We start from the raw sequence: 86,106 nt of genomic DNA, 5'->3' as shown, positions 1-86,106 counted from the left end.
GTCCAGGGTGCGGCCGGGCAGCCGCCGGTAGGCGACCAGTGCCGCGTCCCGGCCGAGTTCGGCGGTGGCGGCGACCGGGCGGGTGCGGACCCCGGCGGCGACGGCCGCGTAGGAGACCAGGGCCTCGTGCTCCAGGCCGGTGCGCAGCGAGCGCAGCGCGCGCGGGTGCGGGGCGGTGCGCAGCCGCAGTCGGCGCCAGGCCCGCTGGACCAGGGCGGCGGTGACCGCCTGCCGGTCGAGCAGTTGGACGTCCAGGTCGGGGCGGTCCCCGTGCTGGCGGACCAGGTAGCGGTCCGGGCCGTCCGGGGTGACGGACACCGGCTGCAGGCCGGCCTCGCGCAGGCTGTGCAGCAGCTGGCCGGTCCGGGGCCGGGGGTCCGGGGTGCCGACGGCCCAGCGGGTGCCGTGGGCGGCCGTCCAGCCGATCAGCACACCGAGCAGCAGCGCGGTCGGGGTGGCCGCCCCGGCGGCGATCCCGGCCAGCGCGGACAGGGTGAGGACGGTCCACGGCACCCGGCGTTCGCGGGCCGCGGAGGCGGTGAGGAAGGCCAGGACGGGCGCCAGGTAGCCGTAGACCGGCTCGGTGTGGGCGAGCGGGGCGCCGGGCAGCGGCCGGGTCAGTGCGGAGACCAGGGAGAACGGCGCGGGGTCGTCGATCCACAGCGCGAAGAGCAGGGTGACCCCGTACGCCAGGACGGCGGCCAGCACGCCGTCGGCGAGCTGTTGGAGGACGTGCCGCCGGTCGGCCCCGGGGGCCAGCAGCCGGCGGGCGGCCGAGCAGCCGGGCAGGAGCAGCAGGGCGGCGGTGGTGAGGCCGGTGGCGACGCCGCCCAGCGGGTGCGGGATCAGGGCGGCGGCGCCGCCGACGTCCTCGGCGAGGCCGTTGGTGGTGGCGCGGGCGTAGTCGGCGGACAGCAGGGTCAGGGCGATCACGACGAGGCCCGCGAGCAGCCGGATCAGCGCGGCCGGCTGGCGGACCCGGCCGGTGGCGGCTATGCCCGGGGGGCCGGGCGGGGGCGGCGGGCCGGCCGCCGTGCCGTCCGCCGGGACGCCCGCTGTGTCGCCCGCTGTGCCGTCCGAAGTGTCGCCCCCCGTGCTGTCGTCCGTGCCGTCGACCGTGCCGCCGGCCCTGCCGCTTGTCGCGTTCCCCGTCGCATCCCCCACGGACGGCATGCTCCCACGAGCCCCCGGCAGCGTGTCTCGGGGCGCGGGGCGGGCCCGCCGTCACTACCCTGCGTCCCATGAGCGCCTGCGAAGACCTCGCCGCCGCACCCCGGGACCTCGCGCCCCTGCCACCCCTGGACGGCTGCGCCGACTGCCTGGCGCAGGGGCGCCGGGACTGGGTGCATCTGCGGCTCTGCCTGGACTGCGGCCGCATCGGCTGCTGCGACTTCTCGCCGCAGCGGCATGCCACCGCGCACTTCCACAACAGTTCCCATCCGGTGATCCGCTCCTACGAGCAGGGGGAGGACTGGCGCTGGTGCTACGTCCACGAGCTCATGGGGTGACGGCCCGGCCGGGTCGGGGCCCCGACCGGGTTGACGTCCGGGTGCCCATGGGTTGAGGTGTAACTCCCGACAGATCTGGACATAACGCCCGTACGGCCCTCGGTCGGCGCCTGTCCGGCCGACGGCCGCCGAAGGGAGCCGACGATGACCAAGCAAACAGCGGGGAGCCCTCACAAGCTCCGCCGCGGCACCCAGGAGCTGCTGGAGCGCCGGGGGATGGCCACGATGCCGATCGCGCTCCCGCCCCGCCCGGCCGGTTCCGCGCGGGCCGCCGCCGGATCCGCGAGCGCCGCCTTCCGGCACGGCGGCCGGGACTCCGCGACCGCCGTCCCGCACCCCGCGCCCGCGCAGCACGCCGAACTCAAGGGCCACCGCCACCGCGGCGCCGAGAAGCACAGCGCGCACTGACCCGACCGCGCGCCCCGGTCACCGTCCTGATGTGCGGTCAGGGCCGGTCCGGGGCGCGCGGCGGTGCTGTCGGTGGCCTGCGGTACGTTCGGGACGATCGACGGCGGCGGGCGAGTGGGGGTACGGGCGATGGCCGAGCTGATGACGGAGGAGCCGGTCGAGCTCCAGTTGGAGCGGTACCGGACGGAGTTGACCGGGTACTGCTACCGCATGCTCGGCTCGGTCTTCGAGGCCGAGGACGCCGTCCAGGACACCATGGTCCGGGCCTGGCGCCACCACCGCGGCTTCGAGGGCCGCGCCGCGCTCCGCTCCTGGCTCTACCGGATCGCCACCAACGTCTGTCTGGACGCGCTGAACGGCCGCAACGCCCGGGCCCGGCCGATGGACCTGGCCGGCCCGTCCACCGTGGCCACCGCGACCGATGCCCGGCTGCCCGAGGTCGCCTGGCTCGGCCCGGCGCCGGACGGCCGGGTGCTGCCCGAGACGGCCGACCCGGCCGAGGTGGCCGCGCAGCGCGAATCGGTGCGGCTGGCCTTCGTCGCCGCGCTCCAGCGGCTGGCGCCCCGGCAGCGGGCGGTGCTGATCCTGCGCGAGGTGCTCGGCTGGCGGGCCAACGAGGTCGCCGAACTGCTCGGCGTCACCGTCGCCTCGGTGAACAGCGCGCTCCAGCGGGCCCGGGCCGCGCTCGCCGCCGACCCCGCCGCGAGCCGCCCGGCCCCGACCCTGGACGAGGACCACCGGGCGCTGCTGGCCCGGTACGTCGCCGCGTTCGAGGCGTACGACATGGACGGTCTGGCGGCGCTGCTGCACGAGGACGTCACGCTCAACATGCCGCCGTTCGCGCTCTGGCTGACCGGGCACGCGGACATCCGGGAGTGGATGCTCGGTCCCGGGTCCGGCTGCCGGGGTTCCCGGCTGGTGCCGGTGGTGGCCAACGGCAGCCAGGCGTTCGGGCAGTACCGGCCGAGCCCGGCGGGCGGGCACGAGCCGTGGTCGCTGATCGTGCTGGAGGTGTCATCGGGCCGGATCACCGGGGTCACCAACTTCCTCGACACCGAGGTGCTCTTCCCGCTGTTCGGCCTGCCGCCCCGGCTGGAGGCCGGGGAGTAGCCCCGCCTCCCCGCCGTACGCCTCCCAGTACTCCCCGCCGTCCTGCTCCTCGTCCGGTTCGACGAGCAGTACGGCGGCCAGCCCGCTGAACGCGAACAGTTCGCGCAGCGGGCCGTTGGCGTTGCGCAGGACGAGCCGCACGCCGTGCCGGGCCGCGGCGAGCCGCAGCCGGGCCAGGGCGTCGACCACGGCCAGGTCGGGGGCGGTCAGCGCGCCCAGGTCGCAGATCAACGGAGGGGCGGCGGAGGTGCGGGTCTCGGTCTTCACCCAGGGGAGACCGGTCCGGCGCCCGGGGCTCATCGGCCCGCCGGGAAGTTCTCCGGAAAGTCCGCCGGAAAAACTTCGCCGGGGAGCGATGAGTTTCCGCCGGGCCCCCGGTCTACCCCTCCGAAAGCGCGGCACCGGGCCGCGTGCACCGAACAGAGGGAACCACCACCATGACCGAGAACCTCGGCACCCTGTCCATCGTCCGCGAGCTGCCCGCCACCCCGGCCGAGGTGTTCCGCGCGTACGTCGAGCCCGAGCAGTTCGTCCGCTTCTGGGGCCCGGTCGGCACCACCGTCCCGCTGGACACCGTGACCATCGAGCCGGAGGTGGGCGGGCGCTTCGACAGCACGATGGTGCTGGAGGCCACCGGCGACCGCTACCCGGTGCGCGGCCGGTTCACGGCGGTTCGCGAGGGCGAGCTGCTGGAGTTCCTGGAGGAGGGCGTCGGCCTGACCGGCCGGATCACCCTCACCGACCTCGGCGACGGCCGGACCGAGGTGCGGATGGAGCAGGAGAACGTCCCGGCGATGTACCTGGGCCCGGAGGCCGAGGCCGGGCACAACTCCAGCTTCGACCGGCTGGTCGAGCACCTCGCGGCCCGTCGCTGAGGCCGGCGGGGCCCGGCTGGCAGAGTGGGGCGCACATCGTCCCAGAGCCCGAGGAGGGCCCGCCGTGCCGGTCGAGCCGTTGAAGTCCCGTGAAGAGTGGTTGGCCTCGTTGCCGCGGATCTACGCGGCGGCGGGGTGCGTCCTGCGGGACGCGTCCGGTCGGATCCTGCTGGTGAAGGCCGGGTACCGGGAGCACTGGCAGTTCCCGGGCGGGACGATCGACCTCGGGGAGGGCCCGGCCGAGTGCGCGGCCCGGGAGCTGCTGGAGGAGACCGGCATCGTCCGCGAGGCCGGCGAACTGCTGGCCATCTCCTGGACCCACCCCTCGGGCGAACTCGACCACCCGGCCGAGCACTTCCTGTTCGACTTCGGCAGTGTCCCGGACGGCACCCCCGTGACCGTCCCGGCCGGCGAACTCGACGACCACCGCTGGGTCGAGGACCGGGAGGCGCTCGAACTCCTGGGCCCGGCGCGCTCGCTGCGGCTGCGTGCGGCGCTGGAGGCGAAGGCCGACGGCCGGGTGCGGATCGTCACCACCCACGTGTCGGGCTTCTGACCGCGACCGGCGTCCCGGTCGTCCAGGCCATCCCGGTCGTCCCGGTCGTCCTGGCCGTCCCCGCCGTCCCCGCCGGTGTCCCGGGGGCGCGCCCGTCCCGCGGCCCCCGGAACGGTCCGGTCACGCCTGCCCGGCGCCGGTGCCGTCGGTGCCCGGGGCGGTGAACGCGGCGAGGATCTCGACGACGAACCGCTCGATCCCCTCCTTCCGCACACCGAGGTCGTCCAGCACCCCGGCGCCGTTCTCCAGCTCCAGCAGGGCGAGCAGGATGTGCTCGGTGCCGACGTAGTTGTGACCGAGCTTCAGCGCCTCCCGGAAGGTCAGCTCCAGCGCCTTCTTCCCCCGGGCGTCGTACGGGATCAGCGCCGGCACCTCGGCGGCCGGGGCGGGCAGCGCCGCCGTCGCGGCGGTGCGCAGCGCCTCCGGGGTGACGCCCTGGCCGACGAGCGCCCGCGCGGCCAGGCCGTCGGGCTCGACCAGCAGGCCGAGCAGCAGGTGCTCGGCCCCGATCTCGGCGTTGCCGGCCCGGCGGGCCTCCTCCTGGGAGGCCATCACCACGTGCCGGGCCCGGTCGGTGAACCGGCCGAAGCCCTGGCTGGGGTCGAGGTCGTTGGGCGTGGCCGGGTCCTTGGGCACGAAGCGCTTCTGGGCGGCCTGCTTGCTGACGCCCATGCTGTGGCCGATGTCGGTCCAGGAGGCGCCGGAGCGGCGGGCCTGGTCGACGAAGTGGCCGATCAGGTGGTCCGCGAGCTCGCCGAGGTGGTCGGCCGCGATGACGGCGTCCGAGAGCTGGTCGAGCGCGTCCGGGTGGAGCTTCTTGATGGCGTCGATCAGGTCGTCGAGGCGCAGCGGAGTGCTCTTGGGAACGATCGGATTCTCCATGCCGTCAACCGTAGGTTGTCGATACCGAATCGTCAACCATCGGTTGACGATGGGGCGAGTTGGAGTCTCAGGGGGCCAGCAGCCGGCTGCGGACGGCCGCGAGGTCGGCGGCGGAGACGCCGGCGGCCGACAGCCGGGCGACCGGGTCGAGACCGGCGAGGGCGGCGTGCACGGCGGCCTCGGCGGTGGTGCCGGCCTCGGCGAGCACGGCGTCGATCCGCCGGTACTGGTCCGGGAGGCCGAGCATGCCGTAGAGGGGGCGGACGTTGGGGGCGCTCAGCAGGTAGTCGGCGACGATCTCGGCGGGCTCGACCTCGGCGAGGGCGAGCAGCAGCAGTGCGGCGAGGCCGGTCCGGTCGCGGCCGGCGCCGCAGTGCACGACCAGTCCGCCGGGGCGGGCGCCGGCGATCGTCGCGATCAACTCGGCGACGGCGCGCGGGCAGTGGTCCAAGTAGGGGCGCAGGGCGAGCGGGGTGCCGTCGAGGTGGCCGTAGGCTTGCCACCAGGCGGGGCCGGCGAGTTCGTCCAGCGGGACGCGGATCAGTTCGACGTCCCCGGGGAGAGGGAGGAGCGGCTTGTACTCCTCGATGTTGCGCAGGTCGACGACGGTGCGCACGTCGTGGTCGAGCAGGGCGTCCCAGCCCTCGGCGGTGAGGCGGTCGAGGTTGTCGGCCCGGGCGATCGCCCGGCGGGTGGTGCGGGTTCCGGCGGTGGTGGGCAGTCCGCCCAGGTCGCGGACGTTGAGGCAGCCGTCCCAGACGAGCGTGCGGTCCTCGGTGGCGGTGGTGCGCGCGTCTGCCCGGCTCATCAGGTTCCCCGTTTTCCTCGGCGAGGGGGTCCCGTTACCCCCTCGTTATGTGGACTACCGGTGGAGCGGGATGGTTCCTCGGATCGTCCGATGATCAGGGTGTGACGGTTCGACAGCGGTCCGTCGGCGGCGGTCCGAGGTCGGTCGGCGGTACGTCGGCGGTCCGTCGGTGTCCGGGTGCCGCTCAGGCGGCGGCGGCCTCGGTGCGGACCAGCTTCTCCATCGGCTGCGCGGCGGCCTGCCCGAGCATCGAACCGGCGACGATCGCGCCGACCAGCAGCACCGTGGACAGCCACGCCATGGTCGCCACCGGCAGGGTGAAGGCGCCGGCCACCCGGGCCACGCACTCGGCGAGCAGCGCGGAGCCCCAGATCACCGAGAACAGCCGCTCGTAGCGGCGGAACGGCCGCGAGCCGGCGGCGAGCCGGTCCCAGGCGGCCTCCCGGGCGGCCTCGCCCTTGGTGAGGAAGGGGCGCAGCGCGGCGGACATCAGCGGCCGGGCGGTCAGCGCGGAGCCCAGGATCGCCAGCGCCATGAAGCCGCTGAGCACGGCCTCCTTGGCGAGCATCAGCCGGGCGTCGCCGCTGACGGTGGTGAGCACCAGGCCGACCAGGTTCACCCCGAGCATCAGGGCGGCGAAGCGGTTCAGCGTCCGGTCCTTGGCCAGGCCGAGAACGGTCCGGGCGACCGGGAACGCGCTGCTCCAGGCGAGGGCGGCGAACTCGCTCGTCCCGAGGCCGGAGTGGAGGAGGTAGAAGGCGGCGAGCGGGCCCGCGATGTCGACGGCGAGCGGGCGGAGGGTCCTGACGAGCGGGTGCGGTGCCTTGGCGGTGACGGCGGTGGCGGCGCCGGTGGTGACGGCGTCGGCGGCGGCGATCTGGCTCATGGTGGGTCCTCCCCGGACTGGCTGCTCGGTCGGCGGGGCGTTGCCCGCTCCGTCGTGCCTCCAGTGTTCCGAGCGGGACCCCTCGCCCAGCAGTGCCGTCCGTTGCGGGATCCGCATGACAGTTGTCACGGTGCGCGCCGTGACAGTGCAGCCGAGCTGCGAATACGCCCGACCTGTGAGGGAGTTGACGCAACGTCGGGCCGACCCGCGGTCAGCTGCGCTCGAAGTCCCAGAGCGGCCGGCCCAGGGTGTCCGCGCAGTGCACGGCGGTGAAGCGCTCGTCCTCGGCCGACAGGAATCCCCGGGCGACGCCGCGCAGCACGGTGCGGGCGGCGGCGTCCGCCCGGGTCCAGGCGCCGGTCAGCACCAGCACCCTGCCGACCAGCTCCGCGCGCTGGATCCGGGCCACCGGGACGGCCAGCAGCGTGGTGTTGACCTGCTCCAGTTCGGCGGCGGACAGATAGGTCTCGCCGGTGCCGTCACCGCGCTCCCGGTCCAGCCGGCGGCGCAGCTCGGGCAGCCCGTAGTGGCGGACGGCGGCCACCGAGTCGTCCAGCGCGACCTGCCAGCGCGGCCCGGGCAGCACCTCCCACCAGACGTCCTCCCGCACCGGCAGCAGCTCGCCGATCCGGGACCGCCAGGACTCGATGCCGTAGACGGCGCGCGGGTCCGGTCGCGGACCGGGGAAGGCCGCGGCGGACCAGTCGGCGCGGCTGACCAGGCTCAGGTCGAAGGTGTAGCGGACCCGTCCGTCGGCGGGCCGCTCGACCACGCCGACCATGGCCCAGTGGGTCGGGTCGGGGAGGGCGAAGGTCCGCCGCCCGCCGGTGAGGCCCAGGAGCCGGAGCGCGGGCGCGAGGTGGTCGCGCAGGCCGCGTTCGTGGAACTCGCGGGCGGTGGTCATGACGGTCCCTGGGGGTCGGGGCAGGCAGTGCTCGGCGGCACCCGGGGCGGGGGAGGGGCTGGGCGCGGGCGGCGGCGGCCGGAACGGATCGTTCACCTACAACGTAGGCAGGGCGGCGGTCGCGCGGCCGCGGGCGAAGGCCAGCAGGTCCCGGGACCTTCGCCCCGCGCGCGGTCCGTCCAAGGGCCCGGCGACGTGTGCCCGCCGGGTCCGGGAGCGCCTGCGGACCGCCCCGGGGCCGCCCGCGGACCGGGCCGGGGCCGGACCGGGTAACGGTCGGGCTCACCGGACCGGGGCGTTCGCCCGGATGGCGCATGATGTGGCGGGTGCAGAGTGCAGAACGCCCCGGAGCGGGCACCGACAGCCCCGTCGGCCGGTCCGGACCGGTCACGACGTCAGGCCCGCCCCTCGGCCCGCCCCCGCGCGAGGCCCCCGCCCCCGCCCCCGTCGATCTGACCGAGGCCGTCCGGGCCGCCCAGCGCGGGGACGAGGAGGCCTTCCGACTGCTCTTCCGCAGCGTGCAGCCGGGTCTGCTCCGCTATCTGCGGGTGCTGGTCGGCGGGAGGCCCGAGGACGCCCAGGACGCCGAGGACATCGCCTCCGAGGCCTGGCTCCAGATCGCCCGCGACCTGGGCTCCTTCTCCGGGGACGGCGACGGCTTCCGCGGCTGGGCCGCGACCGTCGCCCGCAACCGGGCCCTGGACCACCTGCGGGCCCGGCGCCGACGGCCGGTCGCCGACCTGCCGGTCGAGTACCTCGCCGAGCTGGCCGGCGGGGACGACACGGCCGGGGCGGCCCTCGCCTCCGTCGGCACCTCGGACGCGCTGGCGCTGATCTCCCGGCTGCCGCGGGACCAGGCCGAGGCGGTACTGCTCCGGGTGGTGATGGAGCTGGACGCGAACAGCGCCGCCCAGGTGCTCGGCAAGCGCTCCGGCAGCGTCCGGATGGCCGCGCACCGGGGGTTGAAGCGGCTCGCCGAGCTGCTGGAGCAGTCCTTCCCGACAGGTGGGGGCGGTGGTGCGGCGGGTGCCGGGATCCCGGCCTCGCGGTCGGTCCCCGACAACGGTCCGGCGGGCAGCGGGACCGTGCGGCAGGGCCGTGGAAGATCCGCGAGAAAAAGTTCTCCCCAAGGTGTGACAGAACGCCGGGCCGCGACGCTGAAGGACATGAGATGAGCACCAACCGACCCCGTCGGATCGACCGTGACACCGCCGAGCAGCTGCTCGCCGGTGCCGTGGGCGGCCCGCCGGCCGGACAGGGCGCCTCGCTCACCGGCCCGGACGGCAGCACCGGGCGCACGGGGTCCCCCCGGTCCGAAGCCGGACCGGCAGACCGGGTCGCCCGTGTGCTCGCCGCCGCCGCGGCGCCGGCGACGGGGGGCGAACTGGCCGGGGAGGAAGCGGCCCTGGCCGCGTTCCGGGAGGCCCGTCTCGCGTCCGCAGCAGTACCCGCCGCACCCGCACCCGTCCGGAGACGTTCGATGGCCGCCGCCACGCTGACCAGGGCCTTCAGTACGAAGGCCGCTGCCGTCGTGCTCGGTGCCACGGCGCTGGGCGGGGTCGCGGTCGCGGCCGGCACGGGCAACCTTCCGGTGACCCTGGGCGGCGGTTCGGACCAGCCGCACCGGGGGGTGGTCGCCCCGGACACCTCCGCCCCGTCGGCCACCGCGGCGACGCGGTCCGAGGCACCGGCCGCCCGGCCGGCGAACCCGCCGTCCGCCTCCGCTCCGACCGGTGGCGCGAGCGGCGGTGCGTCGTCCGGCAGTCCGTCCCGTCCCGGTACCGCCTCGGGCGGCCCGGCCGCCGCGGACCCGACCACGGCCGATCCGTCCGGGCCGGAGAAGCGGACCGAGGAGACGCCTGCCCGCACCCCGGGCGAGGGCCGGAGTTCCGCGACCCCTTCCGCCCACGCGGCCCTGTGCAAGGTGTTCGCCGACCGGGCGGGCAAGGGCGAGCGCCCGAGGCTGCTGGTCGCGGATCCGCAGTTCGGCGTGCTGATCGCGGAGGCCGGCGGGCCGGACAAGGTGGCGGACTACTGCGCGCGGGCGCTCCGCGACCCGGGCGACGACGACCACAAGGACGCCTCCGGCCAGGGCTCCGGCTCCGGGGACTCCCGGCCGGGCGCCGGTTCCGGCTCGGGCTCGGGCAGGTCCGGCGGCGGCTCCGGACCGGGCGGCGGAGACAGCCAGGGCAGCAACAGCCAGGGCGGTACCGGTCAGGGCGGCACCAGCCAGGGCGGCAAGAACAAGGACGGCGACCCCGCGGCCGCGGCCGGTGGCAGCGGTCCGGGCTCCGGTCCGGGCAACGCGGGCAGCGGCGGGAACGGCGACGGCGGCTCCGGCCGCGCACCGAGGACCGCCACCGTCCCGCCGGCGGCGGACCCACCCGTAGGGCCGGGGCCGGACCGCACGGCACGACCCGACAGCACCCCGGGCAACCGGAGGTGACCCAGAACTCCGGATGAGCGGCGGGCGAATCCCCCCGGGCCCGTCGTTCATCCGGACCGCTCCACCCCGCACCACCGCAGTACCCGCATCACCGCAGTACCCGCTCCACCCGGACCCCGGGTGGCCGGTCGGCCCCCCCGTGCCCACCGTCCACCCGGCCGGACCGGACGGACCGGCCGGCGCACCCCGGAACGCGCCGCCGGTCCGGACGGACCGGACCCCGCCGGCCCGCCCGCCCGCAGTCAGGGCGGGCCGGCACCCGCTCGACCTGCCTGCCGAACCGCACCGATCGTGCCCCTCCACCGGGCACGACCACGAGCCGGCGGTCGGGGATCCGCTGCCCGGTTCCCCGGCCGCCACCCCTTCCCGCGGCGGGCCGTCGGCGGACGGGCCGGTCACCCCCGGGGGCTATCGTGCACACGTGCACGAGGCGGTCCGGGACCCCGGACAGGGCCTCTGAGGGGAGCGGTTCCAGGTGATCGGACGCGCGCTGAACGGGCGCTACGAGCTCGTCGAGATACTCGGCGTCGGCGGCATGGCCACCGTGTGGCGCGGGGTGGACCACGTGCTGGGCCGCCAGGTGGCCGTCAAGGTCCTCAACGGGGGGCTCGCCGACGACCCGAGGTTCGCCGAGCGGTTCGGCCGCGAGGCGCAGCACGCCGCGATGCTGGTCCACCCGAGGATCGCCATGGTCTTCGACTCCGGCCTGGACCAGGGCTCGCCGTACATTGTGATGGAGCTGGTGCAGGGCCGGTCGCTGGCCGTGCTGCTGGCCCAGCGCCCGGGGCTGCCGGTCGAGCAGGCGGTCGGGATCGCGGCCGCGGTCTGCGAGGGGCTGGCCCACGCGCACGCGGCGGGCCTGGTGCACCGGGACATCAAGCCCGGCAACATCATGATCACCCACGACGGCGGGGTGAAGGTGGTGGACTTCGGCATCGCCCGCGCTGGCTCCTCGCACAACCTCACCCAGACCGCCTCGGTGCTCGGCACCGCCGCCTACCTGTCGCCCGAGCAGGCCACCGCGAGCCCGGTGGACGGCCGCACCGACCTCTACGCGGTCGGCTGCGTGCTCACCGAGATGCTCACCGGCTCGCCGCCGTTCGAGGCCGAGACCCCGGTGGCGATCGCCTACAAGCACGTCGGCGAACTGCCGCTGCCGCCCTCCGTCCGGCGGCCCGGCCTGCCGCCCGCCCTGGACACGGCGGTGCTGCGCCTCCTCTCCAAGCACCCGGCCGACCGCCCCGCCGACGCCGCCGCCGCGCGGGCCGAACTGCTGGCCTGCGTCCCGGGGCTGGTGCCCGCCGACCCGACCACCGAGCTGCTCGCCGCGGCCTTCCCCCAGGCCGTGCCGCCGTCGGCCGACCAGCGGCACACCACCCTCCTGCCGCCGCAGCCGGCGCCGCCGGCCGCCACCTCGGTGATGGCGCCGATCCCGGCCGCCGCTCCGTTCCCGGCGGCCGAGCCGGTGCGGGAGAGCCGCCGCCGGCCGATCGTGTTCGGGGCCCTGGGCCTGGCCGGTGCGGCCGGGGCGGCGATGCTCGCCCTCACCGCCTTCGACGAGCCGTCCAAGCCCGCCGCCGCGCCGTCCGCCCGGCCCACCACGACCGCGCCGGTCACCCCGGCGCCCACCCCGACGCAGGCCCCCGCCCCGACCCCGACGGCCACCACCCCGTCCCCGACGCCCTCGGCCGCCCCCACCACCCAGCCGCCGCACAACCAGGCCCCGCTGGTGCAGATCAACGCCCTGCGCCAGAGCGTCGCGCAGACCCAGGTGGAGAAGGACCGGGCCCGCCAGATCGAGCTGCTCCGCACCCTCGACGAGGCCACCGCCAAGATCAACGAGGGCCGGCCCGACGACGCCGCGAACAAGCTGAAGAGCGCCCAGCGCACCGTCCGCGACCTCGCCAAGCGGCACTCCATCGAGGGGCCGACCTACCAGAACTGGAACTCCCGTCTCTCGGCCCTCATCACCTCCCTCAACGCCACCGCCGACCAGGACGACTGAGCTCCGGGCCGGGTGTCCCGGGGCAGGAGCCGGTCAGGCGCCGAGGAAGCGCTGGAGTTCGTCGAGCAGGTAGTTGGCGCCCGTGCAGCCGATGCCCTGGAACCACAGCTGGTCGTCGACGGGGAAGGCGCGGTGGGCCTTGACGGCCTCCAGGGCCTGCCAGCCGGGGCTCGCGAGGGTGGCGGTGAGGCCGTTGCGCTCCGGGTCGCCGTAGCCGGCGTACAGGAGCAGGTCGCCGTCGGCCCTGGCGAGCTGGTCCGGCGGGAGCTCCTGGTCCGGTCGGTCGGTGTTCTGGGAGTCCGGGCGGGGGACGCCGACGTCGGCGAGGACGGCGCCGGGGAAGGTCTGCCGGCCGTAGAGGCGGATCCCGCCGCCCTCGACGAAGCGGACCAGGCTGACCTTCCGGCCGCCCGCCCTGGCGTTCGCGAGCGCGGCGGTCACCTGGTTGACGTGCCGCTGGTACGAGGCCATGAACGCCGCCGCGGCGTCCTGCCGGCCGAGCGCCTCGGCGTGGGTCTGCAGATCGGCCTTCCAGGCCGCGCCGGTGGTGGCGGTGAGGACGGTCGGGGCGATCGCCCGCAGCTCGTCGTAGCGGCCGCCGTCGCGGGACTGGTTGGAGAGGATGAGGTCGGGCCGCAGCGCGCGGACGGCGGCGAGGTCCGGGGCGCCGATCGGTCCGACGTAGGCGATCGGGGCGAGCCGGGAGGCGGGCCAGTAGTCGGGGAAGGCCGGGTCCGCCGCCGCCCGGGCCGCGCCGACCGGGGTGATGCCGAGGGTGAGCGCGGAGTCCAGTTCGGCGGTGTCCAGCACGACGACCCGCGCGGGTGCCCCGGGCACGGTGACCGGGCCGGTGGCGGTGGCCACGGTGACGCTCGGCGGCGCGGTGGGGGAGGGGGCCTCGGCGGCGGCCGCGAGGTCCATCGGCGGGGGCGCGGCGGGCCGGCCCGTGCAGCCGGTGAGCGCGGCGCCCCCGAGCCCGCCGAGCAGCGCGGTCAGCAGGGTGCGGCGGGTGATCGGGGACATCGGCACCTCGGGCGGCTCGGACAGCGCAGACGGGCGGAAGGACACGGCAGCGCGTCGATTATGTCCGAATTGGTGCGTAAAAAGCGGCTATGCGTCCACGGTGGCCGCCCACGGCGCGCCCGGCACCACCAGCGGAGTGCCGGTCACCGGGTCCGGCACCACCACCGACTCCAGCCCGAACACCTCGCGCACCAGCTTCGCCGTGACCACCTCGGCCGGCGGTCCCTGGGCGACGATCCGCCCGTCCTTCATCGCCACCAGGTGGTCGGCGTACCGGGCCGCCTGGTTGAGGTCGTGCAGCACCGCGACGACCGTCCGGCCGCGTTCCACGTTCAGCCGCCGGACCAGGTCCAGCACCTCCACCTGGTGCGCGATGTCCAGGAAGGTGGTCGGCTCGTCCAGCAGCAGGATGTCCGTGCCCTGGGCGAGCGCCATGGCGATCCAGACCCGCTGCCGCTGCCCGCCGGACAGCTCGTCCACACCGCGTTCGGCCAGCTCGGCGGTCGAGGTGCGCTCCAGCGCCTCGGCGACCGCGGCCTCGTCCTCCGCCGACCACTGCTGCCACCAGCTCTGGTGCGGCTGGCGGCCGCGCGACACCAGGTCGGCGACCGCGATGCCCTCGGGGGCGGACGGCGACTGCGGCAGCAGCCCGATCCGCCGGGCGATCCGCTTGGTGGGGACGCGGGCCAGCTCCTCGCCGTCCAGCAGCACCGCGCCGCGGACCGGCTTCAGCAGCCGCCCCAGCGCGCGCAGCAGGGTGGACTTGCCGCAGGCGTTGGGGCCGACGATCACGGTCACCCGGCCGTCCGGGATCCGCAGGTCGAGCCCCTCGGCGACGGTGCGGGCCTCGTAGGCGAGCGTCAGGTCCCGCGCCTCCAGGCGGTGGGACACCCGCTGCACGGGCTCGGCGGACTCGGTGTCGGGCAGCATCGGGGCCTCCACGGCTCAGGAACCTCCACGGCGGGAGCGGATCAGCAGCCACATCAGGTACGGCGCGCCGACCAGCCCGGTCACCACACCGACCGGCAGCTCGACGGGCGCCAGCAGCCGGCGGGCCAGCAGGTCGGCGAGCACCACGACCAGCGCGCCGGTCAGTGCCGAGCAGAACAGCGGGATCTGGGCCGACCGGGCCAGCCGCACGGCGATCTGCGGGGCCATCAGCGCCACGAAGTCCACCGGTCCGGCGGCGCCCGCCGCGCAGGAGGCGAGCACCACGCCGAGCAGGGCCATGCCGAGCCGGATCCGGTCCAGCCGCAGCCCCAGGCCGACGGCGGTGGCGTCGTCGAAGGAGATCGAGCGCTGGGCCCGCGCCGCCCACAGCGCCACCGGCACGGCGGCCAGCAGCACCCAGGCCAGCCAGCCGGCCTGGTCGTACCCGGAGCCGTTCAGGCTGCCGGTCATCCACACCTTGGCGGCCTGCGCCTGGAAGCCGTCCCCCTTGGTCAGGAACACCGAGGTCAGGGAGGAGAGCGCGACCGAGACACCGATGCCGATCAGCACGAAGCGCTGGGCGTGCAGCCCGCGCCGCCAGGCCAGCAGGTACACCAGCAGTCCGGCCGCCAGCCCGCCCGCGACGGCCGCGTACGGCACCTGGCCGGTGGAGTCGACCACGCCGTAGGCCAGCAGGCCGACCACGGTGGCGGTGGCGCCCCAGGAGACACCGACCACGTCCGGGCTGGCCAGCGGATTGCGGGCGACGGTCTGGATCAGTGCCCCGGCCAGTCCGAGCGCGGTGCCGGCCAGCAGGCCGACCACCACCCGGGGCAGCCGGAACTCGCCCACCACCAGCTCGTGCGGGCTCGGCTGTCCGAGCACCACCTTCAGCACCTCGCCGGGCGCCACGGTGGACTCGCCCAGGCAGAGCGAGGCGACGACGGTGGCGGCCAGCGCGAGCAGCAGGCCGAGCGCGGCGAGGGCCGAGCGCCGGTGCAGCAGGAAGGAGGCCGGTCCGGCCCGCAGCACGGTGTAGCCGCGCAGGGCGACGGTGCTCATGCGGCCACCACCTTCCGCCGCCGGACCAGCGCGACCAGCACCGGGACGCCGACCAGGGCGGTCATCACCCCGGCCGGCACCTCGGAGGGCGGGAACAGCACCCGGCCGAGCGTGTCGGCGAGCAGCAGCAGCGCGGGGCCGAGCACGGCCGAGAGGGCCAGCACCCAGCGGTGGTCCGCCCCGGCCACCGCGCGCGCGGCGTGCGGCACGGCCAGACCGACGAAGGCGACCGGCCCGGCCGCCGCGACCGCCGACCCGGTCAGCACGGTGGCTCCGAGTGCGCCGACCGCGCGGACCGGTCCGGTCCGCGCGCCGAGGCCCTTGGCGGTGTCGTCGCCGAGCGCCAGCGCGTCCAGCCCGCGCGCCACCGACAGGACCAGCACCGTGCCGACGGCCAGGAACGGCAGCAGCTGCCGGGCGACGTCCGCGTCCCGCCCGGAGAGCGAGCCGACGTGCCAGAACCGGAACTGGTCCATCGCGGCCGCGTCGGTGGTGAGCACCAGGGTGTTGAGGGAGGCGATGAACGCGGAGATCGCCGCGCCGGCCAGCGCCAGCTTGACCGGCGAGGTACCGCCCCGGCCGCGTCCGGCGAGCCCGTACACCAGGACGGTGGCGAGCACCGCGCCGGCGAAGCCGAACCAGACGTACCCGGTGAGCGTGGAGACCCCGAACACGGAGATCGCCACCACCACGCCGGCCGCCGCGCCCTGGCTGACGCCGAGGATGCCGGGGTCGGCGATCGGGTTGCGGGTGATGCCCTGCATGACGGTGCCGGCCAGGCCGAGCGCCGCGCCGACCGCGAGGCCGACGACGGTGCGTGGCAGCCGCAGCTCGCGGATCACCACGGCGTTGGTGCTGTCCCCGCCGTGCAGCAGGGCGTCGACGGTGTCGCCGAACGGGACGGTGCGGCTGCCGACCGCCAGGCTCAGCAGCACCGCACCGGCCAGCAGGGCCAGCGCGGCGGCGAGCCACAGTATTCGGCGGCGCAGCAGCCGGGCTCTTCCGGGTGCGGTGGTGTCGGTCATGGCTCTCTCTCGCAGATAGCTCAGGCAAACCTAAGTTCCGCGTCGAAGCCGGGGCAAATCCCCCCGCCCGCCGAGGCCGAGGCCGAGGCCGCGGCCGGGCGTCGGGCCGGCCGGGCCGGTTGGATAGCCTGACGGCATGCCTGTGACCTCGGACGTCCCGCTGACCGTGGGTTTCGACCTCGACATGACGCTGCTCGACACCCGGCCCGGGATCCGGGCCACCTATCTGGCGCTGTCCGCCGAGACCGGCACCGCCATCGACGCCGACCTGGTGGTCACCCGGCTCGGGCCGCCGCTCCTGGACGAGCTGCGCAACTGGTTCCCGGCGGAGGATCTGGACGCGGTCGCCCACCGCTACCGCACCCTCTACCGGGACCACGCCTTCGCGCCGACGGTCGCCCTGCCGGGCGCGCACGCCGCCCTGGACGCGGTCCGCGCGCACGGCGGCCGGGTCGCGGTCATCACCGGCAAGTACGAGCCGAACGCCCGGCTCCACCTGGAGCACGCGGGACTGCGCGCGGACGCGCTGGTCGGCGACCTGTGGGCGGAGACCAAGGGCGTGGCCCTGCGCGAGCACGGCGCCACCGTCTACGTCGGCGACCACCTCGGCGACATCCGGGGCGCCAAGCACGCGGACGCGGTGGCGGTGGGCGTGGCGACCGGCCCGTACGGCGCCGAGGAGCTGCTGGCGGCCGGCGCGGACGTGGTGCTGTCCGACCTCACGGCCTTCCCGGCCTGGCTCGACGGGCACCTGGCCGCCCGCTGAGGCCAGTGTCGGCGCCCGAGCCGGTGCCCCGATCCGGTGCCCCGTGCCGACCCCGTGCGGCGGCGCCGTCAGGCGTCGGCGCGGACCCGGCGCCGCTGGGCGCGCGCGGAGAGCAGCAGACCGGTCAGGGCGAGCAGGAAGCCGAGCGGCATCAGCATGCTCAGCCAGTACGCGGCCGACGGCAGCGGCGTCAGGTGCAGGAACAGCGGCACGAAGGTCACCAGGGTGGCGAGCGCGCCGATGCCGAAGACGATCGTGCCGGCCTTGACGTAGACGTCGCCTCGGTCGGCGCTCTGGCTGCCGACGCTGCTCGCGCTGCTCACGGGGCTTGCTCCTCTGCGGCGGGGTTCGGCCGCGGCGGCGGGTCCGGCGGCCGTCCCAGTCTCGCAGAGTCGCCCGGGACGCGGGCCGCCGCGGTACCGCCGGGGCGGCCCCGGAAGCGCTTCGCGGGCGAGCGGTCCCGTCACGTTGCGCAGTTTTCCGGGCGCTGGGAGTTTTGATCCCTGCTGGGCGGGGGTATGCAGGCTGTGCCGAGGGGTGCGATCAGTGCGCCCCGTTCTCTCCGACCGGAGGTGTGAGCCAGTGGACAGCGTCGAGTCGCGCCCGGGTCATGCCGATTCCGGGTCGCGCGTGGCCGTCGGGGCTCCGTACGGAACTTTCGCGGAACGCGGATGAGACAGTGACGGACCGTTAGTCTGCTCCTTACAGTGTGCTGATCGTGCGCGCCCCGCAGGGCGCGTCCCCCGGGTCGGCCCGCTCTCCCACCCAGTGATCCCCGGCCAGGGCCGGGATCCCTCATACCCACATCGAGGACTGTTCGAGATGCCCACCGGCCAGGTCAAGTGGTTCAACGAGACGAAGGGCTTCGGCTTCCTGTCGCGCGACGACGGCGGCGATGTCTTCGTCCACACCAAGGCGCTGCCCGCCGGAATCACGTCGCTCAAGCCGGGGCAGCGGGTCGAGTTCGGCGTGGTCGCCGGGCACCGCGGCGACCAGGCGATGCAGGTCCAGCTGCTGGAGGCGCTGCCCTCGGTGGCCGCCGCCCAGCGCAAGAGCCCGGACGACATGGCGGCGCTGGTCCAGGACCTCATCACGATGATGGACGCGGTACTGCCGGGGCTCCAGCACGGCCGCTACCCCGCCAAGCCGGCCGGGCAGAAGCTCGCCGTCCTGCTGCGCGCGGTGGCCGAGCAGTTCGACGTATGAGTCACCCGCCCGACCGGCGACGGTCGGGCGGGCGGCGGCTCAGAAGTCCAGCGCACCCGGGCCGAGCGGGGGGACCAGGCCCTCCGCGGCGGCCCGGGTGAGCAGCGCGCGGACGGCCGCGTGCCCCTCCTCGCCGAGCTCCGCGGTGAACTCGTTGACATAGAGCGCGATGTGCTGGTCGGCGACGTCCGGGTCCATCTCCTGGGCGTGCTCCAGCACGTACCGGCGGCTGGCCTCCGGGTCGTCCCAGGCCTGTCGGACGGAGGCGCGGATCGCCTCGGTGAGCGCGCGCAGCCGCTCCGCGCCGAGCGAGCGCCGGGCGATGATGGCGCCGAGCGGGATCGGCAGGCCGGTCTCCCGCTCCCAGGCCTCGCCCATGTCGGCCAGGCTGCGCAGACCGTAGTTCCGGTAGGTGAACCGGGCCTCGTGGATGACCAGGCCGGCGTCCACCCGGCCGTCCCGCACGGCGGGCATGATCTCGTGGAACGGCAGCACCACGATCCGGCCCAGGCCGCCCGGTACCGCCTTCGCCGCCCACAGCCGGAACAGCAGGTAGGCGGTGGACCGCTCGGAGGGGACGGCGACGGTCTTCCCGCTCAGGTCGTCCCCGCTGTCCGGGCGGGTGAGCACCAGCGGGCCGCAGCCGCGACCGAGCGCACCGCCGCAGGGCAGCAGGGTGTACTCGTCCAGCACCCAGGGCAGGGCGGCGTAGCTGACCTTGAGGACGTCCAGCTCGCCGCGCTCGGCCAGGCCGTTGGTGACGTCGATGTCGGCGAAGGTGACCTCGGGGGCGTCCGCGCCCGGGACCAGGCCGTGCGACCAGGCGTGGAAGACGAAGGTGTCGTTGGGGCAGGGTGAGTAGGCGACGCTCAGCCGTTCAGCCACGGCCGGCCTCCTTCGGCGCTCGGCGCGGTCCGGGCGGGTCGGCCCGGTGGGACTGCGGTTGCCCGGCGGCCCGCGGCCCGGTCGCCACCGGGTCCGACGGGGTCTGCGGGGTCTGCGGGGGCTGGGCAATCGGCGGGGTCTGCGGGTCCAGGGCCGGCAGGACCGGCAGGGCCGGCCAGGGCAGGGCGGCGAAGGCCCGCTCCAGCGCGCCGAGGGCCTCGCCGATCCGCCAGGCGGACCGGTCGCGCGGGCCCACCGGGTTGGAGACGGTGCGCAGCTCGAACGCCGGCACCCCGTGCCGGGCGGCGGCCTCGGCGACCCCGAAGCCCTCCATCGCCTCGGCCACCGCGTCCGGGTGGCGGGCGGTCAGGGCGGCGGCGCGCCCGGCGCTGCCGGTCACGGTGGAGACGGTCAGCACGGCGCCGGTGGCCAGGGTGTCCACCCCGGCGGCCCGCAGCGCCTCGGCGACCAGCGCCACGGTGGCCGGCGCCGGGGTGTGCCGGACGGTCCCGAAGCCCAGCTCGGTGACGTCGGCGAAGCCTTCCGGGGTCTCGGCGCCCAGGTCGGCGGCGACGATCGCGTCGGCGACCACGGTGGTGCCGACCGGCGCCCCAGGGGCGAAGCCGCCGGCGATCCCGGCGGAGACCACCAGTTCGTACCGGTCACCGGCGGGTGCGGAGAGCGCCGTGAGCGCGGTGGCGGCGGCGGCCGCCGCGGCGCCCGGGCCGACCCCGCCGGCCAGCACGTCCACCGTCGCGCCGGAGGGGTGCGCGACCCGGTCCAGCGCGCCCCCGGGCAGCGGCACCCGCCGGGCCGTGCCGCCGAGGCCGCGCAGCACGGCCTCGGCCTCGGCCGGCACCGCGACGACGACGAGCAGCCGGGCCCGCGCGGGGCCCGACTGCTCGTCGGGAAGTCGTACCGTCACCGGTCGACCGTCAGCTGTCCTGGGTGTTCAGCTGGAAGTACCACACGCCGTAGATCGCGTCCGGCTGCTTCGGGTCGCTCTCGACCACGGTGACCAGGGTCTTGCCGGAGGAGTTGAGCGCCTTGCTGGCCGGCACCGAGCCCGAGTAGGTGGCGTCCTTGGCCGCGGTGGCCAGGATGAACCGGCCGCCCTGCGCCTGCTGGCCGCCGTTGGTGTTGGCCCACCAGCCGCGGTCGGCCACGTCGGGGCTCACGCCGACGCCGATCCGGTCGCTCATGGTGACGTCGGACTTGGGGAGGGTGCCCTCGTCCAGAGCCTTGCCGGCCTTGTCCTGGCACTCCTCCTGCTGCTGCTCGGTCAGCGGCTTGCCCTCGTTGAAGCAGAAGGGGTCCTTGACCGTCGAGGAGTTGCCGACGACCAGCGTGACGCGGTGGTCGCTGATCTCGTGCTGGCTGGACGCGAAGGCAATGGACCCGCCGACCGTGCCGGCGGCGATGACGACGACGGCGCCGAGGCCGGCGATGACGCGGGTGCTGAGGCTCATGCGTCAGAGGCTACCGGGCTTTCGCGATCACGCTACGCGGGGGTCGGCAACCGCGTGTTGTCCCCGGACGTCGCCCCGGACGTCGCCCCGGACGTCGCCCCGGGCGCGGGCCGGCGCGGCGGCCGCTCACGCCACCCGGGGCGCGGCGGGCCGGTGGCGCACACCCACCCGCAGGAGCGAGCGGAACGTCCACAGCAGCACCGCGCCGACTACGGCGGCGGCCACCGAGAGACCCAGCGCGCCGTTCAGCGGCAGCAGGATGCCGACCGCGCCGCCCGCCACCCAGGACATCTGGAGCAGGGTCTCCGAGCGGGCGAAGGCCGAGGTCCGCACCGACTCGGGCACGTCCCGCTGGATCAGCGCGTCCAGCGACAGCTTGCCCAGCGAGGCCGCCATCCCGGCCGCCGCGGCCACCGTCACCACGGTGACGGTGCTGTACCAGAGCGCGGCGGCGGCGGTGGCGCAGCCGGCCAGCAGCAGCATCGCGGTGACCGTCATCTCCGGGCTGCGGGGCCGCAGCCACGACCCGAGCGCCGAACCGATCGCGTTGCCCGTCCCCGCGGCCAGCGCCACCAGCCCGAGCGCCAGGGTCGGCTGCAGGCCGCCGATCGGCTCCTCGCGGAGCAGGAACGCCAGGAACATCACCAGGAAGCCGACCAGCCAGCGCATCGCCGCCATCGCCCGCAGGGCCAGGATCACCGAGGGCCCGACGGTGCGCAGCGAGGCCTTGGGCCGCTGCCCCGCGGCCGGCTCCGGCGGGGGCTCCGGCGCGGGGGCGTTCCGGCCGTGCAGGACGCCGTGGTGGCCCGGCGGGTGCTCCTCGGCGTGCAGCACGGCCCGCTGCTCGCCCTTGGCCGAGTCCACCGTGTGCGGCAGGTGGAAGGCCATCAGGGTGCCGGCCACGAAGACCAGGAAGGCGCCGCGCAGCGGCCAGCCGGGACCGATGAGGTGCAGCAGCCCGCCGACCCCGGCCGCGACCATGGTGGCCAGCAGCCCGGCCAGGGTGACCCGGGAGTTCGCCTTCACCAGCGACAGCCGGCTGGGCAGCAGCCGGGGCACCACGACGCTGCGCACCACCCCGTACGCCTTGGACGCGACCAGGACGCCGAGCGCCTCCGGGTAGAGCGCCAACCCGCCGCCGGTCACCACGCCGGCCATGGTCCAGGCGAGCACCGCGCGGGCCAGCATCGACATCGCCATGGCGGCCCGGCGGCCGTGCGGCAGCCGGTCCAGCAGCGGGCCGATCACCGGGGCCAGCAGGGCGAACGGCGCCATGGTGACGAGGAGGTAGAGCGCCACCCGGCCGCGGGCCTCGCCGGTCGGTACCGAGAAGAAGATCGTGGAGGCGAGCGCCACGGTGATGAGCATGTCCCCGAACGCGTTCAGGGCGTGCAGCTCGATCAGCTTGGCCAGGCCGGACTCGCCGGCGCCCTCGGCGGCGGTGGCCCGGCGGATCCGGCGGCCGGTGCCGTGCACCACCTTGCCGGTCCGGGATCCGGCGGCGGAGGCGGTGCGGACCAGGAAGTGCCGGCGCTGCTCCTCGCCGTCGCCGTCGTCCTGTTCGTCGTGCCCGTCCGGCCCGTCCCGGTCGTCCGGCGGGTCCTGGCCGCCGCCCGCCGCCGTCCCCACCGGGGCCGGGGCAGGGCCGTCCGGTCCGTCCGCAGGGGCGCCGGCCGACTCTGCGGCGGGCAGTGAGGAGGGGTCCACCGACCGCGGTTCCCCCGCGGCGTGGACCGGAGACTGCTGTCGCGGCACGGCGTTCGCTTCGTCGGGGCTGCCGGCCTGCGAGGCGTGCAGTGCGTGCTGCGACGGTTTCTCGTCCGCCACATGCCCATCCTGCCCCAGAATCGGGAGGACGACGCGGGATTCCGCTCCGCGCCGCGCGAGCGGGGGCCGCCGTTCCCGTCCCGGACGCCCCGGATCCACTCCGGAACGCCCCGGACTGTGCCCGGTGGCCGACCGGCGGGTAGCCTGCCCAGAGTCCGCCCGAGTGCCCGACCGGCGCCGGCGGACCGGACCAGCGGCGCGGCCGGTATCCGCGGCAGGCCGCAGTCGCGCAGAATGGACGAGGGAATCCGAGCCGCGACGGAAAAGGCAACTCGCCGTGGGCGACAGAAGAAATGGGAGAGAATCGACGCCGTGAGTGCAGCGATGCGAAGCCGTACCCCTGATCGGCTCTGTGCCGAGGCCGTCGAACTCGCCCGTCAGGCCGCCGAGGACGCTGTCGGTGCCGAGACCGTCGGGGGGCACCTGGGTGTCCAGGCCGAGACCGACCGTGTCGTGACCCACACCTTCGAGTGCCTGGACGCGGCCTACCGCGGCTGGCACTGGGCGGTCACGGTGGCGCGCGCACCGAGGGCCAAGAACGTGACGCTGGACGAGGTCGTCCTGCTGCCGGGCCCCGACGCCGTGCTGGCCCCGCAGTGGGTGCCGTGGAGCGAGCGGCTGCGCCCGGGCGACATGGGCCCTGGCGACCTGCTCCCCACCGACGCCGACGACGTGCGGCTGGAGCCGGGCTGGAGCGGCGAGGACGAGCCCGCGCCGAACTCCGCGCTGGCCCAGGCCGCCCAGGAGGACGTGCTGGTCAGCGACGACCCGGCCGTCCAGCCGGCCCCGGTCCGGGCCCAGATCCGCGCCGTCGCCGACGAGCTGGGCATGGGCCGCAGCCGGGTGCTGTCCCGGCTCGGCCTGCACCTGGCCGCCGACCGCTGGGAGAAGGCCCACGGCGCGCAGACGCCGATGGCGCAGTCCGCCCCGGCCGGCTGTGTCACCTGCGGCTTCCTGATCCCCATCGGCGGCTCGCTGGGCCAGGCCTTCGGGGTCTGCGGCAACGAGTTCGGTCCGGCCGACGGCCAGATCGTCTCCTTCGCCTACGGCTGCGGCGGGCACTCCGAGGCGGCCGTCATCCCGGCCCCGCCGGCGCCGGCCGCGCTGATCCTGGACGAGCTGGTGGTCGAGCCGCTGACGCTGCACCCCGACCGGCTCTCCGGCTCGGTCGAGCCCGACGCCCCCACCGAGGAGCTCGGCCACTCCTAGGGATCGTCACGTCCGGCGGCCCGTCCCACCCCGTGGGGCGGGCCGCCGTCGTCCCCGCCGCGGTCCGGGCGGGCCGGCTGCTCCGGGGGTGTGTCCGGGACTGTCCCCGCGGCAGGGAAGAATGCCCCCCGTAGGGCACAACAGGGCGGCGGAAGGCGGCAGGTCCAGTGGAACCTCGGATTCTCGGCAGCGGCACGGACGAGCGCCTCGCGGACCCCTTCGGCAGTGCCGAACTGCGTCGCCGGGTGCTGTACGCCTGGGCCGCCTCCCCGGCCAGGTTCCGGGAGGACGCCAACGCCGAGGAGGAGCTGGCCCTCGGCGGCTACCGCGACCGGCTGGTCGTCGAGCTGGCGCAGAACGCCGCCGACGCCGCCGTCCGCGCCGGGCAGGGACCGGGCCGGCTCCGGCTCACCCTGGCCGACGGCGTGCTGGCCGCCGCGAACACCGGTGCGCCGCTGGACGCGGCGGCCGTCGAGTCGCTCTCCACCCTGCGCGCCTCCTCCAAGCGCGGCGACCGGGACAGCACCGTCGGCCGGTTCGGGGTCGGCTTCGCCGCCGTCCTCGCGGTCACCGACGAGCCCGCCGTGCTCGGCGCGGCCGGCGGTGTGCGCTGGTCGCTCGGCGAGGCCAGGTCGCTGGCCGAGGCGCAGCCCGTCCTGGACGAGGAGCTGCGCCGCCGGGACGGCCATGTGCCGCTGCTGCGGCTGCCGTTCGCCGCCGAGGGCCCCGCGCCCGACGGGTACGACACGGTGGTGGTGCTGCCGCTGCGCGACGCGGCCGCCGAGGACCTCACCCGCCGGCTGCTGGCCGGCATCGACGACGCGCTGCTGCTCACCCTGCCCGGCCTGGCCGAGGTCGTGGTGGAGACCTCGGACGGCACCCGCACCCTGACCCGCTCGGCCGCCGCGCCGCGTCCGGACGCGGCCCTCCCGGCGCCGTCCGGCCGGGCCGCCGGGGCGGAGATCAGCGAGGTCACCATCACCGACGACGCCGACGGGCAGCCGCGGCGCACCGTCTGGCAGACCGTCGGGGCGGCCGGACCGCTCGACGTCGAGCTGCTCGCCGACCGGCCCACCGAGGAGCGCGCCCGCCCGCACTGGACGGTGACCTGGGCGGTACCGGTCTCCGACGGCGGTGCCCCGCAGCGGCCGGCGATCGCCCCGGTGCTGCACGCGCCCACCCCGAGCGACGAGCCGCTGGACCTGCCCGCGCTGCTGATCGCCTCCTACCCGCTGGACTCCACCCGGCGGCACGTCGCCCCCGGCGCGCTCGCCGACTTCCTCACCGAGCGGGCCGCCGACGCCTACGCCGAGCTGCTGCGTGCCCGCGGCGGCGACCTGGGCTCGCTCGGCCTGGTGCCCGGGCCGCTCGGCCGGGGCGCGCTGGACAACGCGCTGCGCGCCGCCGTGCTCTCCCGGCTGCCCGGGACGCCGTTCCTGCCGCACCCGGCGCCGGTCGAGGAGGGCACCCCGGCGCTGCGGCCCCGGGACGCCACCCTGCTGGAGGGCGCGGACGGCTCGGTGGTCGAGGCGCTGGCGCCGATCTTCCCCGGCCTGCTGCCGGCCGGTCTGGAACGCCGCACCGAGCTGCGGGTGCTGAATGTGCGCCGGGTCCCGCTCGCCGAGGTGGTCGACCAGCTGGGCGGCCTGGACCGGGAGCCGGCCTGGTGGCGCAACCTGTACGCGGCGCTCGGCGGCGCCGATCCGGAGGCGCTCGGCGCGCTGCCGGTGCCGCTCGCCGACGGGCGGACGGTCACCGGTCCGCGCCGGGTCCTGCTGCCCTCCGACGACGCCGACTGGGCGGCATTCCCCGGCTACCCGGAGGCGCTGGCCGACGCGCTCGCGGTGCTCGACCTGCGGCTCGCCCACCCGGAGGCCTCCCACCCGCTGCTGGCCAAGCTGGGCGCGGGCGCGGCCACCCCCGCCGGGGTGCTGGACACGCCCGAGGTGCGGGCCGCCGTCCTGCGCTCCTACGAGCTGGCCGAGGACGACCCGGACGCCGCCACCGACCTCGCCGACGCCGTGCTGGCGCTCGTCCGGGCCGCCGCCCCGGCCCCCGGCGAGCACCCGTGGCTGGCCCGGCTGGCCCTGCTCGACGACGAGGGCGAGCCCGCCCGGGCCGGTGAGCTCCTGCTTCCCGACAGCCCGTTCGCCGCGCTGGCGCGCGAGGACGACGCCGCCTGGGTGGACGACGAGCTGCTGGAGCGCTGGGGCCCGGAGGTGCTGGCCGCGGTCGGCGTGCTCGCCGAGTTCGCGCTGGTCCGGGCCGAGGACGTGGTGCTCGACCCGGACGACCTGGAGCGGCTCGACCCCACCGCGCCCGCCGACCGGGCGGCCGGCGGCCACCCCACCGGGCTGATCGACGAGGCCCCGGACGGACTGGCCGACTGGGCCGAGGACGCGCTGGAGGCGCTGCACGCCGACGACGGAGACACGATCGGTGTCCCGCCGGTCGCCGCCGAGCTGCTCGTCGTCCGCGATCTGGACCTGGTGGACGACGACGCCTGGCCGCAGGCGCTTGCCACGCTGGCCCGCCCGCCGTACCGGGACGCCGTGGTCACCCCCGTCCGCACCCTGCTGCCGGACGGCTCGTACGCCGACCTGCCGCCGTACACCGCCTGGTGGCTGCGCGACCACCCGGTGCTGGACGGCCGCGAGCCCGCCGGGCTGCGCGCGGCCGGGGCGGACCCGCTGCTGCGCGGCCTCTACGACGAGGCCCGCACCACCCTGGACGAGCAGTTCCTGCACGCGCTGGGGGTGCGCACCACGCTGGCCGCGCTGCTCGCCGAGCCGCACGGTCCGGACGAGGTGCTGGACCGGCTGACCGACCCGGACGCCGAGATCGGGCACCGCCAGCTGCACGGCATCCACAGCGCGCTGGCCCGGGTCGGCACGGACCGGATCGAGGCGCTGGACGTGGTCAGGGCGGTCCCGCCGATGGACCGCGCCACCGGGCGGCGGCCGGACCGGACCGTGGTGGTGGACGCCACCGAGGCGGTCGTCGCGGACGCCCCCGACCTGGTCGAGCTGCTGCACGACCACCCGCTGCTGCCGGTCGCCCCGGCGCTGGCCGCGGACCTCGCCGAGCGGCTGCACGTCTCGCTGGCCAGCGAGGTGGCCGGCGGGCGGGTGCTCTCCCAGGGTGCGCTGCACCGGGTGCCGGCGGTGGTGCGGGAACTGCTGCCCGGCTGCCCGGTGGCGTACGAGGAGCACGAGGAGCTGCTGGTGGTCGGCCCGGACGGGGAGGAGGCGGCCGTCGACTGGCGTTGGGACGGCGCGGCGGACACCCCGGAGGCGCCGTACGACCCGGAGTCGGCCGAGGAGGCCGACGAGGACGACGAGTTCGAGCTGCCGCCGGTGCCCGGGCTGCTGCACGCGGCCACCCCGGAGGGCCTGGCCGCGGGCCTGGCCTGGTCGGTGGGGCAGTGGCACCGCCGGTTCGAGGTGCTGGCCGCGCTGAGCGAGCCGGACCGGGCCTACGAGCTGTCCGCGGCCCGGGACTTCGAGGGCTGACGGGACGCCGGAGCCGGAGCCGCCGACGAGGGCGGGTCCGGCTCCGGCGCGTCCGGTTCTCGTCGGTCGGGAACGGCCCCGGTCAGGAGCAACGTCGGTCGGGAACGGCCCCGGTCAGGAGCGGGAGCCGGAGCGGGTCCGGCCGCGGGCGATCATCCGCAGGTAGAGCGCGAGCGTGCTCAGCACCCAGGTGGCGGTGAGCACCGCCGCCACCGCCTTGGTCAGCAGCGGGCCCGCCTCGATGTGCGCGAGCGCACCGACCCCCACCAGCAGCCCGGCCAGCAGCCCGGTGACCAGCAGTCCGCCCAGGAAGGCCGCGAAGGCCTCCAGTTCCCCGCCCCTGCGCCCCATCGCGGTACCCCCCGTCGCCGAACCCCTCCGGTTCGTGGCTCAATCATCGAGCCGGCGCCGCATGATCCGCCAGACCACTTCCAGCACCAGCCCGGCGGTCACCGCGATGCCCACCCCGAGCCACGGGTCCCGGGTGCCGGACAGCGAGAGCTGGAAGAAGTCGGAGAGCCACGGCACGGTCATCACCAGCGCGAAGCCGCCGCACATGGTGGCGATCAGCAGCACCCGCCACCAGTTGTACGGGCGGGCCACGATCGCCAGCACCCAGATGGCGACCAGGAACAGCGTCAGGGTGGCCACGCTGGTGTCCGACTCGAGGTCGGTGGCGTGGTTGGCCCGGGCCAGCGCGTACGCGGTGAAGGTCGCCGTGCCGGCGATGACGCCGCCCGGGATCGCCAGCCGCAGCACCCGGCGCACGAAGCCGGTGCGGGCGCGCTCGTTGTTGGGCGCGAGCGCCAGGAAGAAGGCCGGCACACCGATCGTCAGGGTGGACAGCACGGTGGAGTGCCGGGGCAGGAACGGGTACGGCGAGTGGGTGAAGATCACCAGCAGCGCCAGCAGCACCGAGTAGACCGTCTTGACCAGGAACAGCCCGGCCACCCGCTCGATGTTGCCGATCACCCGGCGGCCCTCGGCGACCACCGAGGGCATCACCGCGAAGGAGTTGTTCAGCAGCACGATCTGGGCGACCGCCTTGGTCGCGTCGCTGCCGCTGCCCATCGCCACGCCGATGTCCGCGTCCTTGAGCGCCAGCACGTCGTTGACGCCGTCGCCGGTCATCGCCACGGTGTGCCCGCGCGACTGCAGCGCGCCGACCAGCTCGCGCTTCTGCTGCGGGGTGACCCGGCCGAAGACGGTGGTGCGCTCGGCGAGGTCGGCCAGCGCCTCCGGCTCGCGGGGCAGGGTGCGGGCGTCCACCGGATGGTCGGCGCCGGGCAGGCCGAGGTGGGCGGCGACCGCGCCGACCGAGACGGCCGCGTCGCCGGAGATCACCTTCGCCTCGACCTGCTGGCTCTCGAAGTAGCGCAGGGTGTCGGCGGCGTCCTCGCGCAGCCGCTGCTGGAGCACCACCAGGGCGAGCGGGCGCAGTCCGGCGGCCGGGTCCGGGGCGTCCAGCGGGACGGGTGTGCGGCCGAGCAGCAGGACCCGCAGGCCCTGGGCGCCCAGCTCGTCGACCTCGGCCAGCGCCGGGTGGCCGGCCGGCAGCAGGACGTCGGGCGCGCCGAGCAGCCAGCTGGCCTCGCCGCCGCGCGGCTCCAGCAGCTGGACGCCGCTCCACTTGCGGGCGGAGGAGAACGGCATCGCCTCGATCACCCGCCAGCCGCCACGGGCCCCGGGGGCTCCCCGGCCGGCCTCCGGGCCGTCGCCGTCGGGGGACTGCGGGCCGCCGACCGCGGCGTCCCGGCCGGTGGTCTCCCGGCCGTCGCCGTAGGCGTCGATGACGGCCTGCATGGACGCGTTGGGGCGGGCGTCGGCCCCGGCCATCACCGCCAGCGCCTGCTCGACGGTCTCCTTGAGGGTGCCCCGGTCGTCCAGCGCGCCGCGCTCGTCGGCGGCCCCGGCGTCCCCGCCGTCCGCGTCGGCGCCGAGCACCCGCAGGTCCACCAGGTCCATGCCGCCCTCGGTGAGGGTGCCGGTCTTGTCCAGGCATACGGTGTTCACCCGGGCCAGGCCCTCGATCGCGGGCAGCTCCTGGACCAGGCACTGCTTGCGGCCCAGCCGGATCACCCCGATCGCGAAGGCCACCGAGGTCAGCAGCACCAGGCCCTCGGGCACCATCGGCACGATCCCGGCGATCATCCGGCGGACCGCCTCGCGCCAGTCGCGGCCCTCCACCGCCAGCTGGCTGATGATCAGACCGACCGCGGTCGGGATCAGCAGCCAGGTGATGAACCGCAGGATGCTGTCGATGCCGCTGCGCAGCTCCGACTTCACCAGCGTGAACCGGCTGGCCTCCTCGGCCAGCTGCGCCGCGTACGCCTCGCGGCCGACCTTGGTGGCGGTGAAGGTGCCCGCGCCGGCCACCACGAAGCTGCCGGACATCACCTGGTCGCCGGGCTGCTTGAGGACCGAGTCGGGCTCGCCGGTGAGCAGGGACTCGTCGATCTCCAGACCGTCCGCCTCGGTGACCTCGCCGTCGACGATCACCTTGTCCCCGATGCCCAGCAGCACGGTGTCGTCCAGCACGATCTCGCCGACGGCGATCTGCTGGACCGTGCCGTCGCGGCGGACCTGCGGTCGGGCCTCGCCGATCAGCGCCAGGCTGTCCAGGGTCTTCTTGGCGCGCAGCTCCTGGATGATGCCGATCGCCGTGTTGGCGACGATGACCAGGCCGAAGAGGCCGTCCTGGATCGGGCCGACGACCAGGATGATCGCGAACATCACGCCGATGATCGCGTTGAAGCGGGTGAAGACGTTGGCCCGGACGATCTCCTTGGTGGAGCGGCTGGAGCGGACCGGTACGTCGTTGACGTCGCCCCGGGCGACCCGTTCGGCCACCTCGGCGGCGGTGAGACCGCCGCGCCGGCCGGGCAGCAGCCCGAGCGGGTGGGCACCGTCGGGCTTCTCCCCGGTGGGCTTCTCCCCGGCGGCCGGGGCCGCGGTCGGCCGGTCCTCGGCGGGCTGCGCAGGCTGCGTCATGGCACCGACTCTACGGGCGCCTTATGTCCGATGCGTGCTACTAAAGGACTATTCAGTCCGACCGGGTGGCCGGGTCCCCGCCGTTCCCCTCCGGGGCCGTGCGCGGCGACCGCTCGGCCGTCCCCGGGGTGCCCGTCGCACCCGTCGTCCCCGCCTCGGCGGCCCGGCTCCGGGCGATGGCGTCCCGGCGGGCCCGGCAGTACCAGAGGCCGATCAGACCGAGGCCGCCGCCGGCCAGGCAGATCCACGGCCAGTTGCCGTGGCCGTGGTCGGAGAGGGTCCCCCAGAAGGGGAGCAGGACGACGAACGCCACGAACCAGAGCACCGTCCCGCCGCCGACGATCGCGACGTCATTGGCCTCCAGCGGTGGAGGGGAGGGGTGCGATGGCGTCTTGGGCATGGGCCCTAGGGTACGGGTGCGGCGGGCGTTCGATCGATTTCCTGTGCGGACTGTCCGGGGTCGTCCCGATCCACTCCGGTCTACGCGCGAAGATAGCGAACCGGCGATTGCGGAACTCATACTTGTCATTCCGGTTGGCCGGGGCACGCCCAGGACATCGTGCTTCGTGCCCGTCCGACCGGATCGCCCGGCCGCAGTCGCTCGGGCGGCTCCCCCCTCTCCTCCGCCCCCACAGAGGACGCAGCATGCCCGTGGCCCAGCCGACCACCGAGTCGCCCGAGCCCGCCCAGCCCGACGCGCCGAAGCCCCCGACCGGCGCCCTGGACCGCTACTTCCGGATCGGCGAGCGCGGCTCCACCCTGTCGCGCGAGATCCGCGGCGGTATCGCCACCTTCTTCACCATGGCCTACATCCTGGTGCTGAACCCGATCATCCTGGCCAGCGCCACCGACATGACCGGCGCCCACCTGGACAACACCCAGCTGGTCACCGCCACCGCGCTCACCGCCGGTCTGACCACGCTGCTGATGGGTGTGATCGGCAACGTCCCGATCGGCCTGGCCGCCGGCCTCGGCGTCAACACCATCGTGGCCCTCCAGCTCGCGCCGAAGATGACCTGGCCGGACGCGATGGGCATGGTGGTGCTGGCCGGCTTCGCGATCATGATCCTGGTCGCCACCGGCCTGCGCGAGCGGGTGATGAACGCCGTCCCGCTCGGCCTGCGCAAGGGCATTGCCATCGGCATCGGCCTGTTCATCAGCCTGGTCGGCCTGGTCGACGCCGGCTTCGTCACCCGGATGCCCGACGCCGCCCACACCACCGTGCCGCTCCAGCTCGGCACCGGCGGCCACCTGCTCGGCTGGCCGGTCCTGGTCTTCGTGCTCGGCCTGCTGCTGACCCTGGTCCTGATCGTCCGCAAGGTGCCGGGCGCGATCCTGGTCTCCATCGCGGTGATGACCGTCGTCGCCGTCGTCATCGACAAGCTCGCGGACCTGCCCGCCAGCGCCTGGGGCCTGACCGTCCCGGCCTGGCCCGGCAGCCCGGTCGCCAAGCCGGACTTCGGCCTGGTCGGCGAGGTCAGCCTGTTCGGCGGCTTCGAGAAGGTCGGCGTCCTGACCGGCGTCCTCTTCGTCTTCACCGTGCTGATGTCCTGCTTCTTCGACGCGATGGGCACCATCCTCGGCGTGGCCGACGAGGCCCACCTGCTGGACGAGAAGGGCGACCTGCCGGGCATCAACAAGGTGCTGATGATCGACGGCATCGCCACCGCGGCGGGCGGCGCGACCTCCTCCTCCGCGAACACCTGCTTCGTCGAGTCCACCGCGGGTGTCGGCGAGGGCGCGCGCACCGGCTTCGCCTCGATCGTCACCGGCGCCCTGTTCATGGTGGCGCTCTTCTTCTCCCCGCTCGCCAAGATGGTCCCCGCCCAGGCCGCGACTCCCGCCCTGGTCGCCGTCGGCTTCCTGATCCTGGCCAACTCGATCAAGGAGATCGACTGGGCCGACTACACGATCGCGATCCCGGCGTTCCTGACCATCGTGATGATGCCGTTCACCTACAGCATCACCAACGGCATCGGCTTCGGCTTCATCGCCTTCTGCGTGCTGCGCCTCGCCGCCGGCCGGGGCCGGGAGGTGCCGGTCGCGATGTACGCGGTCTCGGCGGTCTTCGCCTTCTACTACCTGATGCCGGCCCTCGGTCTGCTCTGAGACCGGACGCCGGTCGGTCCCGGGCCCTCTCCGCACCGCGGGGAGGGCCCTCGGCGTTCCGCCCTGCCGCCCTGCCGCCCTGCCGCCCTGCCGGTCGCCGGTCGCCGGGGTGCTCGGGGGGCGAACGCGGTCGGTCAGGAGACGAAGACGCGGATGCCGGAGAGCTGGACGGCGCGGTTGACGATGTGGACGATCCGGGCCGGTGGGGTGTTCACGGCCTCGTCGGAGAGGCCGGGGACATCGACGGCGTGGGTCCGCTGCCCCAGGGGGTGCGGGAAGCCGGTGACCACCCAGCGGCCCCCGAGCGGGGAAGTCGGGTCGACGGTCCAGGCCCAGTGGCCCTCGAAGGCGTTGATCATGAACTCGCCCGCGACGCACAGCAGCAGGGCGCGGAGTCGGTGGGCCGCTTCCTCGTCGGCCGGGGTGTCGAGCCCTTCCTCGGCGAGCTGCTCGTCGATCAGGCGTACGGCCAGCGCGGGGTCGGTCCGCATCAGGTCGGGGCTCGCCCCGATGGTGCCGAGGATGTGTGCGGTGTACTCCCGGCCGTCCTCGGTCCATGCGACCGGGTCCGGGTGGTAGGCGTGGGTGTCGGTCGGATCCGTCATACGACGTGATTGTGCAGGTGGTGTCCGCCGGGACGCCGGGCGGGTCAGCCCCAGATGAGGTCCTCGGCCGGCGGGGCGATGACGGTGATCGGCCGGGCCTCGACAGTGGTGGTGGTCTGCGTGGCGGTCTGCCCGGTGGCGGCCAGTCCGGCCAGGGCGACGAGGGCGAAGGTGGCGACCGCGGCGGCCTTGGCGATGACGGTGCGGAACATGGTGGTGGTCCTCTCGGGTGTGCAGCGGCTGGGTCCCGGAGGCCGCATCCCGCGGTGACGCCTCCTCCGGTGCCGTCCGGGGCCTGGCCCCTTCCGGCAGACACCAGCTTCGTCGCAGCTCAGCGCGGGTGGAAGGCCCGGCCGGTGGACGGAAACGGCCCTGGACCGTTCCGGTCAGGGGTGCCGGAAGCGGCCAGCAGCCGCTCGTAGAACGGGGTGACGAGCGGGACGGCGACCCGGTCGGCCCGCCAGCCCAGGAGCTCCGGGAGCGATCCCAGCGCCGTCCGGCAGAACTCCGTCGCGCGGCTCTCGGCCTCGGCGAGCGAGTCGGTGAGGAGGAACAGGCCGAGCACCGGGTCGGGCACGGCGTCGCGGTGGAGCACGAGGTGCTCGATCCGGTCCTCCGGGCGTACCAGGGCCGACAGGAGCTCGCGAGTGTCCGGGGGGAGGACGGCCTCCGGTTCGGGGCGCCGCAGGACGGTGTGCACGAGATACATGAAGCCAAGGGTGCTGAAGCGGGCGATCGGTGTGGAGTGGTTCAACCCGGACACTTCAGGCCCTGGCCGGAAGCGTCCACGAGGTGCCCTGGTCGGGGGTTCGGAGGGTGTGGAAGGATCGCACGCGTAGCGAACACGATTTCGTCACGGGGGAACGGACATGCTGACCGCACTGGGGCTGGACGCTGTCGCGGAGTCCGTCTACCGGGCCATGCTGGCCCACCCGGAGGACGGCGTGGCCGCGCTGGCCGATCGCCTGTCCCTGGCCGAGCCGCAGGTCAGGACCGCCCTGGACCACCTGAGCGAGCTGGCCCTGCTGCGCCCCTCCGCCGAGCGGCCCGGTTCCCTGCGCGCGGTCTCCCCGGACGTCGGGATGGAGATCCTGATGGCGCGGCAGCAGGCCGAGCTGGCCGCCGCGCAGGCCAGGATCGAGGCCTCCCGGGCCGCGGCGGCGCAGCTCATCGCCGACTACGCCGACCTGCGGCCGGAGGCGAACACGCCCGACGTCGAACAGCTGGTCGGGCTCGACCGGATCCGGGACCGGCTGAGCCGCTTCTCCAACGAGGCGCGCGAGGAGATCATGACCTTCGCGCCGGACGGCGGCCAGAGGCCGGAGAACATCGAGGCGGCCAAGCCGCTCAACCGCGCGCTGGCCGACCGCGGCGTGCGGATGCGCACCGTCTACCTGGACAGTGTCCGCAACAGCCCGCACACCGTCGAGTACGTGAACTGGCTGGCCGCCCTCGGTGGCCAGGTCCGGACCGTGCCCGAACTGCCGACCCGCATGATCGTCGTCGACCGGGCGACCGCCGTCATCCCGGTGCGCAGCGACGACACGGCGGCCGGTGCCGTCGTACTGACCGGCCAGGGGATGCTGACCGCGCTCTGCGCGCTGTTCGAGACCGTCTGGGCCGGAGCGCAGCCGCTGGGGGCCGTCGCCCGGCTCGACCGGAACGGCCTCACCGCCCAGGAGCGCACCGCGCTCGCGCTGCTGGCCGAAGGGCACACCGACGACGCCATCGCCAAGCGGCTGGGCGTCTCCCCGCGCACCGCCCGCCGCATCGCCACCGACCTGATGGAGCGCCTCGAGGCCCGCAGCCGCTTCCAGGCCGGCGCCCGCGCGGCCCGGGCGGGCTGGCTGTCGTAGCGCGGCCCATCTGCTCGGCCGGCCGGTCCTGGCCTTCGCGCCTGGCCTGCCGCTGACCCTGGTGCTGTTCGAGGCCCGCACTCCGATCGGAGTGCGGGCCTCGGCACTGTCGGCGACAGTGGCGCTCAGCCCTCCTCGGAGAACGCGTGCGTCTCGCGCCGGTACGGCTGCGGGACCGCGGCCAGCCGCGCGGGCGTCCAGAGGTCGTCCCGTTCGTTGAGGCTGAGCTCGCCACCGCGCCGCAGCAGCCAGACGACCTCGTAGTGGTACTGCAGCACCGCGTCGCCCGGGAGACGGGTCAGCAGGCCCGACACCAGTCGGACGATGTCGTCCTCCTGCCCGGACAGATTGTCGGTCTTGTCCAGCCTGAACGTGACCGAGACGGTCGGTGTGAGCCCGAGGTCGGTGATCAGCGGATTCCACGGCTTGGGGTTGGCGGCGAACACCCGGACCCGGGTGCCGAACCCGGTGTCGACGCCTTCGGTGAGCGACTGCTCCGGCTTCGCGGTCGAGTCGAACAGTCCGATGCCCCGCGCGATGTCGTTCAGCGCACCGGCGACCTCGGCGGCGGGCAGCGGCGTGGCCAGGTTGAAGCTGTGGGAGATCGACACGGCTGGAAATCCGTTCGGTTGCGCCGGGGTGTCAGTGGACGCAGTACTCGTTGCCCTCCGGGTCCTGCATGACCACCCAGGAGCCGCCCGGTTCGGCGACCTCGTGGAGGCTGGTGGCGCCGAGGGATTCCAGGCGGGCGACGGTGGTGGCGCGGGCGTCCGGGCCGGGGTGGAGGTCGAGGTGGAGGCGGTTCTTGCCCTGCTTCGGCTCGGGGACGCGCTGGAAGAGGATGCGGCGGCCGAGACCGGTGCCGGAGACGGGGTCGTGCGGGTCCTCCGGGTGGCGGACGGCGGCGAGGGTGAGCCAGGCGTGGCGGCCGTCGACCTCGGTGATCTGGGCCGGGGTGACCGCGCCGGCGGACAGCAGGTTGCCGATCAGGGTGCTGTGGTCCTCGACGGTGTAGTCGAGGGCGGCGCCCCAGAAGGCGGCCTGGCGGTGCGGGTCGGCGGCGTCGATGACGAGCTTCCAGTGCATGGGCATGTAACCGGTTATATGGGTTGCGGGTCGTCCGGGGCAAGAGGAGGCGTCAAAAAGGTCGCGGTGTAGCGGAGTTGACCGGGGGCATACTCCGGGCGAGACGGGGGAGGGGAGCGGTTCGATGGTGCGACAGGATCCGCCGACGGGGGTCGAGGCCCAGCTGCTGCCGGAGCTGTTCCGGACGGCCGACCGGGCGTCGATCGCCGGTCAGCAGGAGACGCTGCGCTGGTACCGGGGACTGATCTCGATGCTGGTGGTCGCGGCGGTCGTCGGCTCGCTGCCCGGGCCGGACGACAAGGGCGCCGCCGACATCACGCCGCTGTTCTCGGTGGTGGCGTTCCTGGTGGCCGGGTACTTCTGGTCCCGGCTGCGCCGGGGCAACCCGCAGGCGCGGTGGTACGAGGCGCGGGCGGCGGCCGAGTCGGTGAAGACGCTGGCCTGGAAGTACTCGGTGCGGGCCCGCCCGTTCGAGGGTGACGCGGAGTCGGCGGACGTCGACCGGGTCTACCTGCTCCAGCTGGAGGACGTGCTGCGGGCCTTCGAGGACCCGGCGATCGTGCCGCCGGACGCGGTCGCCGAGATCACCCCGGAGATGCGGCGGGTCCGCGCGGAGTCGCTGACCTCGCGCCGCACGCTCTACCTGCGCACCCGGGTGGAGGGGCAGCGGACGTGGTACCGCTCGCGGGCGGAGTCCTGCGAGTCGCAGGCGGTCACCTGGGGGCTGGCCGTCGCGGCGCTGATCATCGTCGGTGCGGCGGCGGCCGTCGCGCAGGCGACCGGGGCGCTGCAGGTGCACGTCTTCGGGGCCACCTCGGCGGCGGCCGCGTCGGTGATCGCCTGGACCCAGCTGAAGCAGCTCCGCCCGCTGGCGGCCGCGTACCAGCTGGCGGCGCGGGAGCTGGAGAACGTCGGCAACCAGCTGTCCGACCTCGACCTGCGGGGGCCCGACGCCGAGCGGGGCTGGGCCCGGCTGGCGGCCGAGGCGGAGGACGCGGTGTCGCGCGAGCACACCACCTGGCGGGCCAAGCGGGCCTTCCCGCGCTGAGCGGGGCGGGCCTTCCGGCACCCGGCCTTCCAGTGCCGGGGCCGGGCCGTCCACTGCCGGGCTCAGGCGTCCAGGGGCGCTAGACCGAACGGGTGGCCGGCCGGGTCGATCAGCACCTTGAGCGTGCGCCCGTGCTGGTACGTGGGCTCGGTCGCGCCCAGGGCCAGCGCACGGGCGGTGGCCTCCTCCAGGTCGTCGACGTAGAAGTCCAGGTGGAAGTGCTTGCCGCCGTCCGGTTCGACCCACGGCTCCGGCCGGTACCCGCTGACCCGTCCGAAGCCGAGCGGGCTGCCGCCCTCCGGGTTGTCCAGGATGGCGAACTGCTCGTCCACGTGCCGGGTCTCCCACCCGAGCAGCTCGCCGTAGAAGGCGGCCAGTGCGACCGGGTCGGCACAGTCGATGGTGACCATGGCGAGGCGGGCGAAGCCGGTGTCGGCCTGCGCGGCCTGCTCGGCGGCGACGTCGGTCATGTCTGCTCGGCCCTTCTGCTGAGGGGTGGTGCGGCGCCGGGGGTCCGCGTGGACCGGGCCCCACGATCCAGCATCGCACCGGGAGTCATCGGGGGCACGGCCAGAGATGTGGGGCGATTCGGTCCGTAACGTTCCGGATCGCTACAGAATCGGCACTTCTTGGGCATCGGGAGACCAATGATTAGTTGTATAAACTTTTGATCCAATCGAGGGATTGTTGGTTACGGGGGGTTTCTCGATGGCAATCGAACTGCCCGACGAAGTCGCGACGCTGCTGAACTTCATCGGTATCCGCTGGCCTTCGGTCAACGAGGACCGGGTCCGCGAATTCGGCGAGCACATCAAGGAGTTCGCCAAGGGCCTCGAAGAGGTGCACGCGGACTCGACCGCGACGATCCATCAGCTCGGCGGCGCCTACGAGGGCGCGTCCTACCAGGCGCTGGCCGCCAAGTGGGCGCTGATGTCCGACAAGCACTTCAACGAGGTCGTCCAGGCCGCGCACGTGGTCGCGCAGGCGATGGACATCGCCGCCGACGCGATCGTCGCGATGAAGCTGGAGGCGCTCGGCGAACTCATCGTCCTGGCCGCCACCTTCGTCGCCGCCCAGGCCGCCGCGGTGGCGACGGCGGGGCTGGCGGAGGTCGGCGCCGTGGCGGCCCAGCAGGCCGCGCGCAAGCTGATGTCCTACCTGGCGCACCAGTTGCAGGAGTACATCGTCGCCCAGGTGGTCGAGGCCGCGCTCAACCCGCTGATCGAGGTCGTCGCGGAGGCGGTGTCCGGGCTGGTCTTCGAGGCGGCCGAGGCCGCGGTCGGCGGGGGCTCGGTCGGCGCCGCGTTCAAGATCAACCCGGCCGCGGTGGAGGCGCACGCCCGGGCCCTGCACGAGCAGGCGGAGAAGGTGGCCCAGCACGCCCAGGTCTTCGGCGCCCGGGTGTCGGCGGTGAACTTCGAGTGAGCGACCCCACGGTCAAGGCGCTCAAGAACGTCGCGTCGAAGCTCGGCAAGACCCTGTCGGACGACATGGGCAAGGCCGCCAAGAAGATGTACAAGCAGGCGGGCGACAACCTCAACAAGACCGCCAAGCACCACAAGGACAACGACCACCACACCGCCGGCGACTTCGACGGCAAGGCCAAGGACAAGGCCGCCGAACCGCCGAAGACGGGCAACGGCGCGGGTGGTGACGGGCCGAAGACGGCACCGCGGAAGTACTACATCCACGACGACGGCCGGGTCCAGGAGATCAAGGACGGCAAACTCGTCGACCTGCAGAACCCGGACGCGTCCCTCAAGACCATCCTGGACGGGACCAACGTCAAGGACCCGACCAAGGCGGAGCTGGACAAGCACCACAACGCGAAGAAGTACAAGAAGTCCGACACGGACGAAGACGGGAAGCAGAAGCAGGACGAGAAGGTCGTCAGCCAGCGGATCGAGAAGCCGGACGAGCTCTCCCGAGCGGTGGAAGAGGTCCGGCGGGCGCAGGGCGACTACGGCGGCAAGAACTACGCCTCGCTCCGGTACCGGGACGAGAAGGGCGAGTTCATCCTGGTCGGCCGGAGCGACTACAACCGGAGCCACTCGGAGCGCTCGATCGGAAAACCGCTGCTCGGGGACAAGGCGGGCAACGTCCGGGACCTCTACACCGAGCGGGAGCCCTGCCAGGCGGGCCCGAACTGCCAGCGCTGGCTGGGCCGGCACTTCGAGTCCCAGAACCCCGAACTGAACGTCTCCCACGGCGTCGCCTACGACAACAAGATCCCGGCGAACGACCGGGACTGGGCGCACAAGGCCTACCTGAAACAGCTCGAGCAGGACCACGCCGCAGGGCAGCACGGTGGCACGATGGGCAGCAAGGACTTCGACGCGCAGGGGCAGCAGGACAAGACGGCCTCGGCCGCGAAGAAGAAGGCCAAGGGTCTGTGACGGTCGAGAACGAAGGATGGACGAGGTGCTGGTAGGGATTGAGTGGCCGGTGGTCGTGGAGCGGGCCACGCCCGGCGACCTGCTGCGGTTCCGCCCCGAGGCGGCGGCGCGGATCTGGCCCGAGGGCGACGGCGCGCGCTTCGTGACCGAGATCGGGATCCCGTTCTCCAACGGGCTCTTCCGGATCCTGGAGGAGTTCGCGGACCGGGACCCGGCCACCCCGGCCCGCGCCTTCGAGACCTGGGACTCCGCGCCGGTCGACACGGAGCACGGCCGGCTGCAGCCGCTGGGCAGCCTCTTCCAGGCGACCGTGTACGTGCACCTCGGCGACGGCACGATCTGGGTCTCGGACCCGGACGCCGAGACCGAGTACGAGCTGATCCACGGGGACGTCTCCTCGCTGAGCTACCTCGTCTACAAGTTCGAGGTCGAACGTCCGGGCCCCGACGAGCGCCCGGACCCCAACGACTGGGCCGCGGTGGAGGAGATCGTCCAGGAGGGCATGGAGCGCTGGGACTCTCTGCCCTTCAAGAGCGAGTTCTGGGCGATGTTCCTCGACACCTGGGCCACCCTGTGACCGTGGACGACGGCGACGGATCGGCGGCGCTGCTGGCGCATTTCGGGCCGCGCGGGCTACGGGCCCTGCCGATCGCGCCGGCCGGGCCGTTGCGGCACCCGGGGCTGCCGGTGCAGGTGGGGCCGTACTTCCGGGCGGCGGAGGAGGGCGATCCGCTGTCGCTGGGGGAATACGCCGCGGCGGCCGGGGCCGACGCCGGGCCGGTGGCGGCCCAGCTGCGGATCGGGACGGACGGCGGGGCGGAGCTGTACTTCGCGCCGGACCGGTCGGTCCGCGCCCTCCTGCTCGGCGCCGAGCCGCTGGACCTGCCGGTGAGCGGCAGCGTGGCGGCGTTCGCGGCGGGGCTGCTGCTGCTCGACCGGCTGCTGCCGGCGGTCGCCGAGGTGGACCGGCCGGAGCGGGCCCTGGCCGCCTACCGGGAGCTGCGGGAGGGCCTGCTGGCCGCGGACCCGACCGCCTTCGACGACCGGGAGGGCTGGTGGCCGCGGGTGCTGGACGACCTGCGGCGGCCGTTGAACATCGATTCCTCGGCGGCCTTCGAGGTGGTCGACGACCAGGGCGAAAAGCGGATCGTCACGGAGGTGGGCGGCCCCGGCCTGCTGCACCCCGAGGAGGCGCTCTGGCACCGGCTGCGGGCCGAGGGCGTGGAGGCCGAGCAGGTCGTCCGGGTGTACTGCGAGCTGGAGCCGTGCATGATGCCCGGCCACTACTGCGCGCGCTGGCTGGCGCGGGAGTTCCCGCAGGCCGAGTTCACCCACAGCTTTGACTACGGCGACACGGCCGAGTCCCGGGAGAGCGGGATCAAGGCGCTGATGATCAGCGTGGCCGAGCGGCGCGGCTGAGTCGGGCACTGCTGAGCTGAGCACTGCTGGGTCGAGAACTGCTGGGCGGGGTACGACCGGGCCGGACACGGCCGGGTCGGGCACGCGGTACGGGAGCACGGGGAGAGGGAAGCGGGCGATGGCGGGGAGCGGGCTGCGGATGCCGCGGCTGGGGGCGGGCCGCAGGCCGGCCGGAATGGCGTTGCTGGGCTGGCTGGACGATCCGCGGGCGCCGCGGCTGTGCCGGGTGGCCGGGCCGCCCGGGTCCGGCAAGTCGCACCTGCTGGCCTGGCTGGTGCGCGGCTGCACCGGGGCCGAGGCCCCGGGCGGGCGGCGGATCCACGCGGTGCTGCCTGCCGGGGGCGCCACCGTGCGGACGGCGGTCTGGTCGCTCGGGCAGCAGCTCGACCTGGTCGCGCACGCCCCGGGCCCGCTGGTCGAGGCGATCGCGGCGGACGGACGGCCGACCGTGGTCTGCGTGCCCGAGCTGGACCTGGCCGAGGATCCGGCCGCCCTGGTGACCGAGCTGCTCGACCCGCTGCTGCGGCTGCCCTGGGTGCGGCTGGTGGTCGGGGCGGCGACGGACGGCCCGGCCGCCCGGGCGTTCACCGCCGTGCCCGCCCCGGCGGTGCTGGACCTCGGTGAGCCGCAGTGGACGGACGCCGCGCGGTTCGCCGCCTGGGCGGTGGAGCAGGGCGGCGACCCGGCCGCCTACCCGCTGCCCGGGCCGGTCCTCGGGGCGCCCGCCGCCCCGCCGGTCCCGTTGCCGCCGCCGCCCGGGACGGAGCTGCGCTCGCTCGGCGAGGAGGCCCTGTCGGCGCTCTGGACGACGGTGGCGGCCGACCCCGGCCCGCTGGCCGCCGATCCGCTGCTCTACGCGCTCGCCCGCCCCGTCCCGGTGACGGCGGCGGTCGAGCGGCGGGACGACGCGCTGGCCCGGGCCTGGCGGGCCGCCGGACCGGCGGTGATCGAGGAGCCGGACCCGGCGGTGCGGGCGGCGGTGCTGCGCACCCGGCTGCTGGGCGGGGACACCGTCGCCGCGGCGGCCGCGGCCGTGCTGGCGCAGCTGCCGGGGCCCTGGGCCGGGCGCTGGGCCCGCTGGGAGGGCGTCGACCGGGACTGGCCGGGGCCGGCGGTGGCGCTCACGGCCGGGGCGGGACCGTACGCGGGGCAGGTGCTGGTGGCCGATCCGACCGGTTCGGTGCGGACCTTCGACGCCGCCACCGGCCGCCGTCTGGGCGCGCTGGTGGTGCCCGCGCCGCGCCCGTTGCGGGGGCTGGCGGTGACGGCGGGCGGTTCCGCGGTGCTGCTCGACGCCTGGGGGCGGCCGGAGCTGGTGGTGCCGGCCGAGCCCCGGCCGGGCCTGGAGCCGTACGGGCTGATGGCGGCGCTGGACGCGGTGGGCGCGGCCTCCGGGGACCTCAGCGCGGTGGCGGCGGTCGGTGGGCTGGCGGACTCCGCGCCCGCCCTCGGCGACGCGGGCGGCGCGGTGCACTGGTCCGAGGACGGCAAGGTGCTGAGCGAGCGGCTGCACCACGGGCCGGTGACGGCGCTGGCCGGTACCGCGCTGGGCGGCGGGCCGCTGTCCGATCCGGAGATCCCGCTGCTGGTGAGCGGCGGCTTCGACGGCGCGGTGCGGCTCTGGGGGCCGCGTTCGGCGCCGATGCCCGAGCCGTCCGACCGCCGGGGCTGTCCGGTGACGGCGGTGGCGGCCGGGGCGACGGCGGCCGGTCCGGTGGTGGCGGCGGCCTGGTCGGACGGGTTCGTCCGGGTGCGCGACCTGGGGACGGGCGGGGTGCTGGACCTGCGGACCGGCTCGGAGGTGTGGTCGCTGGCGCTGGCCGGCACGCTGCTGGTGCTGGGCATGCCGGACGGTCTCGCGGCGGTGGACACCCGGCGCTGACCCTCGCCGGCTCGCGGCGACGTGGCGACGTGGCGACGTGGCGACGTGGCGACGTGGCGACGTGGCGACGTGGCGACGTGGCGACGCGGTGAACCCCTCGCGCGTACCCCGATCGGGACCCCGTGATGCGGGCGATCGCAAACCAATTTTCTTTAGCGAGAGTAATGACGTAAGCTAAACAACATGCCCGAGATGTCCGAGCAGGACCTCGCAGCCATCAGTCAGCTGCGATCGTCCGCCATGCGCCTCTCCCGTCGACTGCGTCACCAGCGGGTCGAGGAGTCGCTCAGCCCCACCGAGATCGGGGTGCTGGGCACCCTCGCCCGGTGCGGGAAGGCCACACCGGGCGAGCTCGCCCGGAAGGAGCACGTGCAGCCGCCCTCGATGACCAGGATCGTCGCGATGCTGGAGGAGAAGGGCCTGGTGCGGCGCGAGCCGCACCCGGAGGACCGCCGCCAGGTGGTCGTCAGCAGTACCGAGGAGGCCGAGGCGATCCTGGCGGAGTCCCGCAGTCGCCGGAACGCCTGGCTCGCCGAACTCGCCGAGGGACTCGACGAGGAGGAATGGGCGAAGCTCCGCGAGGCGGCGCCCGTGCTCTACAAGCTCGCACACCTCTAGGCAGATCGATTCCGGTAGCCGCCGGAGGACGAAGGAGAAACGCATTACCGCAGGACCGAGGACAGACACCAGGAGCGCGACGGCCGGAGCACCGGCCGCCGCGCCGCGAGGGGAGACCACTGTGACACCGCCGGCCGCCGCCACCGCAGCCGCCACCCGTATCCGGACCGACGAGCAGACCACCGACACCGCCGCGGCGAGCGCCGCGGCCGCCGACACCCAGGCACCCGCCCCGACGGGGCTGCCGGGCAACGGCGACGACGACCCCGACGAACGCACCGCGGCGGAGGACCCCGCCGCTCCCGGCCGCAGCCACGCGGCCACGTCCCCGAGGACGGCGGACTCGCCGACCGGAGCCCGGTTCACCCGGCCCGGGGGGATGTTCAGCTCACTGAGCGTTCGCAACTACCGCTACTACTTCGCCGGCCAGGTGGTGTCCAACACCGGGACCTGGATGCAGCGCATCGCCCAGGACTGGCTGGTCCTGAGCCTCACCGGCAGCCCGCTCGCGGTCGGCATCACCACCGCCATGCAGTTCCTGCCGATGCTGCTGCTCGGCCTCTTCGGCGGAGTGCTCGCCGACCGGCTGCCCAAGCGCAAGCTGCTGATCGGCACCCAGGGCGCGATGGGCCTGCTGGCCGCCGGCCTCGCCGTGCTGACCGTGGCCGGCGTCGTGACGCCGTACTACGTCTACGCCTTCGCCCTGCTGCTCGGCCTGGTCACCGTGGTCGACAACCCGGCCCGGCAGGCCTTCGTCTCCGAGATGGTCGGCCCGAAGCACCTCGCCAACGCGGTCAGCCTGAACGCCGCCAACTTCCAGACCGCCCGGCTGGTCGGCCCCGCCGTCGCGGGTCTGCTGATCGCCGCGGTCGGCAGCGGCTGGGCGTTCGCGGTGAACGCGCTGTCCTTCGCCGCCGTCATCGGCGGACTGCTCGCCATGCGCGAGAGCGAACTGCGCCCGACCGAGCCGATCGCCCGCGAGAAGGGGCAGTTGCGGGAGGGGCTGCGGTACGTCAAGGAGCGGCCGGAGCTGTTCTGGCCGATGGTGCTGGCCGGTTTCATCGGCACCTTCGGCTTCAACTTCCCGACCCTGCTGTCCGGTTTCGCCACGGACTTCCACGTCGGCGCCGGGCAGTACGGCCTGCTGAACACCGCGATGGCGGTCGGTTCGCTGGCCGGGGCCCTGATCGCGGCCCGCCGGGGCGCGCCCAGGCTGCGCAGACTCGTCGGCGCCGCCCTCGGCTTCGGCGCGCTGGAGGTGCTGGCGGCGTTCGCGCCCGGCTACTGGACCTTCGCGCTGCTGCTCACCCTGATCGGGGTGTTCGGGCTGAGCTTCAACACCTCGGTCAACGCCGCCCTGCAGCTGGGCACCGAGCCCGCGATGCGCGGCCGGGTGATGGGCCTGCTGGTGCTGGTCTTCACCGGTGGCACGCCGATCGGGGCGCCGATCGTGGGCTGGGTCACCGCCTCGTACGGGCCCCGGCTCGGACTGCTGGCCTGCGGCCTGGTCTCGGCGCTGGCGGCCACCGCGGTCGGCCTGGTGCTGGCCCGCAGCGCGGAGCTGCGGCTGCGCCTCGACCTGCACCCGGGGCGCGGCGGCCGCATCGTCGCCCTGGTGCCGCGGCCGACGGCCGGCGTCAAGCCGGAGCTGGCCACCGCCTGCTGACAGTGGGGCCGACCCGATGGGGGCTGTCCGACAGACGGCCCCCATCGGGTCGGCCCCGGAGCGTCGGACGGCGCTCCGGGGCCCGACGGCCGGTCAGAGCCGGATCGCCAGGATCTGCCCCTGCCAGAGCCCGGCCGGCTGCTCGACCTCGAAGGTCTCGGTCTCGGTGAAGCCGAGCGCCCGGTACTGGCCGACCAGCTTGCGGTCCCCGCCGGCGAAGCAGTCCACCCGCAGCAGGCCGATGCCGCGCCGGCGCGCCTCGTCGAGGGCGTCGGCGATCAGCGCGGCGCCGATGCCGGAGCCCTTGCGCGTCCGGTCGGTCACCAGGTTGCGGATGTACAGCTCGGGCCCGTCCACCGGGGTGGCGTACTCGGGCCGCTCCTCGGACAGTACGCAGGAGCCGACGGCGCGGCCCTCCTCGTCGACCGCGAGCCGGATCAGGAACGGCTCGCGGCCGTACTTGGCGATGTGCTCGACCCGGGCCGGGGTGCCGCTGAAGGAGTGCTCGCCCCACTGGCGGGTGCGGCCCTGGGCGGCCAGCCACTCCACGGCGCCGTCGAGCAGGGACAGGATGTCGGGGATGTCTTCGGGACCCCCGTTGCGGATCTTCATGGAAAACCGTTCTAGTCCAAACCGTCTCCCGGTGGAAGATGTCCCCATGAGGCTCTTCGTGGCGGTGCTTCCTCCGGCGGAGGCGTTGCAGGACCTGGTCGACGCGGTGGCGCCGGTGCGCGGTCTGCCCGGGGCGGACCGGCTGCGCTGGACGGCGGTCGAGGGCTGGCACCTGACCCTGGCGTTCCTCGGCGAGGTGCCGGCCGAGCGGGTGCCGGAGCTGTCGGCCGGGCTGGCTGCGGTGGCGGCGGTGAATCCGGCGCACCCCCTGCGGCTGGCCGGGGCCGGCCGGTTCGGCGACAAGGTGCTCTGGGCCGGGGTCGAGGGCCGGGTGTGGGCGCTGCGCGGGCTGGCCGAGGCGGTGGCCGGGGCCACCGCGGAGATGGCCGGCGGGGCGGACGCGTTCAGCTTCCACCCCCATCTGACGCTGGCCAGGGCCGGGTCCTCGCGGGGGCAGCGGCGCGCGGCGCAGCGGGCGGCCGCGGCGGAGCTGGACGGGCTGGCGCAGGCCCTGGAGGGCTACCGCGGGCCGGAGTGGGAGGCCGCCGAGCTGCATCTGATGCAGAGCGAGCAGGGCGGCGGCTTCGCCCACTACAGCTCGCTCGCCTCTTGGCCGCTGGCCCGCTGGGAGGACTGAGCGGGGGGTCGGGGGAAGCCGGTGGGGGAGGCCCGGTCAGGGCCAGATCCGCATGGCGTCCGCCGCGACCCGCTCCAGTTCGGCGCGGGTCGCACCGTCGCGGGCGCGCTGCGACATGCCCTGGACCACGGCGGCGGTGAACTGCGCCAGGGCCGCCGGGTCCGTCCCGGCGGGCTCGTGACCGGCCGCGACATCGGCGCGGATCAGTGACTCCAGGGCGCGGACGTTGGCGTTGCGCAGCTCCCGGACGGCCCCGGTCACCTCGGGCGAGGTGCAGTTGACGGTCGAGCTGATCAGCAGGCAGCCCCACGGGTGGTCGGGGTCGGTCGCCATGGCGGCGGCCTCGCGCAGCATCCGGGCCACGCCGGCCCGGGCGGTGGGCTCCTCGGCGAGCGCGCGGGTCGCGTAGGCGCCGTGGCCCTCCCGGTACCGGTCGACCACCTCGCCGAAGAGGGCGCTCTTGTCGCCGAAGGCCGCGTAGAGGCTCGGCGGGCGGATGCCCATCGCGGTGGTGAGGTCGGCGACCGAGGTCGCCTCGTAGCCGCGTTCCCAGAACAGTCGCAGGGCCTGCTCCAGGGCGGCCTCGCGGTCGAAGGAGCGCGGGCGGCCGCGCTTCGCGGTGGTGGTGGCCATGCGCCGATTCTATATCGCCCACTACAGAAACCGTGCTACGGTCATTTCATTAGCGATCACTACAGAAGTGGGCGCCGCCGGACCCGGCGGTGCCCTGAAGAAGGGGGCGGTCATGGCGAGGTTGACCGGGCGGACGGCGCTGGTGACGGGCGGCAGCCGGGGCATCGGGCGGGGGATCGCCGAGCGGCTGGCGCGTGAGGGCGCGCTGGTCGCGGTGCACGGGCGGGACCCGGAGGTGGCCGGACGGGCGGCCGAGGAGATCGAGCGGGACGGCGGCCGGGCCTTCGCGGTCGCCGCCGAACTCGGCGTGCCCGGGGACGCCGAGGCGCTCTGGGCCGCCTTCGACGCCGGGCTGGCCGGGTACGGCGGCGGCCACGGGCTGGACATCCTGGTGAACAACGCCGGGATCGGGCAGCCGGGGCGGATCCACGAGGTGGACGAGGCCGCCTACGACCGGGTCTTCGCGGTCAACACGCGGGCGCCGTTCTTCGTCGTCCGGCACGGCCTGGACCGGCTGCGCGACGGCGGGCGGATCGTCAACGTCTCCTCGGGCGTCACCCGGGTGGCGTTCCCGGAGGCCGTCGCCTACGCGATGACCAAGGGGGCGCTGAACACCCTCACGCTGACCCTCGCCCAGGAGCTGGGGCCGCGCGGGATCACCGTCAACGCGGTACTGCCGGGCATCGTGGCCACCGACATCAACCCCTGGCTGGCGGACCCGTCGGCGCGGGCCCGGGCGTCCTCGTACTCGGTCTTCGACCGGGTCGCCGAGCCGGCCGACGTGGCGGACGTGGTGGCCTTCCTGGCCTCGGACGACGCCCGCTGGGTCACCGGCCAGAACCTGGACGCCAGCGGCGGATCCAACCTCGGCGTCTGAGCGCGGAGCGTGCGGGGGTACGCTCGTTGACCGTGGATCCCAAGACTCGCATGCGAATCGTGACCGGCGCGCTCGTCCTGCTGCTGGTGATCGTGCTGGCCAGCTCGCTGGTCAACCGGTAGCCGCCGGGGCCGGCGGAACGGAAAAGGGCCACCGCCCGGAGGCGGTGGCCCTTCACTTGTGCGGGTGCGGCCGGTCGGAGCCGCTCGGGCACGCGGTCGGGGTCAGAGCCGCTCGACCACGTAGTCGATGCAGACCGTGAGCGCCTCGACGTCGGCCGGCTCGATCGCCGGGAACATCGCCACCCGCAGCTGGTTGCGGCCGAGCTTGCGGTACGGCTCGGTGTCGACGATGCCGTTGGCGCGCAGCGCCTTGGCGACGGCGGCCGCGTCCACCGAGTCGTCGAAGTCGATCGTGCCGACGACCTGGGAGCGCTCGGCCGGGTTCGCCACGAACGGATTGGCGAACGAGGACTTCTCGGCCCAGCCGTACAGCCGGGACGAGGAATCAGCCGTACGGGCGACGGCCCAGTCGAGCCCGCCGTTGCCGTTCATCCATTCCAGCTGGTCGGCCAGCAGGAAGAGGGTGGCGATGGACGGGGTGTTGTACGTCTGGTCCTTCGACGAGTTGTCGATGGCCGTCGGCAGGTCGAAGAACGGCGGGATGTACCGGCCGGAGCCGGCGATCTCGGCGGCGCGCTCCAGGGCGGCCGGGGAGAACGACGCCAGCCACAGGCCGCCCTCGGAGGCGAAGGACTTCTGCGGGGCGAAGTAGTAGACGTCGGTCTCGGTGATGTCAACCGGCAGGCCGCCGGCGCCCGAGGTCGCGTCGACCAGCACCAGCGAGCCCTGGTCGGCGCCGGCCGGGCGGGCGATCGGCATCGCGACGCCGGTGGAGGTCTCGTTGTGGGTGAGGCCGTAGACGTCCACCCCGGCCTCGGCGACCGGCAGCGGGTGGGTGCCGGGGGCGGTCTTGATCACGCTCGGCTCGGCCAGCCAGGGCGCGGCCTTCACGGAGGAGGCGAACTTGGAGGAGAACTCGCCGAAGTCGAGGTGCTGGGACTTCTCGCGTACCAGGCCGAAGGCCGCGATGTCCCAGAAGGCGGTGGACCCGCCGTTGCCGAGTACCACCTGGTATCCCTCGGGCAGGGAGAACAGGCTGCTCACGCCCTCGCGCACGCGCTTGACCAGGTTCTTCACCGGGGCCTGGCGGTGGGAGGTGCCGAGCAGGGAGGTCTCGGTGGCGGCGAGGGCACTCAGGGCCTCGGGGCGCACCTTGGAGGGGCCACAGCCGAAACGGCCGTCGGCGGGCTTGATGTCAGCGGGGATCTGGATCTGAGCCACGCGCCGCAGCCTACCGGCCGGGGCACCCGCGGTTCGACGCCCGTCCGCCCGCTGAGATGCCCCCGACCCGCCCGCGAGCTGCGGAAACAGCGGGTCCGGTCGGTATCCGGACCCGCTGTCGGGGGAGCTGCGACGGGGCTGTCAGCCGCCGATGGCCTCGAAGCCCTCGATGTCGCGGGGGCTGCGGGGGCCGGGGCCGATGTAGCGCGCGGCGGGGCGCACGAGGCGTCCGGTGCGCTTCTGCTCCAGGATGTGCGCCGACCAGCCGGCGGTCCGGGCGCAGGTGAACATCGAGGTGAACATGTGCGCGGGGACCTCGGCGAAGTCCAGCATGATGGCGGCCCAGAACTCGACGTTGGTGGCCAGCACGCGGTCCGGGCGGCGGTTGTGCAGCTCCTCCAGCGCGGCCTTCTCCAGCGCCTCGGCGACCTCGAAGCGCGGCGCGCCGAGCTCCTTGGCGGTGCGGCGCAGCACGCGGGCGCGCGGGTCCTCGGCGCGGTAGACGCGGTGGCCGAAGCCCATCAGGCGCTCGCCCTTGTCCAGGGCGTTCTTGACCCAGGCGGTGGCGTCGCCGGTGCGCTCGATCTCCTCGATCATGCCGAGCACGCGGGACGGCGCGCCGCCGTGCAGCGGGCCGGACATCGCGCCGACGGCGCCGGACAGGGCGGCCGCGACGTCGGCGCCGGTGGAGGCGATGACCCGGGCGGTGAACGTGGAGGCGTTCATGCCGTGCTCGGCGGCGGAGGTCCAGTAGGCGTCGATGGCCTTGACGTGCTTGGGGTCGGGCTCGCCGCGCCAGCGGATCATGAACCGCTCGACCACGGTCTCGGCCTTGTCGATCTCGCTCTGCGGGACCATCGGCAGGCCCTGGCCGCGGGCGGACTGGGCGACGTACGACAGCGCCATGACGGCGGCCCGGGCGAGGTCGTCGCGGGCCTGCTCGGCGTCGATGTCGAGGAGCGGCTTGAGGCCCCAGACCGGGGCGAGCATGGCGAGGGCGGACTGCACGTCGACCCGGATGTCGCCGGAGTGCACGGGGATCGGGAACGGCTCGGCGGCCGGCAGGCCGGGGTTGAACTTGCCGTCGACCAGGAGGCCCCAGACGTGACCGAAGGAGACATTGCCAACCAGGTCGTCGATGTCGACGCCTCGGTACCGCAGGGCGCCGCCTTCACGGTCGGGTTCGGCGATCTCGCTCTCGAAAGCGACGACGCCTTCGAGCCCGGGTACGAAGTCGGACATGCACGGCTCCTTCAGTTCTGCGATCGGCGGACCTCCGTGGTGGGGAGGCACACCAGTGACCGAATGGTGGATGGCACTCGGTGCCAGGGTGACAGGCACGGGGTGCATTGCGCCATACACCACCATGGTGATGTTTCCCTGGGGCCCGCTTGACTTTTCGCCCGAGGGCCGGTCGTGCCCGGCAAATCTCCGGAACCAAGGGTGCGGTTCGGGACAAATCACCGTACGACGGGCGGCCAAGCGGTGGCGAGTCACCTTATCTCCCACCGGGGTTTGTCCGGAGGTAGCGGTGCCGGTTGCTTGTCGTACGGGATGATGTTGACGTGCAGACCCCGGACCGCGCCCAGTCGACGCCCCTGCCCCCCGCCACCCGGATCCTGGCCGACGAGGCCCGACCCGGGCCGGACCTCGCCGTGATGCGCAAGCACTACACGCACGAGGGCCTGGTCGAGGGGGACCTCGCCGCCGAGCCGATGGGCCAGTTCACCCAGTGGTTCCACGACGCGGACGAGGCCGGGGTGGTGGAGCCCAACGCGATGGTGCTCTCCACCGCCGACGCCGAGGGACGGCCCAGCTCGCGCACGGTGCTGCTCAAGGGCTTCGACGCCCGCGGCTTCGTCTTCTTCACCAACTACGGCTCCCGCAAGGGCACCGAACTGGCCGTCAACCCGTATGCGGCGCTGCTCTTCCCGTGGGTCGCGCTGGCCCGCCAGGTGATCGTCCAGGGCCGGGTGGAGAAGGTCGGCCGGGACGAGACCGCCGCCTACTTCCGCACCCGCCCGCACGGCTCCCAACTCGGCGCCTGGGCCAGCGAGCAGTCCAGCCCGGTGGCCTCGCGCGAGGTGCTGGAGCAGCGCTACGCGGATCTGGAGCGCCGCTACCCGGAGGGCGAGGGGGTGCCGGTGCCGCCGTTCTGGGGCGGGTACCGGGTGGTGCCGGAGAGCGTGGAGTTCTGGCAGGGGCGGGAGAACCGGCTGCACGACCGGCTGCGCTACCTCGTCGACCCGGCTGCCCCGGCGGGCTGGCGGGTGGAGCGGCTCTGCCCGTGAGTCCGGCCGGGCGGTGCCCGCGGGGCCGGTAGGGCTTGCCCGCCGGGCGGGTCCGGCCGTGCCCGCGCGGGCGCCGGTCCGGGTCGCGCCCGCACGCCCCCGACCAGGCCCGTAGCCCCGCGGGGTCGCACTTGTGACGACACCACTACACCTTCCTTCGCCCACCGGCTGACCTTGCGTCAGCCCGCCAGTAAGGTGGGGTCGTTCACCGGCTCGGTGGGGGGTTGTTGGGTGCGGCCGTACTTCTTCTTCAGCTACGCGCGGCGGGACCACCTGGCCGGGGGCGCCTTCGTCGACCAGTTCTTCACCGACCTGCGGGACGAACTGGCGCGGATCGAGCCCGAGGCCGGTCCGGGCGAACTCGCCTACCGGGACACCGAACGGCTCCGGATCGGCGACGACTGGGAGCGGCAGCTCTCCCGGATGCTCGGCGCCAGCCGCACCATGGTCGCCCTCTACTCGCCCGCCTACTTCTCCAGCCCCTACTGCGGCAAGGAGTGGACCGCCTTCGACCACCGGACGCGGCGCCACGAGGAGCAGACCGGGGAGAGCGTCCCGGCCCTCATCCCCGTCCTGTGGGAGCCGCCGCCCGAGGACCTGCCCGCCGAGGTCCGGCGGATCCAGTACATCCAGCACGACTTCGGCGCCGAGTACGCCACCGGCGGGCTGCGCCACCTGCTGCGGACCGACCCGCAGGGCACCGCGTACCGCAAGGTGGTGCGGGTGATCGCCGAACGGATCCGGGAGGCCGCCTCCTGGCGGGTCGCCGAGCTGCGGGACCTCGACCTCGGGCAGGTGGAGGGCTGCTTCCCGGTGGAGGAGGTCGCCCCGGTCGCCGTCCGCAGCAGCCTGGTCCGGCTCTTCGTCGCCGCCCGGCGGGCCGGCGACCCGCCCGCCGTGGTCGGCGGGGCCGGTGCGGTCAACGGCGAGCGGTTCCCGGTGCAGCGCTCCGAGGCGGACAGCGTCCGGGCCGACCGGGCCGCCGCGGGCGGCGGCCCCGCGAACGGCGGTGGCCCCGCGAACGGCGCCCCGGGCGGCCCGGACGGGCCCTACCAGGGCGGCTGGTACGGGGCGCACCCCCGCGACTGGGCGCCCTACCACCCGCCCCGGCTGCCCTCGTTGGCGGTCCAGGCCCAGCAGGTGATCACCCGGGCCGGGCACAGCACCAGCCTGGAGACGGTCGGCCCGGACCTCGCCGACGCGCTCGACCGGGCGCGGGAGAACAACGAGGTCAGCGTCCTGTTGGTGGACCCCTGGGCGGCCGGCGCCGAGCCCTTCCGGCAGGCGCTGCGCGACTTCGACCGGCAGAACCACCCGGTCACCGCCGTCCTGCTGCCCGACAGCACCGACGACCCGCCGGCCGGTCCGGCGCGCGCCCGGCTCTGGGAGGGGGTGCGCGAGGTGTTCGCGCGCACCTGGTTGCACCGGTCCGGGCCCGAGCCGCTCTTTCGCATCCACATCCGGCGGGAACGATTCGAGCGTGAGCTGCTCTCGACCGTGACCGTCGCCCAGAACCGCCTGCTCGACCAGCTGGACGACGACCCGGTCGCCGCCCGGGCCCAGTTCGGGCTCGGTCCGGACCCTCGACCGATGCCCGGCCTCACCATCCCGGCCTGGCCGCCCGTTCCGCCGGAGCCGCCCGTCTCCCCGGGCCCGCCCCTCCCGCGCCCGGGGAACGCCCCCGGACCGGGGGCGGGCTCCGGTGCGGGGGCCGGCGCCGGAGCCGCGCCGGGGCCGAGGGGCGCCCTGCGCGAGGAGACCGTGCCCCTGACCAACCGGGCGCCCAGTGAAGGAGAAGCGGACCGATGAGCGTTGAGCACGCCGCCCTCGCGGACCACGGGTCCGCGGCCCTCGCGACCCCCGGCACCGGCACGGTCGTCACCTTCTACTCCTTCAAGGGCGGCACCGGCCGCACCATGGCGCTCGCCAACCTGGGCTGGATCCTGGCCAGTCAGGGCCTGCGGGTGCTCGTGGTGGACTGGGACCTGGAGGCCCCGGGCCTGCACCGCTACTACCACCCGCTGCTGGTCGACCCCGAACTCCACGGCACCGACGGGCTGATCGACATGCTCCGGGCCTACGTCGACGAGGCGCTGCCCGGCCCGGACCGCCGCGGCCCCGGCCCCGACCCCCGGGAGTGGCTGGCCGTGCCCGGCCGGCTGGAGCAGTACCTGTGCGGCCTGGCCCTCGACCTCCCGGACGGCGGCAAGCTCGACCTGATGCCCGCCGGCCGGCAGAACGCCGCCTACTCGGCCGCCGTCACCAGCTTCAACTGGCGCAGCTTCTACACCCGCGCCGACATCCGCGGCGCGGAGTTCCTGTACGCGCTGCGCGAGCAGTGGACCAGCAGCTACGACTACGTGCTGATCGACAGCAGGACCGGGGTCAGCGACACCTCGGGCATCTGCACCGTGCTGATGCCCGACACCGTCGTCGACTGCTTCACCCTCGGCGCCCAGAGCATCCGCGGCGGCGTCGACGCGGCCCGCGCCATCGTCGACGCCGACGAGCGCGAGATCCGGGTGCTGCCCGTCCCGATGCGGGTCGAGGACGCCGAACGCGCCGGACTCGCGGCCGGGCGGGACCTCGCCCACGACGCCTTCGACCCCTACCTGGAGCGCTGGCTGAGCCCCGAGCGGCGGGCCGACTACTGGCGCGACGTCGAGGTGCCGTACAAGCCGTTCTACGCCTACGAGGAGGTGCCGGCCACCATCGTCGACCGGCCGCAGCAGGGCCGCAGCCTGCTCGCCGCCTTCGAACGGCTGGCCGCCTGGCTCACCGACGGCCGGGTCACCTCCCTGCGCCCGCTGCCCGACCTGGCCCGCCGCCGCCTGTACGCCGCCTACCTGCGCACCGGCCGCACCCGCTCCCGCCAGGTGCACGTGAGCTACGCCCCCAAGGACCGGGTGTGGGCCGAGTGGATCTCCGAGACCCTGCGCGGCTTCGGCTACCTGGTCAGCCTGCACAGCGCCGCCGTCCCGCTCGACCCCGGCCCGGCGCACGGCGGCGCGCTGCCCGAGGCCGCCGGACCGCTGGACGGCGACGGCCGGCTGCTCGCCCTGCTCACCCCCGAGTACACCGCCCTGCCGCGCGCCCGGGAGATCTGGCGCCGACTCACCGGCCAGACGCCGGTCGGCGACTCCGGCGGCCTGCTCGCGGTGCGGATCGGCGGCGCGGAGGGCATGGAGCCGCCGCAGTTCGCCGGACAGCGGGCCCTGGACCTCGCGCTCGGCTCCGCGGAGCAGGCCGAGGCCCAGCTGTTCGAGCTGATCGGCCCGGCGCCCGGGGCCGGGCGCTGGATGGAGACCGGCGGGACCGGCGAGACCGCCGTGCCGCACCCGGCCCGGTTCCCCGACGGCCGGCCCTCGGTCCAGGAACTGCCGCCCCGGCTGCCCACCTTCACCGGCCGGATGCGCCTGCTGGAGGCCGTCCGCGACGGCTTCACGGCCGACAGCGACGCCGCGCCCGTCCAGGTGCTCTACGGCATCGGCGGGGTCGGCAAGTCCCAGGCCGCGATCGAGTACGCGCACCGCTTCGCGGCCGGCTACGACGTGCTGTGGTGGGTCCCGGCCCAGCAGCCCGCGGTGATCCCGCAGAAGCTCGCCGAACTCGCCCCCGGCCTCGGCCTGCAGACGGACGGCGACGTCACCAGGACGGCCCGCGCCGTCCTCGACGCGCTCGCCAGCGGCCGGCCGTACCACCGCTGGCTGCTGCTCTTCGACAACGCCGAGGACCCGGAACTGCTGGACCCCTGGCTGCCCGCCGCCGGACCGGGCGGCCACGTCCTGGTCACCTCCCGCGACCGGCGCTGGGCCCGCCGCCCGGGCCGCACCGAGGTCGAGGTGTTCGACCGGGCGGAGAGCGTCGAACTCGTCCGGCACTTCAACACCGGGGTCGAGCGGGCCGACGCCGAGCGGATCGCCGAACTCCTCGGCGACCTGCCGCTCGCCGTCGGCCAGGCCGCCGCCTGGCTCCAGGAGACGCCGATGCCGGCGGCCACGTACGCGGACCTGCTCGACGAGACGCTGACCGACATCCTCGACCGCTCGGTGCGGGGGGCGCCGGTGGCGGTGGCGGCGGAGGAGGAGGTCGAGCACGGCTCCGCCGAGGAGGCGGCCGTCGAGAGCGCCGCCGTCCCGGTCGCCACGGCCGCCACCTGGCGGATCGCCGGCTCCGACCTGCGCCGGATCAACGCCCCGGCCGCCCGGTTGTTGGAGGTCTGCGGCTTCCTCGGCCCGGAGGCCATCCCGATCTCGATGCTGTACAGCCCGCCGGTGGTCGAGGCGATCGGGCTGTCGGGCCCGGGCATCTCCGACCAGCGGCTCGCGGTCGGCGAGATCCTGCGGACCGTCAACCAGTACAACCTCGCCCGCTACGACCACGCGGCCGGAACGCTGGTCGTGCACCGGATCGTCCAGGCCCTGCTGCGCGAGCAGGTCGGGGAGGCCGACCGGCCGCGGGTCCGCGCCGCGGCGCACCGCGCGCTGGCCCTCGCCGACCCCGGTGACCCGGACGCGCCGCACAACTGGCCCCGGTACGGCGAACTGCTGGCCCATCTCTGGCCGTCCGGCGCGGTCGGGTCCACCGACCCGGCGGTCCGGCAGTGGATCGTCAACTCGGTCCGCTACCTGTGGCGGCGCAGCCTCCACGACGCCGGCCGGGAGCTGGCCGAACGCGTCCTCGCCCAGTGGCGGGAGATCGGACCGCAGAGTGTCGAGGCCGATGTCAGGGTCCAGTTGCTGCGCGTCCAGCTCGGCAACATCCTGCGCAGTCAGGGGCTGGTCCGGGAGGCGTACGAGACCGACCGGGACGCCTTCGACCGGCTGACGGCGCTGGTGGGGCGGGAACACCCGGACACCTTCCCGGCGGCCACCAGCCTCGGCGGGGACCTCCGGCACCTGGGCCGCTACCAGGAGGCCCGGGAGCTGGACGAGGTGACGCTCGCCGCCGCGCGCCGGGTGCTCGGGTCGGACCACCCGCGCACCCTGATGATCGAGAACAACCTCGCCGTCTCCATCATGCTGTCCGGCAACTTCGCCAAGGCGCTGGCCGTTCACGAGGTGCTCTACCACCGGAAGCTGGAGGTGTTCGGCAAGCGCAGCCCGCTCACCATCCTCGACGGGCTGCTCCGGGGACACCTGCTGCGCGAGGTGGGGCGACCGGTGGAGGCGCTGGCGCAGTTGGAGAAGACCGTCCGTCGGAGCCGGGACGTGCTCGGCGAGGAGCACGACGACACTCTGAGGGCGAGGCGCTACCGCAGTGCCACCCTGCGCCGACTGGGCCGGCTGCCGGAGGCCCTGGTGGAGGCCGAGGACGTCCACCGGCAGCTGTACGGGCGCTACGGGCCCGACCACCCCGGCACCGCCGGTGTCGCCGGAACCCTCGCGGCGGTGCTCGGCGCGCTCGGGGACGGTCAGCAGGCCGTCGTGCTCGCCGACGAGTCGCACCGGTACCACCGCGAGCACCTCGGCGACGGGCATCCGATGGAGCGCCTGGCGGCGGGCAACCTCGCCGTGGCGCTCCGCCGGGCCGGTCGGAACGACGAGGCACGGCCGTTGGCCGGCGAGGTGGCGGACGACCTGCTGCGGCTGCTCGGCGACCGGCATCCGTGGGTCGCGGTCGCCCGGTTGAACCGGGCCAACGACGCTGCCGTCGCGGGTGCTTACGGCGAGGCGGCGGCCCTCAGCGCGGATGCCGGCCGGATCCTGGTCGAGCGGTTCGGTCCGGACCACCCGGACAGCCTCGCCGCCTTCGCGAACCTCGCCCTGGCGCTCGCCGCCTCCGGCGATCCCGAGGGCGGGGCGCTGGGACCGCGGACCCTGGCCCGGGCACGTGGGGTGTCGTACCTGGGGGACAACCACCCGCTCACCGAGTCGATCCGGGTGAAGGAGTGGCTGGACACATCGATCGAGCTGCCGCCGGCGTGACGGCCGGCGGGTCACCGAGGAAGAGGAATTGACGATGCATTCGACCGTGGAGACCGAGGCGGCGCCCGAGCGGACCGAGGAGCGCGGCTCCGGGCAGCGCCCTGGTCTCGCCGAGCTGGCGGGGCTGGACGCGGGTGAGCTGGCGAGGCGTCTGGAGCTGGCCCTGCCCGGGGCCGGGGCCCGTCTGGTCTCTCCGTTCAACTCTGCGATCTGATCGCCAGGATTAGTCGGCTCCAGCTGTTGGAAACGTGCCGTCATGACGTTTCCTCCGCCGCCGATCACGCAGTTCGTCCTGAAGGTCCACAGTCGGTGCGACCTCGCCTGTGACCACTGCTACGTGTACGAGCACGCCGACACCGGCTGGCGGTCCAGACCGCGGGTCGTCGGGGACGCCGTGCTGGCGCGGGTCGCGGAGCGGATCGGGGAGCACGCGGCCGCGCACGGGCTGACCGCTGTCGGGGTCGTCCTGCACGGGGGTGAACCGCTGCTGGCCGGGCCGGAGGTGTTCCGGCGGGCGGCCGGGCTGCTGCGGGCGGCGTTGCCCGAGGTGTGCGAGCTCGACCTGCGGGTGCACACCAACGGGGTCCGGCTGGACGCGGCGTACTGCGAGCTGTTCGACGAGCTGGGCATCCGGGTCGGCATCTCGCTGGACGGGGACCGGGCCGCCAACGACCGGCACCGCCGGTTCGCGAACGGGCGGTCCAGCCATCCGCAGGTGCTGCGGGCCGTCGGGCTGCTGCGCGAACCGCGGTTCCGGCACCTGTACGGGGGGCTGCTCTGCACCGTCGACGTGGCGAACGACCCGGTGGCCGTCTTTCGGGCGCTCGCCGAACTGGAGCCCCCGGCGGTGGACTTCCTGCTTCCGCACGCCACCTGGGAGCACCCGCCGGAACGCCCGCCCGGTGCGGGCGCGACGCCGTACGCGGACTGGCTGCTGACCGTGCACGAGCGGTGGGAGGCGGACGGCCGCCCGTTCGCCGTCCGGACCTTCGACTCGGTGCACCGGACGCTGTCGGGGCTGCCCGGCCTGAGCGAGGCGCTGGGGCTGGAGCCGGTGGACCTGGTGGTGCTGGAGACGGACGGGACGTACGAGCAGGCGGACAGCCTGAAGACGGCCTACGACGGCGCGCCCGGGACGGGGATGGACGTCTTCCGGCACAGCCTCGACGAGGTGGCCGGGCACCCGGGCATGGCGGCGCGGCAGTCGGGCCTGGACGGGCTGAGCTCGGAGTGCCGGGCCTGCCCGGTGGTGCGGTCCTGCGGGGGCGGGCTGTACGCGCACCGGTACCGGGAGGGGTCGTTCGACCGTCCTTCGGTGTACTGCGCGGACCTGCGGGCGCTGATCGACGGCCTGGCGGCCCGCGCGGGGGCTGTCCGGCGGCCGGCCGCGCCGCCGGTGGATCTCGCCGGGCCGGGGCTCACGGACGAGCAACTGGACGAACTGTCACTCGGGTTGGGCGGTCCGGAGACGGTCCGTGCGCTGGCCCGGTCCCAACTGGCTCTCACTCGCACGATGCTGGCCGCTGTGCACGGCTCCTCGGGGCTGGCGCGCTCGGAGGCGTGGGAGCTGCTGGCGGAGCTGGACGCCGTCGAACCGGCGGCGGTGGACGCGGTGTTCGCCCATCCCTACGTCCGGGCGTGGGCCGCGCGGCGGCTGAGCGGCGACCCGGGGGCGGGCCTCGGCACACTGGCCGAGCTGGCGGCGGCCGCGGCGGTGCGGGCGGGGCGTGGGGACAGCGTGGTGGTGCCGGTCCGGGACGGGGTGCTGCACCTGCCGACGCTGGGGCGGCTGCTGCTGGGCGGGGGCGTGCGGGAGGCGCTCGTCACGGGCGGTCGGACGGGATGGACGGCGCGCACCGATGACGGTGCGGTCGCCGGTTCGGGTGACCCGCGCTGGCAGCCGATCCGGAGGGTCGGGAGGGGTATTGCGCTGGAGGACCTGGACCCGCAGCGGGCGGTGCACCGGTGGCCGGTGGAGGAGCGGTTGGCCGCCGCCGAGTACCTGCGCTGGGACGGGGACCTCGGGGCGGCGGCCGACCTGCTCGATCGGGATCTACCGGAGTACGCCGCCGGTCTGTGGGCCGGTCTGACTACGGTCACGCCGTTGCAGCGGCGATCGGACGGGCGCGACGTCAGCTCGGCCGCCCGCCAGGCCTTCGGCGCGGTCGCGATCGCGCGGCCGGGCAGCGCGGAGACGCTGGCGTTGCTGCTGGTGCACGAGTTCCAGCACGTGAAGCTGGGCGCGGTGCTGGACCGGGAGGAGCTGTACGACCGGGGGGACACGAGGGTGTTCGAGGCGTTCGGCCTGACGCCGAGGCCGATCGGCTCGCTGTTCCAGGCGGTGTACGCGCACCTCGCGGTGACGGCATTCTGGGGCACCCGCGCGCATGGGGGGACGGGGTCGGCCCGCGCCAGATTCGCCCATTGGCGCGCCCTGACCGACGAAGCCGTGGATCTGCTGGCCGACAGCGGCGCGCTGACGCCGTTGGGGAAGCGATTCGCTGATGGTGCAAGGGCGTCGGTCGATCCCTGGCTGCGTACTGCCGTGGGATGAGCGGTGGTTCGGTTCTGCTCCCGCGCCCGCGCGGGAGCAGAACCGGGAAGCATCACTCAGGCGGTGAAGTGGTCGAACTCGCCGGCCTTGGCACCTTGGAGCCAGGCGGAGAGCTTGGCCTTGGTGGTGGTGATGGCTATGGCGGGGTCGTCGGACTCGCGGATGTAGACGTATTCGCCGTCCGACGCGATCTCGACGCAGTCGGTGTTCTCCCCGCTGAAGGTCGATTTCTGCCAGTTGAGTTGCTCCACGGCTACCTCCCCAGGAGTTTGTAACGGATGTGTTGGATCATGCCCAACGAGTCACGAAAGGCAGGAGACGGCCCAGGTGCGCTGGGATTCAGGGGCGGGAGGGCCATGCCCTTGATCCGGTCGAACTTCCGTCGGAACGTGGCTACTCCCTCAGGATCTCCCAGGAAGGACGAGCCGTGCGGGTTCTCGACAAGAACGGTGTCCAGCCGGGCTTGTGTGCCGTGCATCACCATGAACGCCGTGTCGGTCGATGCGTAGACCGTGCAGTCGAACGGCAGGATCTGGATCGTCACATGAGGAAGATGAGCCATCTCGACCAGGTGATTCAGCTGGTCTCGCATGACAGCCGGACCGCCGTACATCATGCGTAGGGCCGCTTCATGGATCACCGCGTGGAAGGGAGTGGCGTTCTCCGCCGTGATCACTTGCTGGCGTCGGCGGCGGAACTCGACCTTCTTCTCGGCGTACTCGTGCATCACTTCGGTGTAGGCCTTGGTCTGTAGCAGCCCGGGAATCAGGTGGGTTTGGTAGCTGCTGAACGACTTGGCGGCGTCTTCGAACTCGGCCAGATCTATGGCGTCCGACACGACGTACGGCCGATATTCACTCCACCAGCCTCGACCGCTGCTCTGACACATGGCGGCCATACCGGCTCGGTAGTCGGGGTCGGTCATGTCGCAGACATCGAGCCATACGTGCAACCGTTCGATGTTGAGGCTCAGGCGTCCGGCCTCGGTATGGCTGACCGCCGGACCCTTCATTCCCATCAGCTCGCCGATCTCGGGCCCGGACATGCCGGCGCCCTCTCGCAGGCGGCGAAGTTCTTCGCCGAACCGGCGTTGACGCTCACTGACTACACCCCTGAGTCCCACGCTCGTCACCTCTCGTCCGGACGGATGGCCACTCACAGTCAGTGTATGGCCGCCTGCGGAGAGTGTTGCAAAAATGGCCCAACTTCAATTACAGTCGTGGAAGCCACGCATTCCATGGGTTGTCAGCAGCGCTCTACCCAAAGGCAGTTGGTGCCGAAGTGCCCGGTCGCCCAAGGCGTGCCCCCTCACACTCGCAGGGAGATTCCCCGTGTGTAACCCCAACCTCAACTCCCCCTCCCTCACCCTTGCCCGGCAGTCGTTGCGCGACGCCATGCTGCGCGCCGGGTGGGACGATGCGCGCATCTTCGACGCCGAGCTCGCTCTCGCGGAGCTGATCGTCAACGCCTGGCGGCACGGCCGTACCGCCTCCCCCGTGGTCCTGATCGCCATCCTCGACCGCACCCTTCGCGTCTCGGTCGGCGACGAGAGTCACGACCTCCCCGAGCAGCGACGATCCCCCGTGCTCGGCGAACTCGCCGAGTGCGGGCGGGGGCTCCAGCTCGTCGAGGGCCTCACCCAGCGCTGGGGCGCCGATCCCCAGAAGAGAGGCAAGCTCGTCTGGTTCGAGCTGGACTCCGCCGCGTGACCGTCGTCGTCGCACTCCTTCTCCTCGCCTCGGCGCTGGTCGGGGCGGTCTGCGAGCTGCTGACGCGATCGCTCCGGGAGCGGGTCGACCGGGCGGGCAGCACGGGTCGATCGGTGAGTGCCATCTATGGCACCCAAGCCCTCGCCCGGGTCGGGTGGGGGCCCACCGCGTAAACTCCGGGCCTGTGAACGAGCAGCCGCAGGTCCTGGTCACCCGCCGTCTCGCGCCCGGTGTCGTCGAGCGCCTCTCCGCGCAGCTCCCGGCCGCGCTGCACGACTCCGAACTGCCGATGAGCCGCGAGAACCTGCTCGAAGCCGTGCGCGGCCGCCGGGCGCTGATCACCACCCTGGACGAGCGGGTGGACGCCGAACTCCTCGACGCGGCCGGTCCCGACCTCGAAATCGTCGCCAACCACGCCGTCGGCTACCACAACGTCGACGTGGCGGCCTGCGCCGACCGCGGCATCACCGTCACCCACACCCCCGGCGTGCTGACCGCCGCCACCGCCGACATGGCGTGGGCCCTGCTCCTCGCCGCCACCCGCCGGCTCGGCGAGGGCGAGCGGCTGCTGCGGTCCGGTGAACCGTGGGCCTGGGCGCCGACCTTCATGCTCGGGCTGGAGCTGACCGGCACCCAGCTGGGCGTGCTCGGCATGGGGCGGATCGGGCAGGCGGTCGCCCGTCGGGCCAAGGGCTTCGACATGTCCGTCCGCTACCACAACCGCAACCCGCTGCCGCCCGAGCAGGCCGACGGTGCCGAGTGGCTGCCGCTGGAGCAACTGCTCTCCACCTCCACCGTCCTGGTGGTCACCTGCCCGCTGAGCGAGGCCACCCGGCACCTGCTGGACGCCTCCCGGCTCGCCCTGCTGCCGCCCGGCGCGGTGGTGGTGTCGATGACGGCCGGGGTCGTCGACGAGGTGGCGCTCGCCGCCGCCCTGGAGTCCGGTGCGCTGTTCGCGGCCGCCGTCGACAACTTCGAGCGCGAGCCGGCGGTCCCGGCCGCCCTGCTCGCCCAGGACCGCGCCGTGCTCGCCCCGCACCTGGGCAGCGCCACCGTCCGCACCCGCCAGGCGATGGGCAACCTGGCCGTCGACAACGTGCTCGCCGTCCTCGCCGGGAAGGACCCGGTCACCCCCGTCGCGAGGTAGCCGGCAGCGGGGGTGCCCCGGCCGACGAGCCGGGGCGCACCCTCATGAGCCCGCGCGTCGGGCGATCAGTGCCTCCAGCCCGTCCAGGATGCGCTCGACCCCGAAGGTCAGGGCCTGGTCCCGCTCCTCGGTCGGCGCGGTCATCGCGGCCAGGGTGGCCGGGTAGTCGTCGCCGTGCTCCCGCAGCACTCCGGCGAGGGCCGCGACGAGCCGGGCCTCGGCCTCCGTCCCGCTCGCCCGCGACTGCTGGGCGATGCCGCGGACGTGGCTGGTCAGCAGCACGACGGCGTCGAGCCGCTCGCCGCCGGTGAGGCCCTTGCCGTCCAGTGCGGCCAGGGCCCGTTCCACCCACGACAGTTCCCGCGGGCCCATCAGGCGCGCGCCCACGGTCGTCTCCAGGAGCCAGGGGTGCTGCGCGAAGGCCCGGAACAGGGCCGCGGACCAGGCGGTGAGGTCCGTGCGCCAGTCGCCGCCCGTGAGGTCCGGCGGGTCCTCGACCGCGCGGTCCGTCATCAGTGCGACGAGCTCCGCCTTGCCCGGCACGTACCGGTAGAGCGACATCTTCGTCTTGCCGAGCAGCTCGGCGACGCGCTGCATCGACAGGGCGGCCAGGCCCTCCGCGTCCGCGACCTCGATGCCGGCCCGGGCGATGCCGTCCAGGCTCAGCGCGGGTTTGGGGCCCCGCCTGGGCCGGGCCTGCGGACCCCAGAGCAGCCGTGCCAGTTCGTCCGCCATCGCTTCTCCCGCCCGCCCTCAGGCTTGCCACATCCCAAAACTGTGTCTACCGTACACAACAACAAACAGCGTCCAACGGACACAGTTTTGATCGAGGGGTGGACTCCATGGGCACCAAGGTCCTGATCTCCGGAGCCGGCATCGCCGGGCCGGCGCTGGCACTCTGGCTCGGCCGGTACGGCTTCGAGGTGACGGTGGCCGAGGCGGCCCCGCACCTGCGCGGCGGCGGCCAGGCCGTGGACTTCCGCGGCACCACCCACCTGACCGTGCTGGAGCGCATGGGCGTGCTCGACGACCTCCGCCGGATCCGCACCGGCGGCAGCCCGATGCGCTTCGTCGACGAGCGCGGGCGGACCAGGCTGCAGCTGCCCTCCGAGTTCGCCGGCGGCGACGTGGAGGTCCTGCGGGGCGACCTCGTCCGTGTCCTGTTCGAGCACAGCCGCCAGTTCACCGACTACCGCTTCGGCGAGTCCGTCAGCGAGCTCCGCCAGGACGCCGACGGGGTCCACGTCCGCTTCCGCAGCGGTGAGGCCCGCACCTTCGACCTCGTCGTCGGGGCCGACGGCCTGCACTCCAACGTCCGCCGGCTCGCCCACGGGCCTGAGGAGCGCTACGTCACCCACCTCGGCCACTACGCCGCCGGCTGGTCGCTGCCCAACTACCTGGGCATCGGCCCGGGGGAGGGCTCCGTCGGCCTCAACGTGCCCGGGCGGCTCGCCGCCGTCGGCACCAGTCACCGGGACCCGGGGACGGCCGGGGCCTTCTTCGTCTTCTCCTCGCCCGCGCTGACCTACGACCGCCACGACCAGGAGCAGCAGAAGGCGATCGTCGCCGGGGCCTTCGCCGGAACGGGCTGGGAGGTGCCGCGGCTCCTGGCGTCCCTGGCCGAGGCCGACGACCTGTACTTCGACTCCATCAGCCGCGCCGACGTCCCGAACTGGTCCACCGGGCGCGTCTCCCTCGTCGGTGACGCCGCCTGCGGCGCCACCATCGGCGGCATGGGCACCGGCACCGCGATCGTCGCCGCGTACGTCCTCGCCGGTGAACTGGCCGCGGCCGCCGGGGACCACACCACCGCCTTCGCCCGCTACGAGGGCCTCCTGCGCGGATACGCCCGGGGCTGCCAGAAGGGCGGCGACCGCGCGGGCAGGTTCCTGGCTCCCGGCGCCGTCGGGCTGCGGCTGCGCAACTGGTCGCTGAGCCGCCCCCGCATCCTCGACTGGATGATCGAGGAGGGCCGGAAGGCGACCCACCTCGACCTGCCGGACTACCGCTGCTTCGAGACCGGGCCGGACCGGATCGGTGCGCGCGCCCGGACGGGAAGTTGACCTCGCGTCGGTGCGGCGGAGGGCCCGGTCGGGGTGATCGCGAGCGGCAGCGGTCCCCGACCGGGCCCGGCTCAGGGGAGGACCAGCTGCTGGACGACGACGGCCGTGGACAGGGTCAGGTTGACGGTGATCAGTGCCCACAGGGATCGCCTCGTGCAGATCCCGCTCCGCCGGGTCAGGATCACGTAGGCGGCAACGACGAGGTCGAGGACGGCGAGGACCGCCACGAGGGTCCGCAGGGCGCTCGTCGTCGCGTCGGCTGTCGCCAGCGCGACCGCGAGCCCTGCGGGGTGGTGGAGGTGGGCGTGCACGGGTACTCCATCGGAACGGCGGCGAACGATCGGGGGATCGCCGGATCCGGTTTCCGGCAGGCCGAAACTCTGCCAGGCGGAATGATCACGCCGGGGTGGAATTCGCGGCAGGAACCTGCACATCCGCCTTGCAGGAACTCCGCGGCCCCGCCCGGCTCACCCCGGGCCGGCCTCAGTACTCCCGGTCGCCCGCGCCGTTGACCTCTCGGCGGGCCTGCCAGGTGGTGTGCTCGCGGGAGACGGCGTCCTCGGCATCGCGGGAGAAGCGGGCCCAGAGCTCCTCGGCGTCGGGGGAGTCGATGTCGAGGTGGGCGAGCTGGGCGCGGATCTGGGCCAGTTCGTCGGCGGCCAGGCCGTACGCGGCGGCGAGCGGGCGGTACTGGCGCAGCTGGGCCCAGGCGGTGACGGAGGCGGCCACGGCGGAGACGGCGCCGAGCGCGTCGAAGGAGAAGAGCCCCAGCGCGCGCAGCACGGCGAGCACCAGGCCGAGCAGCGGCAGTACTACGCCCGCCACCCCGGTCCAGAAGCCGGCCCGGGCGCAGTAGCGGGACTTGGAGCGGTACCAGTCCTGCTGCACCTGGATCCGTTCGCGCAGGTAGACGTCCCGGCGCAGGGCCAGCGGCTGTTCGCGCAGGGTGCGCATCGCGGGGGTGATCTGGCTCTCGGCGGGCCGGCCGGCCAGGCCGGGGCCGACCGCGCGGCTGTCCCGGAAGGCGTGCAGCACCCGGCCGAGCTGGAGGCCGTAGAGGCCCTCGGCGTCCGGCAGCGGCCGGGGCGGCGGCTGGACGGCGTCGGCCCGGACGGCGAACTTCCAGGCCAGGGTCTTCACCGACTCGGCGGCGGCCCGGCCCTCGTACCAGAGGCCCTGCGGGTTCTGCCGGCTGGTGACGGCGGAGAGGCCGATCGCGCCGAGGTAGGCGACGGCGGCGAGCCAGGCCCACGGTCGGCCGTCGGCGGAGCCGGCCGTGGCGGCCGCGACCAGCAGCAGCAGTTCGGCGGCGGAGAGCCGGACGGCCCGGTGCTGCCCCTGCTGGGAGGCCGAGTCGGCCGCCCAGAACAGCTCCGGCATCAGCTCGCGCTCCCGCACCACCCGGTCCGCCCCGCCCGTGCCCGACGTCATCCCGTCCCCCCGCTCGCAGCTCCACCACCCGCCCCGGCGGTTCTGCCCCGGCGGACGGCCCGGTACGCCTGGGCGGGCAGGCCGGTGCGCCCGGGGGGACAGGTCCGGACGGGCAGGCGGGGGCAGCCGGACCGGGGCGGGCGCGAGCAGACGGGCCGGGGCGGGCGCGGGCAGACGGGCCGGCCTGCCAGCCCAGGCGGGCCGGACAGCGACGCCCCGGCGGCGCGGGCGTCCAGGGCCGCCGGGGCAGCGGTCGGCCGGGCGGCGTAGCGGGCCCGGTACCGGCCGCCGCGCCCTGCTACGTCGAACGGGCGGGGCGGGGCGGAGAAGTCCCGGAAGGCGGCGGAAGGTCCCGGAAGGTTCCGGAAGGAATCAGAACGTGTAGAAGATCCGGTCGGCGTTGTCGGTCATCTGCTTGGCGTTCCACTCGGTGCCGCCGGGCACGTTGCCCGAGCGGAACAGCGGCGGGGCGGCGCCCTCGCCGGCGAGGGCCGCGTCGGCCAGCCGCTCCACCGCGGAGGCGACCACGGCCTGCATCAGCGCGCTGGTGACGATGGTCGAGACCGGGCCGAAGGTGGTCTCGGCACCGGGGTGGGTCAGCTCGCCGTCGCCGACCGCGATCTTGTTGTCCAGGACGACGTCGCAGTGGTCCTTGAGGTAGGTGCCGGAGGGGTGCCCCGAGGGGACCGCGCCCGGGTAGGCCAGCGAGGTCAGCCCGATCACCTTCAGGCCGCGGGCCCGGGCGTGCTGGGCCAGCTCCACGGGCATGGTCTGCCGGCCCGAGAGCGAGATCAGGAACAGCAGGTCACCGCTGGTGGCGGGGGTGAGGTCCAGGGTGGTGGTGGCCAGTCCCGAGACCCGCTCCAGGGCGCTCGACAGCGGCGCCGGCATCACCGTGACCCCGGCCATGCCGGGGACCTCCAGCAGGTTGATCGGCACCAGCCCGCCGGCCCGGTAGACCACGTCCTGGGCCGCGAGCGAGGAGTGGCCGGCGCCGAAGGCGAAGACCCGGCGGTCCCCGGAGACCGCCTCGGCGAGCAGGGCGGCGGCCGCCTCGATGTTCTCCGCCTCTTCGGTCCGCACCCGCTGGAGGTGGGCGATCGCGGCCTCGAAGTACCGGCCGACCAGCTCGCTCATCTGCTGCCTTCGCTCTCTGCCGGTGGGGGGCCCGGCCGGGTGGCGCGGCCGAGATGGTCCGGACCGCTGGTGGAGAAAGCTACGGCCAGCACCGTGCTGCCTCACCGGTGCCGCTGTCAACAGGCACGAAATGCCGCCCCCCGAGGGCTGGGGCGGGCCCGGTTGTCGTCGCGGTACGTCAGAATTGGCGGTGAGGACCCCGAGGAACGGAGCCAGCGGCGATGTCTGGGCTGATCGACACCACTGAGATGTACCTTCGCACCATCCTGGAGCTGGAGGAGGAGGGCATCACCCCGATGCGCGCCCGGATCGCCGAGCGCCTGGAGCAGAGCGGTCCCACGGTCAGCCAGACGGTCGGCCGGATGGAACGCGACGGGCTGCTCCGGGTCGCGGGCGACCGCCACCTGGAGCTGACCGAGGAGGGCCGGCGGCTCGCGGTGCGGGTGATGCGCAAGCACCGCATCGCCGAGTGCCTGCTGGTCGACGTGATCGGGCTGGAGTGGGAGCAGGTGCACGAGGAGGCCTGCCGCTGGGAGCACGTGATGAGCGAGACCGTCGAGCGCAAGGTGCTCGCGATGCTCGGCCACCCGACCCAGTCCCCGTACGGCAACCCGATCCCGGGGCTGGACGAGCTGGGCGACGCCAAGGCCGAGGGCGAGGGCTTCGACGCCGGGCTCGTCGCGCTGGACACCGTGCTTCCCGGTGAGGACGGCGCCGATGTGGTGGTCCGCCGGATCGGCGAGCCGATCCAGACCGACGGCGAGCTGATGCGCACGCTGCGCCGGGCCGGGGTCCGTCCCGGTTCCACGGTGCGGGTGACCGCCGGGGTCGGCGGGGTCATGGTGGGCTCCGGGGACAACGCGGCCGAGCTGGGCAAGGACATCGCCGCGCACGTCTTCGTCGCGCAGGCCTGAGGACGTCCGGGCCTGAGAGCGTCCGGGCCTGAGGACGTCCGGGCCCGAGGAAGGCTCGCGCCGGTCCGGGAAGGGCTCGCGCGAGAACGGCCGGAAGGGCCCGGTGCTCCCCGTGCACCGGGCCCTTCCGCCCTCCCCGTTCCCTCCCGCTACCGCGCCACCGGCCTCCCCGAACCCGGCCGGTACCGCGGCCCCCGCCCTTCCCTCCCGTCCCCTCCGGTTCCCCTCCGTCCCTCCCGTCCGCCTCGCCCGGCTTCCCCGACCGAGCGCCCCTTCCGGCGGCCCCTCACATGGGAATTCCTGCCACTCGGCCGATCATGGCAATCCTTGAGCGTTGTCACTCGTACGAGGGGCTTTCGCCGTTGACCAGCGGGTACACCGAACCCTTATCCGCACATGCGTATGACGGGCCCGGTCTCCGGTGGGAGACAAGGCCCGTCACTCGCGCGCGGGGTCTCGCGCGGTGCACACCCCTCACCCGATCGGCGTAGGGCGGCAGTCCTCGGAGGGGTCGGCCGTTCGTCGGCACGGCCGTTCGGCCGTTCGGCGGGGCGTCGACGGGGCGTCCCGGGGTGCGGTCAGCGCACCGCCGCGGGCTGGGCCTGCTGCGCCGCCGCCGACGGCGCCTCGCGCCCGCAGGCGTAGGCCAGCGGATTGATCAGCTCGGCGGCGTCCGGCAGCCAGCGGTTGAGCGCGGAGGGCGAGCGGGCCCACTGGGCGAAACCGGTCGGGCCGACCCGGGACGGCGGGGCCACCGTCCAGTCGCCCTCCCCCCGGGCCACCAGGTCCAGCCGGGCCGGCGGCCAGCCCAGCTTGCGGAGCATCTCCGGCAGCTTGGCCGCCACCCCGGGCAGTACCAGGAAGTGCAGCCGCCGCCCCGCCCGGCCCTGCGCGGCCGGGACCACCGCCACCGGGCCGAGCTGGAGGCCCATCCGCTCCATCCGGGCCAGCGCCAGGCAGCCCGCCGTCTCCGGCACGTCCAGGACGTCGAAGGACCTGCCGGTCGGCAGCAGGATCGACGCCTCCGGGCGCTCCGTCCACCAGCGCCGTACCGCGCCCGGCCCCGCGCTCGCCTTGCGCGCCCAGTCCGAGTCGATCGGGTGGGCACCGGGCAGCGCGCAGCGCGGCTCGCCGCACGAGCAGCGGGCGGGGCCGTCGCCGTCGATCAGCCAGGCGCCCGGGGCGACCTCCCAGTGACGGGTCTCGGCGTAGCTGACGGCTTCGACGAGCAGCGGGGGCAGTCCTGCGTCGGAGCCCTGGTCGGGGGAGTCGGGGGTGTCTTCCACGGGCTGCTCAACTACCGTGCGTGAGGCGGGTTACGGTCGGGTGCGGGCCGTTCCGCCACGCGGTGGCAATTCACCCGAACCGGTGAGGCGGACCGTGCGGGAGCGCGCCGGGGGGAGGCGGGGTGGGCGCAATGGGGGCGCACGGGAGCATTTTGCCGGGCGCGTGGGGGGTGGGGATCGTCACCGTGGGTATCCCGCTGGCGTTGCTGATCGCTAACCTGGTGTCAGTTTCCTTGAACGGTAGGACAGTCGGCAACTCGGCAACAGAGATCAGCAGAAAGCGTCGCCCGCCGGCCGGGACCGGAGGGTGTGGGGAGGCGAAGCCCATGGCCGCGAGACCACTTGTCGCACGACAGCCCAACGAGCGCCTGCAGCAGCTGATCCAGGAGGCCAGCTGCTCCAACGCCGGTCTGGCACGGAGAGTGAACCTCTGCGGTGCCGAACACGGTCTTGACCTGCGCTACGACAAGACCTCCGTAGCGCGCTGGCTCCGCGGCCAGCAACCGCGCGGACAGGCACCGGCGGTGATCGCCGAGGCGCTCGGACGCAAACTGGGGCGCAGCGTGTCGGTCGAGGAGATCGGCATGGCGGACGGCAAGAACCTCAGCTCCGGCATCGGGCTGCAGTTCGCGCCGACGCTGGGCGCCGCACTCGAACAGGTCTGTGAGCTCTGGCGCAGCGACGTCGGACGCCGGGACTTCCTGACCGGGGCGACGGTGGCGGCCTCCGCCCTGGTCGAGCCCAGCCGGGACTGGCTGATCACCCCGCCGGACCCGGTGGTGGCCCGCAGCGGCGGCACCCGGGTCGGCCCGACCGATGTCGCGGCGATCAAGGCGACCACCGCGATGCTGGTCGACCTGGACCACCGGTTCGGCAGCGGCCACGTCCGCCCGGTCGTGGTGCACTACCTCAACAGCGTGGTCTCCGGCCTGCTCGGCGGCTCCTACCGGGAGGAGACGGGCCGCCAGCTCTTCGCGGCCGTCGCGCGGTTGACCGAGCTGGCGGGCTACATGGCGGTGGACACCGGACAGCCCGGCCTCGCCCAGCGGTACTACATCCAGGCGCTGCGCCTGGCCCAGGCCGCCGACGACCGGGGCTACGGCGGGTACGTGCTGGCGGCCTCGATGAGCCACCTGGCGGCGACCCTCGGCAACCCGAGGGAGATCGCCCAGCTCGCCCGGGCCGCCCAGGAGGGCGCCAGGACGGTCGCCACCCCGACCGCGATGGCGATGTTCTACGCGGCCGAGGCCCGCGGCCACGCCCTGCTCGGCGACGCCCGGGCGTGCGAGGCGGTGGCCGCCAAGGCGCTGGAGATGATGGAGAAGCGCCGCCCGGAGGACGACCCGGACTGGATCGTCCACTTCGACGACGCCTACCTGGCCGACGAACTGGCGCACTGCCACCGGGATCTCGAGCAGGCGGGCCAGGCCGAGCACTACGCCCGCCGGGCGCTCGACCTGCACCCGCCGACCAGGGTGCGGCGCCGCGCGGTGGACCTCGTGCTGCTGGCGACGGCTCAGCTCCAGCAGCGGGACGTCGAACGGGCCTGCGAGACGGGCGCGCAGGCGGTCCGGCTGCTGAGCGGTCTGCGTTCCAACCGGGGCGTGGAGTACCTGGACGAGTTCCGCCGCCGGCTGGAGCCGTACCGGGAGCAGCGGGTGGTCCGCGAGTTCCAGGCCAGGGCGGAGGCGGAGGCCGCGTAGGCCCTGGTGGCGCTGCGGAGCGGAGCGTGCGGGGACGGTGAGGGGCGGACCGCCCACGTGGTCGGCCGGTTCGGTGAACCGGTAGCGTGGGCGCGACGTCCAAGGAACTGTGATGCTCCCAAGAACCGACGAGATGTGGTCCGCCGTCAGCGCGCGGTCGTGCACAGGTGAGGAATCGCGTTGAGCCAGCGCCGCTCGTACCCCAACTCCGGTGACTTCAATCTGGACGATCTGTTCCGTCCGGAGCCGGGGCAGCAACCGGCCGCGGAGCCGGGGCAGCAGCCGGGGCCGCCGCACGGTCAGCAGCCGGGCCAGCAGCCGGGTCAGTACCCCGTCCAGCAGCCCGGTCCGCCGCACGGCCAGCAGCCGGCCGCGCCGTACCCGGGACCGCAGCCGGGGCCCTACCCGGGCCAGGCGTCCGGGCAGCCCGAGTACTTCGGCGACAGCGTGCTGCCCACCCAGGCCATGCCGGTCCAGCAGCAGGGGATGCCGGCGCCCGGCTGGGGCGGCGCGGCGCACCCCGGCCACCCGGCCGACCACGGCCAGGCCACCCAGTACCTGCCGCCGTACCCGGGGGCGGACCCGCAGGGCGCCGGCGGCTATCCCCCGGCCCGTCCGGGATACGCCGACGGGCCCGCGGCGGACTACCCGGACCGGTCCGGCCCGGCCCCGGCCGGGCGCGGCGGCGGCCGTTCCTCCAACAAGCTGGTGATCGGGGGTGTGGTGGTCGGCGGCATCGCCGCGGCCGCCCTGGTCGCGGTGCTGATGAGCGGCGGCGACGACAAGCCCGGTTCGAAGCCGCAGGCCGCCCCGGCGACCACCGGCGGCACCACCACCGCCGCCACCGCGCAGCAGGGCCCCGGTCCGACCACCGCCTCCGTGAGCCCGGAGGTCAAGGCGCAGGCCCAGGCGCTCTCCGACCTGCTCGGCACCGCCAACGACAGCCGGCAGGCGGTGATCGGCGCGGTCGCCTCGGTGCAGAAGTGCGAGAAGCTCCCGGAGTCGCAGCAGGCGCTCACCGCCGCGGCGGGCCAGCGGCGGGAGCTGCAGAGCAAGCTCTCCGGGCTGAAGACGGACAAGCTGGCCGGCGGTCCGCAGCTGGTCGAGCAGCTGAACGCGGCCTGGGCGGCCTCGGCGACCGCCGACGACGAGTACGCGGCCTGGGCCGGGGACGCGCAGAGCGGCTGCGACCCCAAGAAGAACGACAACCAGCACTACAAGAACGCCGTCGCCGCGAGCGGCACCGCGACCACCGCCAAGAAGCAGGCGTCCGGGCTCTGGAACACCGTCGCGGGCCAGACCGCCCTGCCCACCCGTACCGACGGCGACCTCTGAGTCCCCGCCCGAGTCCCCGCCCCGCCAGGTCCCGGCGGGGCACAACGGCGGAGGGCCCGACCACTGAGAGTGGTCGGGCCCTCCGCCGTTCCCGGGCCGCGCCCGGCGGGTCGGCTCAGGCGGGCGGCTTGCCGCCGGTGAGCACCCAGCGCACATCGACGAAGCCGGGCCGCTGCAGGGTCATCTGGCCGCCCTTGACCACCTGGAAGGTGACCCAGGTGTTCACCAGCCGGGGCGACTCGGTGCTCGGCAGCATGTTGGTGGTGGCCCAGTTCAACGGCGGGGTGAGCCCGACGTCGATCGGCTCGCCGCCGTCCAGCAGGGTGGTCACGGCCTTGCTGGTGATCGTCTGCCCGGCCGCGGTCAGGCGCTCGGAGATCTGCTTGAACACCTCGTAGGCGACCCAGGTGGTCTGCACCCCGGGGTCGGCGGCGTCGATGTGCCGGTCGGAGTCGGCGCGGATCACCGCGCGCAGGCCGTCCCAGATCTTGGCCGACTCCGGCGGGTACCAGCCGGTCACGAAGGCGCCGGAGAGCGGGCCGCTGTCGCCGCCGGTGGAGTCGACCACCGACTGCTGCACACTGCCGATCACCGAGGCGATCCTGGTGTTCTTCGCACCGGTCCGGCGGAAGGCGTCGAGCAGGTTGCCGGTCGGCTCGGCGCCCAGCGCGCTGGTGACGCAGTTGCCGGCCTGGTCGCCGCCGATCGCCTTGCGGACCACCGGGCTGTAGTCGTTGGACTTCTCCGGCGCCTTGACGTCCAGCAGCTTGATCCCGGCCGGCTTGAGCGCGTTGCCCAGGTAGCCGAGCAGGTTGTCGCCGGCCGGGGTGTCCGGGCGGATCAGCGAGACGGCCTTGCAGCCGGCCTCCACCAGCTGGCGGCCGCTGCCGCCGATCAGGGCGGGCATGCCGCCGCCCACCGGGTAGGACAGCGGGCTGCTGAACTCCGGCTGGGACAGCCCGTAGCCGCCGATCAGCGGGATGCCGGCACGCTCCAGGACGGGCATGAAGTCGTCGCCGAACTGGCTGTAGGAGCCCAGCACCGCGACCGCCTTGGCGTCCACCGCCTGCTGGGCGCAGGCCCGGGCGCCGTCGGAGGTGTTGTGCTCGTTGCAGGTGATCACATTGAGCCGGCGGCCGCCGAGGCCGCCCTTGACGTTGAGGTCCTTGCCGATGGCCTCGGCCAGGGCCGTCATGCCGGGACGGTCGGCCGAGCCGGTGCCGGACGGTGCCCAGGTCATGACGGTGAGGTCGCCACTACCGGTGGCGGCGTCGGCCGGTCCGCCGCACGCGGAGGCCGAGAAGAGGGTGGGAAGCAGCGCCGCGGCGGTCGCGACGGCCGCGATCGGGCGCCGGTTGCGCCGTCCTGCGATCGGGTTCATGGCCTGGGACGAGCCCCTTCGGCTGGTCATGGGTCTTTCCCTCCCGGGGCGCTCTCTGCTGCGCACCTGTTCCAGCCAATCCCTGGTGCCGCAAGCCGAGAGGGCCGTAAAGCCAACAAACGACCAACGGAGGAGGAACTCCGGGCGTGAACGCGTGTAGATCGGGAGTGGAGTACGAACGGTGGGGGAACGTACGATCGATCTCCATGTCCGCCAGCACAGAATCTTCGTATCGGTCTGCCCGAAACCCTTCTCGTCCGGGCCACCGCTCCAGCACGATGGGCGGCATGCCGCTCAACGACCTGCCCTGGTGGCGCTGGCGGGCCCGACTCCGCTCGGCCCTGCACATGCTCTCCGACCCCGGGTTCCAGCGGGAGGCCTGGCTGGCCGGCCGTGAGGGGTACGGCGATGTGACCGACGCCGTCTACCGGCTGGTCGAGGACACCTGGCTGGACCGCTGGTCCGCCGAGAAGTACATCGGCACGATCTTCCGGGACTCCGCCGAGGCCACGCTGGTGGACCTCGCGGTGCTCCGGGTCGTGCAGATCCTGCACGAGGTCGGTGCGGACGCGCCGGCCGGCGCCTACCTGGGGCACCACGACTGGCCGGAGGCGGTCCGGGCGGCCCGGGAGGCGCACGTCCTGCTGGCGGCCAACGACGGCGAGGACCCGGACGCGCCGCCGCGCTCGCTGGACATCCTGCGGATCCTGACCCAGGTCTGACCGGTCCGTCCCGGAGTGCGGGCAGTCCGGCTGGGGGTGTCCCGGAGTGTGAAACGCTGGAGCATTCACACCAGCACGAGCTCAGGACGGGATACCCCCACGTGGAACAGCAGCCGGCCAGCGCCCAGTACGTCCTCACGCTGTCCTGCCCCGACAAGCAGGGCATCGTCCACGCGGTCTCCAGCTACCTCTTCATGACCGGGTGCAACATCATCGACAGCCAGCAGTTCGGTGACGGGGACAGCGGGCTGTTCTTCATGCGGGTGCACTTCTCGGCGGCCGAGCCGGTGACCGTCGACAAGCTGCGGGCCAGCTTCGCCGCGATCGGCGCCTCGTTCGGGATGGACTGGCAGATCCACCCGAGCGAGCAGAAGCTGCGGATCGTGCTGATGGTCAGCAAGTTCGGCCACTGCCTGAACGACCTGCTGTTCCGTACCCGGATCGGCGCGCTGCCGGTGGAGATCGCCGCGGTGGTCTCCAACCACACCGACTTCCGCGACCTCACCGAGGGCTACGGCATCCCGTTCCACCACATCCCGGTGACCAGGGAGAACAAGGCCGAGGCCGAGCAGCAGCTGCTGGACCTGGTCGCCAAGGAGAACGTCGAGCTGGTCGTGCTGGCCCGCTACATGCAGGTGCTGTCGGACCACCTCTGCACCGCACTGTCCGGCAAGGTGATCAACATCCACCACTCCTTCCTGCCGAGCTTCAAGGGCGCCAAGCCGTACCACCAGGCGCACACCCGGGGCGTGAAGCTGATCGGCGCCACCGCGCACTACGTCACCGCCGACCTCGACGAGGGCCCGATCATCGAGCAGGAGGTGGCCCGGGTGACCCACGACGTCACCCCGGACCAGCTGGTCGCGCTCGGGCGGGACGTCGAGTGCCAGGCGCTGGCGCGTGCGGTGAAGTGGCACAGCGAGCACCGGGTGCTGCTGAACGGCAGCCGGACGGTCGTCTTCGCCTGAGCCTGCGGGGCTGCCCGTCCCGTCCGGCTCGCTACGGCCGGGACAGCAGGGGCGTCGCGCGCAGCACCTCGCGGATCGCGGCCCGGTCGCCGTGCTCGCCGACCGGCACCCGGTCCGGGTCGCGGTGCGCGGCGGCCAGCTGGCAGAACTCCAGCCCGTCCAGCACCATCGCGGCCACCGGCTCGCCGCCGGGCGGACCGGCGTCCGGGCCGTCCAGCGGTATCAGCCACTCGCCGGCCGCCGGGCCGTCGATCACCAGCCGGATCCGCCGACCGGTCCGGCGCCCGGCACCGGTACCCGTTCCGGAGCCGTCCGGCCGCCCGTCGGCGCCGCCGAGCGCCGCGCCGGCCGGTTCGGGGCGGGCCGCCCGCTGCCCGGCCAGGGCCAGCGGCAGCATCCGCACCGCCAGGTCGATCATCTGCCGCAGGTGCTGCGGGGTCGGCGGGTCGTACGGGTAGGCGACCGCCCGGGCGATGTCCTCGCCGTGCACGTAGCACTCGAAGGCCCGGTCGACGAAGGCGTCCCGCAGCGGGACGGTGGCGAAGCCGAAGTCCACCGGGGTGTTGCCCTGCGGGGCGAGCGCGGCCGAGCGGACCAGTTCGTGGCAGTGCCGGCGCCACCGGGCGCGGATCCGCTGGGGCGGCTGGCCGGCCTGCTCGGCGGTGAGCCGGGCGGTGCGTTCGGTGATCCGGGCCCAGGGCGGGCCCGCCTGCGGCGGCACCCGGGGTGCGGCGACGGCCTCCTGCGGCGGGACCCGTCGTCCGGCGGGCGGCCCACTGCCGGCGCCCGGGCCGCCCGGTACCGGGTCGGGCAGGCCGAGCGCGACGGCCAGATAGCCGTCCACGGCGGCGAGATGGCACAGGACCTCGGCCGGGCGCAGGTACTCGGTGCCGCCGTGCCAGGGGAGTTCGGCCACCTCCTGCCACTCCTCGGGGCCGAGGTCGCGCAGCAGGGCGTCGAGCTTGGCGGTCTCGGCGGTGTACGGCATGCCCCAGGTGGGCACCGGCAGGTCCGCCGGACGGCGGGTCAGGCACCAGTCGAGCACCTGCTGGCGCAGTGCGCCGGGCTGGTCCAGCGGCTCCTCGACGGAGAGCCAGCCGGCCGCCTCGCGGAGCCGTCCGGCCTCCTCGGCGCACTGCGGGCAGCCGGTCAGGTGGAGTTCGAGTTCGGCGGCCTCGGCGGAGGGGACGGCGCCGAGGGCCCAGGCGCCGAGCAGTGAGCGCAGCGCCTCGTGCCGCTCGTCGGTGGTCGTCACGTCCCTCCGCCCTCCGTCCGTTGCCCGTCCTCCCCGGCCCTCGGCCCGTCCGCGCTCCCGGCGCCGTGGGTCGGCAGCCCGCCGCGCGGACCGCCGGCCGCCGGGGCGGAGGGCCGGTGCCGCTGGCGCTCCTGCTCCAGTTCGGTGGCCAGCAGCGCCAGCCCCAGCCGCATCCGCTGTTTGGCGGCCTGTTCGCTGATCCCGAGCCGACGGGCCGTCTCCTGGTAGGTGCGGCCGTCGTAGTAGGACTCCGTGATCGTCTCACGCAGCGGTTCCGGCAGGGCGGAGACCACGTACTGGACCCGGGCGGCGGTGGCCACCGTACGGATCTCGTCCTCCTCGGCGGGACCGGCGTAACCCGCCGCCTCGGCGCGGCGGGCGCGCAGCCGGTCCACCGCGCGACGGTGGGTCAGCGCGCCGAGCCAGGAGCGGAGCGAGCCGCGGGACGGGTCGAAGGCCTCGGGGTGCTCCCAGACGTGCGCGAAGATCTCCCGGGTGAGCTGGGCCGCGGCGGTCTGGTCGGACAGTATCCGGCCCGCCAATCCGTGCACCATCGGGGCGAGTTGGTCGTACAGCTCGCCGAGGGCGGTCTCCTCGCCGCGGGCCAGGCGCCGTTGCAGCTGCTCGTCCCGGCGCGGGGCGTCGTCGGTGGTGGCCACCGGTCACCACCCCTCCTGCCGGACCGACCGCTGACGCGTCCACGGTATCCCGGGGTGTTCGGGCGGCGGAGCGATTCGGGGAAGAACGGAGCCCGGTGCTTCGGATGGTCGGATCGTGGGATCTGCGGCCGATCCCGCTGTTGCGCTGTTCGAGAGTGGTTGGACATATGTCGCACGGGTGGTTCGCGAGTGGCGGGCGCGGCGCGAGGGGCGGACGGCGGTAGGTTCGCCTCTGCGTCCGGGGCCGGTCGGAGCGGCCGGGCGATCGCCGGTCCGAGGCTCGCCAGAGTGAGCGGGACAGTATGCCCTGCCCCGTCCCCCGATCGCTGGAATATGCCCGAAGCGCTTGCTGCGGTCCGCCGGCCGACTCATCCTGAGGCGTATTCGCGTCGTGGTCGATGAGCGACGGACGAGCCGGTGCGGGTGCACCGCACCGGGCGTGACGTGCGGTGACCCGGCGGACAGCGGCCCGGAGGACGGGCCCGGTGCGTACCCGGGCCGGCCGGGCGACCAGGGCCCGGTCGAGACGGTGCCGAACTGCGAGTGCGGGTGGTGGAGCGGTGCAGGTTCTTCAGGTACAGCTGGCGGTGCAGGCGGACCCCGCCGAGGTCGGCCGGGCCCGCCGGTGGGTCCGCTCCCGGCTGCTCAACCACGGGGTGGACCCGGACGCTCCGATCGCCGAGACGGTGGTGCTGGTGGTCTCCGAACTGGTCACCAACGCCGTGGTGCACACCGGGTGTCCGGCCGTGCTGCGGCTCTGCTTCCCGCTGGGCGACTTCCCGGGCGCGCCGCCCGACGGCTCCCCGGCGGGCTCGGCGGCCGGGTCGGCGGTCGGCCCGTCGGGTGTCTGTGCGAATGGCTCGTCCTCCTCAAGTGCCGCCCCGGCCGGGGGCGGTGAGGTGCGCGAGGCGGCGACGGTGGGCCCGCTGCGGGTCGAGGTCGCCGACGCCAGCCAGGTCGCCCCCGCACCCCGGCATGCGGGTGCGGACGTCGACGCCACCAACGGGCGCGGGCTGGAGCTGGTCGAGCTGCTCTGCGACCGCTGGGGCTGGTACCCGGACGGCTCGGGCAAGCGGGTCTGGTGCGAGATCAGCCCGGACGCCCGGCCGGTGGACCCGCTGGCCACCGTCGACTGGGCGGCCCTCGCGCAGTAGGGCCGGGCCGCGGGACAGGCTTCGGGCGGGCCGTCGGGGCCCGGTGATCGCCGGGCCGAAAGCTGACGCAACCATTCCGAATTTCGGACAACCCATTGACGTGACGTATCCGACTGATCACGCTTGGGTGCAGCTCTCCGTCGCGAGGGGACGCCGAGGGACATCCGAACGCCGCCGCGGTGCTGCTGTCCAGGGGGATCACGTCAGCAGGGGGGCCGTAGGCAGGGACGGTCGGGCGACTGTTCCTCGGCGAGTGCGGAGGGCGTGGCACGGGTTCAGGGCCCGTGCACCGAGGTTGGATGGCGGCCGGCCGTGCCGTGCTCGGGGTGCGTGCGGCCCGCCGCCATCCGATCCGCCCGCTGTGGGCGATCCTTTTCGGCCACCGGTCCCGGTTCGTCCGGGCGCGGACTCCGGACGGCCGGTTCCCGCTCCCCGGTTGGCCCGATTCCGACGAAAGCTGGCAGCCCCGCCCCTCGTCGCGCCACGGCCCCTTCGGGAGACTCGGCCGCGTGAACGAAGCGAACGCCCCCACCGGCACGGCGGCCCCGGCCGGGCCTGTCGACCGTGTCGACCCTGCCGACCTCGCTGGATCTGCCGGACCTGCCGACCTCGGCGGAGCGGCGGGCCCGGTCGCCCCGGCCCGCGCCCCCCGGGTGCACTACGCCTGGGTGGTGGCCGGAGTCGCCCTGCTGGTGCTGCTCGGCTCGGCCGGATTCCGCTCCACGCCCAGTCTGATGATGGACGCGCTGCACACCGAGTTCGGCTGGTCGATGGGCACGATATCCAGCGCCACCTCGGTGAACCTCACCCTCTACGGCCTCACGGCCCCGTTCGCCGCCGCGCTGATGGACCGGTTCGGCGTCCGGTTGATGGTGGTCTGCGCGCTGCTGACCATCTCGGTCGGATCCGGCCTCACCATGCTGATGCGCGAACCCTGGCAACTGGTGCTGTGCTGGGGCGTGTTGGTCGGCCTCGGCAGCGGCTCGATGGCCGGGGCGTTCGCCACCACCGTCACCGGCCGCTGGTTCAGGGCCAGGCAGGGCCTGGTGACCGGGGTGCTGACGGCCGCCGGGGCAGCGGGCAACCTGGTCTTCCTCCCGCTCGGCGCCTGGCTGGTCCAGCAGCACGGCTGGCGCTCGGCGGTCGTGGTGGTCTCGCTGGCGGCCAGCGCGGTGGCCGTCCCGGTCCTGCTGCTGATGCGCGAGCGGCCCGCCGACCTCGGCCTGCTCCCGTACGGCGCGACCGAGCCCCCGCCCGCCCCGGCGGCCGAGGGGCGGGCGCTGGCCCGTTCGCTGCGGGTGCTCAGGGACGCCGCCCGAACCCGGGCGTTCTGGCTGCTGGCCGCGTCCTTCGCGATCTGCGGCGCGACCACCGCCGGGCTGGTCGGCACCCACTTCATCCCGGCCGCCCACGACCACGGCCTGCCGGTCACCACCGCGGCGAGCCTGCTCGCGCTGATCGGTGTGTTCGACGTGATCGGCACCGTCGCCAGCGGCTGGTTCACCGACCGCTTCGACGCCGGGCGGCTGCTGGTCGTCTACTACGCGCTGCGCGGGCTCTCGCTGCTCCTGCTGCCGCAGTTGTTCGCCGGCTCGCTGGAACCGCCGATCCTGGCGTTCGTGATCTTCTACGGTCTGGACTGGGTGGCCACCGTCCCGCCGACGGTCGCGCTCTGCCGGCAGTACTTCGGGGAGGACGCGCCGATCGTCTTCGGCTGGGTGCTGGCCTGCCACCAGATCGGCGCCGCGGTGGTGGCCGGCCTGGCGGGCGTCGCCCGGGACGCGCTCGGCGACTACGACCTCGCCTGGTACGTGGCGGGCGGGCTCTGCGCCGTCGCGGTGCTGCTCTGCCTGGCCCTGCGGACGCCGGGGCGGGGGACGGACCGCGCGGTCCCGGCCCTGAGCTGAGTGAGCCGAGCTCGGTGGGACGAGTGGGCCGAGCTGGGGCGCCTGAGTGTCGTAAGGGGTGGCTAGGCTCCGGAGCCATGACGCTGAGCTTCACCCTGGACCCCGGATTCGGCCCCGAACTGCGCGCCGAGGTCACCAGCCTGTGGACGGCCGCCAGCAACGCCGGCGGGGCGGTCGGTTTCGTCCACCGGGTGACCGAGGACGAGGTCGGCGCCGTCGGGGCGAAGCAGTTCGCCGGGCTCGCCCCGGCCGGACCGGACCGGCTGCTGATCGCCCGGGAGGCCGGGACCGGGCGGCTGGCCGCCATGCTGCTCCTGGAGTCGATGCGGTTCGGGCCGATGGACCACTGGCGGCTGGTCTCCAAGGTCATGGTCCACCCCGAGCTCCAGGGGCGCGGCTACGGCGCGGCGCTGCTGGCCGAGGCCGAGCGGATCGCCCGGGAGTGGGGACTGGCCGGGCTGAAGCTCCAGGTGCGGGGCGGGCTCGGCCTGGAGTCCTTCTACCTCCGCAGCGGCTACGTCGAGGTCGGCCGGGTGCCCGGCGCCATCCGGGTCGCCCCCGGTGACGACCGGGACGATGTCGTCATGTGGCGCGACCTGCGCTGATCATGCCCGCGCCGGGGCGGTCCGGGGCGGGACCCGTTCCCCGCCGGGCCCGTCGGGCATGCTTCACTGGGAGACCGGCCGGTCCCAGCGCAGTGAAGGATGTGTCCCCGGTGAGCAGCAATGTGAGCAAGAAGTCGCACGCCACACTCCGCTACACCTCGATGCGGGTCTCCGTCTTCCTGGCCTGCCTGCTGGTCGCGCTGATCCTCGGCCACTTCCAGGTGATCCCGGTCTCCGGCGAGGCCGGGGTGATCTTCCTCTTCCTGCTGGCCGCCGTCGTCTCGGCGCCGCTCAGCTATGTGCTGCTCAGCCGGCAGCGTGACGAGATGTCGGTCGAGATCTCCGGCCGGGTGGACGGCATCCGCACCCGGACGGCCTCCCGGATCGCCGCGCAGAACGCCGAGGAGGACGCCGCGGTGGACGACGCGCTGCGCGCCGCGACCACCAAGGCGCCGACCGGCCCCGCCGCCTCGGCCCCGCAGAACTGACCCGCGCCACCGTGCCGGAGAACGCCGCACCCGAGGGCGCGGAGCCGGGGGACGCCGTACCGCCGGTGCGCCCCGAACCGGCCGCCGGGACCTGGCCGGCCCCGGTCCGTCGCCCGACCGGCCGGGACGTCGCCCGCCTCGCCGGGGTCTCGCAGGCCACCGTCTCGCTGGTGTTCTCCGGCTCCGAGGCGGGCCGCCGGGTCTCCGACGCCACCCGTGAGCGGGTCCGTGAGGCCGCCCGGGGGCTCGGCTACCGGCCGCAGGCCGCCGGCCGTCAACTCCGGCTTGGCCGCAGCGGCATGATCCTGCTGGCCGTGCCGAACATCCTCGGCCCGTTCTTCGGCCGGGTGCTGGAGGGCGTCCACGAGGAGGCCGGCAAGCACGGCCTGGCCGTCGTGGTCAGCTCGGGCTGGGGGAGCGCCACCCTCGCCGAGGCCGCCACCACCAGCCGCTTCGACGGTCTGCTGATCTGCTCCCCGGACGACAGCCAGCTCGGCGAACTGCCCGCCGACACCCCCGTCGTCTTCCTGGACGCCGACCCCGGCACCGACCTGGCCCGTCCGACCGTCGAGCTGGACGTGGGCGGCGGGATGCGCGCCGCCGTCGCCCACCTCGCCGCCCTCGGCCACCGCCGGATCGCCAGGCTCCGCTCCACCCACGCCGCGTACACCTTCCGGGTCCGCCAGGCGGCCTTCGAGGAGACGGTCCGGGCGCTGGGCCTGGACGCGGTCGAACTCGGCGTCAGCCTGAACGAGGGCCAGGCCGCCGCCCGCGAGGTCGCCCACCGGCTGCTGGAGCTGCCGGACCGGCCGCACGCGGTGATCTGCGACGACGACGTGGTCGCCGCCGGCGTCTACCAGGCCGCGGCCGAGCGGGGCCTGCGGGTGCCCGCCGACCTCTCGGTGGTCGGGATCGACAACGTCCCGGTGGCGGCGCTGCTCACCCCGCCGCTCACCACGGTCGACCTGCCCGGCGAGGAGCTGGGCCGGGCCGGGGTGGCGGCGCTCGCCGGACTGCTCCGGGGCGAGGCGGTCGCACCCGTACCGCCGCTCGCCACCTCGCTGGTGCTGCGCTCCTCCACCGCTCCGGTCTCCCAGGAGCACTGACTCCGACGGTATTCGCCGCCCGCCGCCCGCCGCCCGCCGCCCGCTGCCCCGGCGCAGGGGCGCAGGGGCGCGCCTGCGGGGCGGACGGGCGCGCGGTGCCGGCGCGGACCGGAGCGGGTACGACAAAGTGGCTGCGCCCGTCAGCCAGACCACCGGCCCGACAGGCGCAGCCACGTCCATGGGGATGCGGCGGGCGTCAGCCCACCGGCACCGGAACCGGCTCGGCGGCGGGCAGCGGGTGCGCCCCGGCCGAGGTCCCGCCGGCCGGGCGGATCCAGCGGCGGGCACCGAACAGCAGCAGCCCGCCCAGGCCGATCCCGCCCGCCGCGCAGAGCGCCACCGAGCGCAGCGACCCCTCCGCGAGGTGGCCGGAGACCGCGTAGCCCAGCGAGTTCCCGGTCGCGAAGAGCGTGACCAGCCAGGCGAACGCCTCCGTCACGGTGCCCTGCGGGGCCAGCTCGGCGACCAGTACGAAGGCCGCCGCCAGCAGCGGAGCCAGCGCGATCCCGGAGACGAAGGCGAGCACGGCCATCACGGCCGGGCCCGGGACCAGCACCAGCGGCAGGTAGCTGACGGCCATGCCGAGCGCCATCAGCCAGGTCCGGGTAGCCGTCGAGCTGCGCCACCGCACCGCGCCGTAGGCGAGCGCGCCGAGCAGGCCGCCGAGTGCCGCGAGGGCCAGCAGGCTCCCGGCGCCGCCGGGCAGGCCGTTCCCGTGCTGGGCCTCGGCGTAGGCGATGAACAGCACGTTCTGCGCGCCTACTGCCCAACCGGCGCCGGCCAGGCCGATCAGCAGCAGGACCAGGCCGGGGGAGCGGAGCGGTCCGAGCAGGCCCGCCGAGTGCGCGCGCGGCGGCGCCTGCCAGGCGCGGGCCGGTGCGGTGGTGGCGACCACCAGTGCCCCGGCCAGGCCGAGTCCGGCCGCCACCCAGAGCGCCGTGACCGGGCCGGCGGTGCCCGCGATGCCGGCCACCGCGAGCGGGCCGGCGACATAGAGGATCTGCTGCGAGGCGGAGTCGAAGGCGTAGGCGGTGTCGAGCTGCTTCTCCTCGACGACGTCCGGCCAGAGCGAGCGCAGGCAGGGTTCGAGCGGGGGCATCGCCAGTCCGGCGATCGCCGCGCCGACGGTGGCGGAGACGGCCGACGCCGGTGCCAGCGCCAGCAGGGCGTACCCGCCGCCGGCGATCACCGCGGAGACCAGCAGCACGCGCGGCTGGCCGGTGCGGTCCACGATCCGGCCGAGCACCGGCCCGCCGATGGCCGCCGCGATCGCGTACGCGGCGGTGGCCAGCCCGATCCGGCTGTAGGGCGCGCCGGCGTCGCGCAGCGCGAGGGCGATCACCAGGGCGGTCATACCGGCCGGGAGGCGGCCGAGCAGGGTGCCGAAGAGCAGGCGGCCGACGTGCGGGGCGCGGAGCAGGGCGAGGTAGCCCATGGGCGGGATTCTCCGGTCTGGGCAGGGGCGGGCGGGGGATGCTCTCCAAGTTATACGTATAACTGCTGAGCGGTCAATCGGGCCCGCGCGGGGCGTTCCTCAGGGCCCGCCCGGAGCGACCCCCGGGGTCCGCGCGGAGCGCCCCTCGGAGTTCGTGCAGGCCCCCGGGTGTCGCGCCGGGATCCTTCGCGTCCGGAACTCAAACAACTACTTTGAACATCTCAAACCTTTACTGCTAACGTGTCGCCCATGACCACCTCAGACGCACGTTCGGCGCACGGCCTGGGCTCGCAGCCCGGTGCCGCCCGCGGGCGTCTGTCCGGTGCTGTGGACAGCCCGCGCCGTTGTCGCGCCATGAGCTGTATTCAGGCGGCACGCCCCTGATCGGGGCCGGTTCCCTTCCCGCTCCGGCTCCCGCGCCGTGCCGCCTTTCCCGCCCCCCGCCACACCGTCAGTCACGCCTCCCCCGGAGCCGCACCGTCATGTCCACAGCGCCCGAGGCGACCTCGTCGCCGTCCGTGCTCGCCAGAATCCGCAAGACGCCCTTCTGGGCCCAGATCGTCGCCGGCCTCGTGCTCGGTGTCGCCCTCGGTTACCTGGCCCGCGCGGCCGACATCTCCTGGCTGGCCACCACCCTGGAGACCATCGGCCGGATCTTCGTCCAGCTGCTGAAGCTCGCCGTCCCGCCGCTGGTCTTCACCGCGATCCTGGTCAGCGTCGCCAACCTGCGGAACGTCACCAACGCCGCCCGGCTGGCCGTCCGCACCCTGCTCTGGTTCGCGATCACCTCGCTGATCGCGGTGGCCATCGGCCTCGGCCTCGGCCTGCTCACCAACCCGGGCGAGGGCACCAACCTCAAGACCGAGGGCCTCAAGGCGCCGAAGTCCACCGGTAGCTGGATCGACTTCCTCACCGGGATCTTCCCGACCAACATCGTCACCGCCTTCACCGAGGTCGAGGTCCTGCAGATCGTCTTCCTGGCGATCGTGGCCGGTGCGGCGATCATCAAGCTCGGCGCCAAGGCCGAGCCGGTGCTCAAGCTCAGCGAGTCGGTGCTCGAGCTGATCCAGACCGCCCTCTGGTGGGTCATCCGGCTCTCGCCGCTCGGCACCCTCGGCCTGATCGGCAAGTCCGTCGCCAAGTACGGCTGGGACCTGCTGGAGCCGTTCGCGACCCTGACCGTCGACGTCTACGTCGGTTGCGCGCTGGTGCTGTTCGGCGTCTACTCGCTGCTGCTGAAGTTCGCCGCCGGCCTCAACCCGGTCAACTTCTTCAAGGGCGCCTGGCCCGCCATCCAGCTGGCCTTCGTCTCCCGCTCCTCGGTCGGCACCCTGCCGGTCACCCGCAAGGTCACCGAGCGGCTCGGCGTCCCGGGCGAGTACGCCTCCTTCGCCGTCCCGTTCGGCGCCACCACCAAGATGGACGGCTGCGCCGCGATCTACCCCTCGCTGGCCGCGATCTTCGTCGCCCAGGTGTACGGCATCGACCTCGGCATCAAGGACTACCTGCTGATCGCCTTCGTCTCGGTGATCGGCTCGGCCGCCACCGCCGGTCTGACCGGTGCGATCGTGATGCTGACGCTGACCCTCTCCACCCTGGGTCTGCCGCTGGAGGGCGTCGGTCTGCTGCTGGCCATCGACCCGATCCTCGACATGGTCCGCACCGCGACCAACGTCGCCGGCCAGGCCCTGGTGCCGGTCGTGGTCGCGGCCCGGGAGAAGACGCTCGACCTGGTCGCGTACAACAACCCGGCCGCCGACCTCTACGACGAGGCCCCGGCCACGGTCACCGTTCCGGCCCAGGCCGGTGCCAAGGCCCCCGCGACGGCCTGACGCCCGCCCCGTACGAG

At 74.4% G+C, this 86,106-nt stretch carries 81 protein-coding genes and 1 pseudogene; 43 read left to right on the top strand and 39 right to left on the bottom strand.

Annotation, left to right across the window (positions count from 1 at the left end; genetic code table 11):
- Positions 1-1,164: pseudogene (locus BI06_RS50425) on the bottom strand (TIGR00374 family protein); the annotation flags it as partial.
- 77 nt (positions 1,165-1,241) lie between these two features.
- Between BI06_RS50425 and BI06_RS07800 the strand changes: the two are divergent.
- From BI06_RS07800 to BI06_RS07790, 3 genes are all read left to right on the top strand, one after another.
- Positions 1,242-1,508: a UBP-type zinc finger domain-containing protein gene (locus tag BI06_RS07800; protein ID WP_030393619.1), complete on the top strand. Its 267-nt coding sequence runs from the start codon at positions 1,242-1,244 to the stop codon at positions 1,506-1,508.
- Positions 1,509-1,652: 144 nt separating this feature from the next.
- Positions 1,653-1,916, top strand: coding sequence for a hypothetical protein (locus BI06_RS07795; RefSeq protein ID WP_149030306.1), 264 nt, complete (start codon positions 1,653-1,655; stop codon positions 1,914-1,916).
- 129 nt (positions 1,917-2,045) lie between these two features.
- Positions 2,046-3,026, top strand: a complete 981-nt coding sequence (locus tag BI06_RS07790; protein ID WP_078879926.1) for a sigma-70 family RNA polymerase sigma factor — start codon at positions 2,046-2,048, stop codon at positions 3,024-3,026.
- Here the strand turns inward: BI06_RS07790 and BI06_RS07785 are convergent.
- Positions 2,931-3,293, bottom strand: coding sequence for an STAS domain-containing protein (locus BI06_RS07785; RefSeq protein ID WP_199523256.1), 363 nt, complete (start codon positions 3,291-3,293; stop codon positions 2,931-2,933). The genes BI06_RS07790 and BI06_RS07785 overlap by 96 nt on opposite strands.
- 170 nt (positions 3,294-3,463) lie before the next feature.
- On the opposite strand from BI06_RS07785, the gene BI06_RS07780 reads away from it, so the two are divergent.
- Both BI06_RS07780 and BI06_RS07775 read left to right on the top strand, forming a co-directional pair.
- Positions 3,464-3,901 (top strand): SRPBCC domain-containing protein, encoded by a 438-nt coding sequence (locus BI06_RS07780; RefSeq protein ID WP_030393615.1) that lies wholly within the window; start codon positions 3,464-3,466, stop codon positions 3,899-3,901.
- Between the two features lie 64 nt (positions 3,902-3,965).
- Complete coding sequence (locus BI06_RS07775; RefSeq protein ID WP_051740454.1) at positions 3,966-4,457, top strand: NUDIX hydrolase; 492 nt, start codon at positions 3,966-3,968, stop codon at positions 4,455-4,457.
- Between the two features lie 120 nt (positions 4,458-4,577).
- Here BI06_RS07775 and BI06_RS07770 read toward each other — a convergent pair whose 3' ends face one another.
- The 4 genes from BI06_RS07770 to BI06_RS07755 all read right to left on the bottom strand — a co-directional run bounded on the left by BI06_RS07770 (position 4,578) and on the right by BI06_RS07755 (position 7,937).
- Complete coding sequence (locus BI06_RS07770) at positions 4,578-5,339, bottom strand: Clp protease N-terminal domain-containing protein (RefSeq protein ID WP_030393613.1); 762 nt, start codon at positions 5,337-5,339, stop codon at positions 4,578-4,580.
- A gap of 67 nt (positions 5,340-5,406) precedes the next feature.
- The gene (locus BI06_RS07765) at positions 5,407-6,147 is read right to left on the bottom strand and encodes a tyrosine-protein phosphatase (RefSeq protein WP_051740451.1); all 741 of its coding nucleotides are present in this window, start codon (positions 6,145-6,147) and stop codon (positions 5,407-5,409) included.
- A gap of 184 nt (positions 6,148-6,331) precedes the next feature.
- Entirely contained in the window at positions 6,332-7,033 is a 702-nt protein-coding gene (locus tag BI06_RS07760; protein WP_030393611.1) for a VC0807 family protein, read from the bottom strand.
- 211 nt (positions 7,034-7,244) lie between these two features.
- On the bottom strand, positions 7,245-7,937 hold the full coding sequence (locus BI06_RS07755; protein ID WP_030393610.1) for a hypothetical protein: 693 nt from the start codon (positions 7,935-7,937) through the stop codon (positions 7,245-7,247).
- A gap of 317 nt (positions 7,938-8,254) precedes the next feature.
- Between BI06_RS07755 and BI06_RS07750 the strand changes: the two genes are divergently transcribed.
- From BI06_RS07750 to BI06_RS07735, 3 genes are all read left to right on the top strand, one after another.
- Positions 8,255-9,112, top strand: a complete 858-nt coding sequence (locus BI06_RS07750; RefSeq protein WP_233290095.1) for an RNA polymerase sigma factor — start codon at positions 8,255-8,257, stop codon at positions 9,110-9,112.
- Positions 9,109-10,383 carry a hypothetical protein gene (locus BI06_RS50420; RefSeq protein WP_037779736.1) on the top strand — a complete coding sequence of 425 codons (1,275 nt, stop codon included), beginning with the start codon at positions 9,109-9,111 and terminating at the stop codon, positions 10,381-10,383. The genes BI06_RS07750 and BI06_RS50420 overlap by 4 nt, the downstream gene beginning before the upstream one ends.
- Before the next feature lie 475 nt (positions 10,384-10,858).
- Positions 10,859-12,388 carry a protein kinase gene (locus tag BI06_RS07735; RefSeq protein ID WP_051740448.1) on the top strand — a complete coding sequence of 510 codons (1,530 nt, stop codon included), beginning with the start codon at positions 10,859-10,861 and terminating at the stop codon, positions 12,386-12,388.
- Positions 12,389-12,421: 33 nt separating this feature from the next.
- Here the strand turns inward: BI06_RS07735 and BI06_RS07730 are convergent, their stop codons facing one another.
- From BI06_RS07730 to BI06_RS07715, 4 genes are all read right to left on the bottom strand, one after another.
- Positions 12,422-13,411 (bottom strand): ABC transporter substrate-binding protein, encoded by a 990-nt coding sequence (locus BI06_RS07730; RefSeq protein ID WP_030393606.1) that lies wholly within the window; start codon positions 13,409-13,411, stop codon positions 12,422-12,424.
- Positions 13,412-13,498: 87 nt separating this feature from the next.
- Positions 13,499-14,341, bottom strand: coding sequence for an ABC transporter ATP-binding protein (locus tag BI06_RS07725; RefSeq protein WP_199523255.1), 843 nt, complete (start codon positions 14,339-14,341; stop codon positions 13,499-13,501).
- Positions 14,342-14,356: 15 nt separating this feature from the next.
- Complete coding sequence (locus BI06_RS07720; protein WP_043466661.1) at positions 14,357-15,403, bottom strand: iron chelate uptake ABC transporter family permease subunit; 1,047 nt, start codon at positions 15,401-15,403, stop codon at positions 14,357-14,359.
- On the bottom strand, positions 15,400-16,428 hold the full coding sequence (locus tag BI06_RS07715) for an iron ABC transporter permease (protein WP_030393603.1): 1,029 nt from the start codon (positions 16,426-16,428) through the stop codon (positions 15,400-15,402). Before BI06_RS07715 ends, BI06_RS07720 begins: the two co-directional genes overlap by 4 nt.
- A 136-nt stretch (positions 16,429-16,564) precedes the next feature.
- Here BI06_RS07715 and BI06_RS07710 point away from each other — a divergent pair, with 136 nt between their 5' ends.
- A complete protein-coding gene (locus BI06_RS07710; protein ID WP_043466659.1) occupies positions 16,565-17,194 on the top strand; it encodes an HAD family hydrolase in 630 nt (209 codons plus the stop codon).
- Positions 17,195-17,262: 68 nt separating this feature from the next.
- Here BI06_RS07710 and BI06_RS07705 read toward each other — a convergent pair whose 3' ends face one another.
- A complete protein-coding gene (locus BI06_RS07705; RefSeq protein ID WP_030393601.1) occupies positions 17,263-17,517 on the bottom strand; it encodes a hypothetical protein in 255 nt (84 codons plus the stop codon).
- Positions 17,518-18,016: 499 nt separating this feature from the next.
- On the opposite strand from BI06_RS07705, the gene BI06_RS55070 reads away from it, so the two are divergent.
- Positions 18,017-18,400, top strand: coding sequence for a cold-shock protein (locus tag BI06_RS55070; protein ID WP_030393600.1), 384 nt, complete (start codon positions 18,017-18,019; stop codon positions 18,398-18,400).
- Between the two features lie 39 nt (positions 18,401-18,439).
- On the opposite strand, the gene BI06_RS07695 is transcribed toward BI06_RS55070, so the two are convergent.
- The 4 genes from BI06_RS07695 to BI06_RS07680 form a co-directional block, all read right to left on the bottom strand.
- The gene (locus tag BI06_RS07695; protein WP_030393599.1) at positions 18,440-19,285 is read right to left on the bottom strand and encodes a 1,4-dihydroxy-6-naphthoate synthase; all 846 of its coding nucleotides are present in this window, start codon (positions 19,283-19,285) and stop codon (positions 18,440-18,442) included.
- Entirely contained in the window at positions 19,278-20,162 is an 885-nt protein-coding gene (locus BI06_RS07690) for a futalosine hydrolase (RefSeq protein ID WP_107113311.1), read from the bottom strand. The genes BI06_RS07695 and BI06_RS07690 overlap by 8 nt, the downstream gene beginning before the upstream one ends.
- 58 nt (positions 20,163-20,220) lie before the next feature.
- Positions 20,221-20,754 (bottom strand): hypothetical protein, encoded by a 534-nt coding sequence (locus BI06_RS07685; protein WP_030393597.1) that lies wholly within the window; start codon positions 20,752-20,754, stop codon positions 20,221-20,223.
- A gap of 126 nt (positions 20,755-20,880) precedes the next feature.
- Positions 20,881-22,209 (bottom strand): MFS transporter, encoded by a 1,329-nt coding sequence (locus BI06_RS07680; RefSeq protein ID WP_037779782.1) that lies wholly within the window; start codon positions 22,207-22,209, stop codon positions 20,881-20,883.
- A gap of 696 nt (positions 22,210-22,905) precedes the next feature.
- On the opposite strand from BI06_RS07680, the gene BI06_RS07675 reads away from it, so the two are divergent.
- Positions 22,906-23,790 (top strand): DUF3027 domain-containing protein, encoded by an 885-nt coding sequence (locus BI06_RS07675; RefSeq protein WP_030393595.1) that lies wholly within the window; start codon positions 22,906-22,908, stop codon positions 23,788-23,790.
- Positions 23,791-23,957: 167 nt separating this feature from the next.
- A complete protein-coding gene (locus BI06_RS07670; RefSeq protein WP_082558359.1) occupies positions 23,958-27,302 on the top strand; it encodes a sacsin N-terminal ATP-binding-like domain-containing protein in 3,345 nt (1,114 codons plus the stop codon).
- A 114-nt stretch (positions 27,303-27,416) separates the two neighbouring features.
- Here BI06_RS07670 and BI06_RS07665 read toward each other — a convergent pair whose 3' ends face one another.
- From BI06_RS07665 to BI06_RS07655, 3 genes are read right to left on the bottom strand one after another with little or no spacing between them, the layout of a single operon-like run.
- Positions 27,417-27,653: a hypothetical protein gene (locus BI06_RS07665; RefSeq protein WP_030393593.1), complete on the bottom strand. Its 237-nt coding sequence runs from the start codon at positions 27,651-27,653 to the stop codon at positions 27,417-27,419.
- A gap of 39 nt (positions 27,654-27,692) precedes the next feature.
- A complete protein-coding gene (locus BI06_RS07660) occupies positions 27,693-30,293 on the bottom strand; it encodes an HAD-IC family P-type ATPase (RefSeq protein ID WP_051740446.1) in 2,601 nt (866 codons plus the stop codon).
- Positions 30,294-30,345: 52 nt separating this feature from the next.
- Complete coding sequence (locus tag BI06_RS07655) at positions 30,346-30,693, bottom strand: DUF2530 domain-containing protein (RefSeq protein WP_078879923.1); 348 nt, start codon at positions 30,691-30,693, stop codon at positions 30,346-30,348.
- Positions 30,694-30,938: 245 nt separating this feature from the next.
- Between BI06_RS07655 and BI06_RS07650 the strand changes: the two genes are divergently transcribed.
- Positions 30,939-32,402, top strand: a complete 1,464-nt coding sequence (locus tag BI06_RS07650) for an NCS2 family permease (protein WP_030393590.1) — start codon at positions 30,939-30,941, stop codon at positions 32,400-32,402.
- A gap of 134 nt (positions 32,403-32,536) precedes the next feature.
- On the opposite strand, the gene BI06_RS07645 is transcribed toward BI06_RS07650, so the two are convergent.
- The 3 genes from BI06_RS07645 to BI06_RS07640 all read right to left on the bottom strand — a co-directional run bounded on the left by BI06_RS07645 (position 32,537) and on the right by BI06_RS07640 (position 33,716).
- Positions 32,537-33,007, bottom strand: a complete 471-nt coding sequence (locus BI06_RS07645) for a hypothetical protein (RefSeq protein WP_030393589.1) — start codon at positions 33,005-33,007, stop codon at positions 32,537-32,539.
- A gap of 44 nt (positions 33,008-33,051) precedes the next feature.
- Positions 33,052-33,219 (bottom strand): hypothetical protein, encoded by a 168-nt coding sequence (locus BI06_RS50415; protein WP_157855214.1) that lies wholly within the window; start codon positions 33,217-33,219, stop codon positions 33,052-33,054.
- 119 nt (positions 33,220-33,338) lie between these two features.
- Positions 33,339-33,716, bottom strand: a complete 378-nt coding sequence (locus tag BI06_RS07640; RefSeq protein ID WP_149030305.1) for a hypothetical protein — start codon at positions 33,714-33,716, stop codon at positions 33,339-33,341.
- Between the two features lie 160 nt (positions 33,717-33,876).
- On the opposite strand from BI06_RS07640, the gene BI06_RS07635 reads away from it, so the two are divergent.
- Positions 33,877-34,863 (top strand): LuxR family transcriptional regulator, encoded by a 987-nt coding sequence (locus BI06_RS07635; RefSeq protein WP_043466656.1) that lies wholly within the window; start codon positions 33,877-33,879, stop codon positions 34,861-34,863.
- A gap of 125 nt (positions 34,864-34,988) precedes the next feature.
- Here BI06_RS07635 and BI06_RS07630 read toward each other — a convergent pair whose 3' ends face one another.
- A complete protein-coding gene (locus BI06_RS07630; RefSeq protein ID WP_051740442.1) occupies positions 34,989-35,474 on the bottom strand; it encodes a SitI3 family protein in 486 nt (161 codons plus the stop codon).
- A gap of 31 nt (positions 35,475-35,505) precedes the next feature.
- The gene (locus BI06_RS07625) at positions 35,506-35,949 is read right to left on the bottom strand and encodes a VOC family protein (protein ID WP_043466653.1); all 444 of its coding nucleotides are present in this window, start codon (positions 35,947-35,949) and stop codon (positions 35,506-35,508) included.
- Positions 35,950-36,073: 124 nt separating this feature from the next.
- Here BI06_RS07625 and BI06_RS07620 point away from each other — a divergent pair, with 124 nt between their 5' ends.
- Positions 36,074-36,997 carry a DUF4231 domain-containing protein gene (locus BI06_RS07620; RefSeq protein WP_030393585.1) on the top strand — a complete coding sequence of 308 codons (924 nt, stop codon included), beginning with the start codon at positions 36,074-36,076 and terminating at the stop codon, positions 36,995-36,997.
- A gap of 62 nt (positions 36,998-37,059) precedes the next feature.
- Here the strand turns inward: BI06_RS07620 and BI06_RS07615 are convergent, their stop codons facing one another.
- The gene (locus BI06_RS07615) at positions 37,060-37,467 is read right to left on the bottom strand and encodes a VOC family protein (RefSeq protein WP_051740439.1); all 408 of its coding nucleotides are present in this window, start codon (positions 37,465-37,467) and stop codon (positions 37,060-37,062) included.
- Positions 37,468-37,705: 238 nt separating this feature from the next.
- On the opposite strand from BI06_RS07615, the gene BI06_RS07610 reads away from it, so the two are divergent.
- The 7 genes from BI06_RS07610 to BI06_RS07580 all read left to right on the top strand — a co-directional run bounded on the left by BI06_RS07610 (position 37,706) and on the right by BI06_RS07580 (position 44,978).
- Complete coding sequence (locus tag BI06_RS07610; RefSeq protein ID WP_030393583.1) at positions 37,706-38,422, top strand: hypothetical protein; 717 nt, start codon at positions 37,706-37,708, stop codon at positions 38,420-38,422.
- On the top strand, positions 38,419-39,393 hold the full coding sequence (locus BI06_RS07605; RefSeq protein WP_043466650.1) for a nucleic acid/nucleotide deaminase domain-containing protein: 975 nt from the start codon (positions 38,419-38,421) through the stop codon (positions 39,391-39,393). Before BI06_RS07610 ends, BI06_RS07605 begins: the two co-directional genes overlap by 4 nt.
- A 25-nt stretch (positions 39,394-39,418) precedes the next feature.
- A complete protein-coding gene (locus tag BI06_RS07600) occupies positions 39,419-39,970 on the top strand; it encodes an SUKH-4 family immunity protein (RefSeq protein ID WP_157855212.1) in 552 nt (183 codons plus the stop codon).
- Positions 39,971-39,972: 2 nt separating this feature from the next.
- On the top strand, positions 39,973-40,812 hold the full coding sequence (locus BI06_RS07595) for a nucleic acid/nucleotide deaminase domain-containing protein (protein ID WP_233290063.1): 840 nt from the start codon (positions 39,973-39,975) through the stop codon (positions 40,810-40,812).
- Between the two features lie 118 nt (positions 40,813-40,930).
- Positions 40,931-42,694: a hypothetical protein gene (locus BI06_RS07590; protein WP_149030304.1), complete on the top strand. Its 1,764-nt coding sequence runs from the start codon at positions 40,931-40,933 to the stop codon at positions 42,692-42,694.
- Positions 42,695-42,877: 183 nt separating this feature from the next.
- The gene (locus BI06_RS07585) at positions 42,878-43,312 is read left to right on the top strand and encodes a MarR family winged helix-turn-helix transcriptional regulator (protein WP_030393578.1); all 435 of its coding nucleotides are present in this window, start codon (positions 42,878-42,880) and stop codon (positions 43,310-43,312) included.
- Between the two features lie 43 nt (positions 43,313-43,355).
- Positions 43,356-44,978, top strand: a complete 1,623-nt coding sequence (locus BI06_RS07580) for an MFS transporter (RefSeq protein WP_369826090.1) — start codon at positions 43,356-43,358, stop codon at positions 44,976-44,978.
- Between the two features lie 93 nt (positions 44,979-45,071).
- On the opposite strand, the gene BI06_RS07575 is transcribed toward BI06_RS07580, so the two are convergent.
- Complete coding sequence (locus BI06_RS07575; RefSeq protein WP_199523254.1) at positions 45,072-45,590, bottom strand: GNAT family N-acetyltransferase; 519 nt, start codon at positions 45,588-45,590, stop codon at positions 45,072-45,074.
- Positions 45,591-45,636: 46 nt separating this feature from the next.
- On the opposite strand from BI06_RS07575, the gene thpR reads away from it, so the two are divergent.
- Positions 45,637-46,227 carry an RNA 2',3'-cyclic phosphodiesterase gene (gene thpR / locus BI06_RS07570; protein ID WP_030393575.1) on the top strand — a complete coding sequence of 197 codons (591 nt, stop codon included), beginning with the start codon at positions 45,637-45,639 and terminating at the stop codon, positions 46,225-46,227.
- Positions 46,228-46,263: 36 nt separating this feature from the next.
- On the opposite strand, the gene BI06_RS07565 is transcribed toward thpR, so the two are convergent.
- Positions 46,264-46,860 (bottom strand): TetR/AcrR family transcriptional regulator, encoded by a 597-nt coding sequence (locus tag BI06_RS07565; RefSeq protein WP_030393574.1) that lies wholly within the window; start codon positions 46,858-46,860, stop codon positions 46,264-46,266.
- 112 nt (positions 46,861-46,972) lie between these two features.
- Here BI06_RS07565 and BI06_RS07560 point away from each other — a divergent pair, with 112 nt between their 5' ends.
- Positions 46,973-47,737 (top strand): SDR family NAD(P)-dependent oxidoreductase, encoded by a 765-nt coding sequence (locus tag BI06_RS07560; RefSeq protein WP_043467357.1) that lies wholly within the window; start codon positions 46,973-46,975, stop codon positions 47,735-47,737.
- A gap of 224 nt (positions 47,738-47,961) precedes the next feature.
- Here BI06_RS07560 and serC read toward each other — a convergent pair whose 3' ends face one another.
- Positions 47,962-49,080, bottom strand: a complete 1,119-nt coding sequence (gene serC / locus BI06_RS07555) for a phosphoserine transaminase (protein WP_030393572.1) — start codon at positions 49,078-49,080, stop codon at positions 47,962-47,964.
- Positions 49,081-49,221: 141 nt separating this feature from the next.
- A complete protein-coding gene (locus BI06_RS07550; protein ID WP_030393571.1) occupies positions 49,222-50,322 on the bottom strand; it encodes a citrate synthase 2 in 1,101 nt (366 codons plus the stop codon).
- Between the two features lie 416 nt (positions 50,323-50,738).
- On the opposite strand from BI06_RS07550, the gene pdxH reads away from it, so the two are divergent.
- The 5 genes from pdxH to BI06_RS07525 all read left to right on the top strand — a co-directional run bounded on the left by pdxH (position 50,739) and on the right by BI06_RS07525 (position 59,852).
- Positions 50,739-51,371, top strand: coding sequence for a pyridoxamine 5'-phosphate oxidase (gene pdxH, locus BI06_RS07545; RefSeq protein ID WP_030393570.1), 633 nt, complete (start codon positions 50,739-50,741; stop codon positions 51,369-51,371).
- Between the two features lie 231 nt (positions 51,372-51,602).
- The gene (locus BI06_RS07540; RefSeq protein ID WP_051740437.1) at positions 51,603-53,180 is read left to right on the top strand and encodes a TIR-like protein FxsC; all 1,578 of its coding nucleotides are present in this window, start codon (positions 51,603-51,605) and stop codon (positions 53,178-53,180) included.
- Positions 53,177-57,298 carry an FxSxx-COOH system tetratricopeptide repeat protein gene (gene fxsT, locus BI06_RS07535; RefSeq protein WP_051740434.1) on the top strand — a complete coding sequence of 1,374 codons (4,122 nt, stop codon included), beginning with the start codon at positions 53,177-53,179 and terminating at the stop codon, positions 57,296-57,298. The genes BI06_RS07540 and fxsT overlap by 4 nt, the downstream gene beginning before the upstream one ends.
- Before the next feature lie 34 nt (positions 57,299-57,332).
- On the top strand, positions 57,333-57,512 hold the full coding sequence (locus tag BI06_RS07530) for a hypothetical protein (RefSeq protein WP_043466639.1): 180 nt from the start codon (positions 57,333-57,335) through the stop codon (positions 57,510-57,512).
- 42 nt (positions 57,513-57,554) lie between these two features.
- Positions 57,555-59,852: an FxsB family cyclophane-forming radical SAM/SPASM peptide maturase gene (locus BI06_RS07525; RefSeq protein WP_043466636.1), complete on the top strand. Its 2,298-nt coding sequence runs from the start codon at positions 57,555-57,557 to the stop codon at positions 59,850-59,852.
- 56 nt (positions 59,853-59,908) lie between these two features.
- Here BI06_RS07525 and BI06_RS07520 read toward each other — a convergent pair whose 3' ends face one another.
- On the bottom strand, positions 59,909-60,103 hold the full coding sequence (locus BI06_RS07520; protein WP_043466634.1) for a DUF397 domain-containing protein: 195 nt from the start codon (positions 60,101-60,103) through the stop codon (positions 59,909-59,911).
- 2 nt (positions 60,104-60,105) lie between these two features.
- Positions 60,106-60,975: a helix-turn-helix transcriptional regulator gene (locus tag BI06_RS07515; RefSeq protein WP_043467343.1), complete on the bottom strand. Its 870-nt coding sequence runs from the start codon at positions 60,973-60,975 to the stop codon at positions 60,106-60,108.
- 208 nt (positions 60,976-61,183) lie between these two features.
- Between BI06_RS07515 and BI06_RS07510 the strand changes: the two genes are divergently transcribed.
- A complete protein-coding gene (locus BI06_RS07510; protein ID WP_055731115.1) occupies positions 61,184-61,561 on the top strand; it encodes an ATP-binding protein in 378 nt (125 codons plus the stop codon).
- A gap of 184 nt (positions 61,562-61,745) precedes the next feature.
- Positions 61,746-62,708, top strand: a complete 963-nt coding sequence (locus BI06_RS07505) for a D-glycerate dehydrogenase (RefSeq protein WP_043466631.1) — start codon at positions 61,746-61,748, stop codon at positions 62,706-62,708.
- A gap of 42 nt (positions 62,709-62,750) precedes the next feature.
- Here the strand turns inward: BI06_RS07505 and BI06_RS07500 are convergent, their stop codons facing one another.
- Positions 62,751-63,443 carry a TetR/AcrR family transcriptional regulator gene (locus BI06_RS07500; protein WP_030393562.1) on the bottom strand — a complete coding sequence of 231 codons (693 nt, stop codon included), beginning with the start codon at positions 63,441-63,443 and terminating at the stop codon, positions 62,751-62,753.
- 107 nt (positions 63,444-63,550) lie between these two features.
- Between BI06_RS07500 and BI06_RS07495 the strand changes: the two genes are divergently transcribed.
- Positions 63,551-64,771, top strand: coding sequence for an FAD-dependent monooxygenase (locus BI06_RS07495; protein WP_043466628.1), 1,221 nt, complete (start codon positions 63,551-63,553; stop codon positions 64,769-64,771).
- Positions 64,772-64,842: 71 nt separating this feature from the next.
- On the opposite strand, the gene BI06_RS07490 is transcribed toward BI06_RS07495, so the two are convergent.
- The 3 genes from BI06_RS07490 to BI06_RS07480 form a co-directional block, all read right to left on the bottom strand.
- Positions 64,843-65,082 carry a hypothetical protein gene (locus BI06_RS07490; protein ID WP_030393560.1) on the bottom strand — a complete coding sequence of 80 codons (240 nt, stop codon included), beginning with the start codon at positions 65,080-65,082 and terminating at the stop codon, positions 64,843-64,845.
- A gap of 172 nt (positions 65,083-65,254) precedes the next feature.
- A complete protein-coding gene (locus BI06_RS07485; protein ID WP_043466625.1) occupies positions 65,255-66,202 on the bottom strand; it encodes a DUF4231 domain-containing protein in 948 nt (315 codons plus the stop codon).
- Between the two features lie 372 nt (positions 66,203-66,574).
- Positions 66,575-67,339, bottom strand: a complete 765-nt coding sequence (locus tag BI06_RS07480) for an SIS domain-containing protein (RefSeq protein WP_030393558.1) — start codon at positions 67,337-67,339, stop codon at positions 66,575-66,577.
- A 221-nt stretch (positions 67,340-67,560) separates the two neighbouring features.
- On the opposite strand from BI06_RS07480, the gene BI06_RS07475 reads away from it, so the two are divergent.
- A complete protein-coding gene (locus tag BI06_RS07475) occupies positions 67,561-68,253 on the top strand; it encodes a metal-dependent transcriptional regulator (protein ID WP_030393557.1) in 693 nt (230 codons plus the stop codon).
- A 578-nt stretch (positions 68,254-68,831) separates the two neighbouring features.
- On the opposite strand, the gene BI06_RS07470 is transcribed toward BI06_RS07475, so the two are convergent.
- Positions 68,832-69,539: a bifunctional DNA primase/polymerase gene (locus tag BI06_RS07470; protein WP_037779733.1), complete on the bottom strand. Its 708-nt coding sequence runs from the start codon at positions 69,537-69,539 to the stop codon at positions 68,832-68,834.
- A 326-nt stretch (positions 69,540-69,865) separates the two neighbouring features.
- Here BI06_RS07470 and BI06_RS07465 point away from each other — a divergent pair, with 326 nt between their 5' ends.
- Together BI06_RS07465 and BI06_RS07460 are read left to right on the top strand one after the other, a co-directional pair.
- Entirely contained in the window at positions 69,866-71,242 is a 1,377-nt protein-coding gene (locus tag BI06_RS07465) for a hypothetical protein (RefSeq protein ID WP_030393555.1), read from the top strand.
- Between the two features lie 180 nt (positions 71,243-71,422).
- Positions 71,423-72,577, top strand: coding sequence for a hypothetical protein (locus tag BI06_RS07460; RefSeq protein WP_051740429.1), 1,155 nt, complete (start codon positions 71,423-71,425; stop codon positions 72,575-72,577).
- Between the two features lie 115 nt (positions 72,578-72,692).
- Here BI06_RS07460 and BI06_RS07455 read toward each other — a convergent pair whose 3' ends face one another.
- Positions 72,693-73,988 (bottom strand): ABC transporter substrate-binding protein, encoded by a 1,296-nt coding sequence (locus BI06_RS07455; protein WP_094745530.1) that lies wholly within the window; start codon positions 73,986-73,988, stop codon positions 72,693-72,695.
- A 176-nt stretch (positions 73,989-74,164) separates the two neighbouring features.
- On the opposite strand from BI06_RS07455, the gene BI06_RS07450 reads away from it, so the two are divergent.
- Together BI06_RS07450 and purU are read left to right on the top strand one after the other, a co-directional pair.
- Complete coding sequence (locus BI06_RS07450) at positions 74,165-74,680, top strand: hypothetical protein (RefSeq protein ID WP_078879920.1); 516 nt, start codon at positions 74,165-74,167, stop codon at positions 74,678-74,680.
- Positions 74,681-74,781: 101 nt separating this feature from the next.
- Entirely contained in the window at positions 74,782-75,648 is an 867-nt protein-coding gene (gene purU / locus BI06_RS07445) for a formyltetrahydrofolate deformylase (RefSeq protein WP_030393551.1), read from the top strand.
- 31 nt (positions 75,649-75,679) lie between these two features.
- Here purU and BI06_RS07440 read toward each other — a convergent pair whose 3' ends face one another.
- Together BI06_RS07440 and BI06_RS07435 are read right to left on the bottom strand one after the other, a co-directional pair.
- Complete coding sequence (locus BI06_RS07440; protein WP_043466621.1) at positions 75,680-76,903, bottom strand: zf-HC2 domain-containing protein; 1,224 nt, start codon at positions 76,901-76,903, stop codon at positions 75,680-75,682.
- Positions 76,900-77,562, bottom strand: a complete 663-nt coding sequence (locus BI06_RS07435; protein ID WP_063794932.1) for a sigma-70 family RNA polymerase sigma factor — start codon at positions 77,560-77,562, stop codon at positions 76,900-76,902. Before BI06_RS07435 ends, BI06_RS07440 begins: the two co-directional genes overlap by 4 nt.
- Positions 77,563-78,122: 560 nt before the next feature.
- On the opposite strand from BI06_RS07435, the gene BI06_RS47820 reads away from it, so the two are divergent.
- The 5 genes from BI06_RS47820 to BI06_RS07410 all read left to right on the top strand — a co-directional run bounded on the left by BI06_RS47820 (position 78,123) and on the right by BI06_RS07410 (position 82,822).
- Positions 78,123-78,716, top strand: a complete 594-nt coding sequence (locus tag BI06_RS47820) for an ATP-binding protein (protein ID WP_106981204.1) — start codon at positions 78,123-78,125, stop codon at positions 78,714-78,716.
- Between the two features lie 509 nt (positions 78,717-79,225).
- Positions 79,226-80,623, top strand: coding sequence for an MFS transporter (locus BI06_RS07425; protein WP_369826063.1), 1,398 nt, complete (start codon positions 79,226-79,228; stop codon positions 80,621-80,623).
- A gap of 77 nt (positions 80,624-80,700) precedes the next feature.
- Positions 80,701-81,228 (top strand): GNAT family N-acetyltransferase, encoded by a 528-nt coding sequence (locus tag BI06_RS07420; protein ID WP_030393546.1) that lies wholly within the window; start codon positions 80,701-80,703, stop codon positions 81,226-81,228.
- 110 nt (positions 81,229-81,338) lie between these two features.
- Positions 81,339-81,716, top strand: a complete 378-nt coding sequence (locus BI06_RS07415; RefSeq protein WP_233290062.1) for a DUF4229 domain-containing protein — start codon at positions 81,339-81,341, stop codon at positions 81,714-81,716.
- Between the two features lie 11 nt (positions 81,717-81,727).
- Positions 81,728-82,822 carry a LacI family DNA-binding transcriptional regulator gene (locus tag BI06_RS07410; protein WP_051740423.1) on the top strand — a complete coding sequence of 365 codons (1,095 nt, stop codon included), beginning with the start codon at positions 81,728-81,730 and terminating at the stop codon, positions 82,820-82,822.
- Between the two features lie 196 nt (positions 82,823-83,018).
- Here the strand turns inward: BI06_RS07410 and BI06_RS07405 are convergent, their stop codons facing one another.
- A complete protein-coding gene (locus tag BI06_RS07405) occupies positions 83,019-84,257 on the bottom strand; it encodes an MFS transporter (protein ID WP_030393543.1) in 1,239 nt (412 codons plus the stop codon).
- A 482-nt stretch (positions 84,258-84,739) separates the two neighbouring features.
- Between BI06_RS07405 and BI06_RS07400 the strand changes: the two genes are divergently transcribed.
- Positions 84,740-86,089 (top strand): dicarboxylate/amino acid:cation symporter, encoded by a 1,350-nt coding sequence (locus tag BI06_RS07400; RefSeq protein ID WP_030393542.1) that lies wholly within the window; start codon positions 84,740-84,742, stop codon positions 86,087-86,089.
- The last annotated feature ends 17 nt before the right edge of the window (positions 86,090-86,106 follow it).

This window comes from Kitasatospora sp. MBT66 (assembly GCF_000710405.2).
GTDB classification, from domain to species: Bacteria; Actinomycetota; Actinomycetes; order Streptomycetales; family Streptomycetaceae; genus Kitasatospora; species Kitasatospora purpeofusca.
The sequence above is the reverse complement of the archived record's forward strand: the minus strand, read 5'-3'. Positions and strand labels throughout refer to the sequence as shown.

Coding starts and splice junctions, on each gene's coding strand:
- BI06_RS07400 (WP_030393542.1), top strand. CDS start 84,740: ATGTCCACAGCGCCCGAGGCGACCTCGTCGCCGTCCGTGCTCGCCAGA.
- BI06_RS07750 (WP_233290095.1), top strand. CDS start 8,255: ATGTGGCGGGTGCAGAGTGCAGAACGCCCCGGAGCGGGCACCGACAGC.
- thpR (WP_030393575.1), top strand. CDS start 45,637: ATGAGGCTCTTCGTGGCGGTGCTTCCTCCGGCGGAGGCGTTGCAGGAC.
- BI06_RS07525 (WP_043466636.1), top strand. CDS start 57,555: ATGACGTTTCCTCCGCCGCCGATCACGCAGTTCGTCCTGAAGGTCCAC.
- BI06_RS07710 (WP_043466659.1), top strand. CDS start 16,565: ATGCCTGTGACCTCGGACGTCCCGCTGACCGTGGGTTTCGACCTCGAC.
- BI06_RS07780 (WP_030393615.1), top strand. CDS start 3,464: ATGACCGAGAACCTCGGCACCCTGTCCATCGTCCGCGAGCTGCCCGCC.
- BI06_RS07665 (WP_030393593.1), bottom strand. CDS start 27,653: ATGGGGCGCAGGGGCGGGGAACTGGAGGCCTTCGCGGCCTTCCTGGGC.
- BI06_RS07650 (WP_030393590.1), top strand. CDS start 30,939: ATGCCCGTGGCCCAGCCGACCACCGAGTCGCCCGAGCCCGCCCAGCCC.
- BI06_RS07675 (WP_030393595.1), top strand. CDS start 22,906: ATGCGAAGCCGTACCCCTGATCGGCTCTGTGCCGAGGCCGTCGAACTC.
- BI06_RS07420 (WP_030393546.1), top strand. CDS start 80,701: ATGACGCTGAGCTTCACCCTGGACCCCGGATTCGGCCCCGAACTGCGC.
- BI06_RS07560 (WP_043467357.1), top strand. CDS start 46,973: ATGGCGAGGTTGACCGGGCGGACGGCGCTGGTGACGGGCGGCAGCCGG.
- BI06_RS50415 (WP_157855214.1), bottom strand. CDS start 33,219: ATGTTCCGCACCGTCATCGCCAAGGCCGCCGCGGTCGCCACCTTCGCC.
- BI06_RS07590 (WP_149030304.1), top strand. CDS start 40,931: ATGGCGGGGAGCGGGCTGCGGATGCCGCGGCTGGGGGCGGGCCGCAGG.
- BI06_RS07465 (WP_030393555.1), top strand. CDS start 69,866: ATGGCCGCGAGACCACTTGTCGCACGACAGCCCAACGAGCGCCTGCAG.
- BI06_RS50420 (WP_037779736.1), top strand. CDS start 9,109: ATGAGCACCAACCGACCCCGTCGGATCGACCGTGACACCGCCGAGCAG.
- BI06_RS07625 (WP_043466653.1), bottom strand. CDS start 35,949: ATGCACTGGAAGCTCGTCATCGACGCCGCCGACCCGCACCGCCAGGCC.
- BI06_RS07720 (WP_043466661.1), bottom strand. CDS start 15,403: ATGAGCACCGTCGCCCTGCGCGGCTACACCGTGCTGCGGGCCGGACCG.
- BI06_RS07655 (WP_078879923.1), bottom strand. CDS start 30,693: ATGCCCAAGACGCCATCGCACCCCTCCCCTCCACCGCTGGAGGCCAAT.
- BI06_RS55070 (WP_030393600.1), top strand. CDS start 18,017: ATGCCCACCGGCCAGGTCAAGTGGTTCAACGAGACGAAGGGCTTCGGC.
- BI06_RS07450 (WP_078879920.1), top strand. CDS start 74,165: ATGTCCGCCAGCACAGAATCTTCGTATCGGTCTGCCCGAAACCCTTCT.
- BI06_RS07585 (WP_030393578.1), top strand. CDS start 42,878: ATGCCCGAGATGTCCGAGCAGGACCTCGCAGCCATCAGTCAGCTGCGA.
- BI06_RS07575 (WP_199523254.1), bottom strand. CDS start 45,590: ATGAAGATCCGCAACGGGGGTCCCGAAGACATCCCCGACATCCTGTCC.
- BI06_RS07635 (WP_043466656.1), top strand. CDS start 33,877: ATGCTGACCGCACTGGGGCTGGACGCTGTCGCGGAGTCCGTCTACCGG.
- BI06_RS07660 (WP_051740446.1), bottom strand. CDS start 30,293: ATGACGCAGCCTGCGCAGCCCGCCGAGGACCGGCCGACCGCGGCCCCG.
- BI06_RS07475 (WP_030393557.1), top strand. CDS start 67,561: ATGTCTGGGCTGATCGACACCACTGAGATGTACCTTCGCACCATCCTG.
- BI06_RS07405 (WP_030393543.1), bottom strand. CDS start 84,257: ATGGGCTACCTCGCCCTGCTCCGCGCCCCGCACGTCGGCCGCCTGCTC.
- BI06_RS07480 (WP_030393558.1), bottom strand. CDS start 67,339: ATGAGCGAGCTGGTCGGCCGGTACTTCGAGGCCGCGATCGCCCACCTC.
- BI06_RS07610 (WP_030393583.1), top strand. CDS start 37,706: ATGGCAATCGAACTGCCCGACGAAGTCGCGACGCTGCTGAACTTCATC.
- BI06_RS07765 (WP_051740451.1), bottom strand. CDS start 6,147: ATGAGCCGGGCAGACGCGCGCACCACCGCCACCGAGGACCGCACGCTC.
- BI06_RS07530 (WP_043466639.1), top strand. CDS start 57,333: ATGCATTCGACCGTGGAGACCGAGGCGGCGCCCGAGCGGACCGAGGAG.
- BI06_RS07550 (WP_030393571.1), bottom strand. CDS start 50,322: ATGTCCGACTTCGTACCCGGGCTCGAAGGCGTCGTCGCTTTCGAGAGC.
- BI06_RS07790 (WP_078879926.1), top strand. CDS start 2,046: ATGGCCGAGCTGATGACGGAGGAGCCGGTCGAGCTCCAGTTGGAGCGG.
- BI06_RS07715 (WP_030393603.1), bottom strand. CDS start 16,428: ATGACCGACACCACCGCACCCGGAAGAGCCCGGCTGCTGCGCCGCCGA.
- BI06_RS07500 (WP_030393562.1), bottom strand. CDS start 63,443: ATGGCGGACGAACTGGCACGGCTGCTCTGGGGTCCGCAGGCCCGGCCC.
- BI06_RS07685 (WP_030393597.1), bottom strand. CDS start 20,754: ATGAGCCTCAGCACCCGCGTCATCGCCGGCCTCGGCGCCGTCGTCGTC.
- BI06_RS07495 (WP_043466628.1), top strand. CDS start 63,551: ATGGGCACCAAGGTCCTGATCTCCGGAGCCGGCATCGCCGGGCCGGCG.
- BI06_RS07485 (WP_043466625.1), bottom strand. CDS start 66,202: ATGACGTCGGGCACGGGCGGGGCGGACCGGGTGGTGCGGGAGCGCGAG.
- BI06_RS07770 (WP_030393613.1), bottom strand. CDS start 5,339: ATGGAGAATCCGATCGTTCCCAAGAGCACTCCGCTGCGCCTCGACGAC.
- pdxH (WP_030393570.1), top strand. CDS start 50,739: ATGCGCAAGCACTACACGCACGAGGGCCTGGTCGAGGGGGACCTCGCC.
- BI06_RS07620 (WP_030393585.1), top strand. CDS start 36,074: ATGGTGCGACAGGATCCGCCGACGGGGGTCGAGGCCCAGCTGCTGCCG.
- BI06_RS07760 (WP_030393611.1), bottom strand. CDS start 7,033: ATGAGCCAGATCGCCGCCGCCGACGCCGTCACCACCGGCGCCGCCACC.
- BI06_RS07615 (WP_051740439.1), bottom strand. CDS start 37,467: ATGACCGACGTCGCCGCCGAGCAGGCCGCGCAGGCCGACACCGGCTTC.
- fxsT (WP_051740434.1), top strand. CDS start 53,177: ATGAGCGTTGAGCACGCCGCCCTCGCGGACCACGGGTCCGCGGCCCTC.
- BI06_RS07795 (WP_149030306.1), top strand. CDS start 1,653: ATGACCAAGCAAACAGCGGGGAGCCCTCACAAGCTCCGCCGCGGCACC.
- BI06_RS07645 (WP_030393589.1), bottom strand. CDS start 33,007: ATGACGGATCCGACCGACACCCACGCCTACCACCCGGACCCGGTCGCA.
- BI06_RS07455 (WP_094745530.1), bottom strand. CDS start 73,988: ATGACCAGCCGAAGGGGCTCGTCCCAGGCCATGAACCCGATCGCAGGA.
- BI06_RS07565 (WP_030393574.1), bottom strand. CDS start 46,860: ATGGCCACCACCACCGCGAAGCGCGGCCGCCCGCGCTCCTTCGACCGC.
- BI06_RS07730 (WP_030393606.1), bottom strand. CDS start 13,411: ATGTCCCCGATCACCCGCCGCACCCTGCTGACCGCGCTGCTCGGCGGG.
- BI06_RS07640 (WP_149030305.1), bottom strand. CDS start 33,716: ATGTATCTCGTGCACACCGTCCTGCGGCGCCCCGAACCGGAGGCCGTC.
- BI06_RS07725 (WP_199523255.1), bottom strand. CDS start 14,341: ATGCTGCCCGACACCGAGTCCGCCGAGCCCGTGCAGCGGGTGTCCCAC.
- BI06_RS07800 (WP_030393619.1), top strand. CDS start 1,242: ATGAGCGCCTGCGAAGACCTCGCCGCCGCACCCCGGGACCTCGCGCCC.
- BI06_RS07755 (WP_030393610.1), bottom strand. CDS start 7,937: ATGACCACCGCCCGCGAGTTCCACGAACGCGGCCTGCGCGACCACCTC.